111 protein-coding genes and 4 pseudogenes (2 of these 115 only partly in view) are annotated in these 115,343 nt (G+C 46.3%); 58 read left to right on the forward strand and 57 right to left on the reverse strand.

What is annotated here, in order from left to right; all coding sequences use genetic code 11:
- Nucleotides 1-322 carry the 5' end (the start) of an IS30 family transposase gene (locus tag FXV75_RS01050; RefSeq protein ID WP_187424826.1) on the reverse strand. It extends 359 nt beyond the left edge of the window, so the window shows 322 of its 681 coding nt (coding positions 1-322); the start codon lies at nt 320-322; its stop codon lies beyond the left edge, outside the window.
- Between the two features lie 154 nt (nt 323-476).
- Here FXV75_RS01050 and FXV75_RS01055 point away from each other — a divergent pair.
- The 6 genes and pseudogenes from FXV75_RS01055 to FXV75_RS01080 all read left to right on the forward strand — a co-directional run.
- Nucleotides 477-800: pseudogene (locus FXV75_RS01055) on the forward strand (integrase core domain-containing protein); the annotation flags it as partial.
- 81 nt (nt 801-881) lie between these two features.
- Nucleotides 882-1,637 (forward strand): hypothetical protein, encoded by a 756-nt coding sequence (locus FXV75_RS01060; protein WP_222863071.1) that lies wholly within the window; start codon nt 882-884, stop codon nt 1,635-1,637.
- Nucleotides 1,638-1,753: 116 nt separating this feature from the next.
- Nucleotides 1,754-2,857, forward strand: a complete 1,104-nt coding sequence (locus tag FXV75_RS01065; protein ID WP_222863066.1) for a transposase — start codon at nt 1,754-1,756, stop codon at nt 2,855-2,857.
- A 181-nt stretch (nt 2,858-3,038) separates the two neighbouring features.
- Nucleotides 3,039-3,266, forward strand: a complete 228-nt coding sequence (locus FXV75_RS01070) for an HrgA protein (protein ID WP_148830787.1) — start codon at nt 3,039-3,041, stop codon at nt 3,264-3,266.
- Between the two features lie 108 nt (nt 3,267-3,374).
- Nucleotides 3,375-4,397, forward strand: a complete 1,023-nt coding sequence (locus FXV75_RS01075; RefSeq protein WP_148830788.1) for an AAA family ATPase — start codon at nt 3,375-3,377, stop codon at nt 4,395-4,397.
- Nucleotides 4,394-4,900 (forward strand): hypothetical protein, encoded by a 507-nt coding sequence (locus tag FXV75_RS01080; protein WP_148830789.1) that lies wholly within the window; start codon nt 4,394-4,396, stop codon nt 4,898-4,900. Before FXV75_RS01075 ends, FXV75_RS01080 begins: the two co-directional genes overlap by 4 nt.
- Before the next feature lie 213 nt (nt 4,901-5,113).
- Here FXV75_RS01080 and FXV75_RS01085 read toward each other — a convergent pair whose 3' ends face one another.
- The gene (locus tag FXV75_RS01085) at nt 5,114-6,217 is read right to left on the reverse strand and encodes a transposase (protein WP_222863072.1); all 1,104 of its coding nucleotides are present in this window, start codon (nt 6,215-6,217) and stop codon (nt 5,114-5,116) included.
- Nucleotides 6,218-6,389: 172 nt separating this feature from the next.
- Here FXV75_RS01085 and FXV75_RS01090 point away from each other — a divergent pair, with 172 nt between their 5' ends.
- The 6 genes from FXV75_RS01090 to FXV75_RS01115 all read left to right on the forward strand — a co-directional run bounded on the left by FXV75_RS01090 (nt 6,390) and on the right by FXV75_RS01115 (nt 13,057).
- The gene (locus FXV75_RS01090) at nt 6,390-7,457 is read left to right on the forward strand and encodes a macro domain-containing protein (protein WP_148830790.1); all 1,068 of its coding nucleotides are present in this window, start codon (nt 6,390-6,392) and stop codon (nt 7,455-7,457) included.
- Nucleotides 7,458-7,590: 133 nt separating this feature from the next.
- Entirely contained in the window at nt 7,591-8,613 is a 1,023-nt protein-coding gene (locus tag FXV75_RS01095; protein ID WP_148830791.1) for a helix-turn-helix transcriptional regulator, read from the forward strand.
- Nucleotides 8,614-8,853: 240 nt separating this feature from the next.
- Nucleotides 8,854-9,864: a hypothetical protein gene (locus FXV75_RS01100; RefSeq protein ID WP_148830792.1), complete on the forward strand. Its 1,011-nt coding sequence runs from the start codon at nt 8,854-8,856 to the stop codon at nt 9,862-9,864.
- Between the two features lie 9 nt (nt 9,865-9,873).
- The gene (locus FXV75_RS01105; protein ID WP_148830793.1) at nt 9,874-10,293 is read left to right on the forward strand and encodes a hypothetical protein; all 420 of its coding nucleotides are present in this window, start codon (nt 9,874-9,876) and stop codon (nt 10,291-10,293) included.
- Nucleotides 10,287-11,216, forward strand: a complete 930-nt coding sequence (locus FXV75_RS01110) for a hypothetical protein (protein ID WP_222863073.1) — start codon at nt 10,287-10,289, stop codon at nt 11,214-11,216. The genes FXV75_RS01105 and FXV75_RS01110 overlap by 7 nt, the downstream gene beginning before the upstream one ends.
- A 68-nt stretch (nt 11,217-11,284) precedes the next feature.
- Nucleotides 11,285-13,057, forward strand: a complete 1,773-nt coding sequence (locus tag FXV75_RS01115) for a hypothetical protein (RefSeq protein ID WP_148830794.1) — start codon at nt 11,285-11,287, stop codon at nt 13,055-13,057.
- A gap of 133 nt (nt 13,058-13,190) precedes the next feature.
- Here FXV75_RS01115 and FXV75_RS16680 read toward each other — a convergent pair.
- From FXV75_RS16680 to tnpA, 6 genes and pseudogenes are all read right to left on the reverse strand, one after another.
- Nucleotides 13,191-13,379: pseudogene (locus FXV75_RS16680) on the reverse strand (hypothetical protein); the annotation flags it as partial.
- Between the two features lie 65 nt (nt 13,380-13,444).
- Complete coding sequence (gene tnpC / locus FXV75_RS01125; RefSeq protein WP_222863074.1) at nt 13,445-15,064, reverse strand: IS66 family transposase; 1,620 nt, start codon at nt 15,062-15,064, stop codon at nt 13,445-13,447.
- Between the two features lie 224 nt (nt 15,065-15,288).
- Nucleotides 15,289-16,866 (reverse strand): IS66 family transposase, encoded by a 1,578-nt coding sequence (gene tnpC, locus FXV75_RS01130; RefSeq protein ID WP_148830795.1) that lies wholly within the window; start codon nt 16,864-16,866, stop codon nt 15,289-15,291.
- Between the two features lie 26 nt (nt 16,867-16,892).
- Nucleotides 16,893-17,255, reverse strand: a complete 363-nt coding sequence (tnpB, locus tag FXV75_RS01135; RefSeq protein ID WP_148830796.1) for an IS66 family insertion sequence element accessory protein TnpB — start codon at nt 17,253-17,255, stop codon at nt 16,893-16,895.
- A gap of 93 nt (nt 17,256-17,348) precedes the next feature.
- On the reverse strand, nt 17,349-17,687 hold the full coding sequence (tnpB, locus tag FXV75_RS01140) for an IS66 family insertion sequence element accessory protein TnpB (protein ID WP_187424827.1): 339 nt from the start codon (nt 17,685-17,687) through the stop codon (nt 17,349-17,351).
- A 5-nt stretch (nt 17,688-17,692) separates the two neighbouring features.
- Nucleotides 17,693-17,983 carry an IS66 family insertion sequence element accessory protein TnpA gene (tnpA, locus tag FXV75_RS01145; protein WP_148830798.1) on the reverse strand — a complete coding sequence of 97 codons (291 nt, stop codon included), beginning with the start codon at nt 17,981-17,983 and terminating at the stop codon, nt 17,693-17,695.
- 109 nt (nt 17,984-18,092) lie between these two features.
- On the opposite strand from tnpA, the gene tnpB (FXV75_RS01150) reads away from it, so the two are divergent.
- The gene (gene tnpB / locus FXV75_RS01150) at nt 18,093-18,461 is read left to right on the forward strand and encodes an IS66 family insertion sequence element accessory protein TnpB (protein ID WP_148830799.1); all 369 of its coding nucleotides are present in this window, start codon (nt 18,093-18,095) and stop codon (nt 18,459-18,461) included.
- A gap of 34 nt (nt 18,462-18,495) precedes the next feature.
- Nucleotides 18,496-20,106 (forward strand): IS66 family transposase, encoded by a 1,611-nt coding sequence (gene tnpC / locus FXV75_RS01155; RefSeq protein WP_148830800.1) that lies wholly within the window; start codon nt 18,496-18,498, stop codon nt 20,104-20,106.
- On the opposite strand, the gene FXV75_RS01160 is transcribed toward tnpC (FXV75_RS01155), so the two are convergent.
- On the reverse strand, nt 20,071-20,334 hold the full coding sequence (locus tag FXV75_RS01160) for a transposase family protein (protein WP_187424828.1): 264 nt from the start codon (nt 20,332-20,334) through the stop codon (nt 20,071-20,073). The genes tnpC (FXV75_RS01155) and FXV75_RS01160 overlap by 36 nt on opposite strands.
- 215 nt (nt 20,335-20,549) lie before the next feature.
- Between FXV75_RS01160 and FXV75_RS01165 the strand changes: the two genes are divergently transcribed.
- Complete coding sequence (locus FXV75_RS01165) at nt 20,550-20,732, forward strand: hypothetical protein (protein WP_148830802.1); 183 nt, start codon at nt 20,550-20,552, stop codon at nt 20,730-20,732.
- Nucleotides 20,733-20,780: 48 nt separating this feature from the next.
- Here the strand turns inward: FXV75_RS01165 and FXV75_RS01170 are convergent, their stop codons facing one another.
- The 6 genes from FXV75_RS01170 to FXV75_RS01195 all read right to left on the reverse strand — a co-directional run bounded on the left by FXV75_RS01170 (nt 20,781) and on the right by FXV75_RS01195 (nt 26,869).
- Nucleotides 20,781-22,505 (reverse strand): ABC transporter substrate-binding protein, encoded by a 1,725-nt coding sequence (locus FXV75_RS01170; RefSeq protein WP_148830803.1) that lies wholly within the window; start codon nt 22,503-22,505, stop codon nt 20,781-20,783.
- A 93-nt stretch (nt 22,506-22,598) separates the two neighbouring features.
- A complete protein-coding gene (locus FXV75_RS01175) occupies nt 22,599-22,871 on the reverse strand; it encodes a DUF2160 domain-containing protein (RefSeq protein WP_148830804.1) in 273 nt (90 codons plus the stop codon).
- Nucleotides 22,872-22,882: 11 nt separating this feature from the next.
- Nucleotides 22,883-23,776 carry a carbohydrate ABC transporter permease gene (locus FXV75_RS01180; RefSeq protein WP_222863075.1) on the reverse strand — a complete coding sequence of 298 codons (894 nt, stop codon included), beginning with the start codon at nt 23,774-23,776 and terminating at the stop codon, nt 22,883-22,885.
- Between the two features lie 9 nt (nt 23,777-23,785).
- Complete coding sequence (locus tag FXV75_RS01185; protein WP_148830805.1) at nt 23,786-24,655, reverse strand: carbohydrate ABC transporter permease; 870 nt, start codon at nt 24,653-24,655, stop codon at nt 23,786-23,788.
- Nucleotides 24,645-25,778, reverse strand: coding sequence for an ABC transporter ATP-binding protein (locus FXV75_RS01190; protein ID WP_148830806.1), 1,134 nt, complete (start codon nt 25,776-25,778; stop codon nt 24,645-24,647). Before FXV75_RS01190 ends, FXV75_RS01185 begins: the two co-directional genes overlap by 11 nt.
- A 2-nt stretch (nt 25,779-25,780) precedes the next feature.
- Entirely contained in the window at nt 25,781-26,869 is a 1,089-nt protein-coding gene (locus FXV75_RS01195) for an ABC transporter ATP-binding protein (protein WP_148830807.1), read from the reverse strand.
- 307 nt (nt 26,870-27,176) lie between these two features.
- On the opposite strand from FXV75_RS01195, the gene FXV75_RS01200 reads away from it, so the two are divergent.
- Nucleotides 27,177-29,174, forward strand: coding sequence for a sigma-54-dependent Fis family transcriptional regulator (locus FXV75_RS01200; protein WP_187424829.1), 1,998 nt, complete (start codon nt 27,177-27,179; stop codon nt 29,172-29,174).
- Between the two features lie 58 nt (nt 29,175-29,232).
- A complete protein-coding gene (locus FXV75_RS01205; RefSeq protein WP_148830808.1) occupies nt 29,233-29,745 on the forward strand; it encodes a hypothetical protein in 513 nt (170 codons plus the stop codon).
- Nucleotides 29,746-29,758: 13 nt separating this feature from the next.
- Here FXV75_RS01205 and FXV75_RS01210 read toward each other — a convergent pair whose 3' ends face one another.
- Both FXV75_RS01210 and fabG read right to left on the reverse strand, forming a co-directional pair.
- On the reverse strand, nt 29,759-30,808 hold the full coding sequence (locus FXV75_RS01210; protein ID WP_148830809.1) for a peptidase M42: 1,050 nt from the start codon (nt 30,806-30,808) through the stop codon (nt 29,759-29,761).
- Between the two features lie 177 nt (nt 30,809-30,985).
- Complete coding sequence (fabG, locus tag FXV75_RS01215; RefSeq protein ID WP_148830810.1) at nt 30,986-31,726, reverse strand: 3-oxoacyl-ACP reductase FabG; 741 nt, start codon at nt 31,724-31,726, stop codon at nt 30,986-30,988.
- Between the two features lie 174 nt (nt 31,727-31,900).
- On the opposite strand from fabG, the gene FXV75_RS01220 reads away from it, so the two are divergent.
- The 6 genes from FXV75_RS01220 (at nt 31,901) to FXV75_RS01245 (ending at nt 37,166) form a co-directional block, all read left to right on the forward strand.
- Entirely contained in the window at nt 31,901-33,145 is a 1,245-nt protein-coding gene (locus FXV75_RS01220) for a multidrug effflux MFS transporter (protein ID WP_148830811.1), read from the forward strand.
- Between the two features lie 104 nt (nt 33,146-33,249).
- The gene (locus FXV75_RS01225; protein ID WP_148830812.1) at nt 33,250-34,593 is read left to right on the forward strand and encodes an MATE family efflux transporter; all 1,344 of its coding nucleotides are present in this window, start codon (nt 33,250-33,252) and stop codon (nt 34,591-34,593) included.
- Nucleotides 34,594-34,713: 120 nt separating this feature from the next.
- Nucleotides 34,714-35,430 (forward strand): MotA/TolQ/ExbB proton channel family protein, encoded by a 717-nt coding sequence (locus tag FXV75_RS01230; RefSeq protein ID WP_148830813.1) that lies wholly within the window; start codon nt 34,714-34,716, stop codon nt 35,428-35,430.
- The gene (locus FXV75_RS01235; protein ID WP_148830814.1) at nt 35,420-35,842 is read left to right on the forward strand and encodes an ExbD/TolR family protein; all 423 of its coding nucleotides are present in this window, start codon (nt 35,420-35,422) and stop codon (nt 35,840-35,842) included. Before FXV75_RS01230 ends, FXV75_RS01235 begins: the two co-directional genes overlap by 11 nt.
- Nucleotides 35,839-36,270, forward strand: coding sequence for an ExbD/TolR family protein (locus tag FXV75_RS01240; RefSeq protein WP_148830815.1), 432 nt, complete (start codon nt 35,839-35,841; stop codon nt 36,268-36,270). The genes FXV75_RS01235 and FXV75_RS01240 overlap by 4 nt, the downstream gene beginning before the upstream one ends.
- On the forward strand, nt 36,267-37,166 hold the full coding sequence (locus tag FXV75_RS01245) for an energy transducer TonB (protein WP_148830816.1): 900 nt from the start codon (nt 36,267-36,269) through the stop codon (nt 37,164-37,166). Before FXV75_RS01240 ends, FXV75_RS01245 begins: the two co-directional genes overlap by 4 nt.
- A 16-nt stretch (nt 37,167-37,182) precedes the next feature.
- Here the strand turns inward: FXV75_RS01245 and mltA are convergent, their stop codons facing one another.
- Together mltA and FXV75_RS01255 are read right to left on the reverse strand one after the other, a co-directional pair.
- The gene (mltA, locus tag FXV75_RS01250; protein ID WP_262368431.1) at nt 37,183-38,325 is read right to left on the reverse strand and encodes a murein transglycosylase A; all 1,143 of its coding nucleotides are present in this window, start codon (nt 38,323-38,325) and stop codon (nt 37,183-37,185) included.
- A gap of 58 nt (nt 38,326-38,383) precedes the next feature.
- The gene (locus FXV75_RS01255) at nt 38,384-38,962 is read right to left on the reverse strand and encodes a DNA-J related domain-containing protein (RefSeq protein ID WP_148830817.1); all 579 of its coding nucleotides are present in this window, start codon (nt 38,960-38,962) and stop codon (nt 38,384-38,386) included.
- 74 nt (nt 38,963-39,036) lie between these two features.
- Here FXV75_RS01255 and FXV75_RS01260 point away from each other — a divergent pair, with 74 nt between their 5' ends.
- Complete coding sequence (locus FXV75_RS01260; protein ID WP_148830818.1) at nt 39,037-39,714, forward strand: zinc metallopeptidase; 678 nt, start codon at nt 39,037-39,039, stop codon at nt 39,712-39,714.
- Nucleotides 39,715-39,813: 99 nt separating this feature from the next.
- On the opposite strand, the gene betA is transcribed toward FXV75_RS01260, so the two are convergent.
- From betA to FXV75_RS01275, 3 genes are all read right to left on the reverse strand, one after another.
- Nucleotides 39,814-41,481 (reverse strand): choline dehydrogenase, encoded by a 1,668-nt coding sequence (gene betA / locus FXV75_RS01265; RefSeq protein ID WP_148830819.1) that lies wholly within the window; start codon nt 41,479-41,481, stop codon nt 39,814-39,816.
- A gap of 35 nt (nt 41,482-41,516) precedes the next feature.
- A complete protein-coding gene (betB, locus tag FXV75_RS01270) occupies nt 41,517-42,974 on the reverse strand; it encodes a betaine-aldehyde dehydrogenase (protein WP_148830820.1) in 1,458 nt (485 codons plus the stop codon).
- A 259-nt stretch (nt 42,975-43,233) separates the two neighbouring features.
- Nucleotides 43,234-43,539, reverse strand: a complete 306-nt coding sequence (locus tag FXV75_RS01275) for an isoamylase early set domain-containing protein (protein WP_148830821.1) — start codon at nt 43,537-43,539, stop codon at nt 43,234-43,236.
- 311 nt (nt 43,540-43,850) lie between these two features.
- Between FXV75_RS01275 and FXV75_RS16305 the strand changes: the two genes are divergently transcribed.
- A complete protein-coding gene (locus FXV75_RS16305) occupies nt 43,851-43,988 on the forward strand; it encodes a hypothetical protein (RefSeq protein ID WP_187424830.1) in 138 nt (45 codons plus the stop codon).
- Between the two features lie 15 nt (nt 43,989-44,003).
- On the opposite strand, the gene FXV75_RS01280 is transcribed toward FXV75_RS16305, so the two are convergent.
- The 13 genes and pseudogenes from FXV75_RS01280 to FXV75_RS01340 all read right to left on the reverse strand — a co-directional run bounded on the left by FXV75_RS01280 (nt 44,004) and on the right by FXV75_RS01340 (nt 60,001).
- On the reverse strand, nt 44,004-45,722 hold the full coding sequence (locus FXV75_RS01280; protein ID WP_187424831.1) for a GNAT family N-acyltransferase: 1,719 nt from the start codon (nt 45,720-45,722) through the stop codon (nt 44,004-44,006).
- A 202-nt stretch (nt 45,723-45,924) separates the two neighbouring features.
- Entirely contained in the window at nt 45,925-47,427 is a 1,503-nt protein-coding gene (locus FXV75_RS01285) for a CoA-acylating methylmalonate-semialdehyde dehydrogenase (protein ID WP_148835146.1), read from the reverse strand.
- Between the two features lie 102 nt (nt 47,428-47,529).
- Entirely contained in the window at nt 47,530-48,429 is a 900-nt protein-coding gene (iolE, locus tag FXV75_RS01290; RefSeq protein WP_148830822.1) for a myo-inosose-2 dehydratase, read from the reverse strand.
- A gap of 40 nt (nt 48,430-48,469) precedes the next feature.
- Nucleotides 48,470-50,339 (reverse strand): annotated as a pseudogene (gene iolD / locus FXV75_RS01295) (3D-(3,5/4)-trihydroxycyclohexane-1,2-dione acylhydrolase (decyclizing)).
- 11 nt (nt 50,340-50,350) lie between these two features.
- Nucleotides 50,351-52,288: a bifunctional 5-dehydro-2-deoxygluconokinase/5-dehydro-2-deoxyphosphogluconate aldolase gene (iolC, locus tag FXV75_RS01300; protein WP_148830823.1), complete on the reverse strand. Its 1,938-nt coding sequence runs from the start codon at nt 52,286-52,288 to the stop codon at nt 50,351-50,353.
- A 279-nt stretch (nt 52,289-52,567) separates the two neighbouring features.
- Nucleotides 52,568-53,413 (reverse strand): sugar phosphate isomerase/epimerase family protein, encoded by an 846-nt coding sequence (locus FXV75_RS01305; RefSeq protein WP_222863076.1) that lies wholly within the window; start codon nt 53,411-53,413, stop codon nt 52,568-52,570.
- A gap of 7 nt (nt 53,414-53,420) precedes the next feature.
- Nucleotides 53,421-54,659, reverse strand: a complete 1,239-nt coding sequence (locus FXV75_RS01310) for an NAD(P)/FAD-dependent oxidoreductase (RefSeq protein WP_148830825.1) — start codon at nt 54,657-54,659, stop codon at nt 53,421-53,423.
- Between the two features lies 1 nt (nt 54,660).
- Nucleotides 54,661-54,990, reverse strand: a complete 330-nt coding sequence (locus tag FXV75_RS01315; RefSeq protein ID WP_148830826.1) for a MocE family 2Fe-2S type ferredoxin — start codon at nt 54,988-54,990, stop codon at nt 54,661-54,663.
- A gap of 59 nt (nt 54,991-55,049) precedes the next feature.
- Nucleotides 55,050-56,114, reverse strand: coding sequence for a fatty acid desaturase family protein (locus FXV75_RS01320; RefSeq protein WP_148830827.1), 1,065 nt, complete (start codon nt 56,112-56,114; stop codon nt 55,050-55,052).
- A gap of 131 nt (nt 56,115-56,245) precedes the next feature.
- A complete protein-coding gene (locus FXV75_RS01325) occupies nt 56,246-57,061 on the reverse strand; it encodes a helix-turn-helix domain-containing protein (protein ID WP_148830828.1) in 816 nt (271 codons plus the stop codon).
- Nucleotides 57,062-57,183: 122 nt separating this feature from the next.
- The gene (locus FXV75_RS01330; protein WP_148830829.1) at nt 57,184-58,194 is read right to left on the reverse strand and encodes a Gfo/Idh/MocA family protein; all 1,011 of its coding nucleotides are present in this window, start codon (nt 58,192-58,194) and stop codon (nt 57,184-57,186) included.
- Nucleotides 58,195-58,246: 52 nt separating this feature from the next.
- Nucleotides 58,247-59,143, reverse strand: coding sequence for a sugar phosphate isomerase/epimerase family protein (locus FXV75_RS01335; protein WP_148830830.1), 897 nt, complete (start codon nt 59,141-59,143; stop codon nt 58,247-58,249).
- A gap of 51 nt (nt 59,144-59,194) precedes the next feature.
- A complete protein-coding gene (locus tag FXV75_RS01340; protein ID WP_187424832.1) occupies nt 59,195-60,001 on the reverse strand; it encodes a TIM barrel protein in 807 nt (268 codons plus the stop codon).
- A gap of 443 nt (nt 60,002-60,444) precedes the next feature.
- Between FXV75_RS01340 and FXV75_RS01345 the strand changes: the two genes are divergently transcribed.
- Together FXV75_RS01345 and FXV75_RS01350 are read left to right on the forward strand one after the other, a co-directional pair.
- Nucleotides 60,445-61,371 carry a sugar ABC transporter substrate-binding protein gene (locus FXV75_RS01345; RefSeq protein WP_148830831.1) on the forward strand — a complete coding sequence of 309 codons (927 nt, stop codon included), beginning with the start codon at nt 60,445-60,447 and terminating at the stop codon, nt 61,369-61,371.
- Between the two features lie 60 nt (nt 61,372-61,431).
- A pseudogene (locus FXV75_RS01350) lies at nt 61,432-61,734 on the forward strand (ATP-binding cassette domain-containing protein); the annotation flags it as partial.
- An 8-nt stretch (nt 61,735-61,742) separates the two neighbouring features.
- On the opposite strand, the gene FXV75_RS01355 reads toward FXV75_RS01350, so the two are convergent.
- Nucleotides 61,743-62,899, reverse strand: a protein-coding gene (locus tag FXV75_RS01355) for an IS3 family transposase (protein WP_187424833.1) whose coding sequence is annotated in 2 segments (ribosomal slippage) — nt 61,743-62,629 and nt 62,629-62,899 — 1,158 coding nt in all. Because the reading frame shifts where the segments join, the coding sequence is not laid out codon by codon here.
- Nucleotides 62,900-62,931: 32 nt separating this feature from the next.
- On the opposite strand from FXV75_RS01355, the gene FXV75_RS01360 reads away from it, so the two are divergent.
- A complete protein-coding gene (locus FXV75_RS01360; RefSeq protein WP_262368432.1) occupies nt 62,932-64,212 on the forward strand; it encodes a sugar ABC transporter ATP-binding protein in 1,281 nt (426 codons plus the stop codon).
- Nucleotides 64,213-64,243: 31 nt separating this feature from the next.
- Nucleotides 64,244-65,287 (forward strand): ABC transporter permease, encoded by a 1,044-nt coding sequence (locus FXV75_RS01365; protein WP_148830833.1) that lies wholly within the window; start codon nt 64,244-64,246, stop codon nt 65,285-65,287.
- Nucleotides 65,288-65,482: 195 nt separating this feature from the next.
- Here the strand turns inward: FXV75_RS01365 and FXV75_RS01370 are convergent, their stop codons facing one another.
- Together FXV75_RS01370 and FXV75_RS01375 are read right to left on the reverse strand one after the other, a co-directional pair.
- Nucleotides 65,483-66,517 (reverse strand): LacI family DNA-binding transcriptional regulator, encoded by a 1,035-nt coding sequence (locus tag FXV75_RS01370; protein WP_148830834.1) that lies wholly within the window; start codon nt 66,515-66,517, stop codon nt 65,483-65,485.
- A 64-nt stretch (nt 66,518-66,581) separates the two neighbouring features.
- Nucleotides 66,582-66,776 (reverse strand): hypothetical protein, encoded by a 195-nt coding sequence (locus tag FXV75_RS01375; RefSeq protein ID WP_148830835.1) that lies wholly within the window; start codon nt 66,774-66,776, stop codon nt 66,582-66,584.
- Between the two features lie 199 nt (nt 66,777-66,975).
- On the opposite strand from FXV75_RS01375, the gene FXV75_RS01380 reads away from it, so the two are divergent.
- Nucleotides 66,976-67,818, forward strand: coding sequence for a MurR/RpiR family transcriptional regulator (locus tag FXV75_RS01380; protein ID WP_148830836.1), 843 nt, complete (start codon nt 66,976-66,978; stop codon nt 67,816-67,818).
- An 84-nt stretch (nt 67,819-67,902) separates the two neighbouring features.
- Here FXV75_RS01380 and FXV75_RS01385 read toward each other — a convergent pair whose 3' ends face one another.
- The 3 genes from FXV75_RS01385 to FXV75_RS01395 all read right to left on the reverse strand — a co-directional run bounded on the left by FXV75_RS01385 (nt 67,903) and on the right by FXV75_RS01395 (nt 69,501).
- Complete coding sequence (locus FXV75_RS01385; protein WP_024025667.1) at nt 67,903-68,085, reverse strand: hypothetical protein; 183 nt, start codon at nt 68,083-68,085, stop codon at nt 67,903-67,905.
- Nucleotides 68,086-68,215: 130 nt separating this feature from the next.
- The gene (locus tag FXV75_RS01390; protein ID WP_148830837.1) at nt 68,216-68,920 is read right to left on the reverse strand and encodes a ChrR family anti-sigma-E factor; all 705 of its coding nucleotides are present in this window, start codon (nt 68,918-68,920) and stop codon (nt 68,216-68,218) included.
- 5 nt (nt 68,921-68,925) lie between these two features.
- A complete protein-coding gene (locus tag FXV75_RS01395) occupies nt 68,926-69,501 on the reverse strand; it encodes an RNA polymerase sigma factor (RefSeq protein ID WP_148830838.1) in 576 nt (191 codons plus the stop codon).
- Nucleotides 69,502-69,733: 232 nt separating this feature from the next.
- On the opposite strand from FXV75_RS01395, the gene FXV75_RS01400 reads away from it, so the two are divergent.
- The 14 genes from FXV75_RS01400 to FXV75_RS01470 all read left to right on the forward strand — a co-directional run bounded on the left by FXV75_RS01400 (nt 69,734) and on the right by FXV75_RS01470 (nt 83,359).
- Entirely contained in the window at nt 69,734-70,162 is a 429-nt protein-coding gene (locus FXV75_RS01400; protein ID WP_262368433.1) for a nuclear transport factor 2 family protein, read from the forward strand.
- 15 nt (nt 70,163-70,177) lie between these two features.
- Nucleotides 70,178-70,930: an SDR family NAD(P)-dependent oxidoreductase gene (locus tag FXV75_RS01405; protein WP_148830840.1), complete on the forward strand. Its 753-nt coding sequence runs from the start codon at nt 70,178-70,180 to the stop codon at nt 70,928-70,930.
- A gap of 186 nt (nt 70,931-71,116) precedes the next feature.
- Nucleotides 71,117-72,367, forward strand: coding sequence for an NAD(P)/FAD-dependent oxidoreductase (locus FXV75_RS01410; RefSeq protein WP_148830841.1), 1,251 nt, complete (start codon nt 71,117-71,119; stop codon nt 72,365-72,367).
- Nucleotides 72,361-73,152, forward strand: a complete 792-nt coding sequence (locus FXV75_RS01415) for a DUF1365 domain-containing protein (RefSeq protein ID WP_148830842.1) — start codon at nt 72,361-72,363, stop codon at nt 73,150-73,152. The genes FXV75_RS01410 and FXV75_RS01415 overlap by 7 nt, the downstream gene beginning before the upstream one ends.
- Nucleotides 73,153-73,178: 26 nt before the next feature.
- Nucleotides 73,179-74,438 carry an SAM-dependent methyltransferase gene (locus FXV75_RS01420; protein ID WP_148830843.1) on the forward strand — a complete coding sequence of 420 codons (1,260 nt, stop codon included), beginning with the start codon at nt 73,179-73,181 and terminating at the stop codon, nt 74,436-74,438.
- 22 nt (nt 74,439-74,460) lie between these two features.
- The gene (locus FXV75_RS01425) at nt 74,461-74,994 is read left to right on the forward strand and encodes a DUF2878 domain-containing protein (protein ID WP_148830844.1); all 534 of its coding nucleotides are present in this window, start codon (nt 74,461-74,463) and stop codon (nt 74,992-74,994) included.
- An 8-nt stretch (nt 74,995-75,002) separates the two neighbouring features.
- The gene (locus FXV75_RS01430; protein ID WP_148830845.1) at nt 75,003-75,722 is read left to right on the forward strand and encodes a hypothetical protein; all 720 of its coding nucleotides are present in this window, start codon (nt 75,003-75,005) and stop codon (nt 75,720-75,722) included.
- 35 nt (nt 75,723-75,757) lie between these two features.
- On the forward strand, nt 75,758-76,309 hold the full coding sequence (locus FXV75_RS01435) for a DUF3833 domain-containing protein (protein ID WP_148830846.1): 552 nt from the start codon (nt 75,758-75,760) through the stop codon (nt 76,307-76,309).
- A gap of 187 nt (nt 76,310-76,496) precedes the next feature.
- On the forward strand, nt 76,497-78,056 hold the full coding sequence (locus FXV75_RS01440) for an EAL domain-containing protein (RefSeq protein ID WP_148830847.1): 1,560 nt from the start codon (nt 76,497-76,499) through the stop codon (nt 78,054-78,056).
- Between the two features lie 108 nt (nt 78,057-78,164).
- On the forward strand, nt 78,165-78,515 hold the full coding sequence (locus FXV75_RS01445; RefSeq protein WP_148830848.1) for a DUF6164 family protein: 351 nt from the start codon (nt 78,165-78,167) through the stop codon (nt 78,513-78,515).
- A gap of 162 nt (nt 78,516-78,677) precedes the next feature.
- Nucleotides 78,678-79,082, forward strand: coding sequence for a LysR substrate-binding domain-containing protein (locus FXV75_RS01455; protein ID WP_262368434.1), 405 nt, complete (start codon nt 78,678-78,680; stop codon nt 79,080-79,082).
- Between the two features lie 87 nt (nt 79,083-79,169).
- On the forward strand, nt 79,170-80,162 hold the full coding sequence (rlmF, locus tag FXV75_RS01460; RefSeq protein ID WP_148830849.1) for a 23S rRNA (adenine(1618)-N(6))-methyltransferase RlmF: 993 nt from the start codon (nt 79,170-79,172) through the stop codon (nt 80,160-80,162).
- Between the two features lie 123 nt (nt 80,163-80,285).
- Nucleotides 80,286-82,589: a putative bifunctional diguanylate cyclase/phosphodiesterase gene (locus FXV75_RS01465; RefSeq protein ID WP_148830850.1), complete on the forward strand. Its 2,304-nt coding sequence runs from the start codon at nt 80,286-80,288 to the stop codon at nt 82,587-82,589.
- 50 nt (nt 82,590-82,639) lie between these two features.
- Nucleotides 82,640-83,359 carry a 1-acylglycerol-3-phosphate O-acyltransferase gene (locus FXV75_RS01470; RefSeq protein WP_148830851.1) on the forward strand — a complete coding sequence of 240 codons (720 nt, stop codon included), beginning with the start codon at nt 82,640-82,642 and terminating at the stop codon, nt 83,357-83,359.
- A 6-nt stretch (nt 83,360-83,365) separates the two neighbouring features.
- On the opposite strand, the gene FXV75_RS01475 is transcribed toward FXV75_RS01470, so the two are convergent.
- Both FXV75_RS01475 and FXV75_RS01480 read right to left on the reverse strand, forming a co-directional pair.
- Nucleotides 83,366-84,727: a DUF3482 domain-containing protein gene (locus tag FXV75_RS01475; RefSeq protein WP_148830852.1), complete on the reverse strand. Its 1,362-nt coding sequence runs from the start codon at nt 84,725-84,727 to the stop codon at nt 83,366-83,368.
- Between the two features lie 3 nt (nt 84,728-84,730).
- The gene (locus FXV75_RS01480) at nt 84,731-86,056 is read right to left on the reverse strand and encodes a DUF2868 domain-containing protein (RefSeq protein ID WP_148830853.1); all 1,326 of its coding nucleotides are present in this window, start codon (nt 86,054-86,056) and stop codon (nt 84,731-84,733) included.
- 233 nt (nt 86,057-86,289) lie between these two features.
- On the opposite strand from FXV75_RS01480, the gene FXV75_RS01485 reads away from it, so the two are divergent.
- On the forward strand, nt 86,290-87,903 hold the full coding sequence (locus FXV75_RS01485; protein ID WP_148830854.1) for a methyl-accepting chemotaxis protein: 1,614 nt from the start codon (nt 86,290-86,292) through the stop codon (nt 87,901-87,903).
- An 89-nt stretch (nt 87,904-87,992) separates the two neighbouring features.
- On the opposite strand, the gene FXV75_RS01490 is transcribed toward FXV75_RS01485, so the two are convergent.
- On the reverse strand, nt 87,993-88,448 hold the full coding sequence (locus FXV75_RS01490; RefSeq protein WP_148830855.1) for an Lrp/AsnC family transcriptional regulator: 456 nt from the start codon (nt 88,446-88,448) through the stop codon (nt 87,993-87,995).
- 157 nt (nt 88,449-88,605) lie between these two features.
- On the opposite strand from FXV75_RS01490, the gene FXV75_RS01495 reads away from it, so the two are divergent.
- The 11 genes from FXV75_RS01495 (at nt 88,606) to FXV75_RS01545 (ending at nt 100,035) form a co-directional block, all read left to right on the forward strand.
- Nucleotides 88,606-89,556, forward strand: a complete 951-nt coding sequence (locus tag FXV75_RS01495) for a DMT family transporter (protein ID WP_148830856.1) — start codon at nt 88,606-88,608, stop codon at nt 89,554-89,556.
- A 115-nt stretch (nt 89,557-89,671) separates the two neighbouring features.
- Entirely contained in the window at nt 89,672-89,965 is a 294-nt protein-coding gene (locus FXV75_RS01500; protein WP_148830857.1) for a DUF6172 family protein, read from the forward strand.
- A 53-nt stretch (nt 89,966-90,018) separates the two neighbouring features.
- The gene (thiL, locus tag FXV75_RS01505) at nt 90,019-90,969 is read left to right on the forward strand and encodes a thiamine-phosphate kinase (RefSeq protein WP_148830858.1); all 951 of its coding nucleotides are present in this window, start codon (nt 90,019-90,021) and stop codon (nt 90,967-90,969) included.
- 40 nt (nt 90,970-91,009) lie between these two features.
- Nucleotides 91,010-91,492, forward strand: a complete 483-nt coding sequence (locus tag FXV75_RS01510; RefSeq protein WP_148830859.1) for a phosphatidylglycerophosphatase A — start codon at nt 91,010-91,012, stop codon at nt 91,490-91,492.
- A gap of 208 nt (nt 91,493-91,700) precedes the next feature.
- On the forward strand, nt 91,701-92,543 hold the full coding sequence (locus FXV75_RS01515; RefSeq protein WP_262368435.1) for a hypothetical protein: 843 nt from the start codon (nt 91,701-91,703) through the stop codon (nt 92,541-92,543).
- A 53-nt stretch (nt 92,544-92,596) separates the two neighbouring features.
- Complete coding sequence (gene rimI / locus FXV75_RS01520) at nt 92,597-93,091, forward strand: ribosomal protein S18-alanine N-acetyltransferase (RefSeq protein WP_148830860.1); 495 nt, start codon at nt 92,597-92,599, stop codon at nt 93,089-93,091.
- Nucleotides 93,088-93,639 (forward strand): DJ-1 family glyoxalase III, encoded by a 552-nt coding sequence (locus tag FXV75_RS01525; RefSeq protein ID WP_148830861.1) that lies wholly within the window; start codon nt 93,088-93,090, stop codon nt 93,637-93,639. Before rimI ends, FXV75_RS01525 begins: the two co-directional genes overlap by 4 nt.
- A 254-nt stretch (nt 93,640-93,893) precedes the next feature.
- Entirely contained in the window at nt 93,894-95,024 is a 1,131-nt protein-coding gene (gene carA, locus FXV75_RS01530) for a glutamine-hydrolyzing carbamoyl-phosphate synthase small subunit (protein WP_148830862.1), read from the forward strand.
- Between the two features lie 23 nt (nt 95,025-95,047).
- Complete coding sequence (gene carB / locus FXV75_RS01535) at nt 95,048-98,263, forward strand: carbamoyl-phosphate synthase large subunit (protein WP_148830863.1); 3,216 nt, start codon at nt 95,048-95,050, stop codon at nt 98,261-98,263.
- Nucleotides 98,263-98,739, forward strand: a complete 477-nt coding sequence (greA, locus tag FXV75_RS01540; RefSeq protein ID WP_148830864.1) for a transcription elongation factor GreA — start codon at nt 98,263-98,265, stop codon at nt 98,737-98,739. Before carB ends, greA begins: the two co-directional genes overlap by 1 nt.
- A gap of 159 nt (nt 98,740-98,898) precedes the next feature.
- Nucleotides 98,899-100,035, forward strand: a complete 1,137-nt coding sequence (locus tag FXV75_RS01545) for a Fic family protein (RefSeq protein ID WP_148830865.1) — start codon at nt 98,899-98,901, stop codon at nt 100,033-100,035.
- Between the two features lie 38 nt (nt 100,036-100,073).
- Here FXV75_RS01545 and FXV75_RS01550 read toward each other — a convergent pair whose 3' ends face one another.
- The 3 genes from FXV75_RS01550 to FXV75_RS01560 form a co-directional block, all read right to left on the reverse strand.
- The gene (locus FXV75_RS01550; protein WP_148830866.1) at nt 100,074-100,367 is read right to left on the reverse strand and encodes a HigA family addiction module antitoxin; all 294 of its coding nucleotides are present in this window, start codon (nt 100,365-100,367) and stop codon (nt 100,074-100,076) included.
- Complete coding sequence (locus FXV75_RS01555; RefSeq protein ID WP_148830867.1) at nt 100,367-100,645, reverse strand: type II toxin-antitoxin system RelE/ParE family toxin; 279 nt, start codon at nt 100,643-100,645, stop codon at nt 100,367-100,369. Before FXV75_RS01555 ends, FXV75_RS01550 begins: the two co-directional genes overlap by 1 nt.
- Nucleotides 100,646-100,888: 243 nt before the next feature.
- On the reverse strand, nt 100,889-101,671 hold the full coding sequence (locus FXV75_RS01560; RefSeq protein WP_148830868.1) for a DUF2971 domain-containing protein: 783 nt from the start codon (nt 101,669-101,671) through the stop codon (nt 100,889-100,891).
- 146 nt (nt 101,672-101,817) lie between these two features.
- On the opposite strand from FXV75_RS01560, the gene FXV75_RS01565 reads away from it, so the two are divergent.
- Nucleotides 101,818-102,795, forward strand: a complete 978-nt coding sequence (locus tag FXV75_RS01565; RefSeq protein ID WP_148830718.1) for an IS5 family transposase — start codon at nt 101,818-101,820, stop codon at nt 102,793-102,795.
- 493 nt (nt 102,796-103,288) lie between these two features.
- On the opposite strand, the gene pgi is transcribed toward FXV75_RS01565, so the two are convergent.
- The 8 genes from pgi to dksA all read right to left on the reverse strand — a co-directional run bounded on the left by pgi (nt 103,289) and on the right by dksA (nt 112,013).
- Nucleotides 103,289-104,935 (reverse strand): glucose-6-phosphate isomerase, encoded by a 1,647-nt coding sequence (gene pgi / locus FXV75_RS01570; protein WP_148830869.1) that lies wholly within the window; start codon nt 104,933-104,935, stop codon nt 103,289-103,291.
- A gap of 27 nt (nt 104,936-104,962) precedes the next feature.
- Nucleotides 104,963-105,814 (reverse strand): pantoate--beta-alanine ligase, encoded by an 852-nt coding sequence (panC, locus tag FXV75_RS01575; RefSeq protein WP_148830870.1) that lies wholly within the window; start codon nt 105,812-105,814, stop codon nt 104,963-104,965.
- Nucleotides 105,814-106,638, reverse strand: a complete 825-nt coding sequence (gene panB / locus FXV75_RS01580; RefSeq protein ID WP_148830871.1) for a 3-methyl-2-oxobutanoate hydroxymethyltransferase — start codon at nt 106,636-106,638, stop codon at nt 105,814-105,816. Before panB ends, panC begins: the two co-directional genes overlap by 1 nt.
- Before the next feature lie 3 nt (nt 106,639-106,641).
- Nucleotides 106,642-107,124, reverse strand: coding sequence for a 2-amino-4-hydroxy-6-hydroxymethyldihydropteridine diphosphokinase (gene folK / locus FXV75_RS01585; RefSeq protein WP_222863151.1), 483 nt, complete (start codon nt 107,122-107,124; stop codon nt 106,642-106,644).
- 14 nt (nt 107,125-107,138) lie between these two features.
- Nucleotides 107,139-108,608, reverse strand: a complete 1,470-nt coding sequence (gene pcnB / locus FXV75_RS01590; protein WP_148830873.1) for a polynucleotide adenylyltransferase PcnB — start codon at nt 108,606-108,608, stop codon at nt 107,139-107,141.
- A 594-nt stretch (nt 108,609-109,202) separates the two neighbouring features.
- Entirely contained in the window at nt 109,203-110,516 is a 1,314-nt protein-coding gene (locus FXV75_RS01595; RefSeq protein ID WP_316247077.1) for a sigma-54 dependent transcriptional regulator, read from the reverse strand.
- Nucleotides 110,517-110,667: 151 nt separating this feature from the next.
- Complete coding sequence (gene gluQRS, locus FXV75_RS01600) at nt 110,668-111,576, reverse strand: tRNA glutamyl-Q(34) synthetase GluQRS (RefSeq protein WP_187424834.1); 909 nt, start codon at nt 111,574-111,576, stop codon at nt 110,668-110,670.
- Between the two features lie 2 nt (nt 111,577-111,578).
- Nucleotides 111,579-112,013 (reverse strand): RNA polymerase-binding protein DksA, encoded by a 435-nt coding sequence (dksA, locus tag FXV75_RS01605; protein ID WP_410428241.1) that lies wholly within the window; start codon nt 112,011-112,013, stop codon nt 111,579-111,581.
- A 167-nt stretch (nt 112,014-112,180) separates the two neighbouring features.
- Here dksA and FXV75_RS01610 point away from each other — a divergent pair, with 167 nt between their 5' ends.
- Complete coding sequence (locus FXV75_RS01610; protein WP_148830875.1) at nt 112,181-113,347, forward strand: aminotransferase class I/II-fold pyridoxal phosphate-dependent enzyme; 1,167 nt, start codon at nt 112,181-112,183, stop codon at nt 113,345-113,347.
- 62 nt (nt 113,348-113,409) lie between these two features.
- Here FXV75_RS01610 and lptG read toward each other — a convergent pair whose 3' ends face one another.
- Nucleotides 113,410-114,471, reverse strand: coding sequence for an LPS export ABC transporter permease LptG (gene lptG / locus FXV75_RS01615; protein ID WP_148830876.1), 1,062 nt, complete (start codon nt 114,469-114,471; stop codon nt 113,410-113,412).
- 16 nt (nt 114,472-114,487) lie between these two features.
- Nucleotides 114,488-115,343: the 3' portion of an LPS export ABC transporter permease LptF gene (gene lptF / locus FXV75_RS01620; RefSeq protein ID WP_148830877.1), read on the reverse strand. It continues 266 nt past the right edge of the window; 856 of the gene's 1,122 nt are visible here — the last part of the coding sequence; the start codon falls outside the window, past its right edge; its stop codon occupies nt 114,488-114,490.

The following is a 115,343-nucleotide window of genomic DNA, read 5'->3' on the forward strand; positions in this document are numbered from 1 at the left end:
AATGCTGGAATAATAGTCCGCCACAGCGCTTGTCTGCCCATATAGGCTGGTAAATAGTCTGATGACTCACCTGAAGTTTCTTTTCACGAGTAAGCCATCCAGATATCTGTTCTGGGCTCCAATCCTCTCGACTCTTTTCTTCAATAAGGTGCTTGGTGCTGCCCGTCATTTTTAAGGCTCTGGGGGCATTTAAGCGACGGGCTATCGCCACGTCATGGGCTTGTTTATAACGATATCCTCGTTGTCCTGAGTTACGCAATAGCTCCCGACTAATGGTCGATTGGTTGACTCGCCGTTGTCGAGCTATCTTATTTTGACTCATAGCTGTTTTCTTTAAGGCGTAAATCTGGCATCTTACGCCATAGGTCAGTTGATTATAGGATGTCATTTTTGCCTCTCTTGCCGGAGAAAAAGTGAACAGCATCATATAGTTAACTGACCATCCTTTTCTGCCCATTCAAGTTATGCACTTACTATCTGAATCCAAGTTATTTAAAACGTTAAAATATCGTCCTGAGTATCCAGAAAAGGCGTTTATGGATATAGCGTCCGCAAGAGAATGGGTAGCTGGGTTTGTGAGTTGGTACAATGATGAGCATTTACACAGTGGTATTAAATTCGTCACACCGACACAACGCCACCTAGGTTTAGACAAAAAGATATTAGCCAGGCGTCACCAAGTTAATGATGCGGCGAAACAACAAAATCCAAGTCGTTGGTCAGGTCAATCGAGAGATTGGTCAATGATTGACGAAGTGAATTTAAATCCGGTGAAAAAAGAAGCAATGCGGGCGGCATAAAATAAAACTTTAGGCGACAACTACCTTGAAAAACTCCGATATTGACCTTTCTAACATAAATACATTAACCGAGGTTAAGGAATGACGACTCGAGTAGAAATGATCATTGAAACCCTACAAGCCAACCCTGAGCAAAAGTTTACCGCTCGGGAGTTAGCTAAAGCGTTTATTGAATGTTATCCCGTCGAAATCGCAGAAAAGCAGACGAACCCAAGATACAACACGGAAGAAAAACTGATTGCTCAGTTGGCGGCAGAAATCGGTGGTGAACGTACGGTTGCCGCGCAAAAAGCTTGTGCCAATGTTGCGACACGGGATAAACCGCGCCCACGACTCTATTATTGGGACGCAAACCCGACGGCTGCCACGCTGGAAGAGCCAGTGGACGAATCAAATGAGCAAGAAGTGGATACACCGCTCACTTCGCCAAGTCTCAGCGAGTATGATTTGTACCCGATGTTGATTGAATACCTCAGTAAAGACTTGGGCTTATATTGCCAGCGTATCGACGAGCGAAAATCCAAAAACGCCCATGGCAGTGGTGGCAACCACTGGTTACACCCAGATATCGTTGCTCTAGAGCCCCTTGATCAAGGCTGGGATGAGGCCGTGCGTAGCTGTGTTCGCAGTGGTCACCAAAGCTCTGTGCGCTTATGGTCATTTGAGGTGAAGAAACACCTAACCAAAGGTAATGTGCGCAAATACTTCTTCCAAGCGGTGTCTAATTCTAGTTGGGCTAACTACGGCTATCTTGTGGCTACGGGGCTGAATAGTGATGTAGAAGCCGAGCTACAAATGCTTTCTAGTCTGCATGGTATCGGCTTACTAATGAGGTAATTGCAAAACTGTCGATATAAGCCATATCTATTCGTGGAATAACGAAAAAAGAGAAGACGTGGGCTGCCGTTTCCGGCGACGATAGCGTTCTCACACAACATCGACATACCCACTCTATGAATGCTACGACGCCCCAACAAATAATGCAACGCTGGCAAATCGTTCAAGGCCAATTGATTCCTGCTTTACACCAAGAAATAGGCTTGTTGACCCCAAAACTTGAAAAACTGATTCATATCTTGGAATGGTCTCGCATCGAAGAGTTTGTGACACGCTTTTCGTATCGGACGGGGCGTCCTCCCCATGAACTCGCTTGGTTAGCCAACGCGTTTGTTGCCAAGGTAGTGCTTGGGCTTACCACCACGGTGCATCTAATAGAACGCCTAAACATGGACAAAGCATTACAGCGAATCTGTGGATTTCCGCTTCATAAGAAACTGCCCTCAGCCTCGACTTTTTCTCGTGCGTTCGAGACGTTTGCCAAAGATAAGTTGGCCGAACGTGCCCACGAGGTGCTGATCAAAATGCACTTTGGAGATCGTCTCATTGGGCATATCAGCCGAGACGGGACGGCGATTAAGGTGAGAGAACGTCCACAAAAGATCGACAAAGTGGACACGGATAAACCTAAGCTTAAAGGGCGGCCCCGCAAGGACAAAGATGAAAACCGCCCGATCAAATTCAATGTGGCACGGCAACGTACCCAATGCCTAGAAGAGATGCTTAATGAGATCCCGGTTGATTGCCGTCGTGGCACAAAATGCAATGCTCAAGGCTATAAAAACAGCTGGAATGGCTACAAACTGCATCTAGACATTGCAGACTGTGGCGTCCCCATCTCCGCTTTGCTGTCCTCAGCCTCCATGCATGACAGCCGTGCCGCCATCCCTCTGTCTCACATCAGTGCGGCGAGGGTGACCAACCTTTATGATCTGATGGACGCCGCCTACTGCAGTATTGACCTGCATGAGCACAGTAGAGAGTTAGGGCATGTGCCCCTGATAGATCACAACCCCAGAGGGGGCGAGAAAGAAGAATTTGAACCCGCCGATACGGTGCGTTATCGGGAACGTTCGGGCGCAGAACGAGCCAATGGCCGACTCAAGGATGAGTTCGGAGGTCGACACATCTGGGTACGTGGTGAGGTAAAAGTCATGAGTCACCTGATGTTTGGCATTTTAGTACTGAGTGTCGATCAACTGCTTCGACTGCGGCAATAAATCGCAGAAAAATAAGTCATGTATCGAGGATATTGTGCTTCTGGGGTGGTCACAGAACGAGCCGCTATGATCAAAAAAGAGAGAAAAGCGATGACGACCTAGTCAAAATAGAAAATGCATAGAAACACATGCTTAACTGAGTAAAAAAACAGCCTCTAAAAGGGCGATAAGTTATCCACAAATGGGTTGGCTATTAGTTTTGCAAGATGCTCTAATACTTAATACTGAATCGCTTTATGATAGCCAAATATTGATTCCTGCGAAAGAACGCAGCCGAGTGGATTGGCAATCGGCTAATCGCATTGTCACGGAAAACAGCGATTTCCATCATTACATTGAACAAGTCAGCATCTACAACCAAACAGGACGATTAACTAAAAGCGCTTGGAATAAACAACCAAGGCCGTAATGTTAAAACGGCAAGTTTATTAGTGATTCATCTAGCAGCAGTCGTTTTCTAGGCCATGTAACGGTATATTAGAAATATAAGTAATAAATTTATATAGGACGATAAAAAATGATCAATGATTTCAAATTAGAAAATTATGGGCCTATCACTCAGGTAGAAGGATGTGCCTTAGGTCAAATTAACTTATTTCTTGGTAAAAACAGCCAAGGAAAAACTTTTCTTTTAAAAGCTTTATACAGTGCCATTCGTAGTCATGAAGAAGCACATCGAGGCAATAATAATCAAGACTTTTCAGATGCTCTCAGCGACAAACTTTATTGGACGTTTCAAACAGATAAAATTGGCGATATTGTTGCCAAGGGTGATAAGAAAAAGCTGACAGCATCGATTACCCTAAGCGATAAAAGTTCATTGCTGTTTAGCTTTGGTAGTGATACGACCAAGAAAATATCTCCTCAGCTTAACAATCTGACCAAGCGGGATGCTAATTCCGTTTTTCTCCCTCCAAAAGAAGTCTTGTCGTTGATGGATGTGATTCATAAATCGACAGAAGTAGATAAGATTTTTGGCTTTGATGCGACGTATTCAGACCTTGTTAAAGCATTGAAACTGCCCACTCAAAGAGGTAAGAATCATGCGGCGTTTGCGGATTCTCGAAGAAAACTAGAAGGAATATTTGATGGCAAGGTTGAATTTGATGGCAATAGTAACAGCTGGGTTTATAAAAAAGGAAAGTCCAAATACTCTATTATGTCTACGGCCGAGGGCATCAAAAAAATTGCAATATTAGATACATTATTAGGTAATCGTTTTCTTGATAAAGACTCCATTGTTTTTATCGACGAACCAGAGTCTGCCCTACACCCTACCGCGATTATCGAACTACTCGATATTATTGCGGTATTGGCCGAGGCTGGCATTCAGTTTTTTATCGCCACTCATTCTTATTATGTGATTAAAAAGCTACTACTTATCGCCAATAAAAAGCAGATGCCTATCCCAACTTTTATGGCACAAGAAGGTGGCACTTGGGAGCAAAGCTGTTTGTTAAGAGATGGCTTACCCGATAACGAGATTATTAACGAGTCAGTTCGTTTGTTTGAGGAAGAATTTGAAGGAAGCTTCAAATGATTGAGATTCCTGAATCTGGTGTGATTTTTGGCCCTTTCAATGAAGATTATTTATATCAAATTGAAAAATCTACAAACCTTCCACGAAATGCTCAATTAGTGGAGTTTATTTGGTTGGTTCCGGATAGAAACGCTCTACTACTAGTTGAAGCTAAGAGCTCTTTCTCTCAACCAGTCAATGATGTAGATTTTTCAAAAAACATAAATGAAATCTACAATAAATTAGTTGACAGTTTAATTATATTGGTTTCCAGCCATTTAAGAAGATTAGAAACAATACATAATGAATTACCTCAACCATTCAAAAATATAGATTGGTCATCTATTAGTATACACTTACGTCTAGTTATTCCGACATTTCAAACTGATTGGCTGGCGCCTATTAGTGATAAGTTACGTGAAAAACTTAAACATATTTTAGCCGCATTCGGTATTTCCGCTCAGAATGTAATGGTTTTAAACAAAGAATTAGCAGACAAACAAGGCTTATTAGTACGCACATAGAGCATCTTGCAAAACTAATAGCCAACCCATTTGTGGATAACTTATCGCCCCTTTTAGAGGCTGTTTTTTTACTCAGTTAAGCATGTGTTTCTATGCATTTTCTATTTTGACTAGGTCGTCATCGCTTTTCTCTCTTTTTTGATCATAGCGGCTCGTTCTGTGACCACCCCAGAAGCACAATATCCTCGATACATGTCTTTTTCTCTCAGCGATTTATTGCCGCAGTCGAAGCAGTTGATCGACACTCAGTACTAAAATGCCAAACATCAGGTGACTCATGACTTTTACCTCACCACGTACCCAGATGTGTCGACCTCCGAACTCATCCTTGAGTCGGCCATTGGCTCGTTCTGCGCCCGAACGTTCCCGATAACGCACCGTATCGGCGGGTTCAAATTCTTCTTTCTCGCCCCCTCTGGGGTTGTGATCTATCAGGGGCACATGCCCTAACTCTCTACTGTGCTCATGCAGGTCAATACTGCAGTAGGCGGCGTCCATCAGATCATAAAGGTTGGTCACCCTCGCCGCACTGATGTGAGACAGAGGGATGGCGGCACGGCTGTCATGCATGGAGGCTGAGGACAGCAAAGCGGAGATGGGGACGCCACAGTCTGCAATGTCTAGATGCAGTTTGTAGCCATTCCAGCTGTTTTTATAGCCTTGAGCATTGCATTTTGTGCCACGACGGCAATCAACCGGGATCTCATTAAGCATCTCTTCTAGGCATTGGGTACGTTGCCGTGCCACATTGAATTTGATCGGGCGTTTTTCATCTTTGTCCTTGCGGGGCCGCCCTTTAAGCTTAGGTTTATCCGTGTCCACTTTGTCGATCTTTTGTGGACGTTCTCTCACCTTAATCGCCGTCCCGTCTCGGCTGATATGCCCAATGAGACGATCTCCAAAGTGCATTTTGATCAGCACCTCGTGGGCACGTTCGGCCAACTTATCTTTGGCAAACGTCTCGAACGCACGAGAAAAAGTCGAGGCTGAGGGCAGTTTCTTATGAAGCGGAAATCCACAGATTCGCTGTAATGCTTTGTCCATGTTTAGGCGTTCTATTAGATGCACCGTGGTGGTAAGCCCAAGCACTACCTTGGCAACAAACGCGTTGGCTAACCAAGCGAGTTCATGGGGAGGACGCCCCGTCCGATACGAAAAGCGTGTCACAAACTCTTCGATGCGAGACCATTCCAAGATATGAATCAGTTTTTCAAGTTTTGGGGTCAACAAGCCTATTTCTTGGTGTAAAGCAGGAATCAATTGGCCTTGAACGATTTGCCAGCGTTGCATTATTTGTTGGGGCGTCGTAGCATTCATAAAGTGGGTATGTCGATGTTGTGTGAGAACTCTATCGTCGCCGGAAACGGCAGCCCACGTCTTCTCTTTTTTCGTTATTCCACGAATAGATATGGCTTATATCGACAGTTTTGCAATTACCTCATAAGCCAGCGGTCGAAATACGACCAGAATGGTATTACTAGAGGTTGTCATGATTACTTATCAATCTGGAAATATATTGCACGACCAAGCCGATGCTATTATCAATACAGTCAATACCGTTGGCGTGATGGGCAAGGGTTTAGCTCTGCAGTTTAAAAAAGCATTTCCAGAAAACTTCAACGTTTACAAAAAAGCATGCGACGATAAATCCCTTCAGACAGGCCAAGTTCTTTCTGTGCCATTGGGAGATATGAGCGCTCCTTTCTACATCATTAACTTTCCTACTAAGTCTCACTGGAAAGGTAAATCTAAACTAGAATACATTGAACAAGGCCTAGAAAGCCTAAAGTCGGAAGTAATCCGCTTGGGCCTCAACTCGGTTGCTATTCCTGCACTGGGTAGCGGTTTGGGTGGTTTGCCATGGAATCAAGTAGAAGCTCTGATAGAGAAGTCGCTTTCTGAATTACCCAATGTGACATGGGTAATTTACCCGCCACAAGCTGCACCAAATGCCGACGCTATGCCTAATAAGACCACACGCCCAAAAATGACAGTGGGTAGAGCCGCCGTTTTAGGCTTAATCGATCGTTATGTATCAACAGGGTTTGAGTACCGACTCTCACTGCTCGAAGTTCAAAAACTCGTATACTTTTTGACTCTTGCAGGTGAACCGTTGAACAAAGTGGTTTTTCAAAAACATCATTACGGCCCATACGCTGACGTATTACGCCATGTACTTGAAAGAATGGAAGGACACTTCATAACAGGCTATGCCGACGGTTTAAACAAGCCAGAAACACCCATTGAACTGAAAGAGAAAGCCGCTGAAGAAGCACTTACGTTCCTTGATAAGAACATTGAGACAAAACAACGATTCGACAAGGTGGCTGAACTGATCGAAGGGTTTGAATCCCAAAATGGCATGGGACTTTTATCTACGGTTCATTGGGTAGCGACACAAGAATTCGACCATACAGACATTTCAAATGAAGAGCTCATATACAAAATACACAGCTGGAACCCAAGAAAAGCACAAATGAAACCAGCACACATACTTGCCGCCTTCGAAAGACTAAGACAAAAAGAGTGGTTGGGGCTGAAAGTTCACGCTGCATGAGTAGTGTAACCTCTTCTATAACATTAACAGTCACACAACACATTTTTTAATAGTATTAACACTCCTATTTCCTACAAACATTATGTTATATTATTTTAAAAGGACTGAATGCTAACATTTACAAGGAAAAGTAATGGGCGTCAAACACGAAACTTTATTTCGTACATTAGCAATGTTACGAATCATACCGAAAGAGCCGAGATACAAGGCAACCTCAACGATTCATGTCGCTTTAGAAGAAAAAGGCTTTAAAGTTTCATTACGAACGGTTCAACGCGATCTAAATTCAATGGTATTGCATCTGCCAGTATCATACGTTGAAAGTGATGGGGAGTATCGATGGAGCTTATCAAGTAGCTTTACAGATTTTAAACTAGGCCTTGATACTCCAACTGCATTGACTTTAGTTTTGGCTCAAGAATATCTTTCTGTATTATTGCCCAAAATGGCAGTTGATCAAATAAAGCCACAATTTCAAGCCGCTCAACAATACCTAAACTCCTTACCATCGAATCATTATTCAGATTGGGGTAATCGGGTCAAAGCCATTCCCAATAGTAAAACCTTGATATCAGCTCAAATCAAAAGTGGAATATGGGAGACAGTCTCAGAAGCTGTGCTGGAAGAGTATGCCGTTGATGTTACCTACCTAAGTCGCCACGAAAAAGAGCCAAAGAACTACACACTTCACCCTCAAGGAATTGTTGTGCGCAACAGTGTTACTTACTTGCTGGCCACAGCGAAAGAGTATGATGAGATTCGTCAATTCTCCCTACATAGGTTTCAGCAGGTTGAGCGCTCAGATAAAACTTTTCGATCATTGGAAGATTTTAATCTCAATGAATACATTGATCAAGGAGGGTTCAGCTACAGACAGTCTCAACAACCTATTCAGCTGGTAGCGCGGGTAAAGAGTGAAGTTGCTTGGTTGTTATCAGAAACACCGCTCAGTGGAGATCAAGAACTATCCCACATTGAAGGTTGCTGGTACCAGCTTACTGCAACCATTTCTGATGATAAGCAGACACTTTGGTGGATACAAGGGTACGGAGCAGAAATTGACGTTCAGAAACCAGTAAAATGGCGAGAGTATATTCATAATAATGCAAAAGAAGTCCTTGGATTAAATAGTGCAGAAGAAAATAGCCAAGGTTAAACGACACGATTTGTCGTGATGATCTTGTATATTTTAGATCAGACAAAGTCCTTAAATAAGAGGGATATGAATTTGCAGGAAGCAGGAAAACTATTTTTAAAAAAAACAATAGAAAAGAAGGTATTAATTTAACTATGTATTGATAGGCTGGATAATAAATCTTCGGAATTAGGTGATCTATATCCTTTCAATCTTAGCTAAACAAGCAATTAGAATTTCATATTAATAATAGAGGTAATTATGGAGATCAACCTTACTGTCGTATTTTCAGCAGTTTTAGCTTTAGCAGTGATTAATACAGTGGTATTTGTCTTTTTAATCAATAAAATTAGGAGTTTACAAACAAATTCATTGACAACAATAGGAAGTTATTCAAACCAATTAAATAAGAATATAGATGATTTTTCTCAAGCGATGAAAAACTCATTTTCTGATCTTAGGGTTGAACAATCAGAACAACTTGAAAAAACGATGTTTAAGCTTCAAGGAGAAATAAAGGAGCTTCAGAAACAGCAGAAAGCTTCTTTTACAGAGCTTAGAGATGAACAATCAGAGCAACTTAAAAGAACGATGTTTAAGCTTCAAGAAGAAATAAAGGAGTTTCAGATACAGCAGAAAGCTTCTTTTACAGAGCTTAAAAATTCGATCGAGAAACACTCTGAGATAAATACAAAACAATCAAAAGAATTGACTAATTTAATTAGTTTAGGCTTCTCAGATTCAAAACAGCAGTTTGAAAGTAGAGAAAAAGTTTTATCAGAATTTATAACAGTAAAATTGGATGAAAACCTAAAATTAACTAAGCAAGGAGTGTTTTCAAATAATCAAAAACATTTAGAGACGTTTGAGCAATTAACTAACCAAGTACAAATGCTTCGTATTGAGAATATTGTAGAGCTTACTAATGAGTTAGGTAAACACAAAAAGCTACAGGTCAATAGTAATGACTTTATTAAGCATTTAGGTGATTGTAAGGTAGTGAAAATTGAAGATAAAACGACAGGACAGTTTACACAGATTCATTACGAAAATGGTATAAAACGCAGCACCAATACATTTGCTGGTAACAATCTTAAATATCAAATGTTTTTTGATGATACTGGTAAAGCAGAACGTGGAATTGAACTAAATGATAAGGGTGAAATTACCTTTGAATACCATTATGATGTAGCAGGTGAGATTAATAAACGTGTGGAGTTCAATTATGATGATGCTGGCAAAGAGACTCTGAGAAAAGAGACGAATTACTAAGGAGATAAAATGTATTTATCAGAATTAAATATCGGTGAGAAAAAGAACTTCTTGGAGTTAGCTAAGTATGCAATGAGCTTGAATGGTGAACACAAGGAAGAAGAGTTAGAAATTTATAACTCATTTGTCCATGAGTGTGAGTTGGCTAGCTATCAGACTAGCAAGCAAAGTAGTGTTGAAGGTGTCATTAAGGTATTGAGTAAATCCCAAGAGAAAGCTAAGCGAATTGTCCTAGTTGAATTGTTTGGAATTTTATTAGCTGACAATGAGGTTTGTGAAGAGGAACAGGTTTTTATTGAAACATTAGCATCTTCTTTTGAAATTGATATTTATGAGATAAAGCGTTTTCAACGATGGGTTGAGGCAATGAATGATCTCGTTGATGAAGGGTATTCATTAATTTTTAAAGGAGAACAAACTATATGTTAGGTCGAGTATGGAATGCATGTAAGAAACTTGCTAAAAAAATAGTAAGCGGTAAAAAAAAAGTTGCTTCTAAGATTGTTAATCGTGTGAAAAAAACAGGTTCAAAAATTTGGAATGCCTTTACTGGTAAAAATTATACCAATGAGGCTGAGTCCATATTGGATGAAGCAAGAATATATTTCGAGAAGACTGAAGCAGAATATAAAGCTGTGGTTGAAACTATGAGTGCTGAGATTGAAAGAAAAATTTCAGATATCAATGCATGTAAGCAAAAAATCTACAACACTCATTTTAAACGTTTTATTTCCATTGCTAGTCGTCTCCATAATGTGACTGTTAAAGGTGTACCTTTTGAGGAACTATTTGATAAGTCTGTATTAGAAGTGAAAAACTTACAGAGTGTTCGTGAACGCAATGAAATCATTAAGATTGACTTTGATAATATGAGCGTTTGGCAAACAACTGGAATGATTTTAACTCTAGGCTTTGGTACACGGAAAAAAGCAAAAGAAGCATTAGAAGATGCCAAGCAAGAGCGCATAAGAGTAGACGAAGAAGTTGAAAAAATGAATGCGCAAAAAACTAAGCTTAAAGTGATTATTGAATCAATTGATCTGGTTATGGAGTACTTTGATACTTTAATTTCGAGTTATGCTTCGTTATTAGATCGTTTTGAATATGGCATACAGACCCAACGTGTGAAACAAATGGCAAACTCTAATAACGTATTAACTTTAAGGTTAAATTTCAAACAAATCCCGATTGTTCATATAGAGGAATTTCAAGCACTATTTAATTTGTCGATTGTACTTAAGCAAATGGCGACTCTTGGTTACTTAAGTGAAAGTGGTGAAGTTATAAGTCAAGATATGGATAAATCAAACGTAATTATTCAGACTGCAAAAGCAGCAGCTTTGTGCGCTTAGTTTATTAATCGCCACCTAATCTCGCTAGGTGATTTCCAAGTAAAAATTATTAACAAAGAGGGATCTTCATGAACTCCACTGCGAATCAACCTGAAGAAAAAACTGACAAGTATGCACAACCAAAGCTTACGGTAGAGTCTTTGACGGAGCAGTTACAGAATTGTTCACCACTGCAAGTAAGTAAAAAATTGATTGATGTAGAGCTTTTTGATCAGCAAGATTCGGTTAATGTTTTACACTCTATTCATAAAGATTTAGAAGATCAAGGGAGCATTATGGATTCTTTGGTTGAGCCAATATTTTTTAATATTGTTGATTCAACTATTCACCATCCGAAGCTTAAAAAATATTTTACTGCTGGGGGTAAAAATACCGGTGAGAAAAAAAATAGTGAACCAGGAACGTCGCTTGGTATAACGCCAAGTAGAATTATAAAAGAATTAAAAAATTTCCATTATGGGCAGTTAGAAAGTGATAGCGCTAGTAGTAAACCATTAAGAACTACACAAGAAGAGTTGATGTATCAATCAAAGCATAAATATGATGAATTTAACTTTCGTGATGATGGTAAAAATGGCTCTATGAAACAGTATCGTGAAGATGTTGCTGCAAAAAATGGAGATAAAAATTACTGTGAGGTGTCTGGTCGAGTCGTTAAGAAAAGAAATAAAACGGCTTCTACCGCAGTAGATGTTGATCACATTATTCCTGGAAAATCGACAATAGACGGACTGGCTTCAATTCCTCTTTCTGATATACAGCGAAAACAAATATTAAATCGAAAATCTAATTTTGTAATGATGGAAAGTGGTGATAACCGTAGTAAGGGTGATTCATCTGGTACTCAATATGTTTATGATGATAAAAAGCAAGAATCGAGAAGCAAGAGACATAAAGGAAAAGAATATAACGCAACAGATAAAGCTAAAGTTGTTGCAAGAGATGCGGGTGCACTAGCTTCAATTTCAGGAGAGGCTGCTATTTCCGGTGCAAGTAATCAAGCTAAATCAAAAGCAATTGGTGATTTAATTATTTTAGCAATGAAGCCGTTATATTTCGAAATAACAGATATTGTTAAAAATGGCGTAAAATACGGCGTGGATGGAGACAGTTTTTCTTCAGCACTTAAGGCTAGATTTAAACGCATAATCAAATTTTATAAAAAACAAATTGTTCCATATATCAAAGATGCTATTAAAGACTTCTTTGATAATATTGTGACTAACTTTTTTACCGCATTGGGTGGAATAGTTATAAGTTTGCTTACCAAGTCTTTAAGTATTATTGTTAAAGGTTTTAAATCAATAGTTGAAGCTATTCGAATTGCTTTCAGTAACGACCCAAAATATACTCCGGCAAAAAAAGGGGATGCTATTTTGAAGTTGCTTTCTACGGCAGTAGTAACGCTAGTGATAGAGCATTTTAATGATCAAATTTTAGCCTTTATTAAAGGTACGCCATTTGAATTTCTATCAGATATTGCCACAATTATTCTATCTGGTATTGCATCCACATTTGTTGTTTACTTCTTAGATAGAATTGATTTGTTTTCTGCTAAAAAAGAAATTCAAACGCAAAAAGTAAAAGAGATTTTTGAACTTCGAATAGCCCAAATCAAAGAAAATACAGAGGCTTTTGAAACCACTTCAATTGAAAAATTAGCAGAGGATAGGTTGAAATTTAGATTTATAGCAGAAAAAATAGATCAAGACATCATTGATGATAAAAATGTTAATTCATCGGTTTATAATATGGCCAACTTCTTTAAAGTGGATCTTAATATTAAAACGCAAGATGACTTTATGAAAATTCTCGAGAACAATACGAAGCTTGTGATATAAGGTTTTGTATACCAATATATTAGATATGACGAAGTTTATTTTAATTTGTTTTTTTACTCAAAGTATGACTTTTAACATTATGGAAATAAAATATTATCCATTTCAGTACTTTTAGCTCCCTAAAAAAGCTCATTCAGTCTTGTTTAGGGTTGCTTTTGAGCAGATTAGCCCCTTGCAGATCGTATTGATCAATTTTAAGATCATTGGCCAAGGCGAACAGCATCGCCAGTTTGTTATCATTTTTCTATAAGCCACGATAGATAACTTTCCTAAAACCAAACTGACGCTTTATGATCCTAAATGGATGTTTACATAAAGAGCGTCTTCGAAAGCAGAATCGCTTATGGTGTGCCAATGTAAGCGTTCATTCTAGGGAGTCATTGACTCTCACAGCAATGGCGATTTCAACGGGTTGTCTGCAAACAGTTGCTTCCATCGCCTTGGGATCAAGTCAGCGGTGTCTTTTGCTGGGTGTTGGCTGACTCGTTGCAAGACATCTGTCAGGTAGTTGTTAGGGTCGATGTCGTGCAGCTTGCAGGTGCTGATTAGGCTTTGGAGGATGCCAACGTGTTCGGCGCCCAGTTCTGTCCAACAGAAGAGCCAGTTTTTCTTACCCATTGGAATGGGTCTTATCTCTCGCTCTAGGTGGTTAGTGTCCATGGCGACATCGGGATTTTCTAAGAAGACCATCAGTTGGCGTTTGCGCTTTAGGGTATAGTTCAGCGCTTTCATCCAGCTATCGTCTGGCAGCAGGTCGGCCCGTTGACTTTGCTCTTCGCAGAAGGCAAAAAATTGATCCACTAAGGGCTTGCTGTGTTGCGCTCGGTAGTCTTGTTTTTTCTCACCCGTCCAGCTTTTCTGTTGGATATGGCTTTCCTGTTTGTACAAGGCGGCGATCAGGTTCAGAGCGTGTGTGACGGCGTCGGTTTCTTCTCTTTCAGCTTTTAGTAGCTGACGACGCATGTGCACCCAGCACTGGGCATGGGTGATGTCTGGCGATTTGGCTTCGTAGCGGCTATACGCCGCATAGCCATCGGTCAGCAAGGTGCCTTGCCAAACATGATCCAACAAGTCTTGGATGTGTTTCATGCCGCGACTTTGGGAGAAGGTAAACACCACTTCGTCTTTGTCACCATACACGGGCCAAAAATAGGCTTGTTTCATTTTGCCGGGTTTATTGCCTACCCCAGGCTGTCGGGTGACCTTTATCGGCGTTTCGTCCATGGCCAGTGTGTTGCTGTCCAGTACACTGATAAGTTGCTCTATCACGATGGGTCGCAGCAGTTCGATCCCGCGTTTAGTGAGGTTTGTCAGCGTCGCACGACTGAGGGTGATGCCAGCGGCACTCAGTTGTTGGTGTTGACGATAAAGCGGTAAATGATAAAGGAACTTGTTGACCAGTAAGCCAACGATAAAGCTGACATCCGCGACAGAGCTGTCAAAAATTCTATCCGGCTGTGGCGCGGTAATAAGCTGTTTGCTGGCTTTGTGTTTGACCACTTGGCGCTTGGTAATCACGATTTCGTAAGCACTGGTTTTTTGTACGATGCAGCTGACTTCTTTGAAGCCCACGGCTTCGTATTCGTGCGCATTGGGGCCTTGCAGTTCGTCCGCTAGAATCACCTTTTCACGAACGGGGAGGGTTTCGTCAAAACGCAGTCCGGTGAGGTTGATTTCATTGCCGTTACGGGATTTGGGGGCTTTGCCTCGAGCGGTGCTGGGCTCAGATTTAACCGGCACAGATGAGGTGACCTCTTCTACTAATGCGGGCTCTACTGACATGGGGCCAACGATGTCGGCAAGGGCTTGTTGATCTGGCGTGAGCAAGCCTCGACGTTCACTTTTCGGCCCGAACAACTCACGTTTCAGCGCCCACACTTCGGCTTCGTATTGGCGGATTCTCGAAGACATCGCCTCAACTTCAGCGCGCAGCTTTTCGACCTCATTCGTGTGAAGCAAATCGGTGTTTTTAAAGGGTAAAATAGGTCGATAAGTGGCGTCGTTCATGGGGTTGGATTATACCATCTAACGTAAGCGTCCGGTAATCACCACCTTGAAAAAGAGTTTCTTTATCATCAGGCTTGCATGGAAGGGATTATATCGGTAAATTAATTATTAGACAGAGGGCGAACGGATTTGCCCACGCCTCCAGGATGGAGGTTCTGTCTCTTTTCAGGAAGATTCAAGGCTGCATGGATGCAGCGGGAAGGTTTTTCTCTTTATTCTCAAACTTAAGTTAGCCTGATATTCCACGGCAATAAATCGTCCATGTCATCATTTTCCTTTCTTCTCGGCAGTTCTTCAAACAATCTGACTAAGTAATCATACGGGATAAGCCCATTGGCTTTCGCTGTTTCGATGATGCTGTAAAGCATGGCACTGGATTTTGCGCCACTTCCTGTGTTAGCAAACAACCAATTTTTACGTCCAATAACGAAGGGTTTAATGGCGCGTTCAGCACGATTGTTGTCGATGTTGATGCGCCAATCAGTCAAGTAAACACTGAGTTTGTCCCATTGATTGAGATTGTATTGGATGGCTTTGCCTAATAAGGATTTAGGTGGCACCTGTTGAGCCGATTTTTCAAGCCATGCTTTGTAGTTCGCTAAGACTTCGGGGACTTGTTCCTGACGGATTTTAAATGCGGCTTCTGCATTGTCGGCCTGTTGGGCCAGCGTTTCGATGGCGTACAGTTTTTTGATGTAGCTGATGGCGATGGTCGCTTTTCCTGATTTGCCCTTTGGCATGCCTTTTTCGGCTTCAATGAATTTTCGACGTGCGTGTGCCCAGCAGCCTGCCAGCGTGGCTTGGGTCGATTCGTACGCTTGATAACCATCCACATTGAGATAGCCATCGAAGCCTTGTAAAAAATCAACGGCGCATTGCCCACTTCGAGTCGGTTGGTAATCGTATAAGACAATATTCGGGATCGGGTTGTGTTTGTCTGGGGCATCATTGCCAGTGCAATACACCCACATGTAGCATTTTGAACGAGCTTCTTTAATCACATTAAGCGTGGTTTCATCGGCTTGGATGACGGACTGTTTCAGTAATTCTTGATGTAGCCGTTCATAAAGCGGCTCTAAGGCATCAGCACATTTTTTCATCCAATCTGACATGGTTCGTCGGCTTAACTCAATACCGTATTGTTTAAATAAGGTTTCTTGTCGATAGAGCGGTAAGCTGTATTGGAATTTACCGGTGATAATCTGACTCAGCAAACTCGGTGTGGCGATGCCTTTTGGGATAATACTCGGTGGCATAGCCGCTTGTTTGATGGCGTTCTGCGTGCCTGTCTTTTCACACTCACGGCACGCGTATTTAGGGCGGACTGTTTCGATGACCTTGAGTTGGGCTGGGATAAACTCTAACTTTTCAGAACGGTCTTCACCAATACAATGAAGCGCCCCTTGGCAGCAGGAACAGACTTTATCAGACTCGGCAGCGTCCAGCACAACGATTTCGCGCGGCAGGTCTTTGGGCAAGGGTTTGCGCTTAGGCTTGGCACGAGTGTAAGAGATGGTTTGCGTTTCAGGCTCGGCATCGGTTAATGCCTCTGCTGCCTCAATCGCACTTTCATCAAACAACTCTCCTTGGCCGGGCGAGACTTCCGAGCTTTTGCCAAACTGCTTTTGCTGCGCCAAACGCCACTGTTCCAAAATAAGCTGATACTTGGATTGCCATTGGGCAAGCAGAATATCCTTTTTACCCAGAAGACTGTCTTTTTCATCCAATAGCAAAGCTTGCTCAAGCAATTTGGCCTTAAGCGAGTCAATGTCATTGGGTAAGTCTTCTGAGCGTATTTTCATGGGTTGGATTATACCAACCAAATGGGCTATTCGTCATGATATCGGTAGGTTAAATGCGGATGAGCTTGTGAAGAATGAATCGGTAGGCCGTCCAGCAACCAATTGAGTTGTCTGGAGGAAACCTGAAGGGACAAGAGTTCATCATCAATCCCCGGCCATTGGAAGTGGCCTTTTTCCAATCGTTTGTAATGTAACCAAAAACCATTGTTTGACCATTGCAGGATTTTGATCTTGTCACGTGCTCGTCCACAGAAGACAAACAATTGTTCGCTACAAGGCTCTTTTTCAAGATTGTAGGCGACAATATTACAGAGTCCATCAATGGCTTTTCGCATATCGGTAGGGCCACAAATAAGGGTGACGTTGAGTTGAGATGACGCGGTAAACATGAGTCTGTTGCTCCTATTTAAAAGACAACAGACTTTAAGGAGTTGTAAAGGGATTAAAATGTGTGGTTTGCCGGACGCTTACCATCTAACCCCTTAAGATGGGCGTTTGTAGCGCTTAAATTGACGATATTTTTCGACTTTTATGCCCGCCAACACATGTTGTAATTCCAGTGTACTGAGGGCATGTTTATTGTTTTCTGATGGCGCATAGTTGAACTGCCCCTGAGACAGTCGTTTGCACCAAATGCAGTAGCCAGAGGTTTCAAAATAGAGGATTTTCATCTGAGTTTTGCGACGGTTAATGAACACAAAATACCCGACAAGTGGATTCTCCTTAAGGTGTTGTTTGATTAGCCCTAACAAACCACAATAAGACTTACGCATATCGGTAGGTTGGGTATACAACCAGATTTTGGCGCTGGGATCCGGCATGAACATCAGTCACGACTCAGTCGAAGTTCAACACCATCGCCTAAACACAAGGTAATGTTCCAACGTCCAGAATGAGAGTCTGAAAGAGCGGACATCTGACTTAAATTAATGAAGTTTGAGTGACTAGCCTCAGGCGAAGTTTTACCCCCAGAAAAATACTGACGCCATTTACTAAAACTGGCGTAACTCACTTGATGCTGTTTACAGTATTGAGGGGCTGATAAACCCGACTCGGCTTGATCATCAATGATTTGTTGCCATTCAGAAGAAGAACGACGGGTATAAGGCTTAGTCATGGGTTGGACTCCGTTATCGGTTATGAGATGAAAACGGAGCCCAGTTTAGAGTGAGAAAAGATGAGATGAAATAACGGCGTGGAATGAACGCTTACCTAGTGGCCGCTTTATGAAGCCGCGTTATTTACGTCCCGCTTTAAATTTGCCACAGATCTTTTTGTATCGAGACCCCGTGGATTTTCGAAAACAGGCCCATGGGTTGGCGGTGATCATTGAACAAGAGCTAGGGCACAATCCGTTTTCGGGCGCGTTGTATGCTTTTACCAATCGGCATCGTAATAAAATCAAGTGTGTGATGTGGGAAGACAATGGCTTCGTGCTCTACTACAAAGGCCTTGCTGAGGAAAAGTTTAAATGGCCCAAAGCCTCAGACGAGTTGGTGTCACTCACCGGCGAACAGATTAATTGGCTGTTGGATGGCTACGATCTTGGCGTAATGAAAGGCCATAAAACCTTGCATTATGAGGCACTTAGCTGAGGATTTTCGTGGTGATTTTTGCTATGATAGCGACATGAAAATCGCTCCTAAATCTCATACCAAAAAGCCGGATTACAGTCAGCTATCGCACGCTGAGCTGATGTCTTTGCTGTTGCAAAAAGACTCGGTCTTAGCTCAACGTGACGCCTATATCGAGCGTCTTGAAGAGATCATTCGTCTGCAAAAAGTACAACGCTTCGCGGCGAAGAGTGAGAAGCAGCCGTTTCAGATCTCACTGTTTGATGAAGCCGAGTTGGAAGGTGCGATTGACGACCTGATTGATGACATCCCAGAAGACGCATTAACCCCAGAGTTGGCGCAGACCAAGAAAACCCGTCAGCGTCAACGGGGCTTCTCTGCTTCATTAAACCGAATCCGCCGAGAAATCTGCCTGAGCGACGACGAGAGAGCCGGCGCAGCAAAAACCTTCTTTACTAAGGTGAAAGAAGAGTTAGAGTTTATCCCGGCTCAGCTCAACGTGATTGAAATCTGGCAAGAAAAGGCGGTGTTTGAATTACCTTACGGTGATCAAGTGGTCGCCGCAAATCGGCCAACGCACCCGTTGGGTAAATGTGTTGCCACCACGTCATTGTTGGCGTACATCATCACCTCAAAATACGCCGACGGGTTACCTCTCTATCGTTTAGACGGCATGTTAGCGCGTCTTGGTCATGAGGTTGGCCGTAATAATATGGCCAACTGGATCATCCGACTGGATGAGGTCTTTAAACCGCTGATAAACTTGATGCGAGAACAGCAAAACCAAAGCCATTACATCCAAGCGGATGAAACTCGTATCCAAGTTTTGAAAGAAACGGGCAAAACCGCCCAAAGTGATAAATGGATGTGGGTGACTCGGGGCGGCCCACCGGACAAACCTTCCGTGCTGTTTGAGTATGATCCGACCCGAGCGGGTCACGTACCCACACGTCTATTGAAAGGGTTTAGGGGGGTATTACAAGTGGACGGCTACAGTGGCTATGGCCAAGTTTGCCGTGATCTTGGTATCGCCCGAATCGGGTGCTGGGATCATGCGCGTCGCAAGTTTGTTGACGCCGCACGCGGTGCCGCGCCTCAAAAAGGGAAAAGCCACAAAGCCAAGCCGTCAAAAGCGGATGTGGCCATCAGTAAAATCCGTGCTCTCTATGCCATCGAAAGTAAAATAGGCAAATTGAGCGAAAAGGAAAAATACACCGTTCGCCAAGAACTGGCCCTACCTGTGCTGCAGGACCTCAAAACGTGGTTAGAAACCAACCATCCGAAGGTTCCCAAAGACTCACTGACCTTTAAAGCGATCCAATATGCCCTAAACCAGTGGGAATCCTTGATCGGTTACTGTGATCATGGCTTCATCCACATCAGTAACGCCTTAGCGGAAAACGCCATCCGCCCCTTCGCTGTCGGCCGACGCAACGGGCTGTTTGCTGATTCAACGCGTGGCGCAAACGCCAGTGCCACCTGCTACTCACTGATAGAAACCGCCAAAGCCAATGGCCTTGAACCCTCAAGCTACCTCCAATACCTACTCGACCACATCGCCGACGCTAATACCCTAGACAAACTCGAAGCTCTCTTGCCATGGAATAGACCAAAAGCGGATTGTGTTGTTTTAGGAGTGGATACAGTGACGCTTACGATCCAATAAAGAAAATAAACGGTTAAAGGTGTCATGTGATGGAATGCCGCCTGCTAATCGAAGATATTGTTTGAACCAGTCCTTTCGAGTATCGGCAAAAAGCTGAATCGATTCCCAATCATCCGCACCACAAAGTATTGCACAGGTCGTCATAAAGACGACTTCCCCTAAGTCGTGGGTACATTTTGCTTGTTGGCGTGGGTCATTTAGCTGCATCATACGGTCTAATAAGGTCATCGGCTTCAAAAGGGCATGATCATTCATCAAACATGGATTGAATGCAAATATTGTGTTAACTGATCAAAAAACGTTCATGCGTTTGCCCTGGATAACCATGCCGTATGTTGAGAAAAAGAACTTTTATGACACAACTTTCCTCATTTTGTGCCGTACAATTTGAGTGAAGTTGGTTATGTTTACTGGCCAATATGCCATCTAAGGAGAGAACTTGCATGAACAGAAAAGACGAACGTTTAGAGCATTTAGCTATTTTGCTAGATCATTTGGAAAAAGTGTCGCTGGAGGACATTTCGGTTGTGCCTTTGTCGCAGCAGCATGTATTGGCTGAAAAGATAGAAACGCTGCAGGATGAGTTAAAAGCCTTGATAACGAGTGAGGGCGCTAGGGCGCATTAAAAAAGACCGGCCTAGGCCGGTCAAACGTTCAGAGAGTGTTCGGTGTGATTATTCCCAAGAGCGCAATAGTGCGTCATAGGAAACGGTCACGCCTTGTGGCTTTTCGTTCGACAATTTTGGTTTTGGTGAACCTGGCTGAGCCAACCAGTAGGCTTCGTCACGTGGGGTGTTCATTTTTGGTCCACATAGCGGTTGCACATTGGCGCGTTCTAACCGTTCCATGACTTTATCTTGCGCCGCGGCAAGGCCGTTCAAGGCTTCTTGAGGTGTTGCTTCGCCACTCGCCGCTTGAGAAATGTACTGCCACCAAAGCTGAGCTAGCTTAGGATAATCCGGTACGTTGATCCCGGTTGGAGACCACTGCTTACGTGCTGGCCCTTTGTAGAATTCGACCAAACCACCCAATTTTGGTGCCGCGGCGGCCATTTCGGGTGAATTGATATCCGATTCACGAATGGGTGTTAGGCCAACGAGCGTTTTCTTCAAGGATACGGTTTTAGCGGTGGTGAACTGAGCGTACAACCATGCAGCCAAACGACGATCTTCTGGTGTTGAATTCATGAAGGTCCAGGCGCCTACGTCCTGATAGCCTTTTTTCATCCCTTCTTCCCAGTATGGCCCAACCGGAGAAGGCGCCATGCGCCATTTTGGCGTACCGTCTTCGTTTACAACAGGAAGGCCTTTAGTCGTCATATCCGCCGTAAACGCCGTGTACCAGAAGATTTGTTGAGCCACGCCGCCTTGCGCTGGCACAGGGCCAGATTCAGAGAAGGTCATGCCTTGCGCTTCCGGTGGCGCGTATTTACGTAACCATTCGACGTATTTGGTGGTCGCGTAAACCGCCGCAGGGCCGTTAGTGGCGCCGCCACGTGAAACACTGGATCCAACAGGTGAGCACGCATCTTTGATACGAATACCCCATTCATCCACAGGTAAGCCATTTGGTGTGCCTTTGTCGCCCGCCCCTGCCATAGAGAACCAAGCATCAGTAAAACGCCAGCCTAGAGAAGGGTCTTTTTTACCGTAATCCATGTGGCCGTAAACGCGCTCGCCATCGATGGTTTTGACTTTATCGGTAAAAAACTCCGCAATGTCTTCATAAGCTGACCAGTTAACAGGGACACCTAAATCATACCCGTAAATGGATTTGAATTGCGCTTTTAGGTCCGCACGGGCAAACCAGTCTGCGCGAAACCAATACAGGTTAGCAAACTGCTGTGTTGGCAATTGGTACAGTTTGCCATCGGGTCCTGTGGTGAAATCCAAACCGATGAAATCGGCCAAATCCAATGTGGGTGACGTGAATTCTTTGCCGTCGCCGACCATCATGTCAGAGATAGGGACCACTTTACCGTAACGGAAATGCGTCCCGATCAAGTCGGAATCGTTCACGTAAGCATCGTAAATGTTACGGCCCGATTGCATTTGCGTTTGCAGCTTTTCAACCACGTCGCCTTCTTGGATCAAGTCATGATTGACTTTAATGCCGGTGATCTCTTCAAAAGCTTTGGCCAACACTTGCGACTCGTATTTGTGTGTTGTTAGTGTTTCAGAAGCGACATTGATTTCCATGCCGCGGAATTTTTTCGCGGCGTCAGTGAACCATTTCAATTCATCAAGCTGTTGTTGTTTGCTTAGTGTAGAAACGGTGAATTCGGTGTTTACCCATTTTTGTGCGGCGTCTGAGTATGCGTCAGCCCATAACGTGGCTGAATGCATCATGACAGCAAAGGGTAAGGCGGCGAGTGCAATTTTTTTCTTATTGTAGTGCATGTTATACCTCAACAAAGTTTGGTTTTTTGGTTTTTACAGTGCGGCGTCCTTGCCAGACAGTCCATCGTTCCTATCGAATAGGGACACGGATGATTAGCCCCAGCGCATTAGAATCATCATCCAAAATGCGCACAGGACGGTTGCCACCGCGATGTTCACATCCGTTAACGCAACGAACGCGAGGTGGATAAAGGCACTGCTAAGCAGCCCAATGAATAAGCGATCACCGCGTGTAGTGGCCAGTGGCAAAAAGCCACGACGTTCCACACAAGGTGAAACAATTTGCCATGTGGTCATGCCGACCAAGATCACTCCAATGCCGATAAAAAACAGCGCAGTGGGTAATGTCCAAGACATCCAAGCCATGATAGTTCCCCTTATACTCGACCAAGGGCAAAGCCCTTCGCCACATGGTTACGAACAAAATAAATGACCAACATTCCAGGCAGAATAGTCAGTACACCCGCGGCCGCGAGCAGCCCCCAATCCATGCCCGACGCCGACACCGTGCGCGTCATGATGGCCGCAATGGGCTTGGCATCGACTGAGGTGAGTGTGCGAGCAAGCAGCAACTCCACCCAAGAAAACATGAAGCAGAAAAAAGCGGTTACACCAATACCAGAGCGGATTAAGGGAATGAAAATGCGCACAAAGAACTTGGGAAACGAGTAGCCGTCGATGTAAGCCGTTTCGTCGATTTCCCGAGGTACGCCGCTCATAAAGCCTTCTAAAATCCACACCGCTAATGGCACCGTGAAAATACAATGGGCCAGTGCTACGGCGATGTGCGTATCGAACAAACCCACAGACGAATACAGCTGGAAGAATGGCAATAAAAACACCGCTGGGGGCGCCATTCGGTTAGAAAGCAACCAGAAAAACATGTGCTTATCGCCAATAAACCGATATCGACTGAACGCATACGCGGCCGGCAGAGCAACCAACAAGCTGATCACCATGTTCATGGACACATACAAAATCGAATTGACATACCCCATGTACCACGTTGAATCGCTGAAAATTTTGGCGTAATTATCGAAGGTGAAATCGGCCGGAAAAAACGACAAACCACTGAGAATTTCGGTATTGGTTTTGAACGACATATTGACCAGCCAATAAATCGGCAAGAGCAATACAATCACATACAGGACAAGTCCAACGCGGCCCCGAGTATTGGCGTTACGCGCTTTTCGTTCTGCTCGGCTGTACACCGGCGCTTGTTCTTTTGTCGCGGTTCGTTTCGCTGAAATAGGGGTTGATGAAGAGGTCATGCTTTTCTCCTACTTGTCTTTTTGCATGTTCATGATGGTGGTGTAGAACACCCAGCACACGAGCAAGATGATTAAGAAATACACCAGCGAGAACGCCGCCGCGGGCCCAAGGTCAAATTGCCCAATGGCTTGCTGTACTAGCGACTGGCTTAAAAATGTGGTCGAGCTGCCAGGGCCGCCGCCAGTCAATACGAAGGGTTCGGTGTAGATCATAAAGGAATCCATAAAGCGCAATAACATGCCGATCACTAATACGTTCGCTAACTTAGGCAATTGGATGTAGCGGAATACCGCCCAGCGCGATGCTTGGTCAATACGCGCGGCTTGGTAATACACTTCAGGAATGGCGCGTAAACCGGAATAACACAAGAGCGCAATCAGCGGTGTCCAGTGCCAAACGTCCATCAATACTACGGTGAACCAAGCGTCAGTTGGGTTGGAAGAATAGTTATAGTCGATGCCTAAACCATTCATAAAAGCACCAAATAAGCCGATGTCAGCACGGCCAAAAATCTGCCAAATAGTGCCGACCACATTCCATGGAATCAGCAAAGGGATCGCCACTAGAATCAAGGCCACAGACGCGCCCCGGCCTTTCGTCGGCATCATTAAGGCAACACAAATCCCCAGCGGGACTTCAATCGCCAGAATCGTGAACGAATAAATAAATTGGCGTAACAGCGCCTCGTGCAAACGGCTGTCGAGCATCACTTGTTTGAACCATTCGGTGCCCACAAAGTAACGGGTGTATGGGTCAAAAATATCTTGCACCGAGTAGTTCACCACCGTCATCAAAGGAATGATGGCGGAGAAAGCCACGATGAGAAAAACCGGCATGACCAAAAACCACGCCTTATTATTTTCTACTTTAGTTTGCATGATCCGTCTCCTTACTTTCCTTCTGCGGTTGGTAGGTTAGGTCAACGAGATACTCGTCCACATACACCTTGGTCCACTGCTCGGGGAAGCTCACATAAATTTGCCCGGTGGGGACGTTTTGATCTTCGCTTAGGCGTGCCTTCATGATTTGGCCGTTAAACAAGAACGACAAAATTTTGTAGGTTCCTAAATCTTCCACGTAATCGACATCGACTTGAAACGCGTCGTCGTTTTTGCCTTCCCAAACATGAACGAATTCAGGGCGAATGCCGATGGTGATTTTCTTGGCGTCCATGGCTTTTAGGCGCGTCAACATGGCCGTGCTAGTGGCGATGTCGTGATCACCAAAACGCAGGGTGTCGTTCAGTTCAACCTCAAAAAAGTTCATGCCGGGGCTGCCAATAAAGTAGCCGACAAACGTGTGTGCCGGGTTTTCGAACAGCTCACGTGGGGTGCCGAATTGCACGATTTGGCCGTTGTACATGACCGCAATTTTGTCGGCAAAGGTCGAAGCTTCTAGTTGGTCGTGGGTGACGTACACCATGGTGATATTGAATTGCTCATGGATTTGCTTGAGCTTGCGACGCAGTTTCCATTTCAACTGCGGATCGATCACGGTTAAAGGCTCGTCAAACAAAATGGCCGACACGTTGTCACGCACTAGGCCACGACCCATGGAGACTTTTTGTTTCTGATCCGCTGACAAGCCTTTGGCTTTGCGTTTCAGCTGGTCGGATAGTTCAAGAATGTCCGCCACTTCATGAACTTTTGATTGGATCTTGTGCTCTGGCACGCCGATATTGCGCAGCGGAAACGCCAGGTTATCAAACACTGTCATGGTGTCGTAAATTACCGGAAACTGAAAAACTTGCGCTATGTTGCGCTCTTCAGGTTTTAATTCGTTAACACGTTTGCCATCGAACAGAATCTCGCCGTTAGAGGGCTTTAACAAGCCAGAAATTATGTTCAGCAGGGTGGATTTGCCACAGCCAGAAGGCCCAAGTAGCGCAAAGGCACCGCCTTGTTCCCACACGTGCGTCATTTCACGGATCGCGTAGTCTTCGGGTTTGGTTGGGTTGTCTGAATACGTATGCGCGAGCGCATTAAGCGTGATAGAAGCCATGATTATTGATCCCTCATTCGTGCTGGGGAATGCACCATTTTGCCGTCTGTATCAAAGGCATAAAGCTTGTGCGTAGGAAAGTAGACTTTTATTTCTTGGTCGACTTGATAAGCGTGAACCCCTGACAAATGCAGTACCAAATCAAAGTGTGGATTGTGCACATGCAAGAAGGTTTCTGAACCACTGATTTCTGCTAGATCAACACGTACTGGCAATTCCAAATCGTCGTCAGCGTGAGGCACTAACCCAATGTGTGACGCGCGCACGCCGAACTGATAATCGCCGGGTGCCAAATTGCGTAGGTCGTTGTTGAGACGAAAATGCACCGTATCATCGAAGGTGACTTCTTCTTCACTGACTCGCCCTTGAACGATATTGATCGGCGGTTCAGAAAACATTTCGGCGGTAATAATGTCTTTAGGTTGATGGTATACCTGAGCGGTGGGACCCATTTGCAGTAAGCGGCCTTCGTTTAACACCGCGGTATTGCCGCCCAGTGCGAGGGCTTCGTTGGGTTCTGTGGTTGCATAAATCGCGATGCAATTGCGGACTTTAAACAGAGCGCGTAATTCTTGGCGCAGCTCTTCGCGTAATTTGTAATCTAGGTTGACCAGTGGCTCGTCAAACAGAATGATTTGCGAGTCTTTCACCAGAGCGCGAGCCATCGCGGTACGTTGTTGCTGACCGCCAGAAAGCTGCAAGGGTAAACGGTCTAAAAAAGGGTCGATGCGCAGCATCTCAGCGGTTTCACGCACTCGACGATCCACTTCTTTTTCGTCCAGTTTAGCTAAACGCAGGGGCGAAGCGATGTTTTCATATACCGTAAGATTGGGGTAATTGATGAATTGTTGGTACACCATGGAAATGTTGCGTTCGCGCACAGGCACGCCTGTTACGTCCACCCCATTCATGAGGATTTTCCCCTTAGTTGGTCGGTCAAGGCCGGCCATGAGGCGCATCAGCGTGGTTTTACCTGACAAAGTTCGTCCAAGTAAAACGTTGAATGAGCCGGGCTCTAGGGTCAAGTTGACCTCGTCGATCCACGTCTCGCCTTCAACAACGCGCGATACATTCTGCAGCGTCAGAGACATTGTAAATACCTTTTTGTTGTTATTATTTTTTGTATTGAGTGCCAAGTCAGTGACTAAAATGAACACACTCAAGACAACATGTTATGGATGAGTACATTACAAAAGCTGTGCCAAAAATATATTTACCCTTTAATATTTCACTAACCTCATGAAATAAAAAGATTTTATCTATGTTCATTATCGATGGTAGTGGTTTTCATTTTCGAAAAGGGGCTGTTCACGAGTGTTCAAAGTGTTTACAGTTCCACACCATACTGAACAATTCGTGCACAGTGATAGAACGACCATGACTGTCGTGGAGCGAGCAATGCAAGACGAAGATCAACAAAAACAACCAGTCGACCACCGCGAGACGCCTGAACCTTCCATGGCTCAAACACACAAAGATCGCATTCAAGCGTCTTGGTATCGTTGTGAGCAATTTGGTTTGGATCATGGCAGCCGTCCTGATTTTGCGGCCCTTCCAAAAGGTACGTTAATAGATTTGGTGGATCAGCATCGTAGTTTGCTGGAAACCACTGAAAACGAAGTCTTGCCTTATTACGAAAATATATTGAGCAATTCCGCTTGCATGATTGTGTTGGCAGACCGCCAAGGGCACGTACTGAACACTTGGGGTCAGCCACGCTTTGGCAGCGCCGCTGAACACGGCTTGATTGGTGGTAACCAGTGGACAGAAATGGGCGTGGGCACCAACGCTATTGGTACCGCTCTGATTACCGGTGAAGCCATACAAGTGGGGCGTGATGAGCATTTTTTGCGTGCTAATCGCTTCATGGTGGGATCTGCTTCCCCTATTTATAATACAAAGAACGACTTGGTGGGCGTATTGGATATTTCGTCCGATGCGTACCTACCACAAGACCACACCTTTGGCATGGTCAAACTCATGTCGCTGAGTGTGGAGAATCGACTGATTTTTTCGGCGTTTCAGCAAGCGCATTTTATTCTCAGCTTTAATACCAATGTGGTCAGTTTGGACAGCCATTGGTCGGGTATTTTGGTGCTCGATGAAAACGGCACCATAGTGTCGGCCAATCGCCGTGCAGAAGTGGTGCTGGCGCGTGATTTGGCGTTACTGAATATCAATCAAGTGTTTGATGTGGAAATGCGCGACATCAAGCATCAGCCTGTTAGTTTGCCCATGAAGCTTATCGCCATGGGGCGCTATCAATTTTATGTCAAAGTTATTCCCCCTGTTCAGCAAATTATGCGTGTGCCAGACTTTCGCCAGCGTGCTGACTATGTCGCGCCCTCGCCGTCTGAAGCCCTTGTTATGAAAGAAGAAAATACGCATAACGACGGCGTCGTGAAAATCGCAAAAGCCCCAAACGTAAAGGTGACAGACATTCCAGACAATGTAATCCCATTGGCCGAATTGCAACACGGTGATGAACGGGTAGAGCGCTTGGTGCGTCAAGCTCATAAGATCATGGAGAAAGACATTCCTATCTTGATCCATGGTGAAACGGGCGCGGGAAAAGAAATTTTTGTACGCAGTTTGCACTATCACAGCTCCCGTGCGAAGGAAATGCTGGTGGCGGTGAATTGCGCAGCGATTCCCGCTGAACTGGTGGAGTCTGAACTGTTTGGTTATGAGAAAGGCGCGTTTACTGGGGCGCAAAATAGAGGCTCGATTGGGCTGATTCGGCGCGCCCATCGCGGCACCTTGTTCTTGGACGAAATCGGTGAAATGCCCATGCCTGTGCAATCGCGCTTGTTGCGTGTGCTGCAAGAAAGAGTGGTCACGCCGTTGGGCTCTACGGATGTGTTTCCGGTGGACATTAAGCTGATTTCAGCGACCAATCGGATTCTAAAAGAAGAAGTCAAAGAAGGGCGTTTTCGTCAAGATTTGTACTATCGCATTTCTGGGTTAAACATTGAACTACCGGCACTACGCGAGCGCAGCGACAAAGCCGCTTTAATTCAATACCTGCACCACCGCCTGCGCCTTGAAGAGCCAGGCCCGGCGTTGTCGCAAGATATGCTTGAGCTGTTAGCGCGCCACCCTTGGCCCGGTAACATGCGACAACTGGCCCATGTACTAAAAGTCGGTATGGCCATGGCCGATGAGGCAACACTCGAAGATTGGCATTTGCCCGATGATTTTTTCGATGACTTAGACGCGGCCACACAATTTACGGCTACCGACGCCGGCTCTATGCCGGAACAAGATGAACCGCTCGACCGACTTATTCCGCGATTATTGACCGAGTTCAAGGGCAATGTCTCACAAACGGCCAAAACCGCCGGCGTGAGTCGCAACACCGTGTATAAGTACGCTAAATTAAAAGTGGAAGGTTAAAGTCAGTGCTTGGGTTAGAATTCATAGACAAATTGAATGCATTAGGGAGGTTGGGGTTATGGTGATGAAAAGTGTGTTGGTCATTGTTTTAGCCTGTATCGTGTCTGCTTGTGGTGCTTTACCTAAGTCGTCTTATATCACTTTGCCTTTGTTACAGGCTTGGCATGAGGGAAAAGTTGTTTTATACATCACCACCGATGTGTCTGATCAAGCCGTTGCCAAGGCCGAAAATGCCAATTATGCACCGCGGTTGCGTGACGCGGTGCCAAATTACCCTAAGCCCCCGCAACAAAAAACGGTGTTGGAACGCGTTTATGCGTTTCCGAAGGGCGAGCAGTCAAAGAATGTCTTCGCTTCTGCACCTGAGCCTTTGGGGTATTTGAGTGAGAATAGACAATACTCTCCGCTTTGGCTGATGTACGTGGTCGTGTGGAACGATCCAAACCAAGCCCAAGAATTGACCTCCGAAGAGGCCATCTTTGTGGCAGAGGATCAGGGTTTAGTGACGATTGAACGAACCGATATTGTGCTTAATTGCCCGGTGATTCCTTTTCACCCTGATACACAATGACGTTACGCCATGCTCACATGGCAGAAACGACTTTTAACAGTTTGAGAAACGCATCGACGGATTCCACCGCGGCCGATTCGTGCATGGTGTGGTAGCCAATCGTCGGGATTTGGATCGTGGTGCCATCGACTAAGCCGTTCGACGCCGCGATAATTCGACCTAATTCTGTGCTCCCAAGCGAACTAGGTGGTAGGCCTTGCTCGGCGCGTTTGACGTTTTCATTTTCTACATAGCGGTTTTTGTACAAGTAACTGATGTTGTTTTTCTCGCACAGTGCTTCGAGCCGTTTTGTGCTGTCTTTATTAAATGTGGCGTTGGCGTCTTTTTCCCTAAGTACCAGAAGTTGCTCATTTGCCGCTTCAATGTTCGGAAAAGGGCTGGTATCAACCACAAATAAACGGTTGGTAGAGCCACCAAAGCGACGAAACCATTCCAACAAATAGCGCCAGCTTTTACCGGCTTCTTCTTGAGCGGTAAAAAAGGCCGTGCCTTTAAACCCATGGTCAAACAAATGCACCAAAGCCGCGGCTGAAATCACGTTATCGAGCTGGCCTTCGAGTCGGTCGTCAACGCGTTGTAATTGATCCTTAAACGCGATCGGCGTACCTGCTACTACCCCTTCTAATCCCTCTGTTTCAAAAATTAAGTTATTACGAAATTCACACACATAGGAGTTTTTAATCGTGCCTTTGCCGCGATAAATGCCGGACCAGGGTTCATAGGCGTAAACCTCTTCGTGGTTAAAGCGCCCCGTGACCTTGCTCATTAATTCTTCTGATACCGAGTTGTTCAACAAATCCGTGCGATTGGCCGACACAAAGGCCGCATATTGGAATTCGTTTGGACCGGTACACACTAAGCCATGGCGATCGATGTGCGCGGAAAACATGGTACTGAAAGGATCGCTGCCTTGAGCGACCAGTAAGCCTTCGTACCAAGTGACTTTCGCCCCACGTTCCTCTAATTCACGCTGTAGCACGCGAAAAAAAGAATGTTCTGCACCCACCACACTGGGGGCACGAATCAGTAATTTGAGCAAATCGATAAAGTCATCACTAGGCATGTAGGCACGTTCCAACATCAAGAAAATTAAAAAAAGACAACAAGAGGTTTATAAACTGAAAAACGCACTATACATACTGTTTTTTCAGAAATACACGACTCAAGCAAGTACTGTGTCATAACGAGAACCTGTCATTTTTAAAGAGTATTTTTTTAAATCAGCAGAACAAAAAGAACCTCACAGTGACACGCCGCCGCTGACTTCCAGTGTGGCGCCGTTGATGTAGCTGGCGTTATCAGAGGCTAAAAAGGCGTACACGTTGGCGATTTCTTCTACGGTGCCAATGCGTTTCTGCCAGCAGGATGCTTCAATTTTCGCCAGTAGGTGCTCCGGTACGGTGTGCAGTATGTCCGTTTGAACGGCGCCGGGCACCACGGTATTGACCCTTATTCCCTTGGCGCCCAACTCTCTTGCCCATGTTTTTGTCAGTCCCAAAATAGCGGCTTTTGAGGCGGCGTAGTTGGTTTGTCCGATGTTGCCCATTAGGCCAGAAATGCTTGATGTATTAACGATGGCACCGGCTTTATTCGCTACCATAATGCCCACCACGGCTTGGGTGCAGTTGAATACGCCTTTTACATTGACGGACAAAACGCTGTCAAATTGCGCTTCTGTCATTTTTAATAAACTCGCGTCTTGGGTGATCCCAGCGTTGTTGACCAGTATGTCGATACGCGCGTACCGAGTGTGTAAATCGGCCACCATATCATCCACCTTTTGGCGGTTAGCAACGTCGACGACATAGCCGTGGGCAACGACGCCCTTTGCCAGCAATTGCGCGACAGCGGTTTGGACTTTGTCGGCCTGAATGTCGCATACGGCCACAATGGCGCCTTCGGCACCAAATTTTTCCGCTGCTGCATAGCCAATGCCGCTTGCGGCGCCAGTGATAATCGCTACTTTATCTTTTAACATCATTTTTATTGTATCTCCAATGTGTTGAACAACGAGCTCAAGGTCATACGGGTTTCATGAGAATCATCATAGAGCATAGATAAGAAAGGAAACAGCGCACCTGGGTATTTTCAGTGTGCTAAATCAAACGAGACGAGTACACTGTCGCCTCATTTCTTTGCTTTTTTCAAGGGTATTATGTCCCGTTTTGATGCTCCGCCACACTCGCCAACGCCGATGACGCGTTTGCCAGAAAAAGAGCTTATTGCGTTGTTTGCGCTGATGATGTCGCTAACGGCACTCAGCATGGACGCTATGTTGCCAGCGTTTGCGCAGATTGCTGATTCGCTGGCGATTGTCGACTACCAGCAGACTCAGTGGTTCATCTCGGCGATGGTTTTGGGCATGGTGTTTGGTGAGCTGTTGTTTGGCCCCTTGTCTGATGCAATTGGGCGTAAAAAAAGCATTTTACTGGGCATTGGGGTGTACATTATTGGTTCAGTGATTGCCGTGTCGGCCTCATCGTTAGAGGTGTTTTTGATCGGACGAATGATCCAAGGGTTTGGCGTGGCGGGGCCGAAAATTGCGTCTCGTGCTTTGATCCGAGATTTGTACAAGGGTGCGGCGATGGCACGTATTATGTCGTTCGTGATGATGGTGTTTTTGTTGGTACCCATGTTGGCGCCGTCGATCGGTCAGCTGGTGATGCAGGTGGCGGATTGGCGTTGGATTTTTGCCCTTTTGATCGTGCAAGCGTTTGTGGCAGGAACATGGCTGTTGGTCCGACAACCAGAAACATTGCAGAAAGAACATCGTCTGGCGTTCAGCCGTAAGCGTTTAGCCGCAGACATAAAAAAGATTTTTAGTTATCGAGACGTGATGGCGTTCACGGTGTTATTAGGCAGCATTTTTGGTGCCTTAATGGTGTACATCAGTACGGCGCAGTCGTTGTTTCAAGATGTTTACCATACTGGTGATCGTTTCCCTTTGTACTTTGCTTGCATGGCGATAGGCTCTTCGTTTATCAACTTTTTTAATGGAAAAATCGTCCAACGTGTGGGCATGTTGCGCTGTGTGACCCTTGCACTGGGGGTTTTGTTGTCGTCGTCGTTTGCACTGCTTATCTTAACGCTCCAGTTTGATGGTGTGCCGCCGTTCATGTTGTTTATGGGGCTGGGTGTGATCATGTTTTCGTGTTTTGGGATGATTTTCGGTAACGTCAATGCCATGGCGATGGAGCCGCTGGGTAAGGTCGCGGGCTTGGCGTCGTCGCTGATTTCTTCTCTTTCTAGCCTGCTGGCGATCGTGTTGTCGACCTTGGTTGGTCAGTTTTATTATGCCAGCGTAACGCCGTTGGCAAGTGGTTTTGTTGGGTTTTCATTGTTGGCGTTGATCATGTTGCTGTATGGACATCGTTTTAGAGAGCACAGCCAATCGTTTTAACCGAAGCGACTCCACTTAATTGATGTGAAACACGTCCCCTTGTCTTAATACGGCGTTTAAATAGCGTAAAATATCGGTCTAAAAAATTCTTTAAGAGAGCGTTTATGTCTTCTTCTACCGCGTCGTCTGGTGGGACGTCTGTTTCCCTGGGTAAGCAACTTTTTTCCATGACGTGGCCCATGTTGTTTGGGATCTTGTCTTTGATGAGCTTTCAGTTGGTCGACAGTGCGTTTATTGGTCAATTGGGTGTGTTGCCGTTGGCGGCGCAGGGTTTTACCTTGCCGATCCAGATGCTGGTGATTGGTCTGCAAGTAGGCTTAGGTATCGCGACGACGGCGATCATTTCTCGCGCATTGGGCGCCGCTAAAGCCGAGTATGCCAAGCAACTGGGCGGTTTGGTGTTGGCCCTCGGCAGCGTCGGTATGGCGTTTTTCTGTGTGCTGATTTGGCTCTTACGCCAGCCTATTTTAACGTTACTGAGTGCGCCTGATTCGGTGTTTCCGGTGATCGACGCTTACTGGCCTCACTTTTTATTGAGCGCTTGGGTCGGGGCTTTGCTGTATTTTTATTACAGCCTTTGTCGATCCAACGGCAATACTATGTTGCCTGGCATCATGATGATCGTCACCAGTGTGCTGAACGTGATCTTGGACCCGATTTTCATTTTTATTTTTGATCTTGGTCTGAATGGCGCCGCCATGGCCACGACGGTGTCATTTGGAATGGGGGCGTTGATCGTGGCACCACAAGTGGCGCGCAAACACTGGGTGACGTTTGATTGGCATGACATAAACGTCGCCAAAAGCCTCGCGTCTATTGGGCACATCATGGGCCCCGCGATGATCAGCCAGTTGCTGCCGTCTGTGTCATCGGTACTGGCGACCAAACTCATTGCTGGGTTTGGTACCGCTGCCGTCGCATCATGGGCCTTGGGATCGCGCTTTGAATTTTTCTCGATTGTCGCCGTGTTGGCGTTAACCATGTCGATGCCGCCAATGGTAGGACGCTTGCTGGGCGCGGGTAAAATCGGTGACATTCGTTATGTGGTGTCATTGGCCTGTCGCTTTGTATTGGTGTTTCAGCTGCTGGTGGCCGTGGCGACCTTTGTGGCCTCTGCGCCATTGTCTCGACTCATGACCAGTGACGCCGCCGTAACCAATATTCTCCATTGGCACCTGATGATCGTGCCTGTGAGTCTAGGTTCTTTAGGCATCTGCATGCTGATGGTATCGGTGTGTAATGCCTTGGGCAAATCTTATGCCGCGCTTACCATCTCCGCACTGCGCTTGTTCCTGTTCTTTTTGCCTTGTTTGTGGATTGGCTCAGAAATCGCCGGATTAAATGGGCTATTCGTTGGCGTTTTGATCGGTAATTTACTGGCGGGCTGGTGTGCGTGGCGCATGTACCTTCGAACGTTAGTAAAGGTTGAGCTGATGGTGGGTGTTTAAGCGTTCTGAGCGCGTTAAGTTGACCTTTTTAAATCACGTATCTCTTAAAATCAAAGTTGAAAATAAAGTTGATAATGACTATCATTAATAAAAATCACTTTATATCAATGGAGAGACAGTTTGGACGCATTAATACAGCAGAAGATAATCGATTTTTTAGAGGTCGGTGGGCCGGTCGTATGGATACTGATGGTGTTTTCTGTGGTGGCGTTGACCATTGTATTGTTGAAGCTGTGGCAGTTTTCGTCGTTGCGCGCGGAAAGTCTGACAACGGCGGATTTGGCGCTGGTGCAATGGCGTCATGATAACGGTGAAGACGCGCTTGAAAAGCTCGATGAAAAACGCCCAATAGATGCCCTTGTTGGGTACACCATGCGTGCGATTTTGACGGCTGAGAGCAATGCTGAAGTGATTCGTGAGGAGGTAGAGCGCCGCGCGATGAATCAGTTAAGCCAGTTGCGTGCTTATCTTCGTCCTTTGGAAATTATCGCCACTTTGAGCCCTTTGTTGGGGTTGTTGGGTACGGTATTGGGGATGATCACGGCATTTCAACAAATGGAAGGCGCGGGCAATCAGGTGGATCCTTCTGTGTTGTCGGGCGGTATCTGGCAAGCTTTATTAACCACGGCCGTCGGTTTGGCGGTGGCGATTCCGGTCGTGACTTTGCAAAGCGGGTTGGAGCGCAAAGTGGAGCGCATCGCCCACAACATGAACGACGCGGTGACTCAGGTATTCACCGCCAAAGCCCGTTTGCCAGCCGAACAGACGCAAAGATCGACTCAGAATCACGTCCAAGCAAAAGGCAATGACAAGGACAACGCCTTGCATGCCGCTTAATCTTTCCCAACCCAAACGTAAAAATGCGATCAGTCTAACGCCATTGATTGATGTGGTGTTTATCCTGTTGTTGTTCTTCATGTTGACGTCCAGTTTTGTGCCTTGGCGTATTGTTGATACGCCTTTGTCGGTGACGACAGAGACCCCTGCCGCGTCAGAAGAGCGCGATAATGTGATTCTCACGTTGAAACAAAACGATGGCCAAGTGTGGCGACACAATGAGACGCTGAGTCTGTCTGATGCGTCGGCATTTCAGGCTTTAGTGGCTGATAACGCAGAGGCTGTGTTTATTATCCAAGCAGAAGATGGCGTGACGTTACAGTCGTTAATGAGTTTAGCGGATCGTTTGACACTCAACGGTGCTGAGATGGTGTCCATTGCTAATGCTTTTGCTATGCCGGAGGCAAAATGAAAATAGGCGCAAAGTACGCGGCGAGAAAAGCCAACGATGATGACAACATGGTGCCACTGATTAATGTGGTGTTTTTGATGTTGGTGTTTTTTATGGTCGCCGGTCAAATTCGTAAAGCCGATCCGATCCCTGTCATTCCACCTCACTCTATTAATGACACGCGCGCGTCCACTGACCCTAATATTGAAATTGTGGTGAGCACCGACAACCGCTTGTATGTAGACGATGTCTTATTCGCCGTTGAGGATGTGCAAGGGTATTTGGAACACGCGTTTTCTGACGCGGTTGATCCAGACGACTTTTGGGTACAAATTAAAGCCGATGGTGGCATTTCCCTCGATTCCCTGCGCCCCATCTTCAATCAAGTGCGTTTAGCGGGGTTGACGAAAGTCAGCCTAGCGACACAACTAGAGCGAGAAGCAAAATGATCGCCACACGACATTGGGTATTGGCTAGCGGCTTGGCGATTTCTGTGCATGCGCTGGCGTTTTATGCGGTCTTTAATTCGCCATCACAAGGCAGCCAAGCGCCGGGTTCACAGGGTATTGAGTTTGATTTAGGCATGATGGGCGACTTGGGCGCTGCGACGCAAACCACCATGGCGCAGGAAGATGTGCAAGAAGCCGATGAAGTGATAGAAGACCCGGTCGAGGACGTAGTGGAGGACATCGTTGAGCCAGAACCGGTCGTCGAGCCAGAACCGGTCGTTGAGCCAGAACCGGTCGTTGAGCCAGAACCGGTCGTTGAGCCAGAGCTTGTCGTCGAGCCAGAGCCTGTCGTTGAGCCAGAGCCGGTCGAGTTTAAACAGGCTTCGCCAATCGAGGTTGCTAAGCCTAAGCCAACACCAAAAATAGAGCCAATGCCCGTCCCTAAAAAAACGCCAAAACCCATTCCTAAAAAAGCGCCGGAGGATGTGCCAGAGCAAGCCGCGAAACCGATACTAAAAACGGCCGCTGCGCCGTCAGCAGCCAATCAAAAAGCCACTACGGGCAGTGCAAACTCAGCCAGCACGGGTGGAAATCCAGGGGCTAAAGCCGATTACTTTTCTCAACTTAGTGCCGTTTTGGGACAAAATAAACGCTATCCAAGGGCGTCCCGTCGCCGTAACGAAGAGGGCGTGGTGTCGCTGTCGTTTATCGCTCATGCGAACGGTTCTGTGTCTGAAGTGAGTGTTCTGAAAAGCTCGGGTTATCCTCGCTTAGACGATGCCGTTTTGGACATGATTAAGCGCTCCGTGCCCCTTCCCCGTTTTACTCAAGGCATGGTGGAAAGCGAGCTACGTATTAATTTGCCCGTCTCCTTTACATTGAGCGACGTGCGTTAGCCACGCCGCGAGTTGTTTATTTGGGCAGCAACAGCCAGACTTTGCCAAAGTGCTTGAGCTGGCCCGCATGAAAATGCGCTTCCTCTCCAATGCCTTGGTACCAATCGATGTGGCCGGGGCCTTTAATGGCACCGCCTTTGTCTTGGGCTAGCAGTAATCGAAATTCGTGTCCTACTAAATGGCCTGTTGCGTCTAGGGTCGGTACTTGTGCCAATAAAATAGAGCCAAGTGGAATGACGCTAGGATCGACGGCGGCCGAGTATAAAGGCGTTAGCGCCACGTTGGCCGCGCCTATGGGTTTTTCTGGACCCTCACTGAAAAACAAATAGCTGGGATTGGTCGATAGTATTTCACGGTTGCGCTCTGGATGATCTTTGAGCCATTGACGAATGCTTTGAGCTGAGATGTCCGCTCGGTCAATCTCGCCTCGTTCGATGAGCTCTTTGCCCAAACTGCGATAGGCATGACCGTTCACGCCACCCCACGACAAGAGTTTGCGCTCGCCGTTTTCATATTCGACCACGCCAGAACCCTGCACATGCAAGAAGAAGTTATCCACCAAGCTGGCGGTATAGGCGATTTCTAGCCCTTGCCCGGTGAGTGCACCTTCAAAGTCAATGGCTTCGCGAGAAGGAAAGTTACCCTCGGCGTCTCGCTGCGTGGGTTTACGATACAAAGGATAACGGTACTCATCGTCGGGCTGGTGGCGTACGGGTAAAATCGGTACGTAATAACCGGTGATTTGTACGTTGCCCCGTTGGTCTTGTCCGGCCAATTGATGCGCCACAAGCTTGGGTTGTTGGGCGGGGTTGGCAAGCCATTGCTCGATTTTAGACGCAACGCGTTTTAAATCGGTTACGCTGGTTTGGGTATTTTCCAGCACATAGTCTTGGTCTTTAAGGCGATTCAGGTAGACGATTTGCTGCTGCAATCCCGCTTGGAAAGAGGCCTCCGGCAAGGGCAAACCAGGCGGTAAGCTTTCTTGTAAATACAGTGTGTCGCGTTTGATTGCGGTGGTGTCGCGGCCGTTGTTGGCAAAGTCGTTCGATTTGTCGATTTCGGTGACGCTGCAACCGGCCAATAAAACCAAAGAGGTCAGACTGGCAAGACGAAAAAGTCGACGTATTCCTGTGCTGTGAGGTGAAAATATTGGCATCATGCGCTCTATGGTAAAAAGAGGTAAACGATTATATAAGACCACGGCCTGAGAGTGTGGTTCAAAAATTTAGGTATTCATACGCCTTACGCAAATCAATAAAGACGTCTTGGTCACCGCCGCGGTCGGGGTGGTGTTGCTGTGCCAGTTTGCGATATTGCTGTTTAATGTCGGCTTTGCTCGGATTCGCAACATCGATTTGCAAGGTGTTCAGCGCGGCTTCACGGTCTCCAGAAACATGAATGCCAGTGAAAAAACGGTTCAGTAGGTCAGATACGTCATTGGCGTCGGTTTTTTCGTATTCGCCCCAATCTAGGTAATAGGCCGCTAACTTTGCGTCGACGCTGTTGTCTAGTGATGTGCTGTCAGAGCGCTGAACGTCACTGGCGCGGGTCAAATAAATGCGCAACGCGCTGATATTGAGCAGCAGTTTTTCGTCTTGCCATAGACTTTGCTGTAATTGATACAGGGCATTCATGATCAGAAAATGCTGACGAAACAACGCCAGATTAGCGTCTTCAGCAAGGGTATTGAACGCAGGAAGCTGTTCTTTTAGGGCTTTTAAAATATCAAATTCGCTCGTGCCATTGGGCTGTTTTTTTAATAAAGTGAGTATCGGATCGACCAAGGGGTTGTTCATATCTGGCTCGTTCGTATAAAAGTGGCCTACAGTGTAGGGGATTAAGGCGAAAGGGGTCAAAGAGAGACAAAATTATGCTGTGGATTATTATCATTATTGCCGCCTTGGTGCTGATTATTGGGCCCAGCGCGTGGGTAAAATTTACCTTAAAACGTTATGCGACAGACCGTGACGACTTGCCGGGAACGGGCGGTGAGCTGGCGTCGCACTTGGTGAAGCGTTTTGAATTGACTGGGGTGAAAATAGAAGCTGCGCAAGAAGGGCAAGATCACTTCGACTACGGTCAGCACGTGGTACGGTTGAGTCCGAGTGTGTTGGATGGCCGTTCGCTCACGGCCGTTGCGGTGGCGGCCCACGAAATTGGCCATGCGATCGCCCATGAAAAGAAACAAAAAATCTCTCATTTGAGTACGCGTTATTTGCCTTTTGCCCACTTTGCCCGCCGCATAACAGGCGCGTTATTACTGGGCTGGCCACTGATTTCCGCGTTACTCCACATGCCGTATGCGGTACCACTCCACGCGGCCGTGGTGGGCTTGTCGGGGTTATTAGCGGTGATCGTACAACTGGCCATTTTACCGGAAGAATGGGACGCCAGCTTTAATAAAGCCTTGCCGATTTTGTCTGAAGGGAACTACATTCCACAAGAAGACCTGCCCAAAGTGAAAAAAATCCTCACCGCCTGCGCCATGACCTACGTGGCCGCTGCACTCATTAAAGTCCTCTTCGTATGGCGATGGTTTAAGCGCTAGCACCTTATGCGTTACCACGCGGAGCGTGGGAACGAGAGGGATATAAAAACGTCTGCTAGGAGTTAGCAGGCGTTTTTTTATGGGCTTATTTTCTTTTTGTTAACGCTGTTTGGTGTCATATTCTGGATGTATCCAGACGGGGGCGTTTAGGTTGGGTAACGCGGCTTTGCCCAGAATCATGTCGGCGGCTTTTTCGGCGACCATAATGGTGGGGGCGTTTAAGTTGCCGTTGGTGATGGTGGGGAAGATCGATGAGTCCACTACGCGAAGGCGTTCGATCCCGCGCACTTGGCATTGCTCATTCAACACGGCCATTGGGTCGTTGTCGTCGCCCATTTTACAGGTACAAGATGGGTGGTAGGCGCTTTCGACGTTGTTTTTTACCCATTGGTCGATGTCTGTATCGCTTTGGATGTGCAAGCCCGGTTGGATTTCTTCGCCGCGATAATCGTCTAGGGCAGATTGTTGCAGCACTTCGCGGGTGAGGCGAATCGTGTCGCGCCAATCTTGCTTGTCTTGCTCGGTCGAAATGTAGTTGAACAAGATACGCGGTTTCGCTGCTGGATCAGCGGATTCGATCCATAACTTACCACGGCTTTCTGGCTTATTTGGCCCGACATGTACTTGGAAACCGTGTCCGTCAAACGCGGCTTGGCCATCGTAACGCATGGCAGCAGGCAAGAAATGGTATTGAATATTAGGCCATTTTAAGCCCGCCCGAGAGCGAATAAAGCCACAGGATTCAAAATGGTTGGTGGCGCCAAGCCCGGTTTTAAACAGCATCCAGCGGGTGCCTATGAGCCCCTTGCTGATCAAGCCAAGTTTACCGTTTAGGGTAACGGGTTGCTTGCACTTGTACTGGAAGTAGACTTCTAAATGATCTTGTAAGTTTTCGCCCACGCCCGGTAATTCGTGCAACAAGGGCACGCCTGCTTTTTTGAGTACGTCTTTTGGGCCAATGCCAGACAGTTGCAACAATTGTGGCGAGCCGACAGAGCCGGCTGATAAAATGACTTCTTTATTGGCGGTTACTTGCTGAGTGTTGCCATTTTTACTGAATTCGATTCCAACCGTTTTTTTGCCCTGCAAGATGACCTTGTGGCTCAATACACCCGTTTTGAGCGTCAGGTTAGGTCGTGTCATAGCACGACGTAAGTAAGCGTTTGACGTAGAAGCGCGTACGCCATTTTTTACCGTCATGTGCATGGCGCCAAAGCCTTCTTGGCGATGACCGTTGTAGTCGTCGGTTTTGCCGTAACCTGCTTCTTCGCCGGCATCGATAAAGGCTTGGTAAAGCGGGTTGTAGGTCATGTCGTTGCCGTTGTTGGTCGACAATGGGCCATCGCCACCACGGTAGAGATCCGCGCCGCCTTTCCAGGTTTCGGCTTTTTTGAAGTAGGGCAGGCAGGTTTGGTAATTCCAACCTTTTGCGCCGTTTTCTTCCCATTGGTCGAAATCACACGCGTGACCACGCACATAGACCATGCCGTTGATCGACGAGGAGCCGCCTAATACTTTACCGCGTGGACAATGCATTTCACGGCCATCAAGACCGGGTTCTTTGTCCGTATGAAATTGCCACGCGTATTTAGTCGTGTTCATTGGGTAAGACAAGGCGGTCGGCATTTGAATAAAAATGCTTTTATCCGAGCCGCCCATTTCTAATAACAAAACCGAATGTTCGCCGCTTTCGGTGAGTCGGTCTGCCAGCACACACCCTGCAGAGCCAGCACCGACGATGATGTAATCGTACGTTTCGTTTGCCATGACTGTTCTCATCTATTAAGAGTTAAGCGTCCCGCTCAGTAAGGGCTTTGAATGTCGTTTAGGTCGACAAAGACACTCTTCGTTTGCGTGTAGTGGTACAAGGTTTCGATGCCGTTTTCACGGCCAATACCAGACTCTTTGTAACCGCCCACTGGCATTTCAGCCGGAGAAGAACCCCATGCGTTGATCCAGCAAATACCGGCTTGCATTTGGCCAATCACGCGGTGTGCGCGGGCGAAGTCTTTGGTGAAAACGCCAGCCGCTAGGCCCAGTTTAGTATCGTTAGCGCGAGCAATGACTTCGTCTTCGTCGGTGAAGCTAAGCACTGACATCACAGGGCCGAAGATTTCGTCGCGCACTTGTGGCATGTCGTCGGTGCAATCGGTGAAAACCGTCGGAGCAACAAACGCGCCTTTGTCTAAGCCGTTTTCAGTCACTTGGTAACCGCCGCACAATAAGGTTGCGCCTGCGTCTTTGGCCGCTTGAATGTAACCCAAGACTTTTTGCATGTGGTCTTTAGAAATCAATGCGCCAACTTGTGTGTTCATGTCCATTGGGTCACCAATGATCATGGCTTCAGTGCGCGTTTTCAGTTCTTTGGTGAAAGCGTCGAGCATGTCGGCATGAACAAAAACACGAGTGCCGTTGGTGCACACTTCACCTTGGGTGTAAAAATTGGCGAGCATGGCGGCCGAAACGGCTTGATCCACTGGCATGTCTGGGAAAATGATCATTGGCGATTTACCACCCAGTTCCATGGTTACCTGTTTCAAAGATTGCGCCGAAGCGGCCATGACTTTTTTGCCTGTGCCCACTTCGCCAGTGAACGAGACTTTGTCGATCTCAGGATGTGCGGTGATCATTTGGCCTGTTCTGGCATCGCCTTGGATGACGTTGAATACGCCATCTGGCAAGCCTGCTTGGGTAAAGATTTCGGCCAGTTTAAGGGCGGTAAGCGGTGTTTCTTCAGACGGTTTGAAGATCATAGCGTTACCCGCAGCCAGCGCTGGGCCAGATTTCCACATGGCGATTTGGATTGGATAGTTCCACGCGCCGATGCCTGCGCAAATGCCAAGCGGCTCACGACGAGTGTAGAAGAAGTTGCCATTGCCAAGGTCTTGGTAGTCGCCTTGGATCTTGTCGGTTAGACCTGCGTAATATTCGATTACGTCAGCGCCCGTTTGAATGTCTACGCAAATGGCTTCTTGCAGTGGTTTGCCAGTGTCTAGTACTTCGAGACGAGCTAGCTCTTCGTTATTTTCGCGTAACAAGTCGGCGGCTTTTTTAAGAATGCGTCCGCGTTCAACGGCGCTCATTGCCGCCCATACTTTTTGACCTTGCTTTGCGGATTCAATAGCAGCATCGAGTTCTGCTTGGCCTGCGTGCTCTATTGTTGCAATCACTTCGCCTGTCGCTGGGTTGATTGTTTCAAAATGTTCACCGCTGGTGGATGCATGGTAGCGGCCGTGAATGTATTGCTGCTGATGTGTCATAAAATACCTCTTCCGTCTATTCGATGCTGCTTGGCAAGTAGTGTTCGGAGCACCAAGGAGTGTTTTTTGTTAAACGCACGTTTAATAAAAAACATTGTACACATTTTCGCACTCAAATGGCAGTCGAGTAAAAAGGGCATAGCGTGAAAGCGTCGTTAAGGGGACGTTTTTGAGCGTTTTGTGACCGGTATTTGTTTTGGTTTATAAGAAGAGGGGCGCTCTTTGCTGTGGTTTTGAACAAAGAGCGAAAGCCGGATGATTACAGGTGTAATACGCTGTTTGAGTCTTGGCTGACGGGGCTGGGAACATAGTCGTCTGCCATGTCGTCGTTTAGCCATTCTGTGCCGTCAATGACGTATCTGAACTGATAAGCCGTATCGATATCCAGATTGAGCGTTGAAGCATAAACACCGGACTTCTGTTTCTTCATCAGGTTTGCAGTGCAATCCCAATTATTGAAGTCGCCCACCAAGGCAACGTTTTTCGCGTCACCTACTGCTTCTACAGGAATCGCGAACTTTACTTTGCATTCTGGCTTGGTTTTCAAATAGGTTTTTTCAATCATTTCCAGCTCCATGGTCTAGCGATAGACAAATAATAGTTAGGCTACTGCAAAAGCCTGAGGGACGATGAAATAGCTTCTTGGTAGAGCATAAGCAAGGCTTACGCCAAACTTTCTAACCGCTTAATTTTCAATCAAAAAAACAATGTGAGAGCGTGTGCTGTCGAATTTATGAGCCAAATTTGCCTTAAAACCGTGTACGGGTGCGCCATTTTTGGGCTTACCAAAGGGTACAATTTAAAGACGTAAATTCACAATTCGCTTGCTCTAAATGTCCTACACTCAAATGACAACAAAAATAATGAGGTGTTTGTATGGACATTCAAATGGGCGTTCTCATTGTGTTAAGTGTGATGCTTGTTATTAAGATCATCTATTTGGCGTTTTTCAAACGACCAGAACAACAAGACCATCACCATGCGCATCATTCAAATCACCATCACGACTCATAGTTGTCAGGCGTCGTGTTATTGGTTGTGACCACGGTAGCGTTTGTTTTTCGCTTCTTTGACGGTATTTAGGTCTACTAGGACTAATCCGTCCACACAGTAGCCAAAGTCGGCATCGACACCAAAGTCCAAGAAGCGAACCCCGCCCGGCTCACACAATTCACTGTATTGCTTGAACAACGTAGGCACACTCGCTCCAAAATGGCTGAGTTGTTCTTTTAGCACTCTAAAATCTTCTTCGTAATCGTCACCGCTGAACATGTTTGCAATAATGTCATTGTGTTCGGCGTTTACCTGATACGGCGTGAAAGAGCGCGCTAGGTGTTCTTTGTCGGCAAAGTAAAGCGTGTAAAAAGACACAATGAAGTCTTTGGCCACTTGAGGGTAGCTGTTGCTTAGGCTGACAGGGCCAAACATGTAACGAATGTCAGGGTGCTTATCTAAGTAAGCCCCAATGCCGTACCACAAATAATCTAAGCTGCGTTTGCCCCAGTATTTTGGTTGGATGAAGCTGCGGCCTAGCTCGATGCCTTGTTCAAAATACGGTTCCATGTCGCAGGAGTATTTGAACAGTTCGGCGCTGTAAATGCGGTTTGGTTTGTCTTCTTTCATGTAGCGAGCGACTTCGCCGATGCGATAAGCGCCCACAATTTCCAGTTCTTCTTCATCCCATAAAATCAAATGGCGGTAATGTTGGTCGAACTTATCTAAGTCCGAACGCTCGCCTGTGCCTTCACCTACTTTACGAAAGGCGATTTCGCGTAAACGTCCAATTTCCTTCATCGTTACCGACATCGGATCGTAATCAACAAGGTAAATTTGCTTGTTGTCTTTGGTGCTGCCAAGGTGCTCTGAGACTTTCAGCTCTTGTTTGATCATCTGTCTGTTTTGTGGGTGTTCTACCGTTTTCTCGGTTTTTAGAAGCGGTTTTTTGCCCTTAGCGATCCGGTACAAATGACGTTTTACTAATTTGTTTTTTTCTTTGTCGCTCAATGGCAGTTTGGCTAATTCTTGAATCGGAATCGCTTGACCAACCTGCATGGGGATCTTGCGATTGCGTTGGCGAAACATTTCATTTGCAAGCTGAATCGTCGACAACGGACGGTATAAAATGGAGCTTGTGTAAAACAACATAGAGTTACGGCCACCAATGTGAACCGGCAATAACGGACTGTTGGTCTTTTGTGCCAGCTTCAGATAGTTCTGATTCCACTGCTGGTCTTTTACGCCACTAGGCGACATACGAGACACTTCCCCCGCTGGGAAAATGATCACCGCTTCTTCATTGTGTAAGCAGCTCATGATGGCTTTGAGTTGTTGGCGTCCGGTTTTTCCACCAAGATTATCAACGGGAAGAACCCGCTGTTTTAATCCATCAAAGCCCATCAACAAGTCGTTTGCTACTATCTTAACGTCAGGGCGAATTTCACCGATTAATCGCAGCAAAGCGAGGCCATCCAAGGCGCCAAGAGGGTGGTTGGCGATGATCATTACACGCCCGCTTGCGGGAATATTACGACGGTCTATTTGGCTGACTTGATAGCTGAAATTGAAGTGATCAAGCACTCGATCAATAAATTCGAAGCCGACACAGCCGTGGTTTTTTTCCAAGAATTGGTTTACTTCCCTTTCGTGGAATAAGCGCTTTAACACGCTTAACGTTGGGCGAGTGATAAATGGGCTTTTATCGAAAAACTGAGGCGATTTACTGGCAATCATTTGCTCGACTTGTATCACAGTGATGCTCCGCTTTAATAATTTTTGGATATCTTATTAACCAGAGTAGAGCGTTAATATGACAGCAGCGTGACGTCGTGATGGCGGATATATGACCTGAGATATTCATTTGCATCAGGCAAAAAAAACCCACCAAAAGGTGGGCTAAAAAGTCGTCTACTAGAGAGTTATAACGCAGTGTACGACTGAGCTCGGGTACGGTTTACTTCATCGTTGGCATTGAAAACTCTGCGCCAGCGCGAAGTCCTGTTGGCCAGCGTGCCGTGATGGTTTTCATGCGAGTGTAGAAACGTACGCCGTCTGGACCGTGCATGTGCAATGGACCGAACAAAGAACGTTTCCAGCCGCCAAAGCTGTGGAATGCCATTGGCACCGGAATGGGCACATTTACGCCAACCATGCCGACTTGAACGTCTTCACAGAATTGACGAGCGGTATCGCCATCACGGGTGAAGATTGAGGTGCCATTACCGTATTCGTGGGCATTGATCATATCCAATGCTTCTTGGTAACTGTTGGCGCGAACCACGCATAAAACAGGACCAAAAATTTCTTCGTTGTAAACACGCATGCCTTGTTTCACATTGTCGAACAAGGTGGGTCCAACGAAGTAACCATTTTCATTGCCTGGATAGACAAAATCACGCCCATCACGCACCAAGGTTGCGCCTTCTTCCACACCAATGCTGATGTAGTCTTTGATTTTTGCGCAATGTTCTTTGGAAATAACAGGGCCCATGTGAGCCTCTTCTGGTAGTCCAACACCTGGGCCGACGCGCATTCCGTCGATTTCGATACTTAAGCTGTCGATGAGGTTATCAGCAACGTCATCGCCCACACAGACCGCAACAGAAATCGCCATGCAACGCTCGCCCGCTGAACCGTAAGCTGCCCCCATTAGAGAACCAACCACTTGGCTAGGATCCGCATCTGGCATGACGATCATGTGATTTTTTGCCCCACCAAGTGCTTGAACGCGTTTGCCATGAGCGGATGCTGTTGCGTAAATGTATTCAGCAATAGGTGTTGAACCAACAAAACTAACCGCTTGAACTCGTTCGTCCGTTAGCAATACGTCCACGGCTTCTTTATCACCATTAACGATGTTAAATACGCCATCTGGCAAGCCGGCCTCCGTAAGCAACTCAGCCAAGCGAAGCGGCACAGAAGGATCTTTTTCTGATGGTTTCATCACAAATGTATTGCCGCTGGCAATGGCAACAGGGAACATCCACATAGGAACCATAGCAGGGAAGTTGAACGGCGAAATACCCGCGCACACACCAAGAGGTTGCATCAAAGACATGCTGTCTACGCCGCGACCGACATTTAGGCTGTGTTCGCCTTTTTGAAGGTGTGGGATGCCGCAAGCAAACTCAACCACTTCGATGCCGCGAGTTAATTCCCCTTTTGCGTCGGAAAATACTTTGCCATGCTCGCTGGTGATCATTTCTGCGATTTCGTCGGCGTGTTGTTCTAGTAGGGCTTTGAATTTAAACATGACACGAGCGCGGTTAAGTGGCGTGACCTTGCTCCATGTTTTGAACGCTTCTTGTGCTGATTCAATCGCAGTGCGAGTTTCGTCTGCGCTTGATAGAGCCACGTTCATGGATTGCGCGCCTGTTGCTGGGTTATAGACTGGACCTGTGCGACCGCTTTGGCTGGCAATTTGCTGACCGTTAATATAATTACCTAATGTGTGCAGAGTACCTAATGTTTTCATGAGAATACCTAACGTTTGCATGTGTTTGTTGAGGCGAACACTGTTTATCTAGTGTCTCGCGTTGGCCTCATAGAAAAAGAGCGCTTATTGGACGATGTCTAACCCGGATTCAGCGCAGAGCGCCTTTAAGTTGTTGGCCCCAAGAGTTGCGTAGGTTAACGGGTGCGCAACGGCAGGATCTTGTTCTGCTTCTACCACTAACCAGCCTGAATAGTTACTGGCTTTCAGTTGTTTGAATAAACTGCTGTAATCGATAAAACCGTCACCAGGCACGGTAAACACACCGTTTAACATCGCATTTAAAAAGCTGATGTCGCGGTTCTTGGCATCTTTTAAAATCTCAGGGCGAAGATCTTTACAGTGAACGTGAATGATACGGTCCGCGTGTTTTGCTTGCACTTCTAATGGATTTCCGCCTGCAAACGTCATATGACCTGTGTCTAGCAATAGTCCGACAGAAGGTCCTGTGTGTTTCATTAGTAAGTCAACTTCGTGTTGGCTTTCAATGACGGTTCCCATGTGATGGTGGTAAGCAATTTGAACGCCTTCAGATAAGCAGTAGTCTGCGACTTGAGTCAGTTTCTTACTCATTTCAGCGATCTTTTCTTCGCTGATAATAGGGCGGTGTGACAAGGGTGTTTCGATTTGTCCATGGATGCAGCCAGTGACTTCGCAATACACCATGGCTTTTGCGCCAAGGGATTTTAACAAGTGAAGATGCGGTTTAATGGCTTCTATTTCTTCTTCTACACTGCGAGTCAATAACTCGCCGCTGAACCATCCAGACACCAAATCCAAACCATGTTCTTTTAGGATAGGGCCAAGCACTTCTGGCGTGCGAGGGAATTTGTGGCCTAATTCGAAGCCGCTAAACCCTGCTTGTTTACCTTCACTTAGGCAGGTTTCAAGTGGTGTTTCTGCTCCCAATGTTGGTAGGTCGTCGTTGGTCCAAGTTAATGGGTTAATGCCGATTCTGACGCTCATATTATTATTCTCCGATCAGTAAATAGTAAAAAGTGGATAGTTATAAATTTTTAAACTGACGTGCTTTATGAGCGTCGTAGTTTTTTCTTGCTTGGCGAACTTGTTCGCGCTCAGATACTTCTGGCACCGCCACATCCCACCAATGACCGCCACCTTCAGTGACAATGGCAGGGTCTGTGTCGAGTGTAATTAAGTAGCTGATTGGTGACGCTTTTGCGCGCTCCAATGCGGCTTCCAATTCGGTAATGTTGCTTACTTTTTCAGAGTTTGCTCCGAGCGCTTTAGCGTGAGCAGCAAAGTCGGTTTTTGGTGCGCCTTCTGGTGTAGTGAGGCAGTCGTCCAGCATATTGTTAAAACCAGGGCCACCGCAGAATTGCTGCAAGCGATGGATGCAACCAAAACCTCGGTTATCCAGTACGACCATAATAATTTTTTGGCCGAGCATGACCGACGTGGCAATTTCAGAGTTCAGCATCAAGTAAGAACCGTCACCGACCATGACAAAGACCTCGGACTCTGGGCTGGCCATTTTGGCACCCAAACCGCCCGCTAATTCATAGCCCATGCAGGAATAGCCGTACTCCATGTGATAACCACGGTGATAACGAGTACGCCACAGTTTTTGGAGCTCACCTGGTAACCCGCCAGCAGCACAAACCACCATGTCTTTTTCGCCAGCAGCGCGGTTTACAGCGCCCACAACTTCCGCATCGCTGGGTAAATCTGTACCTCGATCCGTGGTCACTTTGTCGACAACTTGTTGCCACTTGACGCGTTCTGTTTCGGCTTTTTTGATCCAAGAAGGCTCTATTTTCCAGCCTTGTAGGGCTTTGTTTAGCAGTGGCAGAGTGAGTTTTGCGTCGCCGACTAATGCTTGGCTCTTGTGCTTGATTGCGTCAAAGGACGCCACGTTTAGACTGACGATTTTTGCGTCAGGGTTTATCAGAGAACGAGAGCCAGAGGCGAAGTCGCCAAGACGTGTGCCAACAGCAATAATAAGGTCTGATTCAGCGCATAAGGTGTTTGTTGATGCTGCGCCTGTCACCCCAATGGTGCCCATATTTTGTTGATGATCCCAAGGGAGTGCGCCTTTGCCAGCTTGCGTTTCGCCCACAGGTAATTGGAATTGACTGACAAAGGCGTCAAATTCTTTTAATGCGCCAGAATAATGAAGACCACCGCCAGCAATGACGACCACCGCCAGCAATGACGACAGGTTTTTTCGCTTGCCTGATGAGTTTAAGTGCATCATTAAGCTCATAAAAGTCCGGCGTTTGACGACGTAGGCGGTGAATTTTTTCATCGAAAAAGCTCACTGGATAATCAAATGCCATGGTTTGCACGTCTTGCGGTAAGGCTAAGGTGGCAGGTCCACATTCGATGGGGTCGGTCAAAACACGCATGGCTTGAGGCAATGCTGTGAGCAGTTGTTCTGGACGCGTAATACGGTCGAAGAATCGACTGACAGGGCGGAAACAATCATTTGAGGTGATGGTCATATCCTGAAAGCTTTCTACTTGCTGTAATACGGGGTCGGGCATACGAGTCGCAAAGGTATCACCAGGAAGAAACAAAACAGGGATTCGGTTAACATGCGCGACGGCCGCTGCGGTTACCATATTCACCGCACCTGGACCTGCAGACGCAGTGCAGGCCATCATCTGTTGGCGGTTTTTGGTTTTTGCGTAGGCAATGGCAGCGTGTGCCATGCCTTGTTCATTGTGTGCACGATACGTCGGAAGTTTGTCTTTTACGTGGTAAAGCGCTTCGCCAAGACCGGCCACGTTACCGTGCCCAAAAATCCCCCAGACACCGGCAAACATAGGTTGAACGCCATTATCTGTTTCTATTTTCTGCGCCATCATGAATCGGACGACGGCTTGCGCCATAGTGAGTTTTATTGTTGTCATCTTGGTTTCCTTTAAGCCTGCTTGTGCTGTGGCTGATGGTTGTGGCGTTCTTTCCAGTAGGATACTAATTCCAAGTAGTTCGATACGATGGCGTCGATCAGCTGCTGGTCATTAAAACGATTTCCTAACCACGCGCGGCTTGGCTCGCTGAAAATGGAGCGACCAACGGCAAAACCTTTACAAATATCGAATCCTGCACTATTGGCAAAACCTTCTTTTAGTTCAGTCATCGGCGCATCCAACCCGAGCATCACGACACCGCGGCAGTGCTTATCGTGGTGCTCTACTATGTCGGTAATGGCCTGCCAGTTGGCTTTGGACTGAGGCGGTAACTTCCACCAATCTGGGCGCACATCTAGATGATAGAAGCGTTTGATTGAGTCTGTGAATAGGCTGTCATCAAAGTCCTTGTCGCGTGGTGGAATGATTTCTAGAAGAAGCTCATGCCCTGAGGCGCAACAGGCTTTATAAAGCTCGATCACCTGACGTTCTTGTGCTGCTCGCATTTCTATTTCGTCTTTAGAGTGATAGAAAACAAGGCATTTCACGATGTGTTCTTTTGGCCAATTTTTTAGGCGTGAACCGATGCTGCGCCCACCTTCTAGTTCAATAGGACGAGAGCTTGGTAACTCGACAGGGCGGCCAATCCAAAGGCCGCGTCCGGTAACAGCGTTTAGTGCATCTTGACCATAGGTGTCGTCGATCAATACACCGTATTGGCTGCCGTTTAATTCGCGAGCACCGACATCTAATGCATCAACCAACAAGCATTTTAGTCTTTTAATGCGTGAAGGGTCTGCGCCTTCTTCACGAGCCATATCAAAGAGTTGTTTACGATGATCAAAAGCAAAAATACATAGGTCTTGCCAGTCGTACGGCAATCTTTCTGTGGTGACTCGATGTAAATGATTCAGTTCACGATCTAAGTCTGGACGCTTAATTTGTTCAGCACGAGCAATGTAATTATCTAATTCTTCGGCACTTGGAATCGCTGGAGCACAACCGTGTCGAGAGACAACCAACGCGCCACAGGCATTGGCATAAGTGCAAGATTGTTCTGCTGACTCGCCTCGAATCCAGCCGCGCAAGAAACCACTCATGAAAGCATCGCCAGCACCAAGAACGTTGAGTACATCTACGCGAACGCCAACGTGCAGCTCAAACGCATCCATAGAGTCAGGAATCGCACCTTCAAGTACCGTACAACCCTGAGAACCAAGTTTCAGAACGATAGTGGCGTTACTGAGTTCACGGATTTTTTTCAGGGCGGTAATCGTGTCTGTGCTGCCACCGGCAATATGCACTTCTTCTTCGGTGCCGACAATTAGGTCAAAGTCGGCCAAAATACTTTGCATGTGTGCCGATACTTTTTCATTGGAAATAAAGCGTGTTTCACCGTCACCAGGGTTTGTTAAACCCCAAAGAACAGGGCGGTAATCAATGTCCAAGGCACATTTAGTGCCTGCTTGTTTGGCGTATGCGATGGCTTGCTTACTGGTTGCGTACGTACTTTCTGTGGAGAAGTGCGTGCCAGTGATAACAAGGGCTTTTGCAGACCCTATAAAGTCCGCGTCAAAATCGTCTTTACTTACCGCCATGTCGGCGCAATCGTTGCGGTAGAAAATCAGTGGAAAAGTGTCTTGGTCTTTGATGCCGAGAACGACTAAAGCGGTTAGACGTTCTGGGTCTGTGATGACATGGCTGGTATCGACACCAGCACGGGCTAATTCTTCTTTGACGAAACGCCCCATGTGCTCATTACCAACACGTGTCAACATGGCGCTTTTTAGACCAAGTCGTGCAGTGCCAAATGCCATGTTGCCAGAAGAGCCGCCAAGGTATTTAGCAAAACTGCTAGCGTCTTCTAAGCGACTACCTATTTGTTCTGAATACATATCGACCGCTGCGCGTCCAAGACAAATGAGATCTAACGTTTTATCTTTGTGCATGGTTCTACATCTCCCGTATCAGCCGATATGACAACAAGGTGAATCCGTACTTTGTCGAAAATGAGATGGCTGTTTTTTTTATTGTTTAATATATCTGAGATGATATTAGAATATATATTCTATATTTTCAACAGTTTGGAATGAAATATTCAACTCTGTCGAAAAAATAATAAAATCCTTTAAAAACAAATTTTTAATGGTTTTTTTGGACGTTCTAGTGTCTTTTTCATTATGTGGAAATGAAACAAATATTATAATAATTTCAAAAAATAGTGATTTTTATGTTTTAAGCGGCAAATCTATATCTTGCCAAATGCGTTCGGCCATGGATTTTAACGTGAGTGATTCTTTCCAACGGTCTGTGATGTCATGCCCATTTTTGTCGGTAATAGCATAAGGATGAGTGCCAAGCTCACACGTAAATGAGAGTGTGTCGCTAGGTTGTGCTCGTTTTTTCCAATTGGTAAATCCCCATTTCCATAAATCGTAGAAGGCATCTACCCAGGCTGCGTGTTGGGGGAAACTGATGGGGATTTGTATCTGTTCGCGGCTGGCAACTCTGCCGTGATAGGCATGGCAGTGAGACATAATGGTTTGTAAATGTTGTATGTCTTTACTGGCATTTTCATCAAGCGGTATCTCATGTCCGACAACATAGTGAGACAGATCTCCTAGTAATTTCAAATTTGGCATTTCCGCTAGTATTTCTAGGGTGAAAAGCAAGTCATTAGTGAGTCGGTAGCGATGTGTTTCGACTAAGACCGGCGTATCAATTTGCTCTGCTAATCGCTGCCAGCCCTCTAACAGCCGAATCGTTTCTTTCATATTGCGAGTGCGAATATTTGGCTGGATAGTGATGTGGTGAGGCTGGTGTTGCGCCGCGAGCTCTAGCGTGGGTTGCAGCGCGTCAATGCTGTCAGGAAAGCATTGGCCTTCCATGGTCAAATTGTGAGCTTTTAGCTCTGCCATCAGAGATGTGACATGAGATGCCTGCATCATGTGGTCTGTTACGCCATGAAAACCCTGCTGAGCAATGCGTTGAATGGCGTCAGGCATGGGCAACGTTTCGCCATTGGGTAGAATGTTTTCCATGGCCCACATGGATTGTAGAATGAGTAAGTTCATTATTTTTTTACTTCGCCTTTAAAAGATGTTTGAGTGAAATGGACGGGTCAGATAGCTCGTCAATGGAGACTGATATACCTTGATTAATAATGCGCTCCGCGAGTTTGATATCCTTGGCAATCGCATTGCCAAGGCCAATTCCACAGGCTGATAAAAGACAGCCTTGCTCGTTGACGCCGAAGTGTAAAATAGCCTCGTTTGGCAAGCGGCGTATCGTAGACTGAGTGACACCCAGAGACAGCCCTACCATTTGTAGGCCTAAGTGGTATTGATCAGACCAGAACCAAGGTGCTTGGTCGTAGGGGATTGCGTTGTCCAGCATATTCAAGGCGGCCACACTGGCTTGTTCTTGAGCGCAACGCCAAGATTCCAAACGAACTGTCTGTTGCGCAGCAGCATAGGGAAAGGAGCATACGTCTCCCGCCGCAAAAATATCGTCGTGCGAGGTTTGCATGTAACGGTTCACTTTGATGCCATTTTCAATGTGTAAGCCAGCGCGTTCTGCTAGTTGCGTGTTGGGTAAAGAGCCGATCCCGACGACCAGCCAATCGGCTTCTAACGTGTCGCCGGACGTGGTGGTAACCTGTGCTTTTTCGCTGAAATGAACGGACTGGATGTGTGTGTTTAGTAACACGTTCACCCCGTTGTCATGATGGGCCTGGTGAACAATGCGAGAAATGTCTTCAGGAATGGCTCTTTGTAATATCCGTGCTTGAGTTTCCAGTATCGTCACGTCTATTTGCAGCGCCCTCAAACTGGCCGCAAGTTCGAGGCCAATAAACCCCGCGCCAATTAGGACAACCTTTTGACCAGCCTGCGCCTTTTTGCGTAACTTTGCACAGTCATTGGCGGTACGCAGAGTAAATACAAAGCGCTCAATGTCTTCTGCTGTCGCGTGTTCAAACGGCAAGGTGCGAGCCGATGCTCCTGTGGCTATCAAGAGCTTGTCAAACGATAAACTTGTGCCATCCGAGAGCATGACCTGTTTAAGAGAGGGGTTGAGCTCGGTGGCTTCAACACCGTCTAATAAAACGATATTTCGTTCGGTCAGCTGAGCTTTCGTTTGGATTTTTTGAGTTCTGAACGTGTTATCTGTCAGCCCTGTTTTGGACAACGGAGGTCGTTCGTAAGGGTCGCCATGCTCGGCTTCGATGATCGAAATAGCAACGTCATTATCGTGTTCACGAAGCGCAAGGGCAGCGCGAATGCCTGCTTCGCCTGCGCCTAAAATAAGCGTCCGCAGCATACTAATTTCCTTCTGTACGTTGTGTGTTAAGAAAGATCACGTCGTTATCCACTTTGGTTTCAAAGGTTTTTAGATGCTCGCAGACGGGTGCACCCAGCGCCTTGCCACTTTTATAGTTAAAACGGCCGTTGTGCTTTGGGCATTCAATGATGTCTTCCATGACTAAACCATCGGCAAGATGAATGCGTTCATGTGTGCATAATCCACTGGTCGCAAAGACATTTCCGGCTGGGCACCGATATATGGCAAAGGTGTGCTCGCCATGATCAAAGGCTATGACGTCTTCTTCGTCGATATCATCAAGTGGGCATACTTCAATCCAGTTTGACATGTTGTACTCCTAGTTATTGTTTTGGGTATGTGGGCGTTGATTGTTCAGCGATACGTTTTTTATGCAGGTTCGGCCGTGAGGTTGTCTTTGAGAGTGGGTGCGGTTCGTTGTACGAAATAGTTTGGGTCTTTACGTTGACGCCACATAGCGACAACCACCTCGCTGAACGCAGACCAAGTGCTTGAATACACGGGAGGGCAATCTTCCTTCATTAATTCATGTAATGCAGGAAGTTGGTGGTATGGCACCATTGGGAACATGTGGTGTTCAATGTGGTAATTCATATTCCAGTACAAAAATCGAAACACAGGCCCCATATAAATAGTGCGGCAATTTTGACGATGATCTAAGACATTTTCAGCCAGCCCAGCGTGCTGAGTCAGTCCAAATACATAGGCTAACCAAATACCCGAGAGAGCTGGTAATGGGCCAATCATCATCGCCAAATACCAAGAGTCCATGAAAATCGCCAAGCTGGCACACGCCAGGTATAGCACGAGCATGATACGAGCCGTTCGATAAACTGAGAGATGTTCTGATGCGGGGATAAAGTCACGCTCGTCTGCGCTCAGACGACCTAAACTGTGCCTTGTGAGGCTTTTCAGTGTTCCCCATGTTTGAGGAATCCCCAACATAGCAAAAGCGTGTTTCATAACACGAGTAGGTCGGTGTCCCATGATTTCGTAATCTCGACCGACCACAATGGTGTCGGTGTGATGGCGGGCATGACTCCACTTCCATACTTTGGGCTCGCGGATGACCATAAAGCTGGCAAGGTAATAGACGGTGTTATTCATCCAAGGGGTTTTAAATGCGGTACCGTGGCTGCACTCATGCCAGCGAGAATCGGAGGCCGTGCCATAAAGTAACGCATAACAAAAAAATAAGGGCGCTACCCACCAAGAGCCCCACATGACGTAGATTCCTATCGCAAAAGTACCTAATGCAAGAAACCAAATGGCCGTGTCTTTCAATGCTGGTGCATCTGACCTTTTCATTAAAGTTTTCATGGTTTTTCGTGGGATATCGGTCTGATACCAAGAAGCCGATATCAGTCCAGCTTGCTGAGCGGCGAGTCTGGCGTCCCCCGTTAGACTGTAGTCACGTATAGGGTTAATAGGCATGCGAGTGTCTCCATAAGTGTATTTATTTTTGTTGTCAGCCAGTGGTAAGCCCCTGACTGTCTTATGGAGGAATTGTGAGGTATCAGAAGGGTTTTGGTACATGACTGGTATTCTTAAATAGCTATCTAGAATCACACTCTTGTCTGCTTCTTTTGTCTGTATTGACTGGGTGACAGCTGATGCTTTTGCTTGAACATGCGAGAAAAATGAAATGCAGAAGCAAAGCCACATTGCTCTGAAATGAGACTAATGGGAAGGTCGGTATGTCGCAGTAAGCCTTCAGAGCGCTCTATTCGAAGTCGCCACAAATAGCGCATAGGGGTCATATTGAAGTTTGTCTTAAACTGATTGATAAGATGATTGACCGAACAATGAGAGGCCTGCGCAAGGTGCTCTAACTGAATGTTTTGAGTGTATTGATTTTGCATATACTGCGTTGCGGCTCTGATGATTCGTGAGGCAGGTTGTGGCCGAGCGCAGATGTCTAGATTGGCGATTTCTTGATAGTACTGCAACAGTGTTTCGCCTAAGCGAAAGAGTATTTTCCGGTTGTTAACAGTCTGGGTGCTGGTCACATTCAGACCTAACTCCATCAGTTGCTCTACTTCTTGGGTAACAGGCAATACCACTGGAAGTTTAGCCAATTGATCAGTTAGCTCTTTTGGGCAGTACTGAAAGTCTAACTGACACCAAGAATGCTCGGTTTGTTGTTCACGATGGAAAAAGAATTGTTCTTCTCGTTGGGGTAATTGCAATGCCATGTGTCCTGGCAATAACGTGTAAGTCTGTCCACCAACCACGATGTCGATTCTACCCGACAGCAAATAAATAAACTCTACGCCTCTTTGGATACGTGGGCCTAAAACGCTTTTGGGTGGGTGCTTAACAAAGCCAAAATACACTTCACTAAGTGCTAGGGGGAGAGAAGAGGTAGTGTCATTTATCATGACAGACTATTCCTTTAACGGTGGTACGCTGAGTAATAAAATAAAAGTAAATACACAAGTCCACCGGGAGTCATAGATAGACCTCCGCGCTCTATTAGCGTGGTGGCCTATCTATGAAGTGATTAACAGTAGAAGCTTGGACGATCTGGCAAGTTGATTGGCTCAATCAAGCCACTTTCTTGTGCTTTCACACAGGCATCACCAGATACCGCTGCAGCAAGGCCGTTCCATGAGGATGGACCGGTTAACTTGCCAGCTTGCACGCCATTGATGAAGTCTTGCAGTTCAACATCATAGGATTCTATAAAACGGTCTTTCCAATCCGTTAGGATAGATTGTCCTAAATTGGCGTTTTTACGCATGCTAAGAGCTTGAGGCTCAGGCAAGTTCGCGACACCTTCTTCACCCACGACAGAACATTGGATGTCGTAGCCGTATTGGCAGTTTACGAATACTTCTACGTCTATGCGAGTGCCTTTCTTCGTTTCCAGCATGACAATTTGTGGGTCAGCAACTTTACTGTGAGCGTATTTTGATTTGCGTGGGAACACGACTTGGGCAGACACATATTCGTCATCTAGTAGCCAGCGGAATACATCCAATTCGTGGATAAGCGTGTCATGAATGGCCATTGGTGTAATGTACATTTCTGGCACGCTTGGGTTGCGGTGTGCTGCGTGAATCATTAATGGTTCGCCGATAGCTCCAGAGTCAATGGCTTGTTTTAGCATTTTGTAGCCAGAGTCGTACGGGCGCATGAAGCCAACTTGCACAAGACGTTTTCCTGCGGCCATTTCGGCGTCTACGATGTTCTGACAGCCTTGGGCTGTGGTTGCTAGTGGTTTTTCGCAGAAGACGTATTTGCCGGCTTTGATGGCGGCCAAAACGTATTCTTCATGAGTGCCGCCCCAAGAGGTTACCAATACGGCATCTACGCCGCCTTTTTCGATAAGTTCATGACCATCTTTATATATGGTCGCATTTAGTCCTAGAGACTGTTTTACTTTTTCTGCTTGCTCTTGGTTTACGTCTGTCAGGGCAATGACTTCTGCACCGGTTAGTGCATTAGTGATGCGTCGAGTGTGGTCTGCGCCGATAGCGCCCGTGCCAATTACGCCAATTTTAAGTGTCATGTTGCTTTCCTTTATCATTATTTTAATCGCGGTGGTTGTTTATACTGGTGGGTTATTTCCAATACTTGTCGACATAACGCTGGATTTCATCGCGCATAAAGCGTGACGATTGTTCCGCTCTTTCATCCCATGCAAAGACACAGCTTGACAGCACACCATCAAAACCAATGTCATGTAGAGTCTTAAAGAAGGTATCCCAATCGACTTCGCCTTCGCCTAGGTCTAAATGCTGGTGGACGCGAGCATTAGAGCCAGGTGGGTTGACGATATAACGTAGCTGTGACGACCCTTTATGGTTGTAGGTGTCGGCCACTCGCGCATGTTGCAAGATGCCTTTTGTGGATCGAATCGTCTCGGCTAAATCCTCCCCATAGTAGAAAGAATGAGGAGCGATATAAGAGCATTGAACCGCAGGAGAATTGATGGTTTTGATGATGTCGACCGCAGGCGCCATCTCTTCTATCCAATCTTCCGGATGTGGCTCCACACATAAAGTCAGTCCTTCTTTTTCCAACAGAGGAACAAGCACATCCATTGAACGCCAAAAAGCATTTTCACAGGCTTCTGGTGTGTGAATGCCCTGACGGTCGGCATTGGAACGTTCAGGAGAACCACCACGACCAAATTCAGAAATCAGCAATGGGTTATCCAACTCAACGGCGATTTCAATGGTTCGTTTCCAATTGTCCATGGCCATTTTCCATTCGTCTTCGTATGGGCTAGACCAACGATACATGGGCTGGAGAGTGGACAATGAAACGTCGTGATCTTTCATGGCTTTTTTAAAGCTTTGTAAACGCTCAGGATAAACGCGAGGACGAGTCCACCATTGTAAAAAGTCAGCCCGAGGGGACAATTCAATGTGGTCGTAGCCCATGTCTTTCGTGGCTCGGCACAGCGCTTCCAAGGAAAGGTGGCGGTGCATGTAAGGATCGAGTGCAATTTTCATAATAATAAAAACCTATTTTATGTATTTTTAAAAAATGAATTCGGTCAGCAATTACTGAGCTAAAGATTGGTTAACAAAATCAATACTGTCTTGAACCGCTTGTTTTGGGTTTGAAAGATCCCACACTTTTTTCGAGAAAGGTTCGAATGACACGGGCCCCGAATATCCTGCCGCTAATAAAGTACGAAGCTGCTCCACATTGTCCAAGCGGTCTTCAGGGCCTACGAGGACGCGATCACCATCTAGCATGTCATTAAAGGTAATGTCGTCTTCTAGACCGGAGATATGTATGAGTCCTGTGCGTTCAGGGAAGAATTCATCTTCGCCAGCGCCCTTATGGTGGAATGTGTCGTGAACAAGAGAGAATCTATCTTGCTGGCCAACCGCATCTATGGCGTCTAAAGCGACACGTTTGGAGCGAAGTGAAGAAATCGGGAAACCTAATGGTTCTACAAAACCTTTTAAATCGAACTCTTCGAGTATTTTTGCAAGTTCAGAAAGCGCGAATTTGAGGTCTTCGAAACTTACCTCATTGCCATCATTTAAAGGGCAAACAACCAAGCCTTCCGCCTTTGCGGCTTTCGCTAGTGTCGCCATTTCACGAGCTTGTTGGGCACGTTCTTCATTCCATACGTTGAAAGGATATAGGGCATTTATAGACAATACTTTGATGTTTAATTCGTTTGCGAGTTGACCTGCCATTTGAGCAGATGCCAAATCGGTTAGGCTGTTATCACCAACATCATTACGAAATTCAACGGTTTGCGCACCGAGTTGTGACGAGAGAGTGAGAAATTCTTTGATAGAATAAGAAGGACAGACCATATGGTTCAAACCGAATTTCGGTAACATAGACATGCTTTTATACCTTTCTGTAGAGTCTCGTACTTTCTCTTTAGTAATTCAAAGAGCAGAATGAGAGCGTGATTTTTAGAGTTATTTTTAGTGCTTGCATAGTAGCGCTGAGAAAAAAAAATCGTCAATCAAGATTGTTATAAATCACTCATTAACTATCAAAAAACATCATTTATAGGGAGAATCGTAAATCCTAATGAAATTAAAACTTTGGACTTGACAAAATAAGCCACATGGATCAAATTGGAACGTATATTCCATGTTTAATTTTTATGGAATATATATATTTGAATTGATTATGCGAACGAAATGCGATGATTGATTCGATAGTTTAGAGGGAAAGAGCTTTGTTGAGTCTGTCGAGCCCCTTGCTTCTAGACGCGCTTTACCGGAAAAAATAAAAACAACTAGAGCGTATAAACGCTTATTTTCGAGGAAATCGTACAATGAAAAAATTACTGCTTACTGCTATAGCTTCTTCAGTTATTGCTACATCTGTTTCTGCTGCTGATTTAAAAATTGGCGTCTCTATGGCGCTTTTTGATGACAACTTTCTAACCACTTTGCGTAATGGCATTCAATCGGCTGCTAAAGAGCAGGGCGTTGATGTCCAAATCGAAGATGCCAAAAATGGCGTTGGCAATCAGTTGAATCAAGTCCAAAACTTTATTGCTTCTGGGGTGGACGCCATCATCGTTAACCCTGTTGATACTGATGCAACGGTCTCTATATCTGATGATGCTCAAGCCGCTGGCATCCCGCTCATTTATGTTAATCGCCAACCAATTAATGTGGACTTACTTCCTGATGATCAGGCTTTTGTGGCGTCTGATGAGAAAGTATCAGGTACCTTGCAGACTCAAGAAGTGTGTCGTTTGATGGGCGGTAAAGGCAACGTTGTGGTGATGATGGGGGAATTAACCAACCAAGCAGCATTGCAAAGAACGCAAGACATTCACGATGTGATTGCAACGCCTGAGTGTTCTGGATTGAAAATTGTTCAGCAGCAAACAGCTGAATGGTCTCGTACGAAAGGCAGTGACTTGATGACTAACTGGATCGCTGCAGGTATTCAGTTTGACGCGGTTATTGCCAACAACGACGAAATGGCGATTGGTGCGGTTCAAGCACTTAAAGCCTCCGGTCGTTCAATGGATGATGTTGTGATCGCTGGGATTGATGCGACGGTAGATGCGTTGGCTGCCATGAAAGCAGGTGAGCTTGATGTGACGGTATTTCAAAGCGCGGACGGCCAAGGTCGTGGTGCTGTTAATACGGCAGTCAAACTGATTAATGGTCAGAATGTCGATCGTAAAGTGTGGGTGCCATTTGAATTGGTAACCCCAAAAAATCTTCATAATTATATGAAGTAAGCGTGCTAAAGCAAAAAATTAACCCCGTTAAATTAAAATAAAAATTGGAGGGATTGCGTTATGAATAGCGCAGCAGTTGAGGAAGCAGTGCCTGTAAATGGCGCAATTCCCCGAGATCAATCGTTTGAATATGTATTGGAAGTTGTCAATGTTCGTAAGGAGTTTCCTGGCGTGTTGGCATTGGACAATGTGGAGTTAAAAATTCGCCCCGGCACGGTGCATGCACTGATGGGGGAGAATGGTGCGGGTAAATCCACGCTAATGAAAGTGATTGCGGGGATTTACCAGCCCGATAGTGGTGAGGTTAAGCTGAGAGGCGAAGCCATTACCTTAGAAAATCCTCTTAAAGCTCAAGAATCTGGTTGTTCTGGTCAAGTCCAACCGGACACTTTCCTAAAGGAGTTTTCATACTCAATGGGTGATTGGTCGCCATTCGACGAATGTAATCGCTCCAGATTGTAATATTTCACATAGGCCGCAACATCTTGCTTCATATGCTCTCTTGTTGGTTGTGCTACCTTGAACAACCAATCATGTTTTAAACTGCCGAAGAACCTTTCAACCACGGCATTATCCCAACACGCACCGACGTCACCCATGCTAGAGCGGCAATCAAGCCGTTTTAATAGGCTTCTAAAGCGTTTACTCGTGTATTGCGAACCTCTATCGCTATGAAATACTAAGCCCTTTGGCGGCTGTCGTAAGCGATGTGCTTTTAAAAATGCTTGCTCAATTAAGTCTGTCGTCATACGTTTTGACGTGTGCCAACCCACTATGCGACGACCAAACAAATCCATTACAATAGCAAGGTATAGCCAGCCTTCGCCTGTTTTTAAATATGACACATCCCCAGCCCACACCTGGTTCTGGCCTAACGGGTTAAAATTCATGTTCAATAAATTATCAGCTACAGCATCACTGTCTTTGCGCTTTGTTGTGACTTTGTAAGGGATACGCTGCTTAACGACTAACCCCAATCGTTTCATCAAGCCAATGACACTATGCCGGCTAACATCAAAGCCTTCTTTGCGAAGCTTTTTCCCAAGCTCACGGCTACCCAAACTGTCTCGACTATCTTCAAAAAGCGCCTTCGCCCTACGATGTAAATTCAGTGTTTGTGCACTGATAATTATCGCGGGACGTTTTCGCCAAGCATAGTATGCAGATTTGCTAACGCGCATCACTTTACACGATATGACAACTGGGTACTGCTTACCTAAACTTTTGATAAATGAATATTTTATTTCATTTCTTTTGCGAAAAACGCTGAAGCCTTTTTTAATATTTCGCGCTCCATTAGCAAGCGCTTATTGTCTTTTCTGAGCTGAGCGAGTTCAGCCCGCTCATCCTTCGACAACTCTGAATCTTCATTTTGTTGTTTAAACTTCGCTACCCAGTTATAAAGTAGCTTGTCAGTGATATTCAGTGAAGCGGCAGCCTCAACAACTGAGTAACCTTGCTCAATCACCAGCGCCACCGCTTCTTGCTTAAAATCGTTTGGATATTGTTTGTTAGTACGTTTAGTCATTTTACACCTCAATAATTGGATATTATCCTTTATTGAAGTGTCCGGCTAATTCAACCACAACAGGTATTGCCATGATCCATCAAGAGTTACTGTTGATGAATCAAATGACAGTGGCTGAGAATATTTGGATTCGCCGTGAACCTAAAAATACCTTTGGTTTAATCGATCACTCTGAAATGCATAAGATGACAGAGGATCTGTTTGATCGTCTCAATATTCACCTAGATCCAGAGGCCGAGATAAGCACCTTGTCTGTGGCCAATCGGCAGATGGTCGAAATTGCAAAGGCGGTTTCTTTTAACTCCGATGTGCTGATCATGGACGAACCGACCTCAGCAATTACTGAGACAGAAGTAGCTCACCTTTTTGATATTATCCGCAGCCTGCGTAAACAAGGCATCGGTATCGTTTATATCACCCATAAAATGAATGAATTGTTTGAAATCGCGGATGAGTTTTCTGTTTTTCGTGATGGGAAGTACATTGGAACGCACGCGTCCAGTGATGTCACTCGTGATGACATTATTCAAATGATGGTCGGTCGCAGTGTTGATCAAATGTTCCCAAAAGAAGAAGTGATATTAGGCGACGTTTTATTGTCGGTGAAAAATCTTACCTTGGAAGGCGTTTTTCATGATGTTTCTTTTGATGTTCGAGCGGGTGAGATCTTAGGTTTTGCAGGCTTAGTCGGCTCGGGTCGTTCGAACGTAGCGGAGGCTATTTTTGGTGTGACGCCGGCGGATTCTGGCAGCGTTTGGATTGAGGGGGAAGAAGTTCATATCAAGAACCCAAATGACGCGATCATGCAAGGCATGGCATTTTTAACAGAAGACCGCAAAGAGACCGGCTGCTTTCTGTCTTTGGATATTCAAGAAAATATTCAGTCGGCGGTATTGCATGAAAACTTCGTCAATGGTGGTGGTTTTGTTGATCAAGTTAAGCTGAATGAAGAATCCGAAGCACTGTGTCAAAAGCTTCGTGTTAAGACGCCGAATATGGAAGAGGCGATTGAAAATCTTTCTGGAGGCAATCAGCAAAAAGTGCTGATAGCTCGTTGGTTGTTGACTCACCCTCGTATTTTGATCTTGGATGAACCCACTCGAGGAATTGATGTTGGCGCTAAGTCTGAGATCCATTCTTTGGTCACGCAGCTCGCTCACAAAGGGGTGGCGGTGATTATGATTTCGTCCGAATTGCCAGAAGTGTTAGGCATGAGTGACAGGGTGTTGGTGATGCATGAAGGGCATGTAACAGGAATATTGGATCGTTCCGAAGCTGACCAAGTATCGGTAATGAATTTGGCCGCTCAATAGAATAAGAATTAGAAAAAAATAAGAGGTTTTTATGACTACGTTAAATGACACCGTGAACTTGGAAAAAGAAAGTCAGGGTATTAAGAAAAAAAGAAAGATTCCTTCTGAGATCAGTATATTACTGGTCTTGATTGGTATTTCTATCATGTTCGAAATACTGGGTTGGATTTTTGTTGGTCAAAGCTTTTTGATGAACATGAGTCGCCTCCAAATTATCGTTTTGCAGGTCTCTGTTATTGGCATTATTGCCATCGGGGTCACCATGGTCATTATAACGGGAGGCATCGATTTATCGTCCGGTTCCGTTGTGGCCATGTCAGCCATGATTGCAGCGACGTTTGCTCAATCAAGTAGCTGGCCAAAAGTATTGTTTCCGACTTTGACAGATTTGCCATTTGTGGTGCCATTGATTGTTGGTTTGGCCGTTGGTGCATTGGCGGGTTTTGTGAATGGCTGGTTGATTACTAAAACTAAGATTCCACCGTTTATTGCCACTTTAGGGATGATGGTGTCAGCACGTGGTGTGGCACGCTGGTATACCGATGGTAGCCCAGTGTCTGGTTTCACAAAAGAATTTGCTATGTTGGGTAATGCGTTGGATCGTTGGATGCCAGTGGTTATCTTCATTGTCGTGGCGATCATTTTTCATGTAGTGATGCGTTACACTCGCTTTGGTAAATTTACTTATGCCATTGGTGCTAACCCTCAGGCGGCACGTGTTTCTGGTATTAACATTGATCGCCACCTTATTAAGGTCTACACCATTGCCGGTTTGCTGGTTGGTTTAGCGGCTATGGTTGCGATTGCTCGTATTAAAACAGCGCAAGCAGGCATGGGGCTCATGTATGAGTTGGATGCGATTGCTGCAGCGGTTATTGGTGGTGTGTCCTTGTCTGGTGGTCGTGGTCGTATTGCTGGTACGGTGATCGGTGCACTGATTTTAGGTGTCATGTTATCTGGTTTTACCTTCCTGCGAATTGATGCTTATTATCAAGACATCATTAAAGGCGCGATTATTGTCGTGGCGGTGGTGATTGATCAGCAGCGTCAGAATAAGCGTAAGAAAACCACTTAAGGTATTTATCGTCTCTGTCGGGTATCTGAACGCCCAGTTGCAGCTCTTTGTTTTTTAACATTGAGCTGCTTTTTTATGTGTGGTGTTAATGAGTTTTTAAGTGTTTTGCTTAAGTGAATGCGTTGAGCGTGTTGAATGTTCAAGTGGATTGAATAAAGTAATGCACAGATAACCTATAAAGCCCTATTGTTGAATTTATAGGTTTTCTGCTACATGGAGGTCGACGCTCAATTGAACAGGAGCAAGAGGGTGGCATTTTTTACTGCTAAAGGACTCTGCAAATAATTCAGCTAAACGGGAGGCGAGTTTTTGTACGGGGGTGGCGATGATCATGTCGATCGTACCATCGCTCAATGCAAGACGAGTATAGGAGGTTAATTCATTGCAAATTAGCGTAATTTGCTGGCTTTTCCCCGCCTCTTTTAGGGCTTTAATAATGCCTTTCACGCCGCCGCCAGCGCTATAAATGGCGGTTAAATCCTCAGGGTGGTTATTCAGCAATGTCTTCGTTGCTTGATAAGCCAATGTATCATCATCCAGACTCGTTAGTGGAGAAAGTAGCTCATACGAGTGTTTAATTTCTCGAAAATAAGAGATGAAGCTAATTTCTGCAATGTCTTGATTCAGGTAGCGGTGGCTGCCTAGCAGTATGCCCACCTTGCCTGCCTTTTTTGTCAACCTGGAAATGGCCCAAGCCGCCGTTCGTCCAGCTTTTCTGTTGTCCACGCCAATGTGGCCAGTACAGGTATTCGTCGACAGGGGGGATAGAATGGTAAAAACGGGTGTGTTGTTTTCGGTGAGCTGCTCAATATGTCGATTAAGTATATGATCATCAAGCGCTACCAAGGCAATACCGTCGGCGTGTTTGCTCTCTTTGATTATTTGCTCTGTGATGTATTCTGGCGTCACTTCGTCCATGAAAACCACATTCACTTCAAATTGAAATTGAGTCTCTTGAGAGCAAGCAGAGCGAATAGCGGCACCTAACCCTTCGTAAAACTCATCGTTGCTGCGTTGCAATAAAATAGATAAGCGTTTGAATGGCTTGGATTCCCGTACGCGCTTTTTCAGTAATCCTGTGGCATGGTAGCCAATGTCTTCTGCCGCGATAAGCACCCGTTGAGAGGTGGATTCACGAACTTTGGAGCGCTTATTCAATACTCTATCCACAGTAGCGATACTGACGCCCGCCGCTTCTGCTAAATCATGAATAGTGGGTCTTTTTGACATAGAAAATAGCCTGATACTCTGGGGTATATTATTGTTATTGGAGTCGGTTGTTTACGATGGCACTTTATTCTGCTGAGTCATTCTTCTCGTCAAATTGATAGAAAAAATTCCATAAACAGTAGAAACTGATGCCTGCAGCAATGATTCCCCAGAAGGGTTCACCAGATAGCCATTCTACTAATGTCCAAGCAAAACAAAAGAGAGTAGCGGCGACACGACGCCATTTAGGTTGAAAAAACTTGCGGTCTGTTTCGTTCAAGGGAAATGTCCTATTTGATAATTTTTTTGTATAAAGTTGTGTTCTTAAAGCGTCGGATTACTAGACATGTTAGCAATCACTAAGTTAGAATTTTTATTCCAAAATTGCAATAATTTCTTCTCTCACGATAAACCTACAGACCTTTCGGTATGGTTGATATTCGCTGTTTTAGAGAGAACTTTGATACAGAGAATATGTCATGATTGATACGGCACCAGAATCCCTCTCCGATTTGAAAGAAACCATAAAATTGCATTACCCCAAATTAAGCAAGCGCTTGCGTCAAGTGGCTGAGTTTGTTCTTGATGCTCCGAGTGATGTGGCGTTTGGTACGGTGGCCGTGCTATCTAAAGACGCAGGCGTTCATCCGTCCACATGGGTACGTTTTGCGAACGCGTTTGGCTTTAGTGGCTTTAGTGAAATGCAAAAACTGTTTCAACAGAAATTGATGGAAGAGGCGCCGAATTACCAAGATCGCATTCGTATGGCACGAGAAGTATTTGGTGATGAAGGCAGTGATCAGTCACCAGCGCAATTGTTGAGTCGTTTTTCTCACGCTAATGCGATTGCGTTAGGGCATTTGGGGGAGACAACCGCTCCAGAGGATCTGGACAAAGCCATCCAGATTTTATCACAGGCTCATGCTGCTCATATCGTGGGTGTAAGGCGTGCGTTTGTGGTAGCGAGTTATTTTGCTTATGCGTTACGTCATATTAACCAAAAAGCGTATTTGGTGGATGGCGTGGGTGGCATGTTCAAAGAACAAGGCAGTTCTTTGGATCAAAATGATGTGCTGATCGCTGTCAGTTTTTATCCATACGCAGAAGAAACGCAAAGTGTCGCCAAAGCCGCAGCAGAGAAAAATGTGCCTTTAATTGTCATTACAGATAATCAAATCAGCCCGTTAGCATCCATTGCGTCTGTGTGTTTTGTGGTGAAAGAAGCCGAAATCGATTCGTTCCGTTCTTTGTCTTCGTCGTTGTGTTTGGCGCAGGCGCTGTCGATTGGATTGGCTTATGAGTTAGAAAGGAAGAACGCTTAGACTGGCTCCGGGCTTAGTTTCAGAAGCCAAGTCTGCGTTATCTTTGGTGTACCTACCGAACTTGGTCCGATAAAAAACGAAGGCTTATTGTGCTTTCGTTTTGCTGTTTCCTAGGGAAATATGACGTGATCCTGTTAGCTGTGATTGACCGCTAACCCCTGAATCGATTTTATCTATCTGTCCACCGCGAGCAAGAAACTCTTGCATTTGCTTTTCTATGGATTCCGAAGTTTCCGAAGCTGCCGGCTGTTTCTTCTTAGTTGCCATGATAAATAGTCCTTGTTTTTAGATTGGGCAAGGACTATACCAGAATTTCATAAAATTTGCTTGTTATTGGCTAACGTCTGCAATCGTGTGTCTATCGTTTACGCTGCAGACGGTGGCCATGGGCTTTTTCTCAGTGTGAATGAGGGTGATATCGACGAATGATTGGGTTGAGCAATCGTGCTAACCAGCCGGTAAACTCAATCGGAGCGTCTAGTACGGTTAAGCAAATGCATTCGGCGTCTTTGGTGACAATGGGCTTATGTTTGTGGCTCGCATCACGGTTAATAAAATCGCCTTGGCGATACACGCCACTTTCATCTGAAAAAGCCCCTTCTAATACAAGGGTAATTTCATCGCCCGTGTGTGTGTGGGTTGGCATATGCGCCCCAGCTTTCACTCTGGTTAGTGCAATTTGCGCACCGCCTTCTTCGTTGTAAAGCGTGGCGATTTTGAACGACGGCGAGAGTCGCGTCCAAGTGAGATCGTCGTAGCTTTTGGTAATGAACTGACGCAAGCTGCGAGGAATCGTGTAGTCCTCCCAGCGATCGTAGTGGTGCTCGGCGGCCAAGGTGTTGCCGTCCAGCTGTGTCTGTTGGTCTGTCTGAGTCTTGGCGGTTAAGTTGTCAAAAAAGCGGTCTTTTAAACTGCTTAAGCGACGATCTTCCACCGTTGTATTTTCAAACAGCTGGGCGCCAAGCACTTCAAGCTTTCGAGTTTGTTTTTGGCACTCGGTACAACGCTCTAAATGCGTAGATACGCACAAAGAATGGGCAAGTGGCAAGGATCCGGCGGCGTAGTCGGTCAGAATTTCAATCGATGGATGGTAGTGGATCATCGATACTACCTCTTAACGTAAATAGTGAGTTTGTGTAAGGCAAGTCGTACTCGAGATTTGATGGTTCCGAGTGGCAAAGAGAGTTCTTCAGCGGCCTCCTTGTGAGTTTTGCCTTCTAAATACACCTTTGCTAAAACTTGTTTTTGGTCCGCAGGCAGTTTGCTCAAACCTTGTTGGATGCGTTCTTGGTCTTTCTTTTGTTGTGCGTCTTTAAAGGGGTCTGCGTTTTCATCGACAATGTATTGCCAAAGATATTCAGGGTCAATGTCCGACTGGTGACGGCTGTTTTTGCGAAGGTAATCAATTCGAGCATTTCTAGCCAAAGTAAACACCCACGTATTGAGTGATGCCGATTCTGGCTTGTACGTGTGTGCTTTATTCCAGATACGGATCATGACTTCCTGTGCGATGTCATCGGCCATTAAATTAGAACCAGGCTGAGCAGCAAGGCAAAATGCTCTCACTTTTGGCACATAATGATCGAAGAGGCGCCCTAGAGCGCTTTGGTCTCTGTGTTCCGCTATAGCCGACATGTCGGCTAATCGTTGCTCGTCAGGTAAAAGTTGGGGTGCGCGTTCCATTTATGGCTCCGAAATCGAAAGCTGTTATATTCAATACTATACGACGGGGCGATGCGCGTGGATCACTTTGCGCGATTCTTATTTTTAAAGTGTCGCCATTATTATGTGTTCTTTTGTGTCTGTTATTTTAGATAAAAGTGATCTAAGAACCCCTTCAGCACGTATTCACTGATAATAAACACACCCGAAAGGGCATTGACTAAGGCAAGTGATGAGTATGGCAGGCGCTAAAATGAATTCCAATCCTTTGTTAATAGAGCGCTTCAAAGCGTTTTATCAAGATGTTAAGCACCCTCAATTGGATAAAATTGATGACGTTTACGCCCAAGATGTGCTCTTTAAAGACCCTGTTCATGAAATTCGCGGCGCAGAAAATTTGCACGCTTACCTTTCTGAAATGTGTGTCAATGTCCACAGTGGTCGTTTTGAATTCTTAGATCAACTGGCGTCTGATAACACGGCTTACATCAAATGGAATATGCATTTTAAACACCCAAAGCTGGGGAACAAGACGGTAACGGTGCGCGGCATGAGTCAAATACAGTTTAACGAACGTGTTTATTTTCATGAAGACATTTACGATCTTGGTCAAATGGTTTATGAACATGTGCCCGTGTTGGGCTCTGTGGTAAAAGGCTTAAAGAAACGGTTAGCAACCTAACATAAGGGGAACACGGTGGCTCATAAAACGGATCACGATGTCGTTTGGATTACTGGAGCAAGCTCGGGTATTGGTTTTGCTTTAGTTAAACAATATCTGGACGCGGGTTGGCGAGTCATAGCGAGTGCGAGAAAGCCCGGCGAGTTGTCGGCATTATTCGCGTCGCATTCATTGCTGAGTTTTTTGCCTTTTGATGTCACTGACAGCGATCAGGTAGAGACAGTTAGGCAAGCGCTTTTGTTGAGTACAGAGCACCTTGATTGCGCGATCTTAAACGCAGGGACGTGCGAATATTTGGAGATGACTACTTCGCCGATAGATTGGGAGATGATGGACCGGGTTATGTCGGTCAATTTTTTTGGACTCGTTAACAGTGTCGCGCTGTGTTTGCCATTACTCAAAAAGTCGTCCTGTGGGCACCTTGTTGGAGTGAGTTCTCAAGCGGTGCAAGCGGCCTTTCCTCAGGCGGAGGCGTATGGTGCGAGCAAGGCGGCCGCACGGTACTTTTTGTCGTCTCTGAGGATGGACTTAAAACCCTTTAAGATTGATGTAACCTGCTTGCTACCTGGCTTTGTAGACACCCCTTTGACGCAGAAAAACACCTTTTCGATGCCTTTTTTGATGTCAGCAGATGACGCGGCAAAAAGAATGTTTTCTGCATTGCAGTCGCGACCTTTTGAGTTTGCCTTCCCTAAGCGCTTGTCCACTATGCTGTGGGTTGCTCGCCACTTTCCTAAGTGGTGGCTCGGTAAGGTAGCACCTAGGTAGAGACCTGTAATCAACAGGATAAGGGACCAAGTAATTCTTATACAAAAATTCATGGGGTTTATTTTTTACCTTGTGGATTTTAGTCTGGTCTTGAGTGCAACTTTTAACACCCATTGCGGCCTAAGCGGTAGGCGCAGTGACCGATCTGCATGGCGGGTTAATAATCGATGTTTAAGGAGACAATGAGTGAAAGTAGCCATAATAGGGTCAGGGATTTCAGGATTAACCAGCGCGTATCTTTTGAATAAAGAGCACGATGTGACGGTGTTTGAATCGGCTGGACGTATCGGCGGTCACACGGCGACGATTGAAGTGCCCGAGGGCGACAGTATACGCGCCATCGATACGGGTTTCATTGTGTTTAACGATTGGACTTACCCGAATTTTATTCGATTAATGGATGAACTTGGTGTTCATTCAAAAGCCACTGAAATGAGTTTTAGTGTCAGTTGTCAGCGTACAGGGTTGGAATACGGTGGCAATAATTTGAATACACTGTTTGCACAGCGCCGAAACATTTTTAATGTGCCGTTTATGGGCATGTTAAAAGACATTCTCCGATTTAACAAAGAAGCCATTCAGGATTTGGAAAGTGGTCAGTTAAAAGAAGGCGTCACACTGGGTGAATACCTCAAAGCCAAAGGGTATGGCGCTCGTTTTGCTAGTCATTATTTGATCCCAATGGGCAGTGCAATTTGGTCATCGACGTTAGACGAAATGATGGCATTTCCTCTGGTGTTTTTTGTACGTTTTTTCAAAAACCACGGTCTGTTGAGCGTGAACAATCGTCCGGAATGGCGGGTAATTAAAGGGGGTTCGTCGGCTTATTTACCTTCGTTAACCGCCTCTTTTAAAGACAAGATACAGTTGAACACTCACATTAAATCGATTACGCGTTCTGAGTCGGCGGTTAATATCTTGTTTGCAGACGGTTCCGAGCAAGTATTCGATCAGGTGGTGTTTGCGTGCCACAGCGATGAGGCGTTGGCTTTGTTGGCAGACCCAACGCAAGACGAAAAAACCGTATTAACGGCGTTACCTTACCGCAACAATGATGTGGTGTTGCACACAGACACTCGTCTGTTGCCGAAGAAAAAACTCGCTTGGTCAAGCTGGAATTATCATCTAGGCGAAGACAGAACCAAGCCGGCAACGCTCAGTTATAACATGAATATCTTGCAGCATTTCACAAGTGATACCACTTACGTCGTGACGCTCAATCAAACCGACATGATCGACGACAAAAAAATCATCGGGCGCTTTCAATATTCCCATCCAACTTTTACTTTGGACGGCATTAAGGCGCAAGACCGCTGGCAAGATATCAATGGTGTGAAGAATACGTGGTTTTGTGGTGCCTATTGGCGCAATGGCTTTCATGAGGACGGTTGCTGGAGCGGTGTTCGTGTCGCCAATGGGCTCGGTGTTGTATGGTAGATTTTGTACCTAAGCACAGCGCTATTTACCATGGTACAGTGAGGCATCGGCGTTTCGCACCTCGTGCTCATGGGTTTCGTTATTCGGTGTTTATGATGTACTTTGATCTTGATGAGCTTGATCGCGTGATGGCGATGAGTCGTTGGTGGTCGTTGAAATCGTCGGCTCTGGCGCGTTTTGATCGTGGTGATTACTTTGGTGACAACGCGATAGCGATCAAAGACGCCGTGTTGAGTGAAGTGAACAATCGCCTTGATCTGGCTTTATCTGGTCCGGTGCGTATGCTGACAAATTGCCGTTATTTTGGTTTTATCATCAATCCCATAACGATTTATTATTGTTTTGACGAACAGAACCAGCTGCAAGCTATGTTGCTTGAAGTGACGAACACGCCTTGGAAAGAAAAAGTGGCCTATGTGCTTCGGTGTGATCCAGAGAAACGCACTCAACGTATGACTTTTAACAAAGAAATGCACGTGTCACCTTTTCATCCAATGGAGCAGTTTTATGACTGGCGTAGTAATCAACCGAACCAAAAACTAGCGGTTCATATGCAGAACAAAGAGTTGGTTGGTGAGTCTTTGGTATTTGATGCGACCTTATCGTTAACCCGCAGGCCACTGACAGCGGCCTCTATGGCGAGAGTGCTTTTTACTTACCCAGTTATGACCCTCAAAGTAGCCTGCGGAATTTATTGGCAAGCGCTCAAAATTTGGATGAAGAAAATTCCTTTTCATTCACATCCGAGTCAATCATCCTCTTCCACTACCCATAATACAAAGTAGTAACATCCACTAGGAGACAAACAACAATGAACTCCGTCAGTATGGAAAATCAGAAAGTGATAAAGAATCGAACAACAACATGGTTTGACAAGGTCGCGCGTAAAATGGTGTTTGCCATGTTAGGCCGATTAGAAATAGGCCATTTGACATTAGAAGAAAATGGCGAAACCTACTTATTTGGTGAACCAAAAGACAGCGCCACTTACAGTGCACACATTCATATTCATGATATTCATACTTATCGAGACATATTTTCGAACAGCAGCATCGGCGCCGGTGAAGCTTATATGAAGGGTTGGTGGTCTTCTGCGGATGTGGTGGCGGTTATTCGTTTGATGGTGGCCAATTTGAATGTGATTAATAAGATGGACGCCAAACGTCCTATTTGGAGCCGTATTGGCGCCAAAGTCATACACAAATTAAACGCCAACACGAAAAAAGGCTCCAAAGAAAACATTTCTGCCCATTACGACCTTGGTAATGATTTTTTCTCGTTATTTTTAGACCCTACGATGATGTATTCTTCTGCTGTTTATCCACAAATTGACTCTTCTTTGGAAGAAGCGTCGGTGAATAAACTGGACCGTATTTGCCAAAAGTTGCAACTGGGTAAAGAAGATCATCTTGTTGAAATTGGTACTGGCTGGGGCGGTATGGCCATTCATGCGGCCAAGCATTATGGCTGCCAAGTCACCACAACAACGATTTCAAAAGAGCAATATGAGTTTGCTAAGTCGCGGGTTGAGGCAGAAGGTTTGCAAGACAAAATCACCCTGTTGTTAGAAGATTATCGTGATCTACAAGGTCAATATGACAAGCTGGTTTCTATCGAAATGATCGAAGCTGTCGGACATGAGTTTTACGACAGTTATTTTTCTAAATGCAGTGCTTTATTAAAGCCTCATGGGGTTATGGTGATTCAGGCCATTACTATTGCAGATCAACGTTATGACTATGCGCGTCGCTCAGTCGATTTCATTCAGCGTTACATTTTTCCGGGCGGTTGTTTGCCCTCAAACCAAGTTATTGCTCATAAGATTGCCTCTAAAACAGACATGCAAATTGTGGGTTTGGAAGACATTACCGAGCATTACGCAAAAACGTTGGCGGATTGGCGGACGCGTTTTCACGCATCGCGTCATGAGGTGGCCGAGATGGGCTTCGATGATGTTTTCTGTCGTATGTGGGACTTTTATCTCGCGTATTGTGAAGGCGGCTTTAAAGAGAGAGCGATCAGTACGGGGCAGTTTGTGTTTGCGAAGCCTGAGCATCGTTTGTCTATCTAAATAAACACAGGGAGCCAACGGCATGAAACCGTTAAAGCCATTAATAAATGCTGTGTTGTTTCAAATCGTTTGGTTTGTTTGTTTGTTAGCCGGAAATGTCTGGGCGGTTGTTATAACGGCTTTGTATCTGGTGTTGCACGATCGTTTTTTCATGCGCCGTCGACGAGAATGGCGTTTATTACTCGCTTTTTTAGGGTTAGGTATCTTAGTTGATGGCACTTTATTTCAGCTTGGCATTTTTGCATCAACCGAGGATTTTTTGTCAGCTTATAAATTGCCGCCTATCTGGCTGCTGTGTTTGTGGATCAGTGTCGGTACCTTGTTTGTTCACAGCTTGGCATTTTTACAATCACGGTATTGGTTGAGTGCTGTGTTGGGCGCGATAGGGCCGACAATGAGCTATTTTGCCGGCGCGAGTCTGGCCGGTATTACTTTGGCTCAGCCCACCGTATTGACCTTGGGGATTATCGCGATTATTTGGGCATTGGTCATACCGTTCGGCGTTTGGATGAGCGAGAGGTGGGGGTTGTTTCAATCGAGTGAGGTCGCAAAGTGAGAATATTTATGTCAAATAACACACGAATACTGCAACCGCTAATCTTGTTATGCAGTGGGCTCTTGTTGAGTGTCGCCAGTGTCGCCAGTGAACCTTTTGCTAAAATGGTAGGCAGTGCTTACAGCATCAAAACCGGCTCTTTAGTTTATAGAGAAACCCATCAGCCCCTAGAAAATGGTTTTTATCAAGTCGAGTATTCTGAACCTGAGGGGCAAGTGTTTGGCAGTAAAATGTTAAATTTTTCAATGTCCGCTGTCACACCAAACTTTTTACAGGTTAACGAGCGTAATGGCGAGCGAACTGAGGTGAAGGCGGTTCAGGGTAAATTAGAGATGATTTATCAAGAAAATAGCCAGTCATCACCCAGTAAAAAGTCCGTGTCTTTAAAATCCGGTATGGTGGTAGATGCCGGTTTTGATGCTTTTATAAAGCAATATTGGGATGCTCTGGTGTCCGGTAAAACGCTTGATGTTGACTACTTGGTTCCCAGTGAGCTGACCACCTTTGCGTTTCGTTTTAGCCGAGTGACGTGCCTTGATGAGACGCCCCTTAATGCTCAATGTTTTTCTCTGTCGCCTATTTCTTGGGTAGTCAAGTTAGCGGTAGACCCCCTTATTGTCGCTTACGATTCAACAAGCAAGCGCTTGTTGCGTTTCACGGGCCGAGCCAATATTTGTGATGCACAAGGCAAATACGAAAGTGTGGATATTCAATACCGCTATTTTTAATTTACGGGCTTAATTTGATAATTTGGAGAAGTAATATGGGTTCTTTATGGCGCTCAATGGTAATGAAAGTGGCCGCTTTGCTGTGCTTGTTTACGCTGACGGCGTGTTCCACGACGGACCTGTCTATTTACGCTAAAAACGAGCCAAAATTCGAACTGCAAACCTTCTTTTCTGGTTCTTTAACCGCCCACGGTATTTTAAAAAATCGCAGTGGTGAAGTGATTCGCTATTTTAATGCCACACTGGATGGACAATGGGAGAACGGAGTGGGCACATTGGCTGAGGTCTTTGTGTTTGATGATGGCGAAGTGCAAAATCGTACATGGATCATGACGCCAAATGAGCAGGGTGATTACACCGCAACGGCCAATGACGTGGTCGGTTCTGGCAACATCAATATCTCGGGCAATGCGTTGTTTATGAACTACGTCTTACAAGTGCCCTACGACGGTGATTTGCTTGAAGTGAATGTTGATGACCGCATGTACATGGTCAAAGAAGGCGTTGTTATAAATGAGTCTGTAATGAGAAAGTTTGGTATTGAAGTCGGGTATTTATCGATAGTGATCGAGAAAACGCCGGGCTAAAAGTCTTGGTTAGAATGTCCTTTTAACGGCCTATTTGTGGGGCGGTTGTTACCGTCAAAAAATGCCATATTGGGTGGCTTTTTTTGTTGGTGCTTTTTTGTATTTGTGTGATCATGCGTTAGTCTTACAAAAAATTACATCAAACTGATGTAAAGTATTTGTAGACCGCTGGAAAGGATGACCAAGTATGATGAAAACGACGCTGCCACACATTTCTTTTAAACAAAATATCTTGATCGTCCACGTTTTTTTATCCTTGCTTGTGTGCTTAACGTTTTTCACAGCGGGACTGTATATTTATCTGCTTGCGGAGGTAGAAAGTAAAACCCGTTCTGCTCACGCGGTGCTTAGCGATCAGATGAATGGTATCGTCAAAGAGCTGAAACACGTCGTCGACGAATCGGCTCAGACGTGTGAGCAAGCCGATACCATTCGGCTGCAGCGTGCGGTGTTTTTTTCGCCAACGTTTAAAGAGTTTGGTCTCTTTGACGAAGGTTTTACGGTGTTTTGCTCAAGTATTGGCGCGATCGATATTACCCTTTACAGTTCAATTATTGCTCGTATTACGGGCAGTAAAGAGCGGACTACCGTGTCTTTAATGCGCTCTACTACACTGAGCGAATCAACCTTTTTTGCTTTTTATCAACGCCCCGATGGGCTCGGTATCAATGGCTTGGCGCCCCCTGAAATATTGACCAACCTTTTGGACCCGATCCTGTTGCCCGAGTTTTTTTATGCGTTAACGGTGGGTAAGCAGATACTCGTTTCGAGCCGCCAAGGCGACGACTTAAACATCCTCGCTAAACGAAGCGTGACGTTAGAGGATTGGGCAATGACCTTGGACGTGTCCCTGCCTTCTGGCTTGTATTGGCAGACTCTATTTTCATTGTTGCCCTTTATTGTGGTGTGTTGGCTGCTGCTGAGTATCGTTTTTTACGCTTCGCATCACATGTTTTTCTATTATCGGCGGTCATTGCGGCATTGTCTTAAACGAGCCATTAAAAACGGTACGTTGGAGGTTCATTTTCAGCCGATTGTGTCGCTAAACACTGAGGTGAATCACGAATTAGAGGCCCTTGTTCGCTGGTATTCCCCTTTGCACGGTCAGGTGCCTGCGTTGGTTATTGTTGATATGGTACAACGATTGGGTCTAATCGATGACCTGACTTGGATGGTGATTCGAAAGGTGGGCGATTTATACCGAGCATACCCACAGCCACTCAACAACATTCACATCTCGGTGAATGTGGACCGACACAGCTTATTGAAAGAGTCTTTTGCGACGACCTTATGCGATATTTTGCAAGAATACCCAGAACTCAAAGGCCGGCTTGGGTTGGAAGTGACGGAAACCAGTGTGTTAACAATGATTGAGCTACCTGTTATGGTCAGTCGTTTTGAGGGTATTAAAGCCTTGGGTGTTGGCTTGTCAGTGGATGATTTTGGAACCGGTTACGCCGGTTTAGACTTTTTACGCCGGTTTCCTTATGACACCCTAAAATTAGACCAAGTGTTCATTGCAGGCTTGAAAGAAGACCCATTTACCCGTCAAATACTCACGTCTGTCACCAAGCTGGCAAAAGAACTGAACATGGCGTTAGTGGCTGAGGGTGTCGAGCGAAAAGACCAACTAGACGCGGTTCGAGCGCTCGGCGTCGATAAAGTACAAGGCTACTATTTCTGTCGGGCTTTACCTAAAGAGCAAGTGATTGCCTGGCTTGAAAAGAACATTCACCACTGTCCATAATTCAAGCGGTATGTAAGGACAGCGTCGCTGTATGGGCTGTAAGATTGTATTCTTGCTTGGCTTCTCTTACTCTTTAGCGCTCAAATTTTACGGTCAAGGTTAGATAATATGGCGACGCTGGTTTTCCGATTAAAATACGTGCCCGACGAAGAGGCGGATGCTATCCGCCAATTGTTAATGGATCACGATGTTGCTTTTTACGAAACCAATGCGGGTCGCTGGCAGATCTCGATGGCAGGGTTATGGGTCAAAGACAAAGCGCAAGCCCAGCAAGCAAGAGCGCTGATTCTTGAGGATCAGAGCGAGCGAGCAAATGGCATGCGACCTATTTCGTTGGGGCAGTGGGTGTTGGGCTACTTTCAGCATGCTCGTCAAAACCCAGCTGAAGCTTTTTTTACGCTGGTTGCCGTATTGCTCGTGTTGGGCTTGTCGATTGCGCCCTTTACACTCTGGCTGTAATGTTTAGGCCATTATGATGCTTGCGTTGTTGCGAAGGCTGTCATTAGGAAAGTTTAGCAAGTAAGGCGGCTTTGCGTTGCACTCGAGCACTGATCAGTTGCACATTAATGGCGCTGGCGACCACGATAAACATGCCAAATAGACTTAATATGTCGGCGTGTGATGTCGGCTAAGCATCCGTTAGCCAATAAGCCCCGCCTAAGTTTAGAGGACTATTTAGCGTATTCGCATGTACTGGTTAATCTGGGTGGCAGCCATTCCGTCATAACAGATGCCCTGCTGGGTGAACGCGCCCGTGAGCGGCGTTTTGCTTTTCGAACGCCTTATATGTTGGCCGCACTGGAAACCGTTGGTAGAACGTCGTTATTGATGAGCAACAGTGGCTTGTTACCAGAGCGCTTTCGTCAGCAATTTGGGCTGGTGGTCAAAGACTTACCGATGGATTTTCCTTTTATTCGTTATTATTCTAGCTGGCCTAAAACCGTCGAAAATGACCCCGGTGTGCAATGGTTTAGGGGGATTTGTGAACGAGTGGTAAAAGCGTTGATTCCTTACCCTGAGCCCTGAACCCTGAACCCTAAAGCCAATGCACTTTTAGGCCTCACCTTAGAATTCAGTTATACTCACATTTTGATCTAACACAATGGCAGCACAGTGGCTTTAAAAAGCAAGAACACGAAAAGCAAACGCACGAAGAAGCTTGAACTCCATCCACGTAATCCGCATCGTGCGCGTTACGATTTTGCTTTATTAGCCGATTCTTGCCCTGAACTTAGCCGTTTTATTCTGTTGAACCAGTACGGCAACGAATCTGTAGATTTCGCCAATCCTGAGGCGGTAAAAACCCTCAACCGCGCTTTGCTGAGCCATTTTTATGGCGTGGCATTTTGGGACATTCCTGCGGGGTATTTGTGCCCACCGATTCCAGGGCGTGCGGATTACATTCATTATTTAGCGGATTTGTTGGCGACCAGCAACCAGGGTGTTATTCCTCGCGGTAAGGGCGTTAAGGTGTTGGACGTGGGCGTTGGGGCCAATTGTGTGTATCCCATTATCGGACATCAAGAATATGGCTGGCAGTTTGTCGGTTCGGATGTCAATACGGTGGCCGTGGCGACATGCGAGGCGATTGTGGCTTCAAACCCTTGTTTGAAAGGCGCCATCAGCGCACGCCTACAAGCGCAACCGGCTAGGCTATTTGACGGTATTTGGAAAGACAAAGACCGCTTTGATCTGACCTTGTGTAACCCTCCTTTTCACACTAGCGAGTCAGCGATGGTGGGTGAATCGCAACGCAAATGGCGCGGCGTAAAAAGCCAATCTGTGGACGCCACGCCTCAGTCAAATCCTACCTTGAATTTTGGTGGTACAGCCGCTGAGTTATGGTGCGAGGGAGGAGAAGCGGGCTTCATTACGCGCATGATTAAAGAAAGTGTGCAATACGGTGAACGTTGTTTTTGGTTTACGTCTTTAGTGGCTCGACAGCATAATTTAGACGCCATTTATCGCGTTTTAAAAGAGGTCGGCGCCGTTCAAGTAAAGACGATCAATATGGCACAAGGTCAGAAGATCAGCCGGTTTGTCGCATGGAGCTTTTTGGCGGATGATCAGGTGGATTATTGGAAAGATCATTATTGGCAAACTTAGCCGATGTCACTAAAGCGTGTCAAAGTGTTAAGCCCTATTCTTTAATGGGCTTTGAGCTGTTAGCTTAGGGTCAGTGATGCCGAGCCAGTGATAGAATATGATGTGTATTTAAGAGGTTTTAGCGTGTTAAAAAGTTTTCAAGCACGGTTGATCATGTTTATTTTAGTGTTGCTTGCACTGGCGCAATTGGGCACCGCCCTGGCGGTTTTGTCGTCTTTGAAAGAAGGCAACTATAAACAAGGTGTGCAGTCCATCGACGTATCTCGAAACGTATTCGACTTATTTTTGGCCAGCCGAGCCGAGCAGTTAACGAAAGGTGTTGAAATACTCACCTCTGATTTTGGCTTCAAGCAAGCCGTGGCAACCCGAGAAACGGGCACCATCCAATCGGTACTTGAAAATCATGGCGCTCGTATCAATGCCGATGTGTCCATTCTCGTATCACCCAGTGGTGAGCTGATCAGCGCGACTCAAAACATAGACTTGAACAATACCATTGGCGACCTTGTTGTCGCAGCGCGTCGTTCTGGTGGGTCGTCTATTAGCACCATGATCGCGCTGAATAATTTGGCGTATCAGCTCGTTTTGGTTCCTATTCGAGCGCCTAATATCATTGCTTGGGTGGGCATGGCTTTTTTGTTAGATCGAGCGTTGGCGGAGCAAATCAAAGACGTTACCGGGTTGGATATCAGCTTTGTGTTTGAGAAAGACAATCAATTGTTTAGCGGCGGGTCTACTTTACCACAAGACGAAAAAGCAACGCTGCTTAAAAGTATCGATAATATTCAACGTATTCTTGTTGAGCCGGCTTTTTCGAACGATGAAAAGTACCTCACGCTTGGCATGGATCTGGGGATTCCCAATCAATGGGGCATGATTCACTTATCGTATGGTCCTTGGTTGCAAAGCTACAATGATACGCGCAAACAGCTGGTGTTGATCTTTACCGGTGCCTTAGTATTGGCGTTGCTTTTAGGAGTGGGATTGGCGCGTAATATGACGCGCCCCATTAGCCGTTTAGTAGAATACGCGACTCAAATCGGTCGAGGTGAGGCTAAAGATAAGGTAACGGCCCCTGAGATAGAAGGGGAGTTTGGTGTGTTATCTCACACTATGAAAACCATGCAAAACGCCATCATCAATAGGGAAAAAGAGCTGACGTTTCGAGCTTCCCATGACGTATTAACCGGCCTGTTTAATCAGAGTGCGGTTGAGCAGTTTTTAGGTAAAACGTTACCTAAAGAGCAAGGTGGATTGGTCTTGGTCAATATCCGACATTTTAAAGACATCAATAATATGTTGGGCTTTGATGTGGGCAATGTGTTGTTGTCTAAAATGGCCGAACGGCTTCAGGGATGGGGGCATGATGCCAATATGTTGGCGCGCTTAAATGGCGATAAATTTTTGCTGATCTTTGATCGAAACATCACTTTGCAAGATTGCAGCGAGTTAAAGTGTTTGTATGCCAAAGAATTTGAAGTGGAAGAAGGTTCTAGTATTCGGTTAGACATCAGTATTGGTGTGTTGCCTTTTGAACATGCTACGAGCAGCGTTAACAGCACCATGCGTCGCTTGGATATTGTGGCGGATGAGGCACGTGAATCGAGTGAATTATGCGTTTTTTATCAAATTGGCCAAGACGAAAACCACCGTCGCCAGTTGAGCATTATTCGCGATTTACCTGCTGCTTTGGTTAACAATCAATTGTTTGTCGTATATCAACCCAAAGTGGGCTTAGCGTCTGACGACTGTCACGAAGCCGAAGCGCTGATTCGCTGGGTTCATCCTGAGCTGGGCTTTGTCCCGCCTGATGAATTTATAGGTTTATTGGAACACGCAGGCATTATACAGCTCCTTACAAAATGGGTTTTGGAAACCGTCTTATCACAGCTTAGTCAATGGTGGGCGCTGGGTCATGAGATTCGTGTGGCGGTCAATTTATCGGCTCACGATTTGGTCGACGAAAACCTGCCCTCCATGGTGTCAGACGCGCTAAAAGCCAACCATTTACCCGTGCGCGCGCTGGCGTTAGAAGTCACGGAAAGTGCGGTCATGAAAGATCGTGTGCAAGTGATCCGTGTATTAAAAGCGCTACAAGATAGGGGGGTTCATCTTGCCATTGACGATTTTGGCACTGGTCAATCCTCGTTGTCGTATCTACGAGAATTGCCTGTGAATGAAGTGAAAATTGATCGTGCTTTTATCCAGTACATTGACACGAATAAAGACGACGAATTCATTACCAAGGCGACCATCGATTTGTCCCACAGTCTGGGCTTTCAAGTGACCGCCGAAGGCGCTGAAAACGCCGAAGGCGTTGCACTATTAAGGCAGTATCATTGCGACAAAATACAGGGCTATTTCTTTTCTAAGCCACTTGTGGCAGACGCGTTTTTTCAATGGCGTGAGGCGTTTCATCGGCGATAAGCCGCCCAATGATTGGCTTTGTTTGCAGCCAGGTTAAGGTAAAGTTTACTATGTTAATGTTGATGCGAATGGCCATCTTATTGGTGTTAATTGTTGGCGTCACCCTGCTGGGGATCGTGCTGTGTCTGATGGCATTGCGCTCTAAAAATCGCGTGCATTATATTGGTCGCGTATTGGCCAGCGTAGCCGGTTTGTTTGGCTTGTCGGTTGAGCGTCGAGTGGCTCAAGGAGCACAAAACTCTCCTCAAGCGGTGTATGTAGCGAACCATCAGAATAATTTTGATTTGTTCACTTTGGCCGCCGTGATGCCAAAAGGTGTGGTGACGGTAGGCAAAAAAAGCCTGCGTTGGATTCCTTTTTTTGGGGCCTTGTATTGGGCCAGCGGTAATATTTTGATCAACCGCCGTAATCGACAGCAGGCCATTGCCACCATTGATCAAGTGGTGAGCAGTATGAAAAAAACGGGGTTCTCTATTTGGATGTTCCCTGAAGGTACTCGAAGCCGTGGTCGTGGTTGGTTGCCCTTTAAACGTGGCGCTTTTCATGCCGCCATTCAGGCCGGTGTGCCCATCGTGCCGGTGGTGTGCAGCAGCACACACGGCCAGGTGCGTTTAAATCGCTGGGATAATGGCCGTGTTATCGTAGAAATGCTCGATCCTATCGAGACCCAGGGCATGGATGACGCGCAGGTGGCGGATTTGTTAGAGCGATGTGAACAGCAAATGCACGCGACCCAGCTCCGTTTGGATGCCGAGTTAGCGCGCAGCTAATGCTGGCTACCTTTGATGTGGCGTGTTTAAGGCGTGCTCCAGTTGCTGTTGCAGGGCTTGTTTGCTCGGATGTGTGTCTGGTGGTGCTTGTTTTTCCCATTCTGGGTGCTGTTGTGCCTGCTTCCAAAATGGCTTGATGTGTTCCATTACAGCCACATGAGACGGTTCATTATCCACTTTATAAACGTGTTGCGAAGCGTGACCGCGTTGATGCAAATGAGTAATGGCGCTGAGCCCTCGTAGGCACAGAAGTGTCAATGTGTCGTTATCTAGGCACAGGTAATGGCGTTTGGTGAGTTTGCTCTTCAAGGTGTCTTTATAATGTTGCCCAGTTTTCCACGTTGCTCCTAATATGGCGCCAATGGCGGTGGCGGTACCCAATGTCAGACCGGCCGACATGACATCAATACCCGCGCCAATCGCCGCACCGGTTAGCGCGCTGGTTCCCGTGTCGATTCCCCAGTCTTTCAGTGTGTCGCTCGAAAATAAATCCTGTTGCCAGCGCGCGTTTTGAATGGCTAAGGGCGTGGCCACCATATCGTCGGCATCAAATTCGTAGAGGCGCAGCAGGGCGTCAATATACTGATGTTCTAAAGTGCGTATCTTGTTTTCAAACTGCACAGACTCTTCATGGTGAGGCGGATAGTGTGCGCATTCGAGTCGAGTGCTGGCGGCTCTCAGCAGCAAGTCGGCTAATTGATGGCTCGCCATGCTTTGCCGTATATGTGCGGCGTCTTCTCGTGACTGGATCAGCTGTTGAATGATGTCGTATTGTTCCGGCATTAGGCTTTGAATGCTTTGATAAAGCCGCTTTTCGTCTTCAAAATAAAATGCCACCGTATCGTATTTGATGACCGCATGGAGGTGGCGTTCTGCCAGCACATTTCGCCAAGCGTGGAGATGTGCGCGGGTCGTTGCGCTGAAATTCAAAATCGGAATGATCGGTTTATTGGCGCTGGCCAGTAAGGCGAGTTCGTCCAAATACTTGCCTAGAGGCGCTTGTCGTATGTCAATGACGTACAAAATAACGTCAGTGAGAACGAGTTGTTTGAGAATTTTTGTTTCTTGTTCGAATTCGCCTTGCGCCAGTGAGCTTTGGCAAAAAGGCGATAGCCAGTCGGCCCCTTGAAAATGACGAAACGCTTCTGAATAGCGCGCTTGCCACAGACCAATGGAGTCCTCGAAACCGGGCGTGTCGGTCAGCGTTATCACCGACTGCTGAGCAACCGTAATGTGCACGCTTTCTACGTGGCGAGTGGTGCCAGCTCGATCGCTGATCTGGCCAAAATTCTGACGTCGTAACAAGGTGCGAATCAAGGAAGTCTTACCAGTATTGGCGTGACCGACAACCAAAAGAGATATTGACACAGTTTATTCCTTTACGATGTGAGTGATGGACGGCACGTCGGCTTCGCGTGCAAGGCGCTGCCAATCGTCGGTGAATCGGGCGTGTTCGCCCTCCACTATGACCATGTACACCGACGAGTAAAGCGCTCTGACACGCGTAAAAAATCGCCGCGAACCGCGGTCTGGGCTCTGTGTTGCGTCAACGGCTATATAAACAGGGGAATCGGTTGGTGTGGCTAACAATTGATCTTGTTGTTCGCGACTGTTCAGGGACATTACGTCACAAACGGACGCTAAAAACAGCGGTTTTTCTGTGCTCCACTCAAACAACGCCCACGGATGAGAAAAAGCGTCGTTTGGCAGTGTGAGCTGTGTATCCTGATTGTCTGATAATGGCGCTGTGGTGAGATGAGCGTGGTCTGCATCGACCATCATTTTCTGTTGGTACTCGGGTCGACGGTAGCGGTTTTGGATAATCTTTTCTTGGGTGCTTAGGGGCTGAGCGGCTCGTTTCACAAGGTACAATCCAGTACAGAGCAACGCAAAAAACAGCCTAGGCAGTACACCGTAGAAGAAAATACTGGCGAGTAATAAGTTCGCCCAGTGCTGTCTGGTGTCCGAGGCTTGTGAGGCCTGATCGACGCGGCTGGCTAAAATGTCAAATGAGTTAGGCACCGCAACGCCAAACCACTGAGGCACCACATTTAAAGTTTGCGTGAGTTGAACAAACGCCGCATCGCTCAGTAAGGTGGTTTCCCAAACAAAATTGACCTGATTTGTCAGCAATAACAGCCATGTCATGAACCAACCGGCCAACAAATAACCGCCCCAGGCCCCGTGAGACAAGCCGCTGAGCAGCCATTTATTGGCTTGGGCCGGGCACTGCCAACGTAAATACGCAGCGCAGACGGTACCGTTCACTTTTGCGTATTGGCTGACCTTTGTATTGGCATAAAGTAACAAGCTCAGCAAGACGCCTTGGCTGTTGGAAGCGCGCATTACACTGGCCATCAGAGTGATCGCCCACAGCGTGAAATTTAACGCGTGGAATCCCAGTAAGACGAGCAACAGCCAAAAAATGTTAACCTGATTCGACACGGTGGTCGCAAAGGCCGACGGCACGGCTAAGAGGCCAAGCAAAAACGCAAGCATCAGCAGCCCAAAAACAAGACGGTTAAAGCTGCGTTTTAGCGTTTTTAGCTGTGAACCATAACTGACGGGGCTTGGTACCGAATCGAGTTCCTCCAATGCGGTCATGAGGTTGTCAGCATGGGGGGATAGTCGAAACTCACTTTGGGTTTCTAGCCAAGCCGCAAGGGCGAGTTTGGCTCTATAGGTTGGAAAAGACATTGGCTCGTATTGCCCTTATAGAGAATGGCGGCGTGCGCGAAATATAAAGAGAACTTGAATGAAAAAAGCGTTGTTGTTTGCTTTTAAAATACAAAACTGTGTAAGTAGTGCCCGCGTCTTGTTACGAAAGTGGCATGATTTGTGAGGATTTGTCTTTAATGATTGCGTCATTTTGGCAGCTTACCTATATGTTTAAAATATCATATGGCAGTGATTTGTTGGGAGACAATCTTATGCGTTTTAACTCTATCCGGGTAAAAAGTTCGTTACCCGTACTTGTAATGAGCCTGACTTTATTGATTGCTTTGGCATCAATGAGCTACATCATTAGCCAATTAAACACAGTATTAACCGCGCAGGCAGATTCGTACAGCAATGCCTCCTCTGTGGTGTTAAATGCAGACCGAGATCTTTATCAGGCTAAGTTGGCAGAGCAGCGTATCGTTGTGGGCGTTGGTAATTTGGTCAATGAAGAAAAAGATCGCTTAGAAAACGCGCAGCAAGTAAAAGATCGTTTTGACGCTTTTCGTCAGTATTTGTCCGCAGAGCCTGAAGTATATCGCTCGTTGGGCGATTTTGACAAAGCGTTCGATTCCTGGCTAAGGGCGTCTAATGCCTTTGTTGCGTTAGATCAAAATGCGCCGACGTTTGACGCTGCTGAGAAAAAAGCCAACGCTGAGTTTCAGGCATTGAGAGGCATCTTAGACAAGGCGGGTGAAGCGGTTAACAATCATGCTAAGCTCACTAAAGATACCATCTTAGGTAAAGAAAAAGCCTTTGAAAAAGTCGCATTTTTTGTTGTTATGGCGGGGTTGTTAATCGCTATTTGGTTCAGTTATAAAACGCCTAAAACATTGACGACGCGAGTGCGTTATTTGAGCCAGCGTATTCGTGAAATCTCTGAAGGAGATGGCGATCTAACACAGCGCATTGAATTCAAAACGAAAGACGAGTTAGGCGACCTTGCTTATGAGTTTAATGGGTTTGTAAATCGTCTACGTGGCATCATTGGTAACATTCACAAACAATCTGACGAATTTGGCCAGATGACCCAGCAATTGAATAAAGTCGCCACTCAGACGTCCGGTATTACCTCTGCGTTAGCAAACGCTTCCGCGTCTATCGTTAGCGCAGGGCATGAAATGGACATGTCCAATCAACAAATGGCTGTAGTGGCTCGCAATACGGCAGATGAAGCGAAAACCTCAAATGAACTGACTCAGTCTGGTATGGCCGCGGTAAATAAATCTCAGCATGCGATCACAGAGTTGGTAACTGACATTGAGCATGCGCTTGGCCGATCAGGTGAATTGCAGAAGAGTTCAGAAAGCATCGCTTCTGTTCTGGAGGTGATTCGTAATATCGCTGAGCAAACGAACTTGTTAGCGCTCAACGCCGCAATAGAAGCGGCACGTGCCGGTGAGCAGGGCCGTGGTTTTGCGGTCGTTGCGGATGAAGTTCGTACCTTAGCAACCCGCACACAAGACAGCACGAATGAGATTGAGTCCATGATTGAAAAACTCAAAATCAACGTAACAGAGTCGTCTAAAGCCATACAAAATAGCCGTGATAACGCCCAATTTACGGTCAGTAATTTTGTGGAAGTGGCCGATGTCTTCACCAGTCTAAAAGTCTCGTTTGGTAAAGTGCAAGAAATGGCGGCTCAGACGGCTCAAGCGACTCATGAGCAGTCCATGGTTGCCAATGACATCAACCAAAATATGGTGGCATTAAAAGACCAATCTGACTCTGTTCAATCCGTATCAGATTTAATTGAGCAACAAGCGAAAGACATCACCAAGCTTTATAACGCCTTGGATCATCAGGTAGGAAGCTTTAAAGTCTAGTCACGATATTGTAAGAAACAAAAAACGCTTATTGATAAATAAGCGTTTTTTTTTGTTTTATTCACTCTAATTTTCCGTATAAAAGAAAATCATAAAGGCAATGGCGCGTCGCTTTTGATCGCGCGAATGGCAAAATTACTGTGTATGTCTTTTACATGGGGAAGATTTTGTATGGTTTTTAAAATGTCTTCATACTGTATCAGGTCTTTAGACACCACTTCTAATCGGTAGTCTGCATGGCCCGACACTAAAAATGCGCTGATGACATTGGGCAGGCTCGCCACACTTCGTTCAAACATTTCGGTGGCCTCACTTGTGTGGCAATTGAGCCGAACTTCTATAAAGACCGTGATAGACAACCCCACTTTTCTGCGATTCAAGCTGGCTCTGTAACCTTTAATAACGCCTGCCGATTCAAGCTGTTTTACGCGGCGAAGGCACGGAGAGGCCGATAAATGCACTTTCTCGGCCAATTCAACATTGCTTAAGCGACCATCGTTTTGTAAATGGGTGAGAATCTGAGTGTCTGTAAGGTCGATGTTCAAATTGGCATACTCGGTAATATATTGTGTAAAAAAGTATGTTTTATGCCAAAAATAGCATTTTCATGGGTATAAATGGCAAGGACATGCGCTTGAGTCTATCTCTATAATGGTTTTATTGCCTCTTTATTTTTTATACCAAAAACCACTAGGATTCACTATGAGCGATACCGTTCAAACGGCCTCTATTCAGGCTAACCATTATCGTACGATTGCTACTGGCGGAGCGTTTCAGCTTGGAGTTTTTGTGGCTTTTGTGACCGCTTGTATTTGGGCAAGTTGGTTGGTCAGCGTGAAAATAGGTGTGCAATCGGCCTTAACGACCTTTGATCTCGCTCTGATGCGTTACCTCATGGCAGGCATGATTTTATTGCCGTTTTTATATCGAGCTCGTCGACTTCTACTGACTGTCCCAAAATGGACTTTGTTTGGCATTGTATTCGGTGCCGGCGTGCCTTTCTTTTTTCTCAGTTCAACGGGCATGCATTATGCCCCGGTCTCTCATGCTGGACTGTTAATTCCGGGCACGTTTCCCTTATTTGTTAGTGCGATTGCAGTGGTTGTTTTTAAAGAATCGTTGAGCCGAATTCGTTTGCTTGGCCTTTTCGCTATTATGGTGGGGGTTGTGGCTCTGTTGCTTATTTCTTTATGGTCCCTTGAGGGCGAGGTTTGGAAAGGCGATTTATGGTTTATCGGTAGCAGTTTCTTTTTTGCTGTTTACACCGTTTCTTTGCGTGTTGCTGGTTTGCCTCCTTTGGCGGCGACGGGCTTATTAGGCTTGGTGTCGACGTTGTTTTTGCTGATTTTGCTTGCAACCGGCGTGGTGACGTCTGGTATGAATTTGGTCAGTACAGACACGTTAATAGGGCAGTTTTTTATTCAGTCGGTATTGGTCGGTTTAGGATCTGGTTTTAGTTATGGCTACGCGATCAATGTCTTGGGCGCCGAGCGAACAGCGGCGATGGGCGCGTTAACTCCGGTATTGGCTTCTTTATTAGCCATCCCTTTGTTGGACGAGCCGATTGGCATCGCAGCGGCGTTTGGACTGTGTTTTGTCTGCCTAGGCGTAGTGTTTGCCAGCGGCATGGTGAAATCTGCGGGACAAAAATAGCGCTCAAAGTGGTGTTTTGCCATAGCTGTATAAAGAGTATCCCGTTATTATACGCCGCTATCGAAGCGGCGTTTTTGTTGCTTCTTGCTATCACGCGAATACGCTTAGGATTTTCATGAAAAAAAACTTTGTCTTGTCTCACCCCAAGCTGTCTTATCAGCGCATTATTGAAGCCGCTAAAAACGAAGTAAAACAGTACATCAAGCAAGAGCGCAAAAAAGCCTTGCCAGAAGGCGCTGATTTTTGGGGTTTTAATTGCAAATTCGGTCAAGTGGCTGATAAAGCCCGCAGCATTCACGAAGGTGACATTAATACCAATATCAGTTCAGCCCAAAGCCAGCATTGGAAATCTTTCTACTTAGAGGTGATTCCAGCGCCAAAACAACGCGCTAAGCGTAACGAAGACTGAGTGATGTGTTTCGCCCCTGTATCTTGCCGTACCAATAGCACAAGGACATCCCGTTGAAAGAATTCGAGCTGATTCAACACATCTTTCAAGCGTCGGTGATGGCGGACACGCAAGGCCGCGACGATATTTTGTTAGGCATTGGTGACGACTGCGCACAAGTGGTGGTGCCAAGCGGACAAAGCTTGGTGTTTTCGATGGACACCCTTGTTGAAGGGCGACATTTTCCTTTTGACGCTGACCCTACTGACATTGGCTATCGTGCGGTCGCCAGTTGCGTGAGTGATTTGGCGGCGATGGGAGCAAAACCCGCTTTTTTTACTTTGGGCTTAACGATCCCAGATTCAGACCCACAATGGTTAGCGGGCCTTGCGCAAGGTATGGCCGAGTTGGCTGAGCCGATTGGCCTAGCGCTGGTGGGTGGCGACACCACAAAAGGCCCTTTAACCATCACTCTGCAAGTACACGGCTATGTTGAAACAGAGCTGGCGGTGAAGCGCAGTACAGCGCAATTGGGTGATGATATTTACGTGACTGGGTTACTTGGCGACGCGGCCGCTGCAGTGCCGATTGTCACCGGCGAATGGCAAGTATCAAGCGAGCGTTTTGACTACTTTTACGAACGCTACTGGCGCCCTCAAAACAGATTGATCGTTGGCATGGCTTTAAAACGCGTTGCCCATGCGATGATGGACATTTCCGATGGGTTGGCGCAAGACATTCAGCATATTCTTAAGGCGTCTAATAAGGGCGCCATATTACACGCTAATGCCGTGCCAATTTCGGCTCAGCTGCGTGCTTGGCAACCCGACGTGGCGCTGGCGCTGGCGTTGACGGGCGGTGACGATTACGAACTGTGCTTTACGGCGTCGAAAGCGCAAGCCGACGAGATCGCTATGATTACCCAAACGCTCGGGTTGGAATGCACTAAAATAGGCGAAGTCACTGAAGACGGCTTTAGTATTGAGGGATACGACGGTGACATTAGCGGATGGCAACATTTCTGACATTCCGTTTTAAAGACATTTAACTAATAGGTAACATTACATGGCGAATTCAGCCCCCGCGTCGGTTTGGCGTAACCCGATCCATTTTCTGGCGTTTGGCTTAGGTTCCGGTGCGGCACCTAAAGCACCGGGCACTTTTGGCACGTTGGCAGCGGTGCCCATTTTTATCTGGTTGCTGCAAGGTTTAAGCACCACCGACTATCTCGTCATGCTGGTGGTCACCTCGTTGGTGGGGATTTATCTGTGTGGCAAAACCTCAAAAGACATGGGCGTGCACGACCACTCGGGCATCGTTTGGGATGAATTTGTTGGCTACTGGATTACCATGTTCCTCGCCCCCGAAGGCTGGATGTACATTGTATTAGGCTTCGTTTTATTTCGCCTATTCGACATCTTAAAGCCGTGGCCCATTTCATGGGTCGACAAGCACGTACATGGCGGATTCGGCATCATGCTCGACGACATACTCGCCGGTTTAATGTCGTTCGTGGTGTTGCAGGCCTTGGTTGAATTTGTTTTGTAACGGATACACTTAGATCTCATCTATAGAATATGATTCCTTGAAACGACCGCTTCCTCGTCGAAATGGTATTAGCTCAATGATGAGTCGAGAGCGGTGCCGGCTTGCGGGCATCATGTGGCAAGTTTAGGTATATACGAGTATATTTGTCGATACTCTATACATCACCGTTTACCCGCGTATCAAACGCCAAATAAGGTCACTCAGTCCCGTGAATAGGCTCCATGAATTACCCCCTCAACAGGCTTTTCAGACTCATTGCTTAGGGCAAATGGGTGTGGTGTCTTGGTTATCTGTTAAAGAAGGCGGGGAACCCAGAGGCAATGTGGCAGGCACCGTGTTCATGCCGAGTCAGCCTTGGCCGATTGCTACCCACATTGAGGTGGCTAAAAAGAGTCCACACGAATCAGTAGAAGGCGGGTTTAAGGCAGTAGAACCCGCGGTGGCGCCAGAGAGCAAGCTCGCACCAGTAGAAAAAGAGCCCTTGGTTCATCATTTGCGTGAGCAGCTTAACGCTGGGCCAGAAATCATTGTTGAAGACTTGCAGCCGATCGAAGAGCTGGCGGTGGATATTGTTGTGGACGCTGAGCCAGTGGTAAACAGCCAGGTTATGCGTTTGGATGTGCGAGCTTATGCACTGTCGAAGACCTTGTTGATTTTGAGTGATGTTCCATCGGTTTTTTCGCAGGCGGATGACGTGGAGCGGCTGGCGTTAAAAATGGGGCAAGCGCTGTTAAAACAGCCCATTCATGAATGGCAAGGGAGCGCGTTTTCTTGGCCGGGCGGTTTGAAAAATCCTCACTTTTGGCCGCGTACAGATTGGTTATTTGGCGCTATTGAAAGTTATGTTGGGCGTTTGGTCAAAGACTTCACGACCACGCCTTTGCTGGTATTGGCCGGTGCTAACATTGCACAGCTGGTGGAGGATTTACCCGCCGATAGTCCATTGAAACAGTATCCGACCGCGCGCATTGTGAGTTTGTCGGAATTGCATCGCATCCCTGAGTTACGTAAAGAAGCGTGGCTGAAAATGCAGGCGGCACTTTTTTCTTAAGCGGTCTTTTCAAATGATGTTTAAGTGAATTCTTTCATAATGGCGCTGATTTCATGATAAACGAGTGTTTTATTCGTCAAGCGGTTGAGTCTGATGAGCCTTCTATTATTGCGCTTGATGCGCTGTCGAACCCTCATCCTTGGGGTGCGAATCTAGTGGCAGATGCCCTGCAAACACGACGGAATTGGGTGGTTGTCGCCTCTGAGGTAAGCCCAAACGTCGTCGGTTGGCTTACGGCCTCGGTGGTGCTTGATCAGTCCGAATTAGAATTAATTGTGATTGATTCGGCAGTCCGTAGACAAGGCTTGGCCAGAAGGTTGATGATGGCGTGGTTGGCGTCGGTCGCACAGCAAGGGGTGACAGAATCCTTGTTAGAAGTGCGTGAATCCAATGAGAGCGCGATGGCTTTGTATGAGTCGTTGGGTTTTGTCCTAGTGGGGCGCCGAAAAAACTACTATGAAGTAAAGCAAAACGATCAAACACTACAAGGTCGCGAGGCGGCTTGTTTGTTGACGTTAAACCTTTCAGCTGAAAGAGGTAAAATATGAGCAAAGTATTGGTTCCGATTGCAAACGGCAATGAAGACATAGAAGCCATCACCATTATTGATGTGCTGCGCCGTGGCGGTGTGGCGGTAACGGTGGCAAGTATTCATGAATCTAAGCAGGTCGTCATGGCTCATGGCACAAAAGTCGAAGCTGACGTGCGCCTAGCCGAGGTATCAGAACAGGTATTTGATGCGATTGTACTGCCTGGCGGCATGCCGGGCGCAGAGCACTTGCGTGACTGTCAGTTGTTGATTGATATGTTAGAAAAGCATGACATTGACGACGCTTTATTGGCGGCCATTTGTGCGTCGCCCGCTGTGGTATTCGGCACGCATGGTTTTGTTGTGGACAAGCAAGCGACCTGTTACCCAGGATTTGAAGCGGGTTTAACTGGCGCAGAATACCTGCCGAACGAACCCGTAGTGATGGACGGGAATATTCTGACGGGCAAAGGCCCCGCGGCCGCAATGGTATTTGCTCTGACTGTGCTGGGCAATTTGAAAGGCTATGAAACGGCACAAGGTGTCGCGGATGGCTTGTTGTGCTAGTGTTTAATACGGCATTTCTGACCAAAAAGTCAGTATAAATTCTTGAATGCTACTTGTCTTTTTGCCCGTTTTCTTGGCAATTCGGTGGACGCAAAAGTCGTATAAGAGTAGAATTAGGCAGATTTTTTGAACGCGAGATCCATTGATTTTCTATCCATGGATGCACGGCAAAAACGCAATTTCTTAAAAGCGAGGTGAGCCGCCGGTTTATCTCGCTTTTTTGCAACCTGAAAGGCTCTAAATGGGAGGTTCCTTTGGCAACATCAGCGATTCTGGCTCTGGAAGACGGCACGGTTTTTAAAGGGGTGTCGATCGGAGCAGATGGCTCCTCAACAGCCGAGGTAGTGTTTAATACCTCGATGACTGGTTATCAAGAAATTCTTACTGATCCTTCCTATGCTCGACAAATGGTCACTCTGACCTATCCCCACATCGGGAATACAGGCGTCAATTCTGAAGATGAAGAATCCAGCAACGTGTGGTGTGAAGGTCTGATCATTCGCGATCTACCTTTGACGGCGAGCAGCTGGCGTTCACAAGAATCTTTAGATTCTTATCTAAAACGCAAAGGTGTCGTTGGCATCGCAGACATAGATACCCGCAAATTGACGCGTATTCTACGTGAAAAAGGCGCGTTGGCCGGCTGCATCATGGCGGGCGAGAACCTTGACGAAGCCGCTGCCATTGCGGCGGCAAAAGCGTTTCCTGGCCTAAAAGGCATGGACTTAGCGAAAGAAGTATCGGCGAAAGCGGCTTACCCTTGGACTGAATCCACTTGGGATTTGGTTAAAGGTCATACCACACCAGAAACTTTTGATTTTCATGTAGTGGCTTACGATTTCGGTGTCAAGAGTAATATCTTGCGCATGTTGGTTGAGCGCGGTTGCCGCTTAACGGTTGTTCCAGCGCAGACGCCCGCGAAAGACGTGTTAGCGATGAATCCCGATGGCGTTTTCCTTTCAAACGGCCCTGGCGACCCAGAGCCATGTGATTACGCGATTAAAGCCATTAAAGAGATTCTAGAAACTGAGATCCCTGTGTTTGGTATCTGTCTGGGTCATCAGTTGTTGGCATTGGCCTCCGGTGCGAAAACTAAGAAAATGAAGTTTGGTCACCACGGTGCTAACCACCCAGTACAAGCGATTGAAAAAGGCACTGTCATGATCACCAGCCAAAACCACGGTTTTGCGGTAGACGAAGACACCTTGCCAGCGAATTTGGTGATGACACACAAATCTTTGTTTGATGGTTCTTTGCAGGGCATTTCCCGTACGGATAAGAGCGCGTTCAGTTTCCAAGGTCACCCGGAAGCGAGCCCAGGTCCACACGACGTGGCGCCGCTGTTCGATCAGTTCATTGCAAACATCAAAGCCTCTAAAGCCTAAACGAAAGGACGGAACGAAACACTATGCCAAAGCGTACTGATATAAAAAGCGTCTTAATTTTAGGTGCAGGTCCTATTGTCATCGGTCAAGCGTGTGAGTTTGACTATTCTGGTGCTCAAGCGTGTAAAGCCCTTCGTGAAGAAGGTTTCCGCGTAATTCTGGTGAACTCCAACCCAGCGACCATCATGACCGACCCTGTGATGGCCGACGCGACTTACATCGAGCCAATTGAATGGCAGACTGTTGAGAAAATCATTGAGAAAGAACGCCCAGATGCGGTTCTGCCCACCATGGGTGGCCAAACAGCACTGAACTGTGCGTTGGATCTTGAGCGTCACGGTGTGTTGGCAAAATACAAGGTTGAAATGATCGGCGCGACGGCCGATGCCATCGACAAAGCGGAAGACCGTAATCGATTCGACCAAGCGATGAAAGCCATTGGTCTTGAATGTCCACGTGCTGGCATTGCGCACAGCATGGAAGAAGCCCTAAAAGTACAATCCGACTTAGGCTTCCCTTGTATTATTCGACCTTCTTTTACCATGGGCGGCACCGGCGGCGGTATCGCATACAACATGGAAGAGTTCGAAGAAATTTGTACCCGTGGTTTGGATTTATCGCCAACCAACGAATTGCTGATCGATGAATCACTCATCGGTTGGAAAGAGTACGAGATGGAAGTTGTCCGCGACAAAAAAGACAACTGCATCATTGTTTGTGCGATCGAAAACTTCGACGCGATGGGCGTGCACACGGGTGATTCCATCACCGTTGCCCCTGCACAAACGCTAACGGACAAAGAATACCAAATTATGCGTAACGCCTCTTTGGCGGTATTGCGTGAGATCGGTGTTGAAACCGGTGGTTCCAACGTACAGTTTGGTATGGATCCGAAAACCGGCCGTTTGGTGGTGATCGAGATGAACCCACGTGTGTCGCGTTCGTCTGCCTTGGCATCGAAAGCGACCGGTTTCCCGATTGCGAAAATTGCGGCGAAATTGGCAATTGGTTACACCCTTGATGAGTTGCAAAACGACATCACGGGTGGACAAACTCCAGCGAGTTTCGAGCCAGCGATTGATTACGTGGTAACGAAAATTCCTCGTTTTACCTTCGAAAAATTCCCGACAGCCAACGATCGTTTGACCACACAGATGAAATCTGTGGGCGAAGTTATGGCGATTGGCCGTACTTTCCAAGAATCTTTGCAAAAAGCTTTGCGCGGTTTGGAAGTGGGTTCTGATGGTTTTAATCCTCAGTTGGATTTCTCTGAAGAAAATAGCAAAGAGAAATTGGCGTACGAGCTTCAATCTCCTGGTTCTGACCGTATTTGGTACATCGGCGATGCGTTCCGCTCTGGTATGACCGTTGACGAAATTTACGCGGCGACCGGCGTTGATCATTGGTTCTTGGTGCAAATCGAAGACTTGATCAAGGAAGAGTTAGCATTGGCAGACAAAGGCCTTGTGGACATGACGTACGATGTGATTCGTCGTCTAAAGCGCAAAGGTTTCTCTGATTCTCGCTTGGCAAGCTTGTTAAGCGTGACCGAAAAATCCATGCGCGAGCGTCGTTATTTGATGAACGTGCATCCGGTGTACAAACGCGTTGATACCTGTGCGGCAGAATTTGCAACCGACACCGCGTACCTTTACTCCACTTATGAAGAAGAATGTGAAGCGGCGCCAACCGATCGCGAAAAAATCATCATTCTTGGTGGTGGTCCGAACCGTATCGGTCAAGGTATCGAGTTTGATTATTGCTGTGTGCACGCGGCGTTAGGTTTGCGTGAAGCCGGTTACGAAACCATCATGGTGAACTGTAACCCTGAAACGGTTTCAACCGACTACGATACATCTGACCGCTTGTACTTCGAGCCGGTAACGCTAGAAGACGTGTTGGAAATTGTTCGAAAAGAAAAACCAAAAGGCGTGATCGTGCAGTTTGGTGGTCAAACACCGCTGAAAATTGCCCGTGCCTTGCAAAACGAAGGCGTGCCTATCATTGGTACCACGCCTGAGTCGATTGACCGCGCCGAAGATCGTGAGCGTTTCCAAAGCATGATTCAGCGTTTGGGCTACAAGCAGCCACACAATGCGACGGTTCGTAGTGTGGAGCAAGCGGCGGCCAAAGCGGCTGAAATCGGCTATCCGTTGGTGGTTCGTCCTTCTTATGTATTGGGCGGCCGTGCGATGGAAATCGTTTACAGCGAAAAAGAATTGAATCGCTACATGACCACCGCCGTAAAAGTATCGAATGACAGTCCTGTGTTATTGGATCACTTCTTAAACGCAGCGATTGAAATCGATATTGATTGTATTTCTGATGGTCATCAAGTAGTGATTGGCGGCATTATGCAGCACATCGAACAAGCGGGTGTTCACTCTGGTGACTCCGCGTGTTCCTTGCCTCCGTATTCTTTGTCGCAAGAAGTGCAAGATGACATTCGCGAGATGATCAAAAACATGGCGCTGGAATTGGGCGTCATTGGTTTGATGAACACTCAGCTTGCAGTACAAGACGGTGAGATTTATGTGATTGAGGTGAACCCTCGTGCGTCACGTACCGTGCCTTTCGTCTCTAAGTGCATCGGTCGTTCTTTGGCGCAAGTGGCGGCTTTGGTCATGGCTGGCAAGACATTGGAAGAACTGGGTTTCACCAAAGAAATCATTCCTTCTTATTTCAGCGTGAAAGAAGCGGTTTTCCCCTTTAATAAGTTCCAAGGCGTTGATCCGATTCTTGGCCCTGAAATGAAATCCACCGGTGAAGTCATGGGCGTGGGCGATACCTTCGCTGAAGCCTTTGGTAAAGCGGTGTTGGGTGGCGGTACCGTCTTGCCAACGTCGGGTTGTGCTTTTATCAGTGTTCGCGATATGGACAAAGAAGGCGCAGTCAGTGTGGCACTTCGTTTGTCTGAGCTCGGTTTTGCGATTGTGGCGACAGAGGGCACGGCGAAATACTTGTCTGAGCACGGCGTTGAAGTGCGTAAAGTCAACAAGGTGAACGAAGGTCGTCCACACATTGTTGATATGATGAAGAATGGTGAGATTGATTACATCATCAACACCACATCAGGCACACAAGCCATTACCGACTCGTCTTTGATCCGTCGTACAGCTTTGCAGCGCAAGGTTTGCTACACTACGACATTGGCAGGCGCTGAAGCAACCAGCATGGCGATTAGCCTAACGGGTGAAACCAAAGTTAGAAGACTGCAAGATTTGCACTTGGGGAAATGATGAAAAAAGTACCAATGACAGTAGAAGGTGAAGCGCGTCTTAGAGAAGAGCTTAACCACTTGAAAACTGTTGTCCGCCCTCGTGTGATTGCAGACATTGCAACCGCACGTGAGCATGGCGACTTAAAAGAAAACGCAGAATATCACGCTGCACGTGAAGAACAAGGCTTTGCCGAAGGTCGCATTAAAGAGATCGAAGGCAAACTGTCTGACTCACAAGTGATTGATATCAAAGCTATGGCGGTGTCTAGCAAGGTTATTTTCGGCACGACCGTGACGCTGTTTAACGTCGATACGGAAGACACAGTCACGTACAAAATCGTCGGCGACGACGAGGCAGACGTGAAAGTGAAGAAAATTTCTTATGCGTCACCGATTGCCAAAGCGATCATTGGGAAGGAAGAAGGCGACGAAGTCGTTGTGAAAATCCCAAGTGGTGAAGCTACGTATGAAATCGAAAAAGTCGAATACTTATAATTAGTATAAGACGTTTTTTCTAAAAACCACGGTGTGAGAGCATCGTGGTTTTTTTGTGCCTGCGAAATGCGAAGTAAAGCATGAGCCGAATAAATGGTTTATTCGGCTCATTAAATAGTGATATTCTGAGCCGAATAATTCACTTAACTGGCTCATACTATGAAATACAGCTGGCAACACCCTGATTGGCCAAACTTCACCCTTGATGAAACTCTATGCCGAGACGCTTTGTATCAGTACGCGTTAGAGGCTGGTCGTTTGTCTGGTGGAATGAGTCAGCTTGAAAATACGTTGCAGTACGATGCCTATATCGACCTCATGGTGAGCGAAGCCATTAACACCAGCGAGATAGAAGGCGAGCGTTTGGATCGTGAAGACGTGCGTTCTTCTATCAAGAACTTTTTAGGCTTGAGTAATCCACCAACCCGAATCGCCGATCCGCGAGCTGAAGGTATGGCGGCCTTGATGGTCGATGTGCGGAACAGCTTCGCTGGCGAACTCACAAAAGCCACTTTGTTTCATTGGCATCAATTGGTTCTTCCACAGCCAGAGAATAGCCTATTGCCTCGTAACCTAAAGGTTGGTCAATGGCGAGATTCCGCAGAACCTATGCACATCGTCTCTGGCCCAATTGGCTATGAAAAAGTGCATTACGAAGCGCCGCCTGCGTATCAAGTCGATACAGAAATAAACCGATTTCTAAATTGGTTTAACCGCTCTAATCCATTAAAAGCACAGCGAGATATCGTTCTTGCTGGGCCAGTGCGTTCGGCCATCGCGCATTTTTGGTTTGAAACCATCCACCCATTTGACGATGGCAACGGCCGAGTAGGGCGAGCAATTGCCGAAATGGCCTTGGCTCAAGACCTTAATCGACCACCATTACTCAGCTTGTCGACCATCATCGAGAAAGACAAAAACGCTTATTACGATGGACTCAACAAAGCCAGCCAATTTAATTTAGATATTAACGACTGGGTGACATGGTTCGTCGACTCCGTTTTATTGGCGCAGCAAGAAGCCGCTCAGAAAATCGACTTTGTATTGAAAAAAGCCAAATTCTGGGAAAAACATCAACACACCGAACTGAACGAACGCCAAAAGAAAGTGCTTAGCAAACTCTTTAACGCAGGGTCGGATGGCTTCGAAGGCGGACTCAGTGCCAAAAAATACATCAGCATTACCAGTAGCTCCAAAGCCACCGCCACCCGAGACCTCAGTGACTTAGTTGAAAAAGAATGCTTGTACCGCCTAGAAGGCGGCGGGAGGAATGCGAGGTATGGGTTGGCTATTTGAATTAGCAAATCGAGCAAAGGGTTCTAGCTTTTTAGGTTTCAAGTCATTGCGAAATTCACTTCATGAACATTGGCTAAATTTAGATGCTGCTTTGCATGCCAAAGATCATAATTGTCTTGCATAGCTAACCAGCTTTCGGGAGTCCTGCCTAATGCTTTTGATAAACGCAGAGCCATTTCTGGTGATACAGCACTTTGACCTTTTAAAACTCGATTCAAGGTCGAAGAAGCCACATCCAGTTGTTTGGCTAAGTACCGACAACTCAAGCCTGCAGGTTCAAGATAGACGTCATATATGAATTCACCTGGATGCGGAGGATTATGCATACTCATCAGTGGTAGTCCTCATAGTTTAGAATATAAGCATTGCCATCAATAAACTCGAAAGTAATGCGCCAATTACCGTTTACAGTAATAGACCAAATCCCATCACGGTCACCTTTTAAGGTATGTAACTTAAAACCAGGTAAATTGATGTCATCAATTTCTTGGGCGGTATCAATCGCAGTAAGTTGCATACGTAACTTACTTTTATGCTTTGCTTGAATACCGGAAGCACTGCCTGTTTCAAAGTACTTCTTAAGGCCTTTGTGTTTAAATGATTTAATCATGAGCGAAGTTTAGCGTGATGCGCATCACTACTCAATGAAAAAATCATGTTATTGGCGGTAGCCTAAGAGCCAAAACTACCGCAGCCCATGACTTTAGCGAGAAAGATTGTTTATATCGCCTAGAAGGCGGCGGCAGGAATGCGAGGTATGAAGTAAATCATGAGTGAAGAGACCAAACTCGATAAACGAGAGAATCAGACCTTTATAGATTTAGCTGATTTCAATCGCCCACTTTTATATTTATTACTCGAGCAGTGGGATTAATATATATCTGGGATGTTGATACCTAAGCATAAAGCAAGAGCAGCCTAAGTCTGCGCAGTACTTTTTAACCTCTGCATGCTTTTCGGGCGAAAAATCACACCCTAAAACAACAGCTTCTATGGAACTTTGTATCGATACTAATATATCCTCTTTTCTCTCCGAGTAGATTAACCATCTAAACTCCTTTTCTCCAGACCAATCAATATTTTTTTTGAAGTAGAGATGCTTTAGGAATTGATTTTCATTGATGGTTTCAAATATATTTTTTTGAGACGGTTGGAGTTCTTCACCATACTCTATGGTGATGCTGCCGTTTACAATAGAAAGCCAATCAACATAATTAACTTTATCTGCAATAATGTGCTCAGATTTTCTAGTTTCTAGCTCTATTTCTTGGTTTAAGTTTTTTTGATTTAAAATGATACAAAAGCCTTTTGAGTTTTCTCCATATTGCGCCCACATCCTTGGCAGGCCATATATCTTTGTTTCAATCGTATTGGTTGATAAATCGTTTTCACAATGTTGAGTGGTACATAGTAGGCGGAGGTTTTCACCTATATAATTTTTTATATCATTAGCTTCAATATATTTTTCAATATTATGTTCATTCCCTATGCCAGATACGTCTATCCAGCCAAGTGAACTTTCACGTGGATCATTTAAGCCTGAAACTCGTCCAAACCTGATTTTTTTGTCCTTTAATATATGCGACAAATTTTTAGATTTAGAGTAATGAGCAACATTTTCTTTATCATTTATCATCAACTTACCACTTTTTGAAGAATTATTACCGCGTCTTATTTATTGATACTAAAAGTCTTTGATACTTGCTACTAGAGACCTTTGCACGAATAATCCCCTTCGATCCTATGAGATAATAACCAAAAGCAAAGAAGAGCAATCAAAAAATGGCGTGGAAAGAGTTAAAACAACAGAGCTTTGCCGATGCGCTGCAAGCATCGAATCGGTTTATTGAAGAATTTGACGAGATTCATGACTTGTTGAATTGGTCCTGCATTGAGCGATTATTCTGTGACATTCACAACCGTACAAAAGGTGAACGCGCTTGGCCTCCGTTGATGATGTTTAAAGCTTTGTTATTGCAATCATGGCACAACCTAAGTGACCCAGCGCTGGAAAAAGCACTGGCTCGCGACTTATTATTTCGCCGGTTTGTCGGTGTCGGCCTAGATCAAGGCGTTCCCGACCACAGTACAATTTGGCGTTTCCGTAATCTGCTAGAGAAAAACGGATTACTAGACGCAGCGATGACCGAGATCAATGCCCAGTTAGCCGAACAAAGTCTGATCATCAAACAAGGTGAGATAAGCATCATAGATGCCAGCGTGATAGAAGCGAAGAATGCTCGTCCTCGTAAGAATGCTGAGGGTAAAAACACGCAAGACCCAGAAGCAGGCTATAGCGTTAAGCAAAGCAGCGATGGAAAACGTAAAACCACCTATGGTTTTAAGGCCCATACAAATGTGGATGAGGATGGTTTTGTCAAAGAAGTCATGCTCACGGCAGGCAATGTTCACGATTCGATTCCATTTGAATCGATACTCACTGGTCATGAGCGGGAAGTGTATGCAGACAGTGCGTACAAAAGTGCCCAGCACAGCAGGTTATTGAAGCAAAAAAAGGTCAAAGAATGCATTATCCATCGAGCTTATCGTAATAGACCTCTTAACGAGGATCAAGAAAAGCAAAACCGTTATTTTTCCAGTATTCGTTCCCGTGTAGAGCATGTCTTTGGGATAATGAAATTGCACTATGGGTTAGGTAAAGCGCGTTATCTAGGACGGGCTCGCAATCAGGCTAGGGTGAGTTTAATTTGTATGGCTTACAACCTAAAACGGGCGTTTCGTATCCAACGAGAATGCTGAGATAGCAAGTAAAGTCCGTCCAAGTGGACTATGTGGGCATTTTTATGAGTTAAAGAGCACTGATTTTTAACGATGTTGACCGTTTTCTATAAAGACGTTGATTGAATTTTTTATAAAAGACCTTTGGCAAGCAATATGGCTAGATCGACTGCTCATGCAAAGGTCTCTACTAGTGTAAAATAAGACATTTAATTAACGAATTTTAATATTCTTAACAACCAAGCGGCGTTTCGATGAGGTAGGCGGTAGTTTCGAAGAGAAACGCCGCTTGGCTTGTTGTCATGCACAAAAGTCTGTGTCGGGCTGATTATGGGGTTATGCGAGGAAGTTGCGTGGTTGTCGGGCTGAAGCCGTGACTTACATGAAAGCTTCGCTTTCTTTGGCACATTACGCTGCGCTTATGATGCCCTACGATTTGTTTATTGGCTCCAAGATAACAAAAACACCAGCCGAGGCTGGTGTTTTTAGTGGTGCTGTATGAAAGGCTAAACGGTTAAATCTGTGCTTTTTTGAACGCGTTGATCAGTGCTTGGGTCGAAGCATCCAGTGCGCTGTTGTCGCTGTCGCTAACGAGGCGGTTGTAGATGTCGGTGCCCAATACTTTGCCTAGCTCTACGCCCCATTGGTCGAATGAGTTGATACCCCAGATTGTGCCTTGTACAAATGTACGGTGCTCGTAGAGGGCGATCAAGGCACCCACGGTGGCGGGTGTCATTTTATCGGTCAATAAGGTGTTGCTGGGGCGGTTGCCCTTGATCACTTTGTGCGGTGCAATCTTGGCGATTTGTTCAGCGGTTGCGCCTGCATCACGAAGTTCTTGCTCGGCTTGCTCAAGGGTTTTACCCACCATTAAGGCTTGCGACTGGCTTAGGCAGTTAGCAAACAATTGCGTGTGGTGTTCGCCAATGGGGTTATGAGACGCCAAGGGGGCGATAAAGTCCACAGGAACAAGACGTGTACCTTGATGCAATAACTGGTGGTAAGCATGTTGGCCGTTGGTACCAGCGCCACCCCAGATGATGGGCCCTGTGTCGGTTGCTACACCGTCGCCATTCAATAGATTCGTTTTGCCGTTACTTTCCATGTCGAGCTGTTGGATGTGAGCCGGCATGGCGCGAAGGTAATGGTCGTAAGGAATTAAGGCATGCGTTTGTGCGTTGTGGAAGTTGATGTACCACACGCCAAGTGCGCCCATGATGACAGGGAGGTTTTCTTCGAATGGTGCAGTGCGGAAATGCTCGTCCATTTGGTGAGCGCCGTCCAGCAATTGGTAGAAGTTATCCATGCCAACGGCGATGGCAACCGGCAAGCCAATAGCAGACCAAAGCGAGTAGCGTCCGCCAACCCAATCCCACATTGGGAAGATGTTTTCTTTCGCCATGCCAAAGTCGACGGCTTTTTTCACGTTGGAACTAACCGCAGCGAAGTGTTTACTTACTGTCGTTTCAGAGCCACCGTTACTTAGAAACCAGTTCCGTGCCGCGTTGGCGTTAGACAAGGTTTCAAGCGTGCCAAAGGTTTTTGATGAGATCACAAAAAGAGTGGTTTCTGGGTTCAGCTGCTTGAGTTTGCCGGTAATGTCGGAGCCATCTATGTTGGCGACGAAATGCACCTTGATGCCGTCTCTTTTATAGGGCGTTAGCGCTTCGGCCACCACTTTCGGACCAAGGTAAGAGCCGCCAATGCCGATAGAGACGACGTCTGTCATGGTTTTTCCGCTATGGCCTTTCCATTCGCCGCTGTGCAGTTGGGCAACAAATTTTTCCATTTGTTTTAGTGTGGCGCGAACTTCTGCTAAGACGTTCACGCCATCAACCATCAATGTTTCTTGGGATTGGCTGGCACGAAGGGCAATGTGCAACACAGAGCGGTCTTCCGTATTATTGATGTGTGCGCCGCTGAACATGCCTTTGATGGCGCTTTCAAGTCCCGTTTCTTTTGCTAGGTCTGTTAGTAGAGAAATCGTTTTTTCATTGGCGCGGTTTTTTGAATAATCTAATGTCCAGCCTGCTGCGTTTGCCGTGTATTTTTCGACACGAGCGGGATCGGTTGCAAACAAAGAAGCCATCTCAACGGACGCCATCTCTTGTTTGTGTTCTGTTAGCTTTTGCCAAGCAGTCAATTCTGTGGGTGAGCGCATTTCAGTCTCCCTTAGTCGTAAAGTGAATTAGGCCAGTTCTACGCGCAGGTTATCTATCAGCCTTGCGCTGCCTAGGTATGCCGCGGCCAAAATGACCAGGCTTTTCTCTTCTTCTGACGGTGTTTGTAAATTATCTTGTGCGCGTATTTCAAAATAATCACGACGGAAACCAGCCGCTTCAAGCTTCTGTTGAGCTTGTTCGCGAATGTCCTCGTGACTCGCACTGTTCGTTAGGAGCGCCTCTTTCGCCCATAACAAAGTTTGATACATCGCCGGGGCCATGCGTCTTTCTTCTTCGGTTAGGTAGCCATTGCGAGAACTCATGGCGAGCCCATCGTCATTGCGTGCGGTATCGATGCCGATAATACGTACGTTGGAGCTTAGGTCACGGACCATGTCTTCAATGACTTTTAATTGCTGAAAATCTTTATTGCCGAATATGGCGCAGTCGGGCTGCACAATATTAAATAATTTTGTTACTACGGTCGATACACCAACAAAATGCCCTGGTCGAGACGCGCCGCAGAGTATGTCAGATAACCCCATGACTTCAATTTGCGTTTGACTGCGCTTGCCATCGGGGTACATTTCGCGAGCATCTGGGGCAAATAAATAATGGCAGCCGTTGGCTTCGAGTACGCGTTTGTCTTCTTGTAATGTCTTTGGGTAGCGCTCTAAATCTTCGTTCGCTGAAAATTGCATGGGATTGACAAAAATGGACGACACAATCACGTCGCCTTCTTGTGCGGCACGACGAATGAGTGACATATGCCCATCGTGCAAATTACCCATAGTAGGCACAAAAACAATACTTCTGTCTTTGAGTCGCTCTATTTTTAACGCAGTACGAAGTTCAGCAACCGTATGAAATGTGTTCATTATTTGAATCCGTGCTCGGGTCCTGGAAAGGTCGTGTCTTTGACTTCTTTGACATAGGCTTCAAAGGCTTGAGTGACATTGCGACCTTCGATTAAAAAGTTTTTAACAAATTTTGGTGTGTGGCCTAAGTTGATGCCAAGCATGTCGTGCATCACTAAAACTTGACCATCGGTGTGATGCCCTGCACCAATGCCGATGGTTGGTACCGGCACGGCGTCGGTTAACGTTTTGCCCAGTTCGATGGGGATGCATTCGTACAATAAAATGTCGGCACCAGCTGCGACCAAATCCAACGATTCTTGTAACAATAAGTCGGCCGCGTCTTGGCTTTTGCCTTGGACCTTATAGCCACCAAACTTGTGAACCGATTGGGGGGTTAAACCTAAATGCGCGCACACCGGTATACCGCGTTGGCTTAGAAGTTTGACGGTATCGGCGAGCCAGCTCCCCCCTTCGAGCTTGACCATATTGGCTCCGGCTTGCATGAGTTTTGCGGCGTTGTCGAGCGCTTGCTCAGGCTTGCTGTAGCTCATAAAAGACATGTCGGCGAGAATAAAGGCATTGGTATTGCCGCGTTTAACGGCCGCCGTGTGGTAGCACATGTCTTCAATCGTGACGGGTAAGGTACTGTCTTGGCCTTGTATCACCATACCAAGCGAATCACCGACTAAAATTGTATCAACACCGGCGACGTTCATCACGTTGGTAAAAGAAGCGTCGTAGCTGGTTAAGCAGGTGATTTTTTCTTTTTCTGCTTTCATTTTTTTGAGTGTTGATAAAGTAACCGGCTTAGTGAGTTTTTTTTGTGCGTTGTCTGAATACATTATTTACTCTTCTTTGATAAAGACCAAATCACTGGTGTCGAGTTGTTGTAATTGCTCACAGACCTTGTTGCCATTAGCAAGTAAAAGATCGGGTGCTAGGTCGTTTAGGGGCTTTATTACAAAGCCTCGTTCCAGCATAAACGAGTGGGGAACAACAAGCCTGGGTAAGTTGATGGTTTCTTGGCCATACAATAACAGATCTAAATCTAGGGTGCGCGGTCCCCAATGACGTTCTCTGACACGGCGTTGGTCTTGTTCAATGTGTTGCAATAAGTCGAGCAGATCAAGAGGAGAAAGTAAGGTATTGAACGAGGCCACAGCGTTAACATAATCCGGTTGATCCTGAGGGCCAACGGGTTTGCTGCCGTAGATGGCAGAAACACGAAGATGATGAAGACCGTCGTGTTGTCTTAGGGTCTCAATGGCGCGATCAAGCTGCGCCACCGGGTTATCAAGATTGCTGCCAAGGCCAATGTAAGCATGTATCACGGCACACCCTCTTACTTATCAGATGAGTCGCTTTGTGAGGGGGATGTCGTATGCTTTGAGCCATTGCTATTGCCATTACTTTTTCGTCGACGTCTTGGGCGACGTTTTTTGGGACCATCTTTGTCATTGGCGCGGGTATCTATGCTTTTGATTAGGTCTCTTTGTTGGCTTTCTGTGCCATGTTGGAAAGATTCCCACCAATCGCCAAGCTTATCCAAGTCGGTACCGCTTAATTCACGGATCAGTAAAAAGTCAAAGCCGGCTCGAAAACGTGGGTGTTCGAGCAGTAAAAAGGCCCGTTTGCCATAACGTTTCGGTAAACGATACTGCATGTCCCAAATTTCACGCATTGGGGTTGAGAAGCGTCGAGGAATGGCGGTAGACGCCACCTGATTGTCCAATACCATATTGGCCGCTTGATGCAGCGCCGGTGTGGCGGGCATGCCTTGAGCTTGAAACTCTTCATGACGCAAGCACACACTGGGCCACAGCAACACGGCATACAAAAAGTAGGGCGCCGTCGTTTTGCCACTTTGAATGCGGTCGTCGGTATTTTTTAACCCTTGAAGAATAAAAGCTTCTGGGTCTATGTCGTCACGTTGCCATCCGCTTTGCAATAAAGCGTCCGTATCTGGAAAGAGGTAACGGAACAAACCATATTGGCGAAGAAGGGCAAAAGTCTTAATGCCGTTACCGCTGCCAAGCAGTTTTAGTACTTCTTCGAACAATCGAGCCGGTGGAATGTGGTCTAATAAATGCGCCATTTCTTTGATTGGAGCGGCGGTTTCGGCTTCCAGTTCAAAGCCAAGCTTACCCGCAAATCGAATGGCTCGTAGCATGCGCACGGGATCTTCTTGATAACGCTGACGCGCATTGCCAATAATACGAATTTGCTTGTTGGCGATGTCTGCTAGGCCGCCACAGTAATCGTGGATACTGAAATCTTGAACATTGTAATACAAGGCATTAAAGGTAAAATCGCGACGTTCGGCGTCTTCTTCGATGTTGCCATATACGTTGTCGCGTAGAACGATGCCGTGCGCTGACCGTGCAGAGTCTTTGCCTTTCAGTGAGGTGTTTTGAGTTTCGTCATCGTCATTGTCGTCTTGCGCGGAATGTGCTCTAAATGTGGACACTTCAATGATTTCACGACCAAAAGTGACATGGACCAGCTTGAAACGGCGGCCAATCAGTCGAGAGTTTGAAAAAATTCCATGCACTTCTTCCGGTGTCGCATTAGTGACGACATCAAAGTCTTTGGGCTCAATGCCAATTAGATGATCACGGACACAGCCACCCACAAGAAAAGCGTCGTAGCCGGCTTTATTAAGGCGATACAAGACTTTCACCGCGTTAGGGCTTAAATTTTGACGAGATAAGCTGTGATCGCTGCGCGGAACAATAATAGGGTAAGTCTGAGCCTGAGCGGAGGCAAACAGAGAGGTAACTTTACGAAGCAGAGATTTTAATCCTGTAGGCATAGACAACAAATTTCAAAGTGAACGAAAACGACATTCTACACGTGATAGGTAGAAGTTACACGAATAATGGCGTGATTTAGGCGAATTACATGGGTATTAATAAGGGGTTGACGACGTGGTTTTAACGTGAGGCATAAACTAAAAAGCGATTTTCATTTACACAATAGTAAACAAAATAATCGCTTTGGATACATGAAGATACGAGTTCCGAAAACAAAGTGGGTGCTGCTTCAGCAGTTCTACTCAGGTTTTATTTTTATTGTTGCATTGTTTTCATTGCCTAGAAGGCTTTTCTATCTAAAAAGATCAATTATCCAAAGCGATTTTCCATCCATAGCCTCAAATTTTATTTTTATTTGAAGAGGCTACAGTGTTCCTAAGTGTTATTGTTATTTTTAAGAACCTACATACGACGATTAACTTATTTTTATTCTGGGTCAATCTTCTTATCGTTGTGTCGTACATAAGGCATTTGTTGTGCCAAAAGTAATAAAGTGCTGATTTAATTAGGGTTTAATGCAATTCTGTACACTTTTCTTACAATATTGACGTTGTTATGTGGGTATTTTAGTATCACTTGTTACCGTTTGTTTGTTACTTTTTTGCTATTTCAAGTTTTTGTCGCCTTTCCCATAAGCTTTTTCGTGATATGCCCAGAGAGTGTGCAAGTTGGGTTTCTGTCATCTTGTGTTGGTGCGTTTGTACAAAGTGTTTTAAATAGTCATCCAGTGTGGTGCCGGTAAAAACGTCGCCATTCGTCATGATGGTTGAGTGTGTACGTTGGTTTGAGTGTTGCTGGTTGGCGAGCTTTAAATTAATGGCGTCGACTTTTTCGATGGGGCTGAGGATAACGGCACGTTCGATGGCATTTTCTAATTCTCGAACGTTGCCAGGCCACTGATGGGCTCTAATGGCTTTGTCAAAAGCACGATTGTAGTGATAAATAGGCTTGTCGTGCTTTATGCAGGCTTTTTCGAGTAGGGTTTGGGCCAATGTCGAAATGTCGTCGCCTCTGTCTCTGAGGGGCGGAAGAAGCAATTCCATGACATAGAGTCGATAGTACAAATCTTCCCGAAAAAGCCCTTGTCCGACCATTTCTATCAAGTTTCTGTGGGTGGCCGTGATAAGGCGAATGTTCACCTTGGTAGACTGTGTTGCCCCGACTCGGCGGATTTCGCCTTCTTGCAGGACGCGTAAAAGTCTTGCTTGAGCTTCTAGCGGCAATTCGCCAATTTCATCCAAAAACAAGGTGCCTTTGTCTGCCGCAAAAATAAGCCCGTCATGGGAGGTGCTGGCACCGGTAAACGCGCCTTTTTCATGTCCGAACAGTTCTGATTCTATTAGGTTTTCGGGTATCGCCGCACAGTTAACGCTGATGATTGGGTAGCGATGGCGTTTGCTGAGATTGTGCAGCGCTTTGGCAACCAACTCCTTCCCTGTTCCTGATTCGCCACGTATTAAAACGGTCACGTCTGTGCCTGCGATTTTATGCATGTCGCTGAACAGATCTTGCATTGGAGCGCACTGGCCAATAATGCCACTGCTGGCGTTGCCCAGTGTGATGGCGTCGTCAGCTGGTTGTGAGGACGATGCATTAGTATTCTGGCTTGAAGCAGGAGCCATGGAATCTGCTTGCTCTAAGGCATTAACGACGTGTTTTAGCAGGGTCTCTGAGTCGGTTGGCAAAGGCAAATAATAGAGGGCGCCATGAGCCATACAGTTCACGCCGGTACTTAAGCTGGGTTTGGCGTCGAGTACGATGCGGCGGACTGCGCTAGGCAGCTCAGCGTCTTGCCCCGTTAGTGCTTGAATGGCTTCTTGGTCTATCAGTAAAAGGTGAAACTCTATCGGTTGGCTTGTTCGAGGTTCTGGCTGGTGTTGACGTGAAAGCCATAGCGAGAAAGCCATTTTTCAGACGCGCTAAGTAGGGAGTGTTCTGGACAAATGATCATGATGCTGTGCATTTATTGTCACCTCTTGTAACTAGTGTAACGATTATACACATGCAAGAAGCGAGGTCGAGCCAGGTGTGGAAGACAAGAAGTCACCACGATTTGATTTACAAAAAATGCTGGTCTTGTGGCTTAAGTGGTCGGTTTTGGCTCCCTCTTAATGTTTCCGGTGCCCATTGTTGGGTGCTGAGCCGTAGCGCGTCTTCGATTGTGTGAACCGTACTCAGGTCGATGTTTAAATAATGCAGTGCGCGCAATAATGTAGGGAGATGGCCGTTTTGAATGGCTTTGGCGTGATTTTGCTTGCTGATTTTATCGCCATGTTGATTGATGATCAGTGGGATATGGCACATCGAAGGGGGCGTCCAGTTCAGCAAATGATAAAGGTGTAACTGATGAGCGGTAGTGTCGATGAGGTCGGCACCTCGAACAAGATGTGTGATGCCTTGCTGATGATCGTCGACAACGACAGCAAGCTGATACGAAAAGTAACCGTCTTTGCGTTTTAAAACAGGGCTGTTGTATTTCAAATCGTCGACAAAACTTAAGCGTCCCTGAATGCTGTCGTCACAAAAGTAAGGTGTGTCGCTGGCTTTTAAGCGCCATGAATGGGGGGCATTGGTATTGGTTGTGCTAGTGCAAACATGTGGATGCTGACCGCGGTATTGAGCTAATGACTGACGGGTGCAATTGCAAGCAAAGACGGCTTGGCTTTTTTTGAGGCGAGATAAATGCTGCTCGTATTCTTCGGTGTGCTGGCTCTGAATGCGGATGGGTTCATCAGAAAAAAGACAATAGCTATGGAGGGTGGCTAAAATATCTTCGGTGTATTGCGCTTTGCAGCGGGTTCCGTCGACGTCTTCGAGACGAATAATCCAGTCGCCTTGGTTTTTTTTAGCGTCCAAAAAACTCGCGAGTGCGCTGACAAGGGAGCCAAAATGCAGAGGGCCGGTTGGCGAAGGGGCGAATCGGCCGCGATAGCGTGTTGCATCGTCGTTAGTATGGTGTGACACCATAGTTATCCGCCGATTTGCTTCTCTTTGATCTCTGCTAGGGTTTTGCAGTCAATGCACATGGTTGCTGTTGGGCGAGCTTCTAAACGACGAATGCCGATTTCGATGCCACACTCTTCGCAAAAACCATAGTCATCAGCGTCAATCAGCTCAACTGTTTGAGAGATTTTCTTTACCAGTTTGCGTTCACGGTCACGAGCGCGAAGTTCTAAGCTGAATTCTTCTTCTTGGCTGGCGCGGTCGTTAGGATCAGCGTAGTTTACCGCTTCTTCTTTAAGGTGATGAACGGTGCGGTCAACTTCTTCCATTAGATTCTGCTTCCAATTCAGCAGAATGCTTTTAAAGTGCGCCAACTGTTTCTCGTTCATGTATTCTTCGCCATCCTTAGCAACATAAGGAGTGAAGTCTTTCATTAATGACTCAGGGTTCATTTTTGGCATTAGCATTGCCTCACTTCGCAGGTTTCCATTGTGGTAGCCTGTAACCGATAAAATTAGGGGTTTATTTTCGGGCGGAAACTTACCAGATAACGGGGCGCTTAACCACATTTTTTGCGCAAATTGTCGCGATATTTTCAAAACGATCCAAGAAAAGCAGAGAAAACACGATGCAAAAGCACACATTAGCCGAGAGAGTCGCGCAGATTGCGCCGTTTCAAGTGATGGCGGTTTTAGCCAGAGCAAAGTACCTAGCTTCGTTAGGCGAAGATGTGATCCACCTTGAAGTGGGGGAGCCAGATTTCACCGCAGTTGAAGCCGTGGCGAAGGCTGGTGTGGCGGCGATTCAGTCGGGTAATACTGGCTATACTGCGGCAACGGGTTTGCCAGAGTTGAAGCAAGCCATCAGTGATGACTATTTAGCGCGCTACGATGTCGCTGTGTCTCCAGAGCGCATTATCGTTACGCCCGGAGCGTCAGGGGCCTTGTTGTTAATGGCGTCATTGATGGCGAACCCAGGCGAAGAGGTTTTGATGCCGGATCCCTGTTATCCGTGCAATCGTCATTTTTTGATTCAAACGGGGGCAAATGCTCGGCTGATTGAAACACGACCTGACGACGGCTTCGAGATGGAGTTAAGTGCGCTCGCGGGCCACTGGAATGAGAACACGTCAGGTCTTTGGCTTGCTTCACCGTCTAACCCGACGGGGGCGGTATTAAGTAAAGCCTACCTCACTGAGGCGTGGGAAAAAGTGCAGGCGTTGGGTGGGCATTTGCTGGTGGATGAGATCTACCAAGGTTTAGTTTATGATGGCGAAGATTTCTCGGCCTTGTCGATTGCTGAAGACATTTTTGTGATCAACAGTTTTTCCAAGTACTTTGCCATGACTGGCTGGCGTTTAGGCTGGATTGTTGTTCCAGAATGGGCCATTGAAGGAGCGACCAAGCTGGCGCAAAACTTGTTTATTTCTGCGCCAACGGTGTCTCAATACGCGGCAGTTCGCGCATTTCAACCGGATGTGTTGGCGGAATGTGAATCGCGTCGACAGATTTTAAATGGTCGTCGTTTGATTTTACTAAAGGGGCTTAAAGACATCGGTCTGCCGGTAGTGGCGCCGGCTCAAGGGGCATTTTACGTGTATGTGGATGTGTCGAGTGTGACGCAAGACGCCATGTCGTGGTGCTTGGCACTGCTTGAAACAGAAAAAGTGGCCTTAACGCCAGGCGCAGATTTCGGCATTAAAGACGCACACAAATACGTGCGATTTGCTTACACTTGTGATGAAGGAAAGTTAAAACAAGCGCTGGTAAGAATCGCGCGTTTTATTGCGTCTTAATAGACTCAATTAATGTCATTCGCTTCGGTAACGCGGTTAAAAAGAGAACCCGCAGAGGAAGGTTATCCTCTGCGTCGAACCAAAATAATACCAGCAATTAAGCAAATGATAATCGGAATGCTGACGCCAATGACGGGCGGAAAACTGACCGCAACACTCATTCTACCGAACATGTTTAACGCATTTTGAAACGCCAGTCCGATAATGACCCCAGAGAATATTCGACTGCCCATCGTGGAAGACCGTAAGGGGCCAAACACGCTAGACAGTGCGACCAATACTAGAGCCAGCGAGGCGATAGGGCGTAACGCGGTGATCCAAAATTCAAGCTCATACTGTGAGGCATCGAGCTTTTGTAATGTCAGGTACGATTGGTATTTGTACAGTTGGCTTAAAGATAAGGTATCAGGTTCCTGTGAGGCTAAGAATAAATGCTCAGGAGTGATGCTGACATGCCAGTCTGCGTGCGCCATGCTGTTTTTTTCAATGCGATTATCGAGAAAGCGTGTATTGGTCACATCGTTGAGTTGCCATGTTGCTCCTTCTGTATGTTGTGCACTGACGGCGGAGCGTATGCTTTTTAAGCGCTGGCCATCCGCAGAGAAAATTTGAATATTATACAGTTTACCTGAGGAGTCAGCGGCATCGATGTAAACAAAATCTTTATCCGCTTTAAGCCAAACCCCACCCGTTAGCGAAAAAGTGCCACTTTCTTGATCTTGAAACTTTTCGATCAAATTGGCTTTTTGACTGGCAATGGGGGCCACGAATTCAGAAATCCCCATGCCCAACAAAGAAACCAGTAAAATAGGTTGGCACGCTGCAAATCCAATCCGCCAAATAGGCATGCCGGCGGCACGCATGACGGTCAGTTCAGAGGTGGCCGCTAGGGTGCCTAACCCCATCAAGGTGCCAATGAGAGAAGAGACCGGAATGTATTCAGCCAGTTTGCCAGGTAGGCGATAAAGTATGACCTGCAATAACGATTGAATCGTGTATCTGTCATTCACGCTTTTGATCTGCTCAATAAACGTCAGTGTAAAATCCAATCCGAGCAGCACGACAATGACGATTAAAAACGCCCACAGCACGGTGTTTCCTATGTATCTGTCTATTTTATTCATAATCTAGTGATTCTGTTCATACGGATGGCTCGTTTGTTTTTTCTGAGTGAGGCAATCTGGCTTTGCGACGATCAAATACTTGATTGTATTGGGCAAACAGTCCTGCTGCGACACCAATAAAGAGACCGTGAACCCACCATAATCCAAGTTGAATGGATATATTGCCTTTTTCGAGTTCGGTGCGAGCCCAAATGAGCAGAGCAACGTAAAAAATCATTAATAAAATGGCGGGCAACATCTTAAAGAATCGTCCTTGTCTTGGGTTTACCTGGCTCAAAGACAGGCCAATAATGGCTAGAATAGGGATGATAACAACCAATGAAATGCGCCATTGCAGTTCCACTTTATCGGCCAGTACGTCACTGTTGATTAAATCCAAAGTGGTTTTCGTATAAGGTTCGACTACGACGCTACGGGTTTCGTTTTCCATTCTTACGGCATAGGTATCAAATTGTGTCACGCGATAATTGGCCGTACCGGGCTTGCCTTCGTAACGCGCCCCGTCTTTAAAAACAAGATAGTTTAAATTGCCTTCTGAGCGAATTCTAATTTGTTCGGCGTAGGCGGCAAACGTTAAAACGGGCACATTGCCACCTTTTTTACGCACGACATCAGATAGGAATATTTGATTCATCCAGCCTTCATTTGGTGTGAAACTGTCTATATAGGTTGTGCGCTGTCCGCTGCCTTCAAAGCGTCCCGGCAAAAGAAAATCAAAAGCAGAGAGTTTGTTTTGTTCTTGGGAGGCTTCTGCGGCTCGATATTCACTGAATGGCGCTAGCCAAAAATTAATCGATGCGCTGGCGAGGCTGATAATACACGCGATGCCTAGTGTGTAAACGGCCAGTTTCATTTTGCTTATGCCACTGGAA

Origin of the sequence: Marinomonas sp. IMCC 4694, assembly GCF_008122525.1 — a bacterium.
Classification (GTDB): Bacteria; Pseudomonadota; Gammaproteobacteria; order Pseudomonadales; family Marinomonadaceae; genus Marinomonas.

Bases quoted from the DNA above. Each gene is read 5' to 3' on its own strand.
- FXV75_RS01170 (WP_148830803.1), bottom strand. From the start codon at position 22,505: ATGCACTACAATAAGAAAAAAATTGCACTCGCCGCCTTACCCTTTGCT.
- FXV75_RS01240 (WP_148830815.1), top strand. From the start codon at position 35,839: ATGAAAATAGGCGCAAAGTACGCGGCGAGAAAAGCCAACGATGATGAC.
- FXV75_RS01080 (WP_148830789.1), top strand. From the start codon at position 4,394: ATGATTGAGATTCCTGAATCTGGTGTGATTTTTGGCCCTTTCAATGAA.
- FXV75_RS01485 (WP_148830854.1), top strand. From the start codon at position 86,290: ATGCGTTTTAACTCTATCCGGGTAAAAAGTTCGTTACCCGTACTTGTA.
- FXV75_RS01185 (WP_148830805.1), bottom strand. From the start codon at position 24,655: ATGCAAACTAAAGTAGAAAATAATAAGGCGTGGTTTTTGGTCATGCCG.
- FXV75_RS16305 (WP_187424830.1), top strand. From the start codon at position 43,851: ATGGACATTCAAATGGGCGTTCTCATTGTGTTAAGTGTGATGCTTGTT.
- FXV75_RS01560 (WP_148830868.1), bottom strand. From the start codon at position 101,671: ATGATAAATGATAAAGAAAATGTTGCTCATTACTCTAAATCTAAAAAT.
- greA (WP_148830864.1), top strand. From the start codon at position 98,263: ATGAAAAAAGTACCAATGACAGTAGAAGGTGAAGCGCGTCTTAGAGAA.
- FXV75_RS01085 (WP_222863072.1), bottom strand. From the start codon at position 6,217: ATGAATGCTACGACGCCCCAACAAATAATGCAACGCTGGCAAATCGTT.
- FXV75_RS01105 (WP_148830793.1), top strand. From the start codon at position 9,874: ATGTATTTATCAGAATTAAATATCGGTGAGAAAAAGAACTTCTTGGAG.
- FXV75_RS01210 (WP_148830809.1), bottom strand. From the start codon at position 30,808: ATGCCTAGTGATGACTTTATCGATTTGCTCAAATTACTGATTCGTGCC.
- FXV75_RS01180 (WP_222863075.1), bottom strand. From the start codon at position 23,776: ATGACCTCTTCATCAACCCCTATTTCAGCGAAACGAACCGCGACAAAA.
- FXV75_RS01275 (WP_148830821.1), bottom strand. From the start codon at position 43,539: ATGATTGAAAAAACCTATTTGAAAACCAAGCCAGAATGCAAAGTAAAG.
- betA (WP_148830819.1), bottom strand. From the start codon at position 41,481: ATGGCAAACGAAACGTACGATTACATCATCGTCGGTGCTGGCTCTGCA.
- FXV75_RS01330 (WP_148830829.1), bottom strand. From the start codon at position 58,194: ATGACACTTAAAATTGGCGTAATTGGCACGGGCGCTATCGGCGCAGAC.
- panC (WP_148830870.1), bottom strand. From the start codon at position 105,814: ATGAACACATTTCATACGGTTGCTGAACTTCGTACTGCGTTAAAAATA.
- FXV75_RS01400 (WP_262368433.1), top strand. From the start codon at position 69,734: ATGAATTCCAATCCTTTGTTAATAGAGCGCTTCAAAGCGTTTTATCAA.
- FXV75_RS01455 (WP_262368434.1), top strand. From the start codon at position 78,678: ATGTCGGCTAAGCATCCGTTAGCCAATAAGCCCCGCCTAAGTTTAGAG.
- FXV75_RS01395 (WP_148830838.1), bottom strand. From the start codon at position 69,501: ATGGAACGCGCACCCCAACTTTTACCTGACGAGCAACGATTAGCCGAC.
- FXV75_RS01305 (WP_222863076.1), bottom strand. From the start codon at position 53,413: ATGAACTTACTCATTCTACAATCCATGTGGGCCATGGAAAACATTCTA.
- FXV75_RS01160 (WP_187424828.1), bottom strand. From the start codon at position 20,334: ATGACCTTATTAGACCGTATGATGCAGCTAAATGACCCACGCCAACAA.
- FXV75_RS01470 (WP_148830851.1), top strand. From the start codon at position 82,640: ATGTTAATGTTGATGCGAATGGCCATCTTATTGGTGTTAATTGTTGGC.
- FXV75_RS01480 (WP_148830853.1), bottom strand. From the start codon at position 86,056: ATGTCTTTTCCAACCTATAGAGCCAAACTCGCCCTTGCGGCTTGGCTA.
- FXV75_RS01175 (WP_148830804.1), bottom strand. From the start codon at position 22,871: ATGGCTTGGATGTCTTGGACATTACCCACTGCGCTGTTTTTTATCGGC.
- FXV75_RS01390 (WP_148830837.1), bottom strand. From the start codon at position 68,920: ATGATCCACTACCATCCATCGATTGAAATTCTGACCGACTACGCCGCC.
- tnpC (WP_222863074.1), bottom strand. From the start codon at position 15,064: ATGAACGACGCCACTTATCGACCTATTTTACCCTTTAAAAACACCGAT.
- tnpB (WP_187424827.1), bottom strand. From the start codon at position 17,687: ATGCCGGATCCCAGCGCCAAAATCTGGTTGTATACCCAACCTACCGAT.
- tnpB (WP_148830799.1), top strand. From the start codon at position 18,093: ATGAAGCCGCGTTATTTACGTCCCGCTTTAAATTTGCCACAGATCTTT.
- FXV75_RS01610 (WP_148830875.1), top strand. From the start codon at position 112,181: ATGCAAAAGCACACATTAGCCGAGAGAGTCGCGCAGATTGCGCCGTTT.
- FXV75_RS01065 (WP_222863066.1), top strand. From the start codon at position 1,754: ATGAATGCTACGACGCCCCAACAAATAATGCAACGCTGGCAAATCGTT.
- FXV75_RS01260 (WP_148830818.1), top strand. From the start codon at position 39,037: ATGCTGTGGATTATTATCATTATTGCCGCCTTGGTGCTGATTATTGGG.
- lptG (WP_148830876.1), bottom strand. From the start codon at position 114,471: ATGAATAAAATAGACAGATACATAGGAAACACCGTGCTGTGGGCGTTT.
- FXV75_RS01555 (WP_148830867.1), bottom strand. From the start codon at position 100,645: ATGATTAAATCATTTAAACACAAAGGCCTTAAGAAGTACTTTGAAACA.
- betB (WP_148830820.1), bottom strand. From the start codon at position 42,974: ATGACACATCAGCAGCAATACATTCACGGCCGCTACCATGCATCCACC.
- FXV75_RS01165 (WP_148830802.1), top strand. From the start codon at position 20,550: ATGAACAGAAAAGACGAACGTTTAGAGCATTTAGCTATTTTGCTAGAT.
- FXV75_RS01075 (WP_148830788.1), top strand. From the start codon at position 3,375: ATGATCAATGATTTCAAATTAGAAAATTATGGGCCTATCACTCAGGTA.
- tnpC (WP_148830795.1), bottom strand. From the start codon at position 16,866: ATGAAAATACGCTCAGAAGACTTACCCAATGACATTGACTCGCTTAAG.
- FXV75_RS01595 (WP_316247077.1), bottom strand. From the start codon at position 110,516: ATGGCTTTCTCGCTATGGCTTTCACGTCAACACCAGCCAGAACCTCGA.
- FXV75_RS01200 (WP_187424829.1), top strand. From the start codon at position 27,177: ATGCAAGACGAAGATCAACAAAAACAACCAGTCGACCACCGCGAGACG.
- FXV75_RS01340 (WP_187424832.1), bottom strand. From the start codon at position 60,001: ATGTCTATGTTACCGAAATTCGGTTTGAACCATATGGTCTGTCCTTCT.
- dksA (WP_410428241.1), bottom strand. From the start codon at position 112,013: ATGCCAAAAATGAACCCTGAGTCATTAATGAAAGACTTCACTCCTTAT.
- FXV75_RS01370 (WP_148830834.1), bottom strand. From the start codon at position 66,517: ATGTCAAAAAGACCCACTATTCATGATTTAGCAGAAGCGGCGGGCGTC.
- iolE (WP_148830822.1), bottom strand. From the start codon at position 48,429: ATGAGCGTCAGAATCGGCATTAACCCATTAACTTGGACCAACGACGAC.
- FXV75_RS01440 (WP_148830847.1), top strand. From the start codon at position 76,497: ATGATGAAAACGACGCTGCCACACATTTCTTTTAAACAAAATATCTTG.
- iolC (WP_148830823.1), bottom strand. From the start codon at position 52,288: ATGCACAAAGATAAAACGTTAGATCTCATTTGTCTTGGACGCGCAGCG.
- FXV75_RS01320 (WP_148830827.1), bottom strand. From the start codon at position 56,114: ATGCCTATTAACCCTATACGTGACTACAGTCTAACGGGGGACGCCAGA.
- panB (WP_148830871.1), bottom strand. From the start codon at position 106,638: ATGTATTCAGACAACGCACAAAAAAAACTCACTAAGCCGGTTACTTTA.
- FXV75_RS01435 (WP_148830846.1), top strand. From the start codon at position 75,758: ATGGGTTCTTTATGGCGCTCAATGGTAATGAAAGTGGCCGCTTTGCTG.
- gluQRS (WP_187424834.1), bottom strand. From the start codon at position 111,576: ATGGTGTCACACCATACTAACGACGATGCAACACGCTATCGCGGCCGA.
- FXV75_RS01070 (WP_148830787.1), top strand. From the start codon at position 3,039: ATGGGTTGGCTATTAGTTTTGCAAGATGCTCTAATACTTAATACTGAA.
- FXV75_RS01225 (WP_148830812.1), top strand. From the start codon at position 33,250: ATGTCTTCTTCTACCGCGTCGTCTGGTGGGACGTCTGTTTCCCTGGGT.
- FXV75_RS01495 (WP_148830856.1), top strand. From the start codon at position 88,606: ATGAGCGATACCGTTCAAACGGCCTCTATTCAGGCTAACCATTATCGT.
- FXV75_RS01090 (WP_148830790.1), top strand. From the start codon at position 6,390: ATGATTACTTATCAATCTGGAAATATATTGCACGACCAAGCCGATGCT.
- FXV75_RS01190 (WP_148830806.1), bottom strand. From the start codon at position 25,778: ATGGCTTCTATCACGCTTAATGCGCTCGCGCATACGTATTCAGACAAC.
- FXV75_RS01115 (WP_148830794.1), top strand. From the start codon at position 11,285: ATGAACTCCACTGCGAATCAACCTGAAGAAAAAACTGACAAGTATGCA.
- FXV75_RS01235 (WP_148830814.1), top strand. From the start codon at position 35,420: ATGCCGCTTAATCTTTCCCAACCCAAACGTAAAAATGCGATCAGTCTA.
- FXV75_RS01425 (WP_148830844.1), top strand. From the start codon at position 74,461: ATGAAACCGTTAAAGCCATTAATAAATGCTGTGTTGTTTCAAATCGTT.
- FXV75_RS01335 (WP_148830830.1), bottom strand. From the start codon at position 59,143: ATGAAAATTGCACTCGATCCTTACATGCACCGCCACCTTTCCTTGGAA.
- tnpB (WP_148830796.1), bottom strand. From the start codon at position 17,255: ATGTTTACCGCGTCATCTCAACTCAACGTCACCCTTATTTGTGGCCCT.
- FXV75_RS01205 (WP_148830808.1), top strand. From the start codon at position 29,233: ATGGTGATGAAAAGTGTGTTGGTCATTGTTTTAGCCTGTATCGTGTCT.
- FXV75_RS01550 (WP_148830866.1), bottom strand. From the start codon at position 100,367: ATGAGTATGCATAATCCTCCGCATCCAGGTGAATTCATATATGACGTC.
- carB (WP_148830863.1), top strand. From the start codon at position 95,048: ATGCCAAAGCGTACTGATATAAAAAGCGTCTTAATTTTAGGTGCAGGT.
- FXV75_RS01430 (WP_148830845.1), top strand. From the start codon at position 75,003: ATGTCAAATAACACACGAATACTGCAACCGCTAATCTTGTTATGCAGT.
- FXV75_RS01445 (WP_148830848.1), top strand. From the start codon at position 78,165: ATGGCGACGCTGGTTTTCCGATTAAAATACGTGCCCGACGAAGAGGCG.
- FXV75_RS01060 (WP_222863071.1), top strand. From the start codon at position 882: ATGACGACTCGAGTAGAAATGATCATTGAAACCCTACAAGCCAACCCT.
- FXV75_RS01565 (WP_148830718.1), top strand. From the start codon at position 101,818: ATGGCGTGGAAAGAGTTAAAACAACAGAGCTTTGCCGATGCGCTGCAA.
- FXV75_RS01510 (WP_148830859.1), top strand. From the start codon at position 91,010: ATGGCGAATTCAGCCCCCGCGTCGGTTTGGCGTAACCCGATCCATTTT.
- FXV75_RS01110 (WP_222863073.1), top strand. From the start codon at position 10,287: ATGTTAGGTCGAGTATGGAATGCATGTAAGAAACTTGCTAAAAAAATA.
- FXV75_RS01365 (WP_148830833.1), top strand. From the start codon at position 64,244: ATGACTACGTTAAATGACACCGTGAACTTGGAAAAAGAAAGTCAGGGT.
- mltA (WP_262368431.1), bottom strand. From the start codon at position 38,325: ATGATGCCAATATTTTCACCTCACAGCACAGGAATACGTCGACTTTTT.
- FXV75_RS01345 (WP_148830831.1), top strand. From the start codon at position 60,445: ATGAAAAAATTACTGCTTACTGCTATAGCTTCTTCAGTTATTGCTACA.
- tnpC (WP_148830800.1), top strand. From the start codon at position 18,496: ATGAAAATCGCTCCTAAATCTCATACCAAAAAGCCGGATTACAGTCAG.
- FXV75_RS01525 (WP_148830861.1), top strand. From the start codon at position 93,088: ATGAGCAAAGTATTGGTTCCGATTGCAAACGGCAATGAAGACATAGAA.
- fabG (WP_148830810.1), bottom strand. From the start codon at position 31,726: ATGATGTTAAAAGATAAAGTAGCGATTATCACTGGCGCCGCAAGCGGC.
- FXV75_RS01380 (WP_148830836.1), top strand. From the start codon at position 66,976: ATGATTGATACGGCACCAGAATCCCTCTCCGATTTGAAAGAAACCATA.
- FXV75_RS01100 (WP_148830792.1), top strand. From the start codon at position 8,854: ATGGAGATCAACCTTACTGTCGTATTTTCAGCAGTTTTAGCTTTAGCA.
- FXV75_RS01415 (WP_148830842.1), top strand. From the start codon at position 72,361: ATGGTAGATTTTGTACCTAAGCACAGCGCTATTTACCATGGTACAGTG.
- FXV75_RS01310 (WP_148830825.1), bottom strand. From the start codon at position 54,659: ATGCTGCGGACGCTTATTTTAGGCGCAGGCGAAGCAGGCATTCGCGCT.
- FXV75_RS01420 (WP_148830843.1), top strand. From the start codon at position 73,179: ATGAACTCCGTCAGTATGGAAAATCAGAAAGTGATAAAGAATCGAACA.
- FXV75_RS01325 (WP_148830828.1), bottom strand. From the start codon at position 57,061: ATGATAAATGACACTACCTCTTCTCTCCCCCTAGCACTTAGTGAAGTG.
- FXV75_RS01195 (WP_148830807.1), bottom strand. From the start codon at position 26,869: ATGTCTCTGACGCTGCAGAATGTATCGCGCGTTGTTGAAGGCGAGACG.
- tnpA (WP_148830798.1), bottom strand. From the start codon at position 17,983: ATGACTAAGCCTTATACCCGTCGTTCTTCTTCTGAATGGCAACAAATC.
- FXV75_RS01315 (WP_148830826.1), bottom strand. From the start codon at position 54,990: ATGTCAAACTGGATTGAAGTATGCCCACTTGATGATATCGACGAAGAA.
- pcnB (WP_148830873.1), bottom strand. From the start codon at position 108,608: ATGCCTACAGGATTAAAATCTCTGCTTCGTAAAGTTACCTCTCTGTTT.
- FXV75_RS01220 (WP_148830811.1), top strand. From the start codon at position 31,901: ATGTCCCGTTTTGATGCTCCGCCACACTCGCCAACGCCGATGACGCGT.
- pgi (WP_148830869.1), bottom strand. From the start codon at position 104,935: ATGCGCTCACCCACAGAATTGACTGCTTGGCAAAAGCTAACAGAACAC.
- FXV75_RS01385 (WP_024025667.1), bottom strand. From the start codon at position 68,085: ATGGCAACTAAGAAGAAACAGCCGGCAGCTTCGGAAACTTCGGAATCC.
- rimI (WP_148830860.1), top strand. From the start codon at position 92,597: ATGATAAACGAGTGTTTTATTCGTCAAGCGGTTGAGTCTGATGAGCCT.
- FXV75_RS01255 (WP_148830817.1), bottom strand. From the start codon at position 38,962: ATGAACAACCCCTTGGTCGATCCGATACTCACTTTATTAAAAAAACAG.
- FXV75_RS01500 (WP_148830857.1), top strand. From the start codon at position 89,672: ATGAAAAAAAACTTTGTCTTGTCTCACCCCAAGCTGTCTTATCAGCGC.
- FXV75_RS01545 (WP_148830865.1), top strand. From the start codon at position 98,899: ATGAAATACAGCTGGCAACACCCTGATTGGCCAAACTTCACCCTTGAT.
- FXV75_RS01095 (WP_148830791.1), top strand. From the start codon at position 7,591: ATGGGCGTCAAACACGAAACTTTATTTCGTACATTAGCAATGTTACGA.
- FXV75_RS01245 (WP_148830816.1), top strand. From the start codon at position 36,267: ATGATCGCCACACGACATTGGGTATTGGCTAGCGGCTTGGCGATTTCT.